This window comes from Minwuia sp. (assembly GCF_048007105.1).
In the GTDB taxonomy this organism is placed as follows: Bacteria; Pseudomonadota; Alphaproteobacteria; order Minwuiales; family Minwuiaceae; genus Minwuia.
In genome coordinates this window covers 3,197,501-3,312,843 of sequence record NZ_CP180352.1, presented here as the reverse complement: position 1 = coordinate 3,312,843, position 115,343 = coordinate 3,197,501, and the positions used below count along the sequence as shown (strand labels likewise).

Sequence of the window (115,343 nt, the reverse complement as noted above, 5' to 3'; positions counted from 1 at the left end):
CCGGAATCGGGCGTGAAACTCATGGCCGTCTCAGTTCAGGTAGATGCCGTTCGGGTCCACCGCGTTGCGGTAGGCCGACTGGTTGATCGAGACGCCGGCTTCTTCCCGAAGCGCCTCCAGATAGCGGGACCTGACGTCTTCGGAGAAGGCGGCGCCGATGGTCTCCGACAGTCCGTCGATCTGCGGGTCGTCCGTGCCGATCTCGGCAGGCTTCAGGGCATCAATTCGCACCAGAAGCTGGCTGGCCCCGGAAGGCGAGGCGCCGCCGGCATGGCCGCCGGCCGCAGTCCCGAATGTCTGTTCGCGGGCCGGACCGCCCAGTGCCGGCGCGCCGCTCCGGCGGGTGATCCCGGTCTCGGTGACGGGCTCGACGCCCAGATCGGCGGCCAGCGCCTCGAGGGTCTCGCCGCCTTCGAGGCGCTGCATGAGTTTCTCCCGCTCGGCAGCGGCCAGATCGGCCAGCTGATCGGCCTTCCAGGCCGCGGCGACCGCATCGCGAACCTCGGTCAGGGGACGCACCGCCGGTTCCTCGACGGCCATTGTCTCGACCAGTACGACGGTGCCGTTGTCGAGTTCCTGTCCGTGAAGTTCGTCGCCCGGCTGCGTGCCGAACAGCAGCTCGAGAACGGCGGGGGGCAGGTCCTCGGCCGGCTTCGAACCGTCGGCCGCCTCTCCGTCGCGCGAAACCGCCGTCAGGGTCAGGGGCTGCATCTCGATCGCGGCGGCGACATCGGGTACGCGTCCCCCACCGGCCAGCTCATCCTCGATCCGGTTGGCGATCTCGATCATCTGCTCCTGGGCTTCTTCCAGCTTCAGGTCGCGGACGATCTCCTCGCGCACCTCTTCCAGCGGCCGGATGGTTTCCGGCGTAGCTTCACCGATCTGGATCAGATGCCAGCCAAAGGCGCTCTGCACCGGACCGGCAATGCCGCCCGGGTCGGCCGCGAAGGCGGCTTCGCCGACGGGACCGGGCAGGTCGTCCGGCGTCACTGTGCCGAGGTCGACGGGCGGTGCGCCTGTGGTTTCCTCGATGACGGCCTGGAAGGTCACGCCCTCGTTGACGCGGGCCAACGCGGCGGCGGCGGCTGCCTCGTCCTGGAAGATCGCCTGCGAAATCTGGCGTGAGGCCGGCGTGGTGTATTGCGCAATGCGGTTCTGGTAGGCGGTCTGGATCGGCTGCTCGTCGATGATGATGTTGGCCGTTAGGTCGGCCGGTCGAACCAGCAGGACGCGGGCGCTGCGCCGCTCCGGCGTCGAGAACTGCGCGGCGTTCTCCTCGTGATACGCCTTCAACTGATCCTCGGTCGGCACGGCGGCATCGGCGAGGGTGTCATTGCCGATTTCGATGAAGGTCACGTCCCGGGCTTCCAGCTGGTAGGCGAGAATGGCGCGGGCCATGTGCTCCTGACCGGCTTCCAGGCCGGCGGTGAGGCTGTCCTCGATCTGCCGGTTGATCAGGTCCTGGCGCAGGTTGGCGATGTACTGGGCCTCGGAGAAGCCGGCATTGCGCATGATCTGGTCGAAACGCACGCGGTCGAAGTTGCCTGCCGGACCCTGGAATGTGGGGTCGTTGCGGATGTTTTCCGCCACGGTGTCGTCGGAGACGCCGAGGTTCCAGGAGTCGGCCTTGTCGAGCAGGGCGTTGCGGTCGATCATCGCGCTCAGGCTCTGGGCGTAGAGGCCGGCTGCAATGGCGGTCTCGGTGTCGATGGCGCGGTTTTGCTGCTGGCCGACGATACGGATGCGCCGCTGCGCCTCGTCGATGAAGGCGCTGCTGAGGATTTCCCGGTCGCCGACCGTGGCGACGGGCGGGTTGGTCGGGCCGGTCGCGTAGTCGGCGATGCCCCACATGGCGAAACTCAGGATCAGAAGGCCGAGCAGGATGCGCACGACCCACTTGGCCATGCCTTTCTGGGCTTTGTGCATCATGGCGGCGAATTTTCTCCTCGTCGGCTGCGGGGCTGGCGGACATTAGTCATCGGCGCGCATCGCCGCAACAGCGTGACGGCGCAGTTTTTCCGCGCTATGCAGCGGGCCGCGAACGCAAGGGGAGAGTGAGCGCATGCTGATTGCCGGCAACTGGAAAATGAACGGGTCCCTGGCTGCCGTCCGGGAGTTTGCCGACGCGATGGCCGAAGGCATCGAGACGGCGGGCGCCGCCGATCTGCTGGTCTGCCCGCCGTCCGTGCTGATCCACCCGCTGAAGGGCGCCTTGGCGAAGTCCGGTCTGGATGGACGCGTCGCCGTCGGCGCGCAGGACTGCCATGCTGCCGCCAGCGGCGCGCATACCGGCGACATCTCGGCCGAGATGGCTGCGGACGGCTGGTGCAGCCATGTCATCGTCGGCCATTCCGAGCGCCGCACCGATCATGGCGAGACCGACGCTGTCGTGAAGGCGAAGGCCGAAGCCGTGCTGCGCGCCGGCCTGGTCGCCATCGTCTGCATTGGCGAGACCGAATCCGAAAGGAAGTCCGGCTTCACCAATGCCGTTCTTGCCCGGCAGATCCGCGGTTCGTTGCCGGAAGGCGCGACGGCCATGAACACGGTAATCGCCTACGAGCCCGTCTGGGCCATAGGCACCGGGCTGACGCCCTCGCTGGAGGACATCGAGGCGGCGCATGCCCATATCCGTGCCGTTGCCGGAGAGGCGGTGTCCGCGGACGATCTGCAGATCCTCTACGGCGGTTCGGTGAAGCCCGGCAACGCGAAGGAGATTCTGGGGATCGGCGGCGTCGACGGCGCGCTGGTCGGTGGCGCCAGCCTGAAGGCGGCCGATTTTCTCGGCATCGCGTCCGCGGTGGTCTGACACTTCCGGTTTGAACCCTTTCCACCGCGCCCCAAATTGGTTAGAAGCGCGCGTCCATTCCCGAACAGACCGGAACCGCCCAGCCCATGGTTACGATCATCCTCGTCATTCACGTGCTCATCGCTCTCGCGCTGATCGGCGTCATCCTGATGCAGCGTTCCGAAGGCGGCGCCCTCGGAATCGGTGGCGGCGGCGGTGGGGGCGGCATGGGCGGCATCATGTCGGGGCGGGGTACGGCCAACCTTCTGACCCGCTCTACCGCGGTGCTGGCGGCGGCGTTTTTCGGCACGTCGATCGCGCTCGCGATCCTGGTCGGCGGGGACCGCGATTCGGGTTCGATTCTCGATCAGCCGGTGCAGCAGCAGCCTGCGGACCCGGCTCTGCCTTCCGTTCCGACCGTTCCGCAGTCGGACTAACTCACTGAACTGACGGCGTTGCGTGCCGATCCTCGGATCGGCGCTTTGTCACGCGCGCGTTATCCACTAGAAGGAAGGTCCATGACGCGGTTCATTTTCATCACCGGCGGCGTGGTTTCCTCTTTGGGAAAGGGTCTCGCTTCCGCCTCGCTCGGGGCGCTGTTGCAGGCGCGCGGTTACAAGGTGCGGCTCCGGAAGCTGGACCCCTACATCAATGTCGATCCCGGCACGATGAGCCCGTACCAGCATGGTGAGGTCTATGTCACCGAAGACGGGGCCGAGACCGATCTGGACCTTGGCCACTACGAGCGCTTCACCGGCGTCGACAGCGCCCAGGCCGACAACGTCACCACCGGCCGCATCTACCAGACCGTGATCGAGCGCGAGCGCCGCGGCGACTACCTCGGCGCGACGGTGCAGGTCATCCCGCACATCACCGACGCCATCAAGGAGTTCATCCAGGCCGGCACCGAAGGCCACGACTTCGTGCTGGTGGAGATCGGCGGCACGGTCGGCGATATCGAGAGCCTGCCGTTTCTGGAGGCGATCCGGCAGTTGGGCCAGGAACTCGCCAGCGACCGCGCCATGTTCGTGCACTTGACGCTGGTGCCCTACATCAAGGCGGCCGGCGAACTGAAGACCAAGCCGACACAGCATTCGGTGAAGGAACTGCGCTCCATCGGCATCCAGCCCGAGATGCTGGTCTGCCGCTGCGAGTCCGGCATCCCCGAGGGCGAGCGCCGGAAGATCGCGCTGTTCTGCAACGTGCGCCCGGAGGCCGTGATCCAGGCGCCGGATATCGACAACATCTACAACGCGCCCATCGTCTTCCATGCCCAGGGGCTGGACAACGAGGTGCTGGCGCATTTCCGGCTGGACTCCTCCGACGAGCCGGACCTCGAGCGCTGGCGGATCATCGGCGAACGGATCGGCAGCCCCGAGGGCGCGGTCAAGGTCGGGATCGTCGGCAAGTATGTCGGCCTGCCGGACGCCTACAAGTCGCTCGCCGAGGCGCTCCGTCACGGCGGTATCGCCAACAATGTGCGCGTCGATGTCGAGTGGCTGGATTCGGAGCTGTTCGAAAGCGATGAGAACGCGTTGCACCGCCTGGAGGACGTTCACGCCATCCTGGTGCCGGGCGGGTTCGGCGAGCGCGGCTCGGAGGGCAAGATCCGCGCGGCGCAGTTCGCGCGTCTGCGCAATGTCCCGTATTTCGGCATCTGCTTCGGCATGCAGATGGCCGTCGTGGAGGCCGCGCGCAGCCTGGCCGGGCTGAACGGCGCGAGCTCGACGGAGTTCGGCGAATGCCCGGATCCCGTCGTCGGCCTGATGACCGAGTGGGAGACCACGAGCGGCGAGAGGGCGCGCCGGACAGGCCGCGACGACATGGGCGGCACGCTGCGGCTGGGCCGCTATCCCTGCGAGCTGAAACCGGGCTCGAGGGTGGCAGAGATCTACGACAACGGGTCAATCACCGAGCGGCACCGGCACCGCTACGAGGTCAACATCAACTACCGCGACGTGCTGGAGCGGCACGGGCTGACCTTCTCGGGCATGTCACCGGATGGCCGTCTGCCTGAGATCGTCGAGCTGGAGGATCACCCCTGGTTCGTCGGCGTGCAGTTCCATCCCGAATTGAAATCCCGCCCGTTCGAGCCACATCCACTGTTCGCCTCCTTCATCGAGGCGGCCGTGAAACAGTCGCGACTGGTCTGATCCGATGCCCGATACAGCCAAGACCGTGAAGACAGGCCGCATGACCGCCGGTTCCGTCGAGATGGGCAACGATCTGCCCCTCGTCGTCATCGCCGGTCCGTGCCAGATGGAGAGCCGCGACCACGCGCTGATGATGGCCGGCGCCATCGCGGAGATCGGCGAGCGCACCGGCGTGCCGATGATCTACAAGTCCAGCTTCGACAAGGCCAACCGCACCAGTCTCGGCGGCAAGCGCGGTCTGGGACTGGAGAAGTCGCTGGCCGTGTTCGAGGAAGTCCGCGCAGAAACCGGGCTGCCCGTGCTCACGGATATCCACACCGAAGAACAGTGCGCCGCCGTCGCGAAATCGGTGGACGTGCTCCAGATTCCGGCCTTCCTGTGCCGCCAGACCGACCTGCTGCTCGCGGCCGGCGCAACGGGCGCGGCCATCAATGTGAAGAAGGGCCAGTTTCTTGCGCCCTGGGACATGAAGAACGTGGTCGACAAGATCCGCTCGACCGGCAATGGCAATGTCTCGGTCTGCGAGCGCGGCGCGAGCTTCGGCTACAACACGCTGGTCACTGATTTCCGCGGCCTGCCGATCATGGCGAAGGACACCGGCTGTCCCGTGGTCTTCGACGCCACCCATTCGGTGCAGCAGCCCGGCGGCAAGGGCGGCAGTTCGGGCGGCGACCGGACCTTCGTGCCTTATCTCGCGCGGGCGGCAGCAGCGGTCGGCGTGGCCGCGATCTTCATGGAAACCCATCAGGATCCGGACAACGCGCCGTCCGACGGGCCAAACATGGTACCGCTCGACGAACTGGAAGCGCTCGTCGTGACGCTGAAACGCTACGACGAGCTCACCAAGTCGCTGCCCGCCAACTGACGGCAGTCGCGCCCCGGCGCCGGATAAGGTGTGGCGCTTTGCCCAAGTGCCGATGATCGCCTTTGTCATTCGCGTCGCGCTGGTTTACGTGAAGGGGCCGCGCCATGCGCGCTGACCCGCCGAACAGACCGCTTCAAGCCAAGATCAGGGGAAACGGATGACCGCAATCGTCGATATCGTGGGCCGTGAAATACTGGACAGCCGGGGCAATCCGACCGTCGAGGTGGATGTGCATCTCGAAAGCGGCGGTTTCGGGCGCGCGGCAGTGCCGTCCGGGGCATCGACCGGCTCCTACGAGGCCGTCGAGCTGCGCGACAAGGACGACCGTTACGGCGGCAAGGGCGTGCAGCGGGCGGTCGAAGCGGTCAATGGCGAGATCTTCTCGACGCTTTCCGGCATGGATGCCGGCGATCAGCTGGCCATCGACCGCATGCTGATCGAACTGGACGGGACGCCGAACAAGGGCCGCCTCGGCGCGAACGCGATCCTGGGCGTCAGCCTGGCCTCGGCCAAGGCGGCGGCGGACGCGGTCGGCCTGCCGCTGTTCCGCTATGTCGGCGGCGTCTCGGCGCGCACCCTGCCGGTGCCGATGATGAACATCCTCAATGGCGGCGCGCACGCGGACAACCCGATCGACATCCAGGAATTCATGATCATGCCGGTCGGCGCGGACAGCTTCTCCGAAGCGCTGCGCTGCGGCGCCGAGATCTTCCACGCGCTGAAGAAGCGGCTGTCGGATGCCGGCCACAACACCAATGTCGGCGACGAGGGCGGATTCGCGCCATCTCTGAGGAGTTCCGATGAAGCCCTTGGTTTCATTATGGCTTCGATTGCCGCAGCCGGATACATTCCGGGCGAGAATGTCTATCTGGCCCTCGATGCCGCCTCGACCGAATTCTACAAGGGCGGCAAGTACGAACTGGAGGGCGAGGGCAAGAGCCTCGATGCCGGCGGCATGGTCGACTACTACGCCGATCTCTGCGGCCGCTATCCGATCATCTCCATCGAGGATGGCTGCGCCGAGGACGACTGGGCCGGCTGGGCCGAGCTGACCGAACGCCTCGGCGAGAAGGTGCAACTGGTGGGCGACGACCTGTTCGTTACAAACCCGGCGCGCCTCGCTGACGGGATTGCCCGCGACGTCGCCAACTCGATCCTGGTCAAGGTCAACCAGATCGGCAGCCTGAGCGAGACGCTGGAAGCGGTCGAGATGGCTCACCATGCCGCCTATACCGCCGTCATGTCTCACCGTTCCGGTGAGACCGAGGATTCGACCATCGCCGACCTGGCCGTCGCCACCAATTGCGGTCAGATCAAGACCGGATCGCTGGCGCGCTCCGACCGCACGGCGAAGTACAATCAGCTGCTCCGCATCGAGGACATGCTGGGCCCGGACGCGCTCTACGCGGGCCGCTCGGTTCTGCGGTTCTGATCTGCGTCCAGCGTTCTTGAGCCACCACGCATAATCCGCCAATCTCTCGCGAACTCGATTTCGCAGGGGAGGAGCGGAAAATGCGTGGTCAGGGACCATTGAGCGGTGTGAAGGTCGTCGAGCTTGCGGGCATTGGCCCGGGGCCCATGTGCGGCATGCTTTTCGGCGATCTGGGCGCCGATGTCGTCCGGATCGACCGGCAGACGGCGGCCGATCTCGGCATCGACCGGGGATCCAACAAGTGGGACCTGCTGAACCGCTCCAAGCGGTCGGTCGCCGCCAATCTGAAGATGAAGGAAGGCGTCGAGACCGTGCTTAAGCTGGTCGAGGGTGCCGATATCCTGATCGAGGGCATGCGCCCCGGCGTGACCGAGCGTCTCGGTCTCGGCCCGGACGACTGCTGGAAGCGCAATCCGAAGCTGGTCTACGGCCGCGTGACGGGCTGGGGCCAGGACGGCCCGATCGCCCATGCCGCAGGGCATGACATGAACTACATCGCGCTGACCGGCGCGCTGCACGCCATCGGCGAGAAGGGCCGTGCGCCGGTTCCGCCGCTGAATCTTGTCGGCGACTTCGGTGGCGGTGCGCTCTACCTCGCCTTCGGTTGCCTGGCTGCCTACATCGAGGCGCAGACCTCCGGCAAGGGCCAGGTCGTGGATGCGGCGATGATCGACGGCGCGTCCAACCTGATGACGGCCATCTATGGCATGAAGGCCGCCGGGCGGATCGTGCAGAAGCGCGGCTCCAACTTCCTGGACGGCGGCGCGCATTTCTACAGCGTCTACGAGACCAGCGACGGCAAGTATGTCTCTATCGGTTCGATCGAGAAGAAGTTCTACGCCGAACTGATCGAGAAGGCCGGCATGTCGCCCGACGACATGCCCGAGCAGCTCAATCCGGAGAAGTGGCCGGAATACAAGGAGAAGCTGGCCGCCGTGATCCGCCGGAAGACCCGGGACGAGTGGACCGAGATCATGGAAGGCAGCGATGTATGCTTTGCGCCGATCCTGGACATGGACGAGGCGCCGAAGCACGCGCACAACGTCGCCCGCGACACCTTCGTGGACATCGATGGCGTGACCCAACCGAACGCGGCGCCGCGCTTCTCGCGCACGCCGAATGGCAAGCCGACGGTGGCGCCGAATCCCGGGCAGGACACGGCCGAAGCGCTGTCCGACTGGGGCTTCGAAAAGTCGGAGATCGACAGCCTGAAGTCGTCCGGCGCGGTGCTGTGAGCGGCGGGCGTCTCGCCGGCAAGACGGTCTGGATCACGGGGGCGGCGTCGGGGCTGGGTAAGGCCTCGGCGCTTCGGTGCGCCGAAGAGGGCGCGAAGCTGATCCTGACCGATCTTGGGACGCCGGAAGATCTGGCGGCGCAGATCGGCGACGCGGCCCGCGCCTTTCAGCAGGATGTCTGCGACGAGGACCGCTGGGAGGAAATCGCCGACGCGGCCGGGGCCTTCGACGTCGTCGTCAACAATGCCGGCATCGGCGTGAACCAGCCGCTGACCGACACCAGCCTCGAGGAATGGCGGCGCGTCCAGGCGGTAAACATGGATGCGGTGTTTCTCGGCACACGGCTGGCTTTCCGGCGCATGAAGCCGGGCGGTTCGGTGATCAACATCTCGTCCATTCTCGGGATCGTGGGCAATATCGGAACCAGCGCCTATGGCGCGTCGAAGGGCGCTGTCCGGCTGTTTTCCAAGCATGCGGCCGTCGAAGTCGGCGCAGACCGGTGTCGGCATCCGCGTCAACTCGATCCATCCAGGCTACATCGAGACGCCCATGGTGATCGAGGGCGTACGTCGCCGTGCCAATTCCGACGAACTGCTGAAGCTCATTGCCAGCCGGCATCCTGTCGGTCATCTCGGGCAGCCGGACGATATCGCCAATGCGGTCGTGTATCTGGCTTCCGAGGAAAGCCGGTTCGTGACCGGCTCCGAAATGGTGGTCGACGGCGGCTACACGGCCTGGTGACCGCCGCCTCGCACCGGGCCGCATTGCATTGCCGCAGGCCGCCAGTCGTGACAGTCTGAAGGTCGGGGAAAAGGGGCAGGTCACACTTCGGGAGGGTGCCGCGCGCCATGAGTACCGTCGACGCGCCGGGAAACCGCCGGGAACCGGTCTTCGACAGCGTCGACGTCGCGCCGCGGAGAGACGCTGATGGACATTCCGATTCGCCGTCGCTCGACCGGAACACCCGGATTCGCGCCGAAATGATCTCGGAAATGATCCGGGAATCGGGCCAACTCCGGACCAGCCCGTTCGTGCTGGCGGCGGTGCTTGTGATGGTCTTCGTCGACCGCGCGCCGCTCTGGCCGACCATCCTGCTGATCGTCGGCACCATTGCCTTCGTCGGGCTGGGCATGCGCTTCCGCCGCGCCTTCGAGACCGCGGACCTCGCACCGCGCGACGTCGAGGCATGGGGCCTTCGCTATGCCATGCTGTCGGCTCTGGTCGGACTGGTGTGGGGTCCGGCCCTGGCCGGCTATTTCGATCCGTCGTCGTATGCGCATCAGGCTTTCCTGGCCCTGCTGACCATCGGTTCGCTGTTCGCGGCGATCATGCACCGCGCACTCTATCCGCCGGCCTTCATGGCGCTGGCCATCCCGACGGCGCTGCCGCTGATCGCGCAGTTCGCCCTGTCCGGCGACCGGCTGGGACTGATGACGGCGGGCATCGGTGCCGGCCGGCCTGCTGGGACTCTTCGGATGGCTCCGAATCCTGCACAGGCGGTTCAGCGAATCCTTCGCCCTCCGCTTCGAGAACACCGACCTGATCGAGCGTCTGGAAGCCGCTCATCGCGCAGCGGAGACGGCGCGTCAGGCGGCCGAGGTCGGGGACCGGACCAAGTCGGAGTTCCTCGCCACGATCAGCCATGAGCTCAGGACGCCGATGAACGGGATCATCGGCATGACCAACCTGATGCTCGGCACGCCGCTCAGTGCGCAGCAGCGTTCCTATGGCGAGATCGTCAAGGAGTCCGCGGATGCGCTGCTGAACCTGATCAACGACATCCTAGATCTGACCAAGCTGGAATCCGGCCGCATCGATCTCGACGATAGCGCCTTCGATATCAGCCAGACCGTGGAGGGCGCGATCGGGCTGATGGCCGAACGGGCGCAGTCCAAAGGGGTGGAACTCACCTGCTACATTGCGCCGGACGTGCCCGACATCATGACCGCAGATGCCGGCCGTCTCCGGCAGATCCTGCTCAATCTGCTCGCCAATGCGATCAAGTTCACCGAGGAGGGCTCGGTTGAACTGACAGTGACCCTGGCGCCGCACAGCCGCTCGGTCCTCAGGATCGAGGTGGCCGACAGCGGCATCGGGATCGACGCCAGTACACTGCCTCGGCTGTTCCGGCCGTTCAGCCAGGCCGGCGGTATCTCCCGGCGCTATGGCGGCACGGGGCTGGGTCTGGCCATCTCCCGCCGGCTTACCGAGGCCATGGGCGGCGAGATCAATGTCGAGAGCCGGGTCGGGGAGGGCTCGCGCTTCATCGTCGACCTGCCGGTGCGCGCTTCCAGACAGTTCCGGCGCATCGATCCGCTCGACGGCTGCACGGTGATCATCGCCACGGCGCAGCCGGCCCTGGCCGATGTCGCCGAGCGTTATGTCCGGGACTGGGGCGGTACAGCCTTGCGCTTGCGCGAACCGGCGGAGATCACCCGGCTTGCCGAGAGCGCCGAGGGGCCCGTTGTGGTGCTGCAGGACTGGCGGCTGACGAACAGCCCGCCGGATCTCTTCGGGGCGCTTGCGGACGCGAGCCGTCATGTGGATCGCCGGCTGCTCGCGGTGCCGGTCGGCGCCATGCGTTCGGTGCAGGATGAGACGAACGAGCGTTTCGACCGGCAGTTGCTGCTGCCGCTGCGCCGCATGGTCTTCTACCGGGCGCTGGCCGGCATCGAGGCGGATCCGACCATGCCGGACCAGGCACCGTCTGCGGCCGGGAAGACAGGCGGCCGGCTGCGGGTGCTGGTCGTCGATGACGTGCCGGTGAACCAGAAGCTGGCCGTTTCCATAGTCGAGATCGCCGGGCATGAGGCTGTGGCGGTGGGCAGCGGCCGGGAGGCGCTGCAGGCGCTTCGGGCGCTGCCCTACGATCTGGTGCTGATGGATGTGGAGATGCCGGAGATGGACGGGCTCGCAGCGACCCGTGCCATCCGTCTGATGCCTGGCTCGGCAGCAAGGATTCCCATCGTCGCGATGACCGCCCATCCAGGCGACGCCTTCGTTCAGCGTTGTCTCGATGCCGGCATGAACGCCTATCTGGGCAAACCGCTGGAGGCGGAGAAGTTGGTGCGCGCCCTGGAACAGCTTGCGATGGCGCCGGCGGAAGCTCCGGTTGCGGCATCCGCAGCAGTTCTGGGGCCTTTGACTGAACGCATTGGCGCCGATACGGCGCGCGATCTGGCCAACAGCCTGCGCGAAGAGCTCGTTGGATGGATCGGCGACATGCGCGACGCCATCGAGAGGGGCGACGAGGATGGCTGGCGGGCCCGTGCCCATTCCATCAGGGGGGCGGCGCTCAACATGGGTTGCGCCGCACTGGCCGAGGCGGCGGCAGGCTTTTCGCCGGAGAACCGCGACCCTGACGTGCCGCTGGACGTGCTATTCGACAGGTTGAAGGCGGAATCGGATGCCGTGCGCCGGCAACTGACCGCTGAACTGGATGATCAGGGGGACGCCTGAGATGCTGCTGAAATGGACCGGCGAACCGTCCGAGCGTGCTGAACGGAGCGACATTGCGACGGAAACCGCACATCGCACGGCCCAGCTCCGCAAGGCCGCCGGCGCGGTGGCGCTTGTGTTCAGCCTGTTCTGGATCGTTCTGTCTCTCGGGTATCTCGCCTGGTATGCGGGGATCGGATCGCTCGCAGTCATGTTGCCCCATGAGGTTGCACTGACCGTCCTTGCCATCTTCCTGCCGCCGGGCGTCGCCTGGCTGGCGGCGCTGGTCTACTGGCGCGGTGCCGATGTGCGCGAGAGCCGGGCGGCGCTGCTTCAGGTGCTCTCGGACGTCAGCGGTCCCAACGACGAAGCGGAAGCCCGGCTCAATGCCAGCGCCGCGGCGCTGCGGCGGATGAGCCAGACGCTCGAAGCTGAACTCTCGAACGCCCTTGCGCGGACCGAGGAACTGGGCAATCGGATCGAGAAGGGCTCGGAACGCCTGAGCGAAGTGAGCGGAGAGTCCCGCCGCCGCTCCGACGAGATCGGTAACCTGATTCAGGGCGCGAGCGAACGGCAGCGGGAACTGCTCGACGAGCTTGGCCGCCTGGGCGAACAGACCCGGACGCTGGCCCGCGGCGAGGCCAGTGGATTGACCGAAGCGGTCGAGAGCGCGTCGCGTCGCGCCGAGGAAATTGCCGTGTCGCTCGAGGCCAAGGCGCGCGCGGCGTCAGAGACTGTCGAACTCGTCTCCCGCCGGGCGAACGAGATCGGTGCCGCGGTCGACCAGCCCATGGCGCGCCTGCGCGAGGAAAGCGAACAGACCGTTCGTCGTCTCGACGGCGCATCGCGCGAGCTGAAGTCGCGGGTCGAGGCCCTTTCGCAGGAACTGGTGCGCGCCAATGATCAGGCTGTCCAGACGGGCGGGGGCGTCGACAAGGCGGCAGGCCAGATCCGGGCGGCCTCAGCCGAGGTGCGCGAAATGCTGTCGGGCAGCCAGGAAGAGATGGCGCGCAGCCTGGAGCGGATGCGTGAGCTGGCTGCCGGGGCTGCGCGGTCGTCCGAAACCGCGGCACAGCGGCTGGATCAGCGGTTGTCGGCGATGGCCGCATCGCTCGACACGCTGAACGTCAGCGCAGGTGAGACCGACGAAGCGCTTGGGGAGTCGGTCAGCCGTCTGGCCGAAGCGGTCCAGCAGATCGAGGCGGCGACAGAGGGATCACGGGAGGCGATTTCGGAGACCGTTGATCGCGCCGAGGCCGCGACGGCGTCCATGCTGGAAGCCGGCGTATCTCTGAAGGCCGGCGCCCGCCAGATCGAACAGAGCCTGGAAAACGCCGGCCGCGCTCGGGACGAGACGAGCGCCGCGCTGAGCCAGATGAGCGGTCTGGCGCAGGAGGCGATCAGCGATCTGGAAGAGCGGATTCGCGAAATCGCCTCCCACGCCGGTGCGACAGCGGAGCGGTCGGGCGAACGTCTCGGCGGCGTTATGGAGTCACTGCGGGCCGCCACCGACGAACTGAACCGCAAGATTGCGCTTGTCTCCAGCCAGGGTGAGGAAAGCGAGGTCCGTAGCCGGGCTTCGGTCGAGCGGCTGTCTAACAGCATCGCCGAACTGACGCTCCTGAACAGCGACATGGACGAGTCCGCCGAAGGCACAGCCGGCCGTCTCAGAACGATCGAGGAGCGGGTTCGCGGATTGCTGGCCAGTATCGGCGACACGGCCGACGAGTCGCTGCAGCGCCTGTCCGAGTGCGGCGACGGGCTGGCCGGGGACATGGCGGCCCGGGCCAGGACCCTTTCCGCTCTGGTGGAGCAGCTTGGCGAACGTGGAGAGACGACCCTGTCGCGGCTTTCGGAAACGGAATCCGCTGCGCTGGAGAATATCGTCGGTATCGAGGACCGCGTCGCCGAGTTGCGGCAGGATTGGGTCCGGGATGTCGAACGGTTCGAAGTGCTGGGCAACCGGTTGCAGGCGCTTTCGACGCAACTGGACGGCGATACGACGGCGGGTCTCGCCAATGTGGCCGGCCGCCTCTCGGAAGCCACCGAGGCTGCTCGGCAGGCTGCTGACGGACTCTCGGTGCAGGGTGAACGGCTGGTCGCTGCCGGCAACGAGGCCGGTGGCCGTCTGGACGGCGCGATGGCCGAACTGGAAATGCGCATGTCCGCACTGACGGCGGAGACGAGGGCTGGCGCCGAGCACCTTGCCGGTCAGGTCTCCCTGCTCGAGGAGCAGGTGGTCAATGTCGGAGCGGCGTCCCGAAGCGCCGCCGATGCGGCTGAGTCGGGTCAGATCCGCCTTTCTGCCGTCGTGACCGATATCCGGACCGCGTCCGGCGTGCTTGGCACCGAAGTCTCCGGCCTGGCGGCGGCGGCATCGGAAGCGGTGACGCTGCTGGAACGGCGCGGCGGCGATGTCGATGTGCAGGCGGGGAACCTGGTTGAATCCCTGACGGAAGCCGCCGGTTCGCTGGTCGAACACGGGCAGCGGATCGGCCGTCTGATCGACGATGTCGGCGCGCAGGCCGGCAACGCCGACCGGCAACTCGCCGAGACGCTTTCCGGCATGTCGCGGCGGGTGACCGAGGCGACCGGTCTGGCGCAGATCACCGCGGACACGCTGATCGTCAGCGCCGGCGGGCTGATGGGTGAAGCGGAGCGGATGCGCGAGCATGTCGGCGAGACGGCCGAGATGCTCGCGGCCCGTGTCCGCGATCTTGGCGAGGCCGGCAGCGAGAGCGCCGGCCGGTTGAGCGGCGCCGCCGACGAACTGGAGCTTCGCGCCCGCGGACTGACTGCCCAGACCGCCGAGAGCGAGGAGGCCGTGCAGGAACGGGCCGAACGGATCGCCGCCCGGATGCGGGAACTCGGCGAACAGGACCGCGCCGCCGCCACGGCCTTCCGGGAGAATGCCGACGGAGTCCGGCAATCGGCGGAGACCGGCGCGGCGGCGTCGCGGGCCGCAGTCGCTGCGATGCAGGAAGCCGTGCAGGCCCTCGAAGAAGCCATTCCCCGCACGGGGAGACTGCAGGCTTCGGCAGATGCGCTCAGCGAGAGCGGACGCTCGCTCTCCGAGATGCTGGAAGGGATCGAGCGGCAGACCATACGGTCGATGGAGCGCCTCACGGACGAACGGACAGGTTTCGCCAACGAGAACCAGCAACTGACGGAAGCCCTGTCGAGCGGCCTGTCGCGTCTCGATGCGGGACTGGAGGAGGCGCGGGCGCGTCTCTCGGCTTTCGTCAGCGCCGAGAATGCGGCAGCGGCCTCCCTCGAGAAGAGCGGACAATCGCTGGACAACCGGCTGGCCCAGGGGCAGCAGTTGCTGGAGGCGCTCGACCGCAACGGGCGGAGCGTCAACGACGTGCTGGCCGAACGCTACCGGGCGCTGGAAGCGGCCGAGGTGGCCGCCGACGCCGCGGCCGGGCGTCTGGGCGAGGCGATCGGACGCGAGCAGGCGCGTCTGGCCAGCGTTCAGGATACCGCAACGCAGGATGCCGAGAGCTTCCAGGCTTCGATGGCGGCGGCCTTCGAACGGTTGCAGGGGATGTCGGCGGACTTCAATGACCGGCTGTCCGATCTCAACGGCGCATCCGAGGCGTTGCAGTCCGCCATGTCCGCGGCCAGCGCGCGTGTCGCCGACGGAGTCGGGGCAGCCCGCGACAGCAGCGAGGAACTGACCCGGCTCTCGGCCGACGCCACTACGGCCCTGGATGAGCAGCGGAAGGCCTTCCGCGCCGCTACGGAGGAAGCGGAGTCGCCGGCGCCGCCGGGCGCAAGGCATTGGCCGATCAGGCGACAGCCCTGGCCAGCGCCGCCAAGGCGGCCACGATGCAGGTCGGCATGGCGTCGCGAACGCTCGAAGAGAATGCGGCCCGCATCGAGAAGTCCGCCGCCGCAGCAGCCGAGGCCGCGCGCCGCCTCGAGGAAGATGCGCGGACCGGGCGTCAGAAACGGTTCCTGACCTCGGCGGCCTATGTGACCGAAGGGCTGAGCGATCTCTCGCTGGACCTGCACCGGATCCTGGACCGCAATGTCCCGGAAGCCGAGATGAAGCGCTATCTCCGGGGCGAGCGGGGTCTGTTCGCCCGGCGGCTCGTCGATCGCAAGAACCGGAAGCGGATTCAGGCCGCCTACGAGGCCAACACCGACTTCCGTCATCAGGTCGATGTCTATCTCAGCGAGTTCGATGCGATCCTGCTGGCCGCGGCAGAGACCGACAACAAGGACATTCTGACAGGTCTTTTCTTGAGTGCGGATGTCGGAAAGCTGTACATGGCGCTCACGGACGCGCTCGAACGCGCGCCGCTCAAGGGATAGGCAACGCCAGAAGCGGACATGACAATCCAGGGCAACAGCATTCTCGCCGAATACGGCGTCACCGTGTTCGAAGTGATGAGCCGTCTCGCCATCGAGCACGGTTCGATCAATCTCGGCCAGGGCTTTCCCGATGACAACGGACCCGCCGATGTCCGCGCCGTTGCGGCCGAAGCGCTGGAGGATCGGCCGAACCAGTACCCGCCGATGATGGGCGTGCCGGAACTGCGGCAGGCGCTGGCGGCGCATGGCAAGCGCTTCTACGACCTCGACGTCGACTGGCAGACGGAAACCATCGTGACTTCGGGCGCGACGGAGTCGCTGGCGGCGTGTTTCCTGGGGCTGATCGAGCCGGGCGACGAGGTCGTCTGTTTCGAGCCTCTTTACGACAGCTACCTGCCGATGATCCGCCGCGCCGGCGGTATCCCGAAGCTCGTCCGTCTCTCGCCGCCCGACTGGAGGGTTCCGGAAGAGGCGCTGCGTTCGGCCTTCGGACCGAAGACCAAGCTGGTCCTGCTCAACAACCCGCTAAACCCGGCCGGCAAGCGTTTCAGCCGCGAGGAGCTGCAGCTGCTCGCCGATCTGGTGATCGAGCATGACGTGGTCGCCATCTGCGACGAGGTCTACGAGCATATCGTCTTCGACGACAGGGACCACATCCCGCTGATTTCCCTGCCGGGAATGCGTGACCGCGCCATCAAGATCGGCTCCGCAGGCAAGACCTTCTCGCTGACCGGCTGGAAGGTTGGCTACATGACCGGGGATGCGGAACTGCTGCAGCGCGTCGCCAAGGCGCACCAGTTCCTGACCTTCACCACGGCGCCCAACCTGCAGCGGGCCGTCGCCTTCGGCCTGATGAAGGACGACTTCTACTTCGGAACGCTCTCCTCGGGGATGCAGTCGAAGCGCGACCGGATCCGCGACGGGCTGATCGAGGCGGGCTTCGAGCCGGCCGTCTGCGAGGGGACCTATTTCCTGAACGCCGATATCCGCCCGTTGGGTTTCAACGGCAACGACGTCGACTTCTGCCGCCATATCACACTGGAGGCGGGCGTCACGGCTGTGCCCGTCAGCGCCTTCTATGCCTCCGCCGACGCGCCGTCGAATTTCGTACGCTTCTGCTTTTCCAAACAGGATGAACTGCTGGATGAGGCGGTGGCCAAGCTGAAGGCCTATTTCGCCCGCGGCTGAACCGGCTTCCGCATGCGGATGCTTGTCGGCCGGTCATAGCCTTCATGCGCGTCCTCGCCGGTTTTCACGAACCCGAGGCGGCGGAAGGTCTCATGGTTCTCCACCAGTTCGACGCGGGTCTGCAGTTCAAGGAAGGGCAGACCGCGATCCCGCGCCAGATCCTCGGCATGCGTCATCAGGGCGCGGGCAATGCCGGCACCGCGGGCGCTGTCCGAGACGGCGACCTTGCCGACATAGAGGCAGTCCGCCCGCGCGTCGCAGAAGGCGCAGCCGACGAGGTCCTCGCCACGCCAGGCGAGCAATGCGGTCTCGACTTCCGACTTGGCGATCAGGCCGGAAAGGGTCAGGCGGTTCATCGAGGAGGGTGGGTCGATGCGCCCCTGCATGTAGGCGAAGGACGTCATCAGAAGGCCGTGGACCTCCGGCCAGCGGTCGAAGCCGGACGGCGCCTTGCGGATCTCGATACGGGCAGTGTCTTGTGCGGGGCGCGGGACGGCTTTCAATCACGTACCTCTGATTTGCTGCGGTGTTCTGTCGATTGATTGTGGCGTCGGCGCTGACTATCACAAGCCGCATGAAACCGGTTCAGATCGTTGGGATACTCATCCTCGTCGCTGCCGCCGTGATTGGCGCGGGGACCATCATGCTCACCATGTCGACCGAGGAGCCGAAGGTGTCTGGCGCGATCGGCGTCAGCAGCGCCGTGCCGGTCGGCGGCCCGTTCGAGATGAGCGACCACACCGGTGCGACGGTGACGGAAGAGCTGTTGAAGGACCGCTACACGCTGATCTATTTCGGCTACACCTTCTGCCCCGACGTCTGCCCGACGGAACTGCAGGACATGGCGGTTGCGCTGGATCTGGCGGGACAGGCGGGCGAGAAGGTGACGCCGGTCTTCGTGACCGTCGATCCGGAGCGCGACGGTCAGGAGCAGATCGCGGCTTATGTCGAGGCTTTCCATCCCAGGATGATCGGGCTCAGGGGCGATGAAGGTCAGACTTCCCGCATCGCCAAGGCGTACCGCGTCTTCTACCAGCCGGTGAACAGGGACGACGAGTATTACCTGATGGACCACTCCAACTTCATCTACCTGATGGGACCCGACGGCAAGAACGTCGCGATCTTCAATGGCGAAGTTGCCCCGGACGTGATGGCGCAGGGGATCCGCGAAGCGGTCGGCGGATAGGACCGGTCAGGACAGCCAGCGCTTGCGCCGGCGATAGTGCTTGACGTCCCGGTAGGAGCGCTTGTCGCCGCCTTCGCCGAGACCGAGATAGAACTCCCGGATATCAGAGTTGTTGGCGAGCTGCTGGGCCGGGCCTTCCATCACGATCGAGCCGTTTTCCATGACATAGCCATGGTCGGCGATGGACAGCGCCAGATTGGCGTTCTGCTCCACCAGCAGGATGGTCACGCCGGCTTCCTCGCGCATGCGCTGGATGATGCCGAAGATCTCCTCGATGATCAGCGGCGCCAGACCGAGCGACGGCTCGTCGAGCATGATCACCTTCGGGTCCGACATCAGCGCGCGGCCGATGGCGAGCATCTGCTGCTCGCCGCCCGACAGGTAGCCGGCCTCGCCGGAGCGGCGTTCCTTCAGACGCGGGAAGAAGGTGTAGACCTGATCGATCTTCTCCCGGACGAGGGACGTGCTGGGAACGATATGCGCCCCGGCCATCAGATTGTCCTCGACCGAGAGGTGGGTGAAGATCCGGCGCCCTTCGAAGACCTGGACGATGCCCTTCTGCACGGTCTCGTGCGGGGCCAGCCTGTCGATGCGCTCGCCCTCGAACTCGATGGAGCCTCGGGTGACGTTGCCCCGTTCGGGCTTCAGCAGGCCGGAGATCGATTTCAGCGTGGTGGTCTTGCCGGCGCCGTTGGCGCCCAGGATCGTCGTGATCGATCCCTGTTTCACGTCGATCGAGATGCCCTTCAGCACCAGGATCACGTTGTCATAGACGACTTCGATGTTGTTGATGGCGAGCATGACCGACCTTCTTGGAAAATTTTCTAAGACCGGGCCGGTCACTCTGGACCGGCCCGGAAATACGCGATGACGACGCTTACTGCGCCTTCATCTTCGCGGCTTCTTCCTCGATCATCTCGAAGACGACCTCGCGATAGCCCTTGAACCAGTCGGTCTTCGGCGCGAAACCGTCCTTGGTGACCGTGAAGATGCGGACCCAGCCGCCGCCCTCATGGTCGCCGCCGGCCAGGTTCAGCGGGGGTACAAGGCCGCCCAGCGAGAAGTCCTTGATGGCGCGCATGCCGTCACGAACCTGGGTGCCGGTGATGTCGGCGTTGCCGCCGTTTGCTTCCACGGCATTGCGGATGGCCTCGACATGCAGAGCGCTGATCAGCAGGCCGCGATTGTAGAACACGGTCGACGAGAAGGTCGACGGCGGCTCGCCGCCCTCGGCCTTGTACATCGCCTCGATCTCGCGGCGGATGGGGAAGTCGTCGCCGACACCCGCGAACTGGATGCCATTGTAACCGACGTTTTCTGCATAGCCGCCACCGGCCTCGATGTCCGCCTCGGAGCCGCCCCAGACGAAGGACACGACCTTCTCCAGCGGATAGCCCGAGCGGCGCAGGGCCTGCAACTGAACGGCGGCGCGCGGCCGAACAGGTGGCTGATCACGAAGTCCGCACGGAAACGGCGGGCGATGTCACGGGCCTGGTTGTCCATCTCGATGCCGGGGGCCGGAACCGGGAACTCCTGCAACTGGTAGCCTTCGATCTCGGCCAGCTTGCGGATGACGGGCAGACCTTCACGGCCCGCCGGGTTGTCATAGAACAGGTAGGCGATCTTCTTGCCCTTCAGGTCACCGCCCAGTTCGTCCTTGGCGAACTGAACCGCCGCGCCGGCCTGCGACCAGTAGCTCGCCGCCGACGGGAACAGATAGGGGAAGCTCTCGCCGTCAGCCGAAGCTGCCGTGCCGAAGCCCGGCGACGTGCCCGGTGTCATGTCCTTCTGCAGGTCCGCGGTCAGCGCCTGGGTGATGGGCGTGCCGTAGAGGCCGACGAGGACCGCGCCTTCGGACTTGAAGCGCTGATAGCCTTCGACAGCCGGCGGGACCTTGTACTGATTGTCGATCTCGATCAGCCGGATGGTGTGGCCGTTGATGCCACCCTTGGAGTTGATCAGCTTGACATAGTCCTGGGCGCCGTCGCCGACCGGGTTGCCGACATTGGCGGTGGGGCCGGTGCGGTCGGTCATCTGACCGATCACGATCTCGCCGGCCTGGGCAGCGGAGAACGCCGCTACGGCACCGGCGATGACACCGGCAGCCGTCAGGGTCTTGAAGAGACGTTTCATGTGGTTCTACCTCCCTTTGGTATTTCCGCCTGTCTCTCTTGCGGCGGATGTAACCGAGCCTAGTACGAGAACGGCCAGACCCGGAAATAGTTGCGGATATTGAGCCAGAGACGGTTGAGTCCGTCCGGCTCCACGACCAGGAAGAACATGATCAGGCCGCCGAAGAGGACGAGCCTGAGATGCGACTTCAGGGCCGAGAGCACGCCCTGATCGTCGATCAGAAGCGGTCCAACAGATGACATGAACAGGTCGATGACGATCGGCAGCAGCGTCACGAAAGCCGCGCCGAAGATGGCGCCGAGCACCGAACCCATGCCGCCGATGATGACCATGGCCAGATAGTCGATGGAAATCAGCAGCGGGAAGAACTCGTTGTTCGCCACACCGGAGTAGTAGGTGTAGAGCACGCCCGCCACGCCCGCATAGAAGGACGAGATGGCGAATGCCGTCAGCTTGTAGCGCCGCACGTTGATGCCGATGATCTCGGCCGCGATGTCCTGGTCGCGGATGGCCACGAAGGCACGTCCGACCCGGCTTCTCGCGATGTTCAGGGACGCGACGATCGCGATCGTCACCACCACCAGAATGAACATGTAGAGTTCGACCTGCGTATCCAGCTGTTCACCGAACACGGTAGGCCGAGGCACCTGAATGGAAGCTGACGCGCCGCCCGAGATCGCAGGCGTGTGAATGATGAACCAGTCGATGATGAACTGGGCGGCGAGGGTGGAGATCGCCAGGTAGAGGCCCTTGATGCGCACCGAAGGGAACCCGACGATGATGCCGATCATCGCCGCCATCAGGCCGCCCGCGGGCAACGTGATGTAGAACGGCAGGTCCAGCCGCGTCGCCAGATTGGCGGCGGTGTAGGCGCCGATCGACATGAAGGCCGCGTGACCGATCGAGATCTGACCGGTCAGCCCCAGCAGGATGTTGAGCCCCAGCGCACCGACGATGGCGATGCCGACCAGGTTCAGCATCGTCACGTAATAATCCTGCACGAACAGCGGCACGATCACGAAGAAGATGATCGCGATCGCTGCCACCGTCAGCCGGGCGATCGGCAGCGGGTAGAGCGCGAAGTCGGCGGCGTATGTGCTCTTGTAGTAGCCGCTCTCTCGATGAAACATCGGCTCAGACCCTCTCGATGATGACCTTGCCGTACAGGCCGTACGGACGGAAGAACAGGACGATGATCATCAGCAGGTAGGGCAGGAAGTCCTTGGTGCCGCCGCCCTCGAACGGGAAGAACTCCCGGAACCAGGGCTGGGTCATGGCCGGATCGATATAGGTGCCGCCCCAGGCTTCGATGACGCCGACGATGATGCCGCCGACGATGCAGCCCTTGATCAATTCAAGGCCGCCCAGGATCACCACCGGGAACACCTTCAGGCCGACCACGGCCAGCGTGTTGTCGACGCCGATGGCGCTGCCCCAGAGCAGACCGCCCAGCACGGCCACGACGCCGGCCATGGACCATGCGAGCACGAAGTAGCGCTCCACATTGATACCCATCGCCATCGAGACCTGATGGTTGTCGGCCACCGCCCTCAGCGCCACGCCCTTGCGCGACTTGACGAAGAACCAGGCGAAGCCGGAGAAGAAGATGATCGCGACTGCTGCCCCGACCACGTTGACCGGGGTCAGGTAGATCTCGCCGATGATGATCGGATCGTTCGGGATGCCGATATCCAGCGCCCGCGTCGCCGATCCGAAGATCATCGGGAACAGGCCCTCCAGGAAGGCGGCAAGACCGATGGTGGCCATGATGATGGCGACGACCGGCCAGGCCGATCATGGGCCTGAGCACGACGCGCTCCAGCGCGACGTTGAAGACGATCATGAACGCCAGGGCGATGAAGAACCCGATGAAGATCGGCACGCCGTAGTCGCCGGCGAGCGCCGCGACCATCATGCCGGAGATCATCACAAACTGGCCCTGGGCGAAGTTGATCGCGTCGGTCGACTTGTAGATGAGCACGAAGCCCAGCGCGACGAGGGCGTACATCAGCCCGATCAACGCGCCGTTGATCGTGGATTCCAGAAAATACCAGACGGCAAACATGTCCACGGTAAACGTTCCTCCCCTAGGCCGCTTCCTGAATGGTCAGGTGCGCTTCCATCGTGGCCTTGCGGCCATCTTCGTATGTGACTTCTGTCTCCAGATCGACTTCGCTGGCGCCGCCGTAGAAGGCTTCGATCACCGGGGCATAGTGCTCGGCGATGTAGCCGCGCCGCAGCTTCCGCGTCCGCGTCACCTCGGCGTCGTCGGCGTCCAGGTCCTTGGCCAGCAGCAGGAAACGCTTGATGCGGCTGACTTCGGGCAAAGACGGGTTGATGCGATTGATCTCTTCGCGGATCAGATCGCGGACTTCCTGCTTCTGGGACAGATCCATGTAGTTCGAATAGGCGATGCCCTGCTTCTCCGCCCAGTTGCCGACCGTGTTGTAGTCGATCGCGATCATGGCACAGACGAAGGGCTTCTCGTGGCCGAAGGACACGGCTTCCGAGATGTAGGGGCTGAACTTCAGCTTGTTCTCGACGAACTGGGGCGCGAAGGGCGAGCCGTCGACAAGTTTGCCGACATCCTTGGCGCGGTCGATGATGATGAGTTCGCCCGAGCTCTCGACGATGCCCGCGTCGCCGGTGCGCAGCCAGCCTTCCGCATCCTTGGCTTCCTCGGTCGCCTGGTCGTTCTTGTAGTAGCCGACGAAGACGGCCGGGCTGCGGACGAGAACCTCGCCATTGTCGGCGATCTTCACCTCGATGCCGGAGCAGGGGCGTCCGACATTGTCCGGCGACGCCTCGTTGTCCTTCTGCAGGGAAACGGTGCCGCAGGCCTCCGTCGAGCCGTAGAGCTGCTTCAGGTTGATGCCGAATGCGCGGAAGAAGCGGAAGGTGTCCGGCCCGAGCGGCGCGCCGCCGACATAGCACCAGCGGGCGCGCCGGAAACCGTACTGGTCGCGGACAGGGCCGTAGACCAGAACCTCGCCCAGCGCCTTCTTGAACTTCAGCCCGAATGGAACCGGCTTCTTCTCGGCCCTCAGGTTCTCGATCTCGACCGCCGCATCCTTGAAGGTGTTGAAGATCCACTTTTTCAGGGGCGGGGCGTCGTTCGCCTTCACCTGGATTTCGGACAGGATCATCTCGAAGTTGCGGGGCGCGGCCACCAGCCCGGTCGCGCCGAGTTCCCGCCCGTCGCGACGGAAGGTTTCCGGCTGCTCCGGACAGTTGGTGGCGCAACCCGCGGCGATGCTCACCGTCGTGGAATAGAGCGCCTCGCCGACCCAGGCCAGCGGCAGGTAGGAGAACAGGTCGTCGGTCTCCCGGACCAACTCATTGTCCAGGAAGATGTTGGCTGCGCTCACCAGATTGCGGTGCGACAGCATCACGCCCTTCGGATTGCCGGTCGTGCCCGAGGTGTAGCACATGAAGGCGATATCGTCGGGCGTCACGGCGTTGGCAGCCGCCTCGAAGGCGGACTGGTCCTGCCCCCGGCCTTCCTCCTGGATTTCCTCGAAGCCGCGGATCGAAGGGTCCCCGTTGCCCGCAAGGCCGCGCGGGTCGTCATAGACGATCAGGTCGACCGTCGGCAGATCGCCGCGGATCGCCAGGATCTTGTCGACCTGTTCCTGGTCCTCGCAGACGATGACCTTCACTTCCGCATTGTTGAGCACGAACTTCAGCTCGTTGGCGATCGCGTCGGCGTAGACCGGGACGGCCGTGCCGCCGAGCGAGATCGCCGCCATTTCTGCCCAGTAAAGCCGCGGCAGGTTGGTGCCGGCGACGCAGAGCTTGTCGCCGGGACCGAAGCCGTGCGCCTTCAACCCGAGCGCGAATTCGCGAACGTTCTGCAGATAGTCCGACCAGGTGTAGGTCTGCCAGATGCCGAGATTCTTCTCGCGGATCGCCGGCTTCTCACTACGGCTCTTGCCATTGTTCAGCAGCAGCTTGGGCAGGGTGTCCAGTTCAGCCATTCCTCGCCGACCTCCCTTAGTCCGACGTGCCGAGATAGGCCTGGATCACGGCCGGATCGGCCTGAACCTGGGCCGGCGTGCCCTCGGCGATCTTCTCGCCCTGGTCCAGCACGGCGACGTGGTCGGAGATGTCCATGACAACGCCCATGTCGTGCTCGATCAGGATGATCGTTGTGCCCAGCTCCTCGTTCACGTCGAGGACATAACGGGCCATGTCTTCTTTCTCTTCCTGGTTCATGCCCGCCATCGGCTCGTCGAGCAGCAGCAGTTCAGGTTCGAGCGCAAGCGCCCGGCCCAGCTCGACCCGCTTCTGGAAACCGTAGGCCAGCGCGCCCGTCGACTGCTTGCGCAGATCGTTCAGCTTCAGAAAGTCGATGATCTCCTCGCAGCGGACGCGATGCCGGATCTCTTCCTTCTGCGCCGGTCCCCAGTAGAGGAAGGAAGACAGCACGCCCGCCTTCATCCGGACATGCCGGCCGAGCATCAGGTTCTCCAGCACATTCAGCCCCCTGAAGAGGGCGATGTTCTGGAACGTCCGGGCGATACCGATTTCGGCGCGCTCGTTCGGGCGCAGGTCGTTGATGCGCCGTCCCTGATAGGTGATGCTTCCGGTGTCGGGGGTGTAGAAGCCGCTGATCATGTTGACCAGCGACGTCTTGCCCGCGCCGTTCGGTCCGATGATCGAGAAGATCGAGCCCTTCGGCACATCGATCGACACGTCCGCGACGGCGCGCACGCCGCCGAAGTATTTGGACACGCCCTCGACCTCTAGAATGACGTCACGTGACGCCGATGCCTCTTGCACGGCAGCCATCGTCCTCCCCATTGCGATGTTCATTCTTGTCGTTGGAGCAGAGACTACCAGCGGGTAGAGACAGAATCCAAGCGGCTAAATGTTAATATGTCGCAGATGCTTGCGGGGCGCTCAGACGAGGCGGCTTTCCGGCAGGAGCAGCGTGGCCGTCGTGCCTTCGCCGATAGCGCTCTCCAGTACCACACGCCCGCCATGCAGTTCGGCGAGCGATCGGGAGAGGGGCAAACCGAGGCCCGTGCCCTCGAATCGGCGGGACAGACCGGTATGCCCCTGGGCGAAGGCGCTGAACATCTCCTCGATCATGCCGGGTGGCATGCCGATGCCGTTGTCGGCAATCGAGATGGCGAGGAAACCATCCCGGCGTCTGCAGGCGATACGTATCTCGCCATTCTCGCCGGTGAACTTCACCGCGTTGGACAGCAGGTTGAGCAGGATCTGCTTGACCAGCCGCTCGTCGGCGAAGAGCGCCTGCGAGGGATCTTCCGGGTATTCGACGTCGAGCCGGATCCGCTTGCCGATGGCGCGGTCGCGGACAAGCCGGATGGTTGCGTCGATCGCCTGCCGGATCTCGAACTCCGCCTCCGCGATGTCGAACTGGCCGGCCTCCGCCTTCGACAGATCGAGAATGTCGTTGATGACGGATAGCAGGTGCCGCCCGCTTTCGAAGATGTCGGCGACATAGTCCCGGTATCGCGGGTCGCCCATAGGTCCGAACATCTCGGTCTGCAGGATCTCGGCGAATCCGATGATGGCGTTCAGGGGCGTGCGGAGCTCGTGGCTCATGTTCGCCAGGAACTCGGATTTGGAGCGGTTGGCGATTTCCGCGTCTTCCTTGGCCCGGCGCAGCGCCTGTTCGGCGGCGTGCCGGGCGGTGACGTCGCGGACAAGCAGCTGGGCGGCAGGCGCCCCGTCGAACTCGATGATGGAGGTCTCGGTCTCCATCTCGAACGGATCGCCGTTCATCCGGACGGCACGGTAGATCCTCGATCCGCGATGGCTGCCGATCCCTTCGGCCATCATCTCCCGGACCTGAGCGTCGATCTTCTGCAGGTCGTCCGGATGGACCAGATGCGTCGGCCGCGCGCCCATCAGAGCCGCAAGGGACGGTGCGCCGAACGTGATCACGCTCTGGTCGTTGGCGTAGAGCACCCGGTTGTTGCGGTGGACCAGAATGGCGTCGGGACTGTTCTCGACCAGCAGCCGGTAGCGTCGTTCGCGTTCCTCCAGCTTTTCCATCACGCGATGCAGTTCGGTGATGTCGGCAAGGGTCACGATCGCGCCGCCGCCGGGCAGGGGCAGGTTCTCGATGTCCAGCACGGTGCCGTTCGGACGCCGGCGTTCATAGCGGAGCGGCTGCAGCGTCTTCATCAGCGCAATCTTGTCGAGAATGCGCTGCTGCTCTGCAGGCGGCCCGAAGTCGTTGCGGTCGGCGTTGTAGCCGACAATGTCGTCATAGGCGACGCCCTCGCGGACGAAGCCCTCGGGCATGTCCAGCAATTCGCTGTAACGCCGGTTCGCCATGCGGACCCGGAAGTCGCTGTCCAGAACGCAGATACCCTGCTTCAGGTTGGCGAATATCGACGACATCAGCGTGGTCTGGGCGCGGAGCTCGGCGTCCCGGCGCTTCCGGTCGGTGATGTCCGTGTAGACGCCGATGGTTCCGAAGCCGTCGATCTTGTGTTCGCTGATGGAATACCAGCGGCCGGTGCTCATCAGGGTTTCGCCGTGGTAGCCGCCGGAACGGTGCGCGGCCATGCGTTGCGCGAGCCAGCCCTCCGGTTCTGCCATCGCATCCGGAATCAGACCGGATGCGATCAACCGCTCCATGATCTCCTCGAACCGGTCGCCGACCCGCATCATCGTCCGGCCGGGATCGAAGAAGTCGAAATAGCGGTCGTTCGCCATGACGCAGCGGTCTTCGGTGTCATAGACCGCGAAGCCTTCATTGGCGGAACGGAGCGTCAGCTCGAGCTGGGACTGGGTGGCCCGCGCCCGTTCCCTGATCTCGACCTGTTCGGTGATGTCGATCCCGGTGCCGCGGTAGCCGATGAAGGTGTCGCCTTCATAGACCGGTCGCCCGCTGATCCTGAACCAGCGGCTGCCGATGGGCGTCGGGCCCTGGTAGACGTAGTTGTCGAACGGCCGCCGGGCTTCCAGATCCGCCAGATGCTGTTTCACATAGTCGGCGTCGGGGGTGGCGCTCATCTCGTCCCGGCGCCGGCCGCGATAACGTTCCGGATGGATTCCGGTGAGTTCGGTCAGCTTCTCCGAGATGAAGGTGAAACGTTGCTCGGCGTCGGTTTCCCAGAACCATTCATCGGCGATGGCCAGGAAATCGCGCAGGCGCTCGGACGTGAGATCTCGCGAGGACGGCGGACCGTCCCCCTGCCAGTTCTCCGACTTGTACGGCTGCGAAACCAATGCCGTCTCCTGCAGCACGTCGCGCCGGAGCCGAAATTGCCCGGACGCACCCTCAGGTAGCTAGACGTGCGTTTTCCTAAACCGATGTTAACGCGCCCGGCGTTCGGCGAGTACCAGATCCTCTATCCGGACCCGCCAGAGAATGAGCGCAAAGTTCAGGACAGAGAATACGACTGCAATCTCCCAGAGCCCGGCCATCAACGGTACCACGGCAATTTCCCCCATGACGACCAGATAGTTCGGATGCCGGTAGAGGCGGTAGGGGCCTCGGCGGACGAGGGGGGCGCCGGGCACGGTCACGATCCGCGTGGTCCAGAACCGGCCCAGGGACGCGATCACCCAGACCCGCAGCAGCTGCAGCACGGCGAACGCGCCGAGCAGCCAGAGGTCGATGTCCCCCTCCGCCGGCACGGTGACGGCCATTGCGACGATCCAGGTTGTGTGCAGCACGACGAAGAACGGGTAGTGGCTGGCCCCGTGTTCCTCGGCGCCTTCGGCCAGCAGCCGGCGTGTGTTGCGGTTCGCGAGCCAGAGTTCGGCCAGCCGCTGGACGATCAGGAAGGCCAGGACCCCGTAGAACGCTGTCATGTCAGATCCATGCTGAGGAAACCTGCGGTAAATCCGGGGCCGAGCGACGACAGCAGCGCCCGTCCGGTCAGGCCATCCCGGATGGCGGCCTCCAGCACGAACATCACCGTCGCGGCCGACATGTTGCCGAAACTGCGAAGCGTCTCACGGGAATGGCGCATCTCCCCGTCATCCAGATCGAAGATTTCCTCAAGCGCATCCAGTACCTTGGCGCCGCCCGGATGGCAGAGGAAATGCCGGTGTTCGGCCAGAGTCAGCTCTTCTTCTGCGAGATATCCATCCAGCGCTTCGCGCATCTTCGTGCGGACGTGGTGGGGGATGTCGCGGGAAAACACGACGGCGAGGCCGTCATCGGTCACGTCCCAGCCCATCACGTCCAGCGTTCCGGGCCATGTGTGCTCTCCCGATGCGACGATCGCGCCGTCGCCCTCGATGCCGGTGCCGACCAGGGCCGCTGCGGCGCCATCGCCGAACAGGGCGGTCGCGATCACGTTGCTCTTGGAGAAATCGCGGCTGCGGAAGGTGAGACCGCAGAGTTCCACGACCAGAAAGAGATAGAGACTGCCGGGCCGGCTGGCGGCCATCTGCGCCGCCCTCGCGAGGCCCAGGACACCGCCGGCGCAGCCAAGGCCGAAAACAGGCAGGCGCTGCACGCTGCGGCGGAAACTCATCCGCTCCATCAGCAGGGCGTCGAGACTGGGCGTGGCGATACCCGAGCTGGAGACGGTGACGATGCCGTCAATCTCGTCGATCGAGCGTCCGCATTTGTTGAGCGCGGAAAGTGCCGCCTGTTCAAGTAGTTCGACAGCATTCTTGAGATAGAGCTCATTCCGGGCGCCGAACCCGTGCTGTTCCTGATACCAGGTGATCGGCACGCAGGAGTATCGCGTCTCGATCTCTGCATTCTCGTAGACGGGCCGCAGGCGACCGAAGCTCGGCAGGGAGTCGCCGAACAGCTCACCGGCCCGTTCGGCCACCTCCTTCTGGTGCAGGACGTGCGGCGGGTTGGCGACAGACAGGCCGGCGATCCGGGCGAGCGGCTCTCGTTTTCTCATGGGCGGCCGGCTTCCTCAACTCGTACTGCCGGGTAGTCCGGCCCGACGTTCAACACCGCGCAGACGCCCGCTATTCGAACGAATCGGCGTGAGGGGACTTTTCGGCGCATTGCCCCCCAACCATATGGTATGCGACACAAGCTACAAGCCTGCGATACGTTGCCCGTTGCCGGACCCCGCCTGCCGCCGGCCAGGGAGGCGGACAGACAGCGGAGATCACGCGCCATATGAGTAACAAGTCCCGGCCGGATAAGGTGCTGCGGCGGCGCTCGCCGTTCCAGTCACGGCTGCGAAACTATTTCCTGACAGGCGTCATCGTGACGGCGCCGATCGCGATCACCATCTACTTGACCTGGTCGTTCATCGAGTGGGTGGACGAGGTGGTCATCCCTCTGGTGCCGCTGGCCTACCGGCCGGAGTCCCTGCTGCCATTCTCGGTGCCGGGTCTGGGTGTGGTCGTCGCCGTCATCGGCCTGACCCTGATCGGTGCGCTGACCGCAAATCTGCTGGGCCGGACCATCGTCCGCGCCGGTGAGCGGCTGGTCGATCAGATGCCGGTGATCCGCGGCATCTACAACGTCTTCAAGCAGATCTTCGAGACCCTGCTGAAGGACACCTCGGACTCCTTCAAATACGCCGCGCTTGTCGAATATCCGCGCCGCGATCTCTACACCATCGGCTTCGTCGCCGGGGATACCCGCGGCGAGGTGGTGCGCCAGACGGGCAAGAACCTGGTCAGTGTCTATGTGCCCACGACGCCCAACCCCTCGTCGGGCTTCATCCTGTTCATCCCGCGTGAGGACGTCCTGATCCTCGACATGACCGTCGAGCAGGCGATGAAGTATGTCGTCTCGGTTGGCGTCGTCGTGCCGCCGGATACCAAGGTGACGCCGCTCAACGAGATCGAGAAACAGTTCGAGCAGGACGCCGAGACCCGCCGCCGCTCAGCCTGAGCGCAGATAGCGGATCGCGGAGTCTCTTTCGAACAGGTAGAGCAGGACCCGCAGGGCCGCGCCGCGCGCGCCCTTCAGTTCCGGATCGGTCTCCAGGATCAGGCGGGCATCGTCGGCCAGCGGCATCGAGCAGTTCCTGATCCCGTTCCAGCACCGCCAGCCGCATGGTCGGCAATCCGCTCTGGCGTGTGCCGAGGATTTCGCCTGCGCCGCGCAGCCTGAAATCCTCCTCGGCGATACGGAATCCGTCATCGGTCTCGCGCAGGGTCTTCAGCCGCCGCCGCGCGGTTTCGCCCAGTGGCGGGCGGTAGAGCAGCAGACAGACGCTCTTGCCGGAGCCCGGCCGACCCGTCCGCGGAGCTGATGCAATTGCGCCAGGCCGAAACTCTGGGCTTCCTCGATGACAATGATGGTGGCTTCGGGCACGTCGACGCCGACCTCGACGACCGTCGTGGCGACCAGCACAGATGTCGTCCCGTCGGCGAACGACTGGAGCGCCGCGTCCTTTTCCGCAGGCTTCAGGCGCCCGTGCACCAGACCGACCCGCTCGCCGAAATGCGCCTTCAGTTCCCTGTGACGCGCCTCGACCGCTGTCATCGGGTTCTCTTCGGTTTCCTCGACCAGCGGGCAGATCCAGTAGGCGCGTTCGCCCCTGTCCAGCGCCGCCTGCAGCCGGTCGACGATGTCGGGAATGCGGTCTGCGGGCAGAACTCTTGTGTCCACCGGCTGGCGGCCGGGTGGCCGCTCGTCGATCTGGCTGGCGTCCATGTCGCCATAGGCCGTCAACGCCAGCGTTCGGGGGATCGGCGTCGCGGTCATCACCAGAATGTCCGGTGGGCGCGCCGACTTGGCCGCAAGCATCAGCCGCTGATGCACGCCGAAGCGGTGCTGTTCGTCGATAATGGCAAGGCCGAGATCGCGAAAATCCACGCCTTCCTGAAACAGCGCGTGGGTGCCGACCAGGAGATCGATCCGGCCCTCGATCAGGTCAGAAAGAATGACTTGCCGGTCCGCGCCCTTGTCACGGCCTGTGAGACAGGCGACCTGCAGACCGGACCCTTCGGCCATGTCGGTGAGGGACCGTGCATGTTGCCGGGCCAGCACCTCGGTCGGGGCCATCAGGGCGATCTGCAGGCCAGCCTCGGTCGCGGCGGCGGCGGCGAGCAGCGCAACGACGGTCTTGCCGCTGCCGACATCGCCCTGGACCAGACGGAGCATCCGGTGCGGCGAGGCCATGTCGGCCAGAACCTCGCTCAGCGTGCGCTGCTGCGCGCTGGTCAGGCTGAAGGGCAGGGCGTCCGTGATCCGCGACGCGATGCGGCCATTGCCGGTGACGGAACGGCCGCCCTGGCGCTTCATGCTGCGCCGGACCAGCATCAGGGCGAGCTGGTTTGCCAGTAGTTCGTCATAGGCAAGCCGCTGCCGTGCCGCCCGGTCTTCCGCCGAACCGTCCGCTCCGGTCCTGTGCGCCGTCCGGACCGCGTCGAGCCAGCCGGGAAAGCCCCGGCGCTCAAGCCAGGCTCGATCCTGCCACTCGGGCAGTTCCGGGGCCTGGGCCAGCGCGCGCTCGACCGCCTGGGTCAGGGTCTTGCCGGCCAGTCCGGCCGTCAACGGATAGACCGGTTCGCTGGAGGGTATGGTCTCGCCGGCCGCGGGATCGGCGACGTGGTCCGGATGCGGCATCTGCAACTGCTCGCCATAGCGTTCCAGCTTGCCGGAGATCAGGCGCCGCGCACCCTGCGGGTAGGTCTTCTGCAGCCAGTCCTTGCGAGGATGAAAGAAGATCAGAGCTGCGCTGGCCGTGCCATCGGTGACAATGACGCGGTAGGGCTGGCGTCCGCGACCGGCCCGATGTTCGACGATCTCCACCTCGATGGTGACAACCCGTCCGGGCTCGGCGTCTTCCAGCGCGGGCCGGTAGCTGCGGTCGATCCGGCCTGTCGGCAGCAGCCAGATCAGGTCCAGCGTTCGTGTGACGCCAAGCCGCTCCATCAGCGCCGCCACGCGCGGTCCGACACCGCGCAGGCCGGTGACCGGCTGGAACAGGGGAAAGAGAACCTCGGGACGCATCGGGCATTTATGGTCCCGCCGCGCGCGACGTGGCAAGCCGCCCCCTGACATCGCGGCCCGCGCGCGTTATATCTGCGCGCCTGACCCAGGAACAGGCGAAACCGATGTCCGACAATTCCGAAGCGCTGGAAGTCCGGCGCCGCAAGCTGATGTACCGCTCGAACTACACCGGCACCAAGGAAAGCGACATCATCCTGTCCCGCTTTGCCGAGCGGAACCTGCCGACGTTCAGCGAGCGCCAGATGGATCTCTATGAGCAGATTCTGGGCGCCGGCGACCCGGAGATCGTGAAGTGGGTGGTGCAGCGCAAGCCCGTGCCGCCCGAGTTCGACAACGAGGTCTCCCGCATGCTCGTCCACTTCAAGTTCGACCCGACCGGTCAGTGAGCGTCGCAACTGCCGAGAGGACCGGCGCCGCACTGTCGGCGCCCGGGCGTGTCGTTGTCCAGAACGCGCCCGAAGGCGTGGATGCGCGCTTCATCGCGGCCCTGGCCGGCGATCTTGCCGACGGTGTGGTGGTGGTGGCGCGCGACGACCAGCGCCTCGCGGCCCTGCAGGATCTGCTGAAGTTCTTCGCGCCCGACCTGAAGCCGGTGATTCTACCTGCCTGGGATTGCCTGCCCTATGACCGCTCCTCGCCGAACCGGACCATTCTGTCGGAACGCATGCGGGCCCTGGGCGATCTGGCCGAGAACGGCCTGTCGGGGCGGGTAATGCTGACGACGGTGAATGCCGTCACCCAGCGGTTGTTGCCGCGCGAGGAGGTGAGGGGCGGCGGTTTCCGCGCCCGCGTCGGCAAGCGGCTGGATCAGGACGAACTGATCGCGTACCTCGCCAACCAGGGCTACACGCGGACCGGCACGGTGATGGAACCGGGCGAGTTCGCGGTTCGCGGCGGCCTGATCGACATCTACCCGCCCAACGACCGCAATCCGGTGCGCCTGGACCTGTTCGGCAACGAACTCGACGGTCTCCGCCGCTTCGATGCCATGACCCAGCGGACGCTCCGCAAGATCCGGGGCGTGATGCTCTCGCCGGTCAGCGAACTGGTTCTGGAGACCGACCGCTGCAACCGCTTCCGGGCCCGTTACCGGGAGACCTTCGGCAACCGCGCCGAGGCCGACCCGCTCTATGAAAGCGTTTCCGAAGGGCGGCCGTTCCCGGGCATGGAGCACTGGCTGCCCTTGTTCCATCGCGATCTGGAGACGGTCTTCGATTATGCCGGCGATGCCGCGATCGTGCTGGATCATCTGTCGGAAGACGCGGCCGAACAGCGGTTCCAGGCCATCGCCGACTACTACGCCACGCGCAAGGAAGCCGCCCAGGCCAATCAGGGCGGCGCCGGCGCCGCAGGCGCGCCATACCGGCCACTGCCGCCCGAGATGCTCTATCTCACCAAGGCTGAACTGGCCGAAGCGCTGGGCGGGCACCCGGTCGGCGCGCTGACGCCCTTTGCAGTGACGGACAAGCCTGATCCGGGCGTGATCGATCTTGGCGGCCGGCAGGGCAGGGACTTCGCGAAGGAACGGGCCGTGCCCGGCGCCAATGTCTACGAGGCTCTGGTCCGCCACATCGAGGCCGTGATTGGCGAGGACCGGCGTGTCGTCATGGCGAGCTATTCCGACGGCGCGCGCCAGCGCCTGTCCGGCATGCTGCGCGACAGCGGTGTGCCGGCGCTGGCCGATGTCGGCGATTTCGCCGAGGCGCAGGCCCTGCACGACAAGGTCGTCGGGCTGGCCGTGCTGCCGCTGGAGCACGGATTCGAGGATGGCGGCACAGTCGTCATCTCCGAACAGGATGTGCTGGGCGACCGTCTGGTGCGCAAACGGCGGCAACGCCGACGGTCGGACAACTTCATTGCCAACGCCTCGGATCTGCAGCCGGGCGATCTGGTGGTTCATGCCGACCACGGGATTGGCCGATACGAGGGTCTGGAGACCCTGGACATCAACGGCGCGCCGCATGATTGCCTGCTGCTGACCTATGACGGCGGCGACAAGCTGTATCTGCCGGTCGAGAACATCGAACTGTTGAGCCGCTACGGCTCCGGCGACGGCAGCGAGGCCGTGCTCGACCGCCTCGGGGGCAAGGCGTGGCAGTCGAAGAAGGCGCGTCTGAAGCAGCGCCTGAAGGACATGGCGGAAGCGCTGATCAAGGTGGCCGCGGCGCGGGAACTCGCCGAAGGCCAGCGGCTGGAGGCGCCGGCCGGCGCCTATCACGAATTCTGCGACCGCTTTGCCTTCCAGGAGACCGAGGATCAGGCCCGCGCCATCGGCCAGATGGAAGACGATCTGGCCGCCGGCCGTCCGATGGACCGGCTGGTCTGCGGCGATGTCGGCTTCGGCAAGACCGAGGTGGCGCTGCGCGCGGCCTTCATCGCCGCCATGGAAGGCGTGCAGGTCGCAGTGATCGCACCGACGACGCTTCTGGTTCGTCAGCACTACCGGACATTTGTGGAGCGTTTCCGCGATTTCCCGGTCCGCATCGGGCAGTTGTCGCGGCTCGCGACGCCGAAGGATGCCAAGGCGACGAAGGACGGGCTGAAGGATGGCGGCGTCGATATCGTAATCGGCACCCATGCGCTGCTGAGCAAGACCATCGGCTTCCGCCGTCTCGGCCTGCTGATCGTCGATGAGGAGCAGCATTTCGGCGTCAAGCACAAGGAACGACTGAAGGAACTCAAGGACGGGGTCCACGTGCTGACGCTGACCGCAACGCCGATCCCGCGCACACTGCAACTGGCGCTGACCGGCATCCGGGATCTGTCGATCATTGCGACGCCGCCGGTCGATCGGCTGGCCGTCCGCACCTTCGTCATGCCGTTCGACGAGGTCGTGGTCCGCGAGGCGCTGCTGCGCGAGCATTATCGCGGCGGTCAGAGCTTCTTCGTCTGTCCCCGCATCAGCGACCTGCCGACGGTTGAGGAGTTCCTGCGCGATCACGTGCCGGAGGTGAAGTTCGTCGTCGCGCACGGTCAGATGCCGGTGCGGGATCTGGAAGACGCCATGCACGCCTTCGACGAGGGCCGCTACGATGTGCTGGTGTCGACGAACATCGTCGAATCCGGTCTCGACGTGCCCAACGCCAACACCATGATCCTCTATCGCGCGGACATGTTCGGCCTGGCCCAGACCTATCAGCTGCGTGGGCGGATTGGCCGGTCCAAGACCCGTGCCTACGCCTATCTGACCGTGCCCGCGAACAAGAAGCTGACCGACACCGCCGACCGCCGGCTGCGCGTGCTGCAGACCCTTGATCAACTGGGGGCCGGTTTCTCGCTGGCCAGCCACGATCTCGATATCCGGGGCGCCGGCAACCTGCTGGGTGAGGAGCAGTCGGGTCAGATCCGGGAGGTCGGCGTCGAACTCTACCAGTCCATGCTGGAAGAGGCTGTCGCCGAGGCCCGCGGCACAACCGATGCGGCGAACGATCAGAGCTGGTCGCCGAACATCAACCTCGGCGCGCCGGTGCTGATCCCGGAGCATTATGTGCCGGACCTGTCCGCGCGGCTGGATCTGTACCGCCGCCTGGCCCACGTCGCCGACACCGAAGAGATCGAGGGCATCGCCGCCGAGATGATCGACCGGTTCGGGCCGCTGCCGCACGAGGTCGACAGCCTGTTCGAGGTCATGACGATCAAGCGGCTCTGCCGTACAGCGAACATCGCCAAGCTGGATGCCGGGCCGAAGGGGGCAACGCTGCATTTCCGCGAGAACCGGTTCCCCGATCCGGGCGGGCTGGTGCGCTTCATCTCCGGCCAGTCGGGCACGGCGAAGCTGCGCCCCGATCACACCATGGTCTATCTGAGGAACTGGGACGACGTGCCGGCGCGCGTGAAGGGCGTGCGTATGCTGGTCCGGGGACTGGCGAAGATCGTCGAGGAGGCCGGCGCGGCGGCCTGACGCGGTCTCAGAGTGCCGAGGCGTCTTCCGGGGTCACGGCCTCGTTGAGCGCGAGATCGAAGACCTTGTGGAACACCGGCACGTCCTGAGCGCCGGAGACCGCGTATTTCCGGTCGATGATGAAGCACGGCACGCCGTTGATCCCCATCGAGCGGGCCATCGAGTCTTCCTGGCGCACCAGTTCCAGATCGGTATCGTCGTCGAGTTGCTGGCGCACCCTGTCGGCGTCCATGCCGCACTCGCTGGCGATGCGCACGAGCACGTCACGGTCGCCGACATCCTCGCCATCCTCGAAATAGGCCCGGAAGAGCTTCTGCATGACCTCGTTCTGGACGTTGTCGGCCAGGGACCAGCGCACCAGACGGTGCGAGTCGAGTGTGGAAGGCGTGCGCTTGATCCGGTCGAACCGGAAATCGATCCCGATGTCCGCGCCGGCGGTGCGGATATTCTCGTAGATGCGGCTGGCACGTTCGGCGCCACCGAACTTGGCGGAGAGATAGGCGGAACGGCTCATGCCGCCGCGCGGCATCTCCGGATTCAGCTGGAATGGCCGCCAGCCGATCTGGACGTCGAAATCGTTCCGGGTCGCCAGCGCAGCTTCCAGCTTGCGCTTCCCGATGTAGCACCAGGGGCAGATTGTGTCTGAAACGATGTCGATGTTCATGGCATCAGTCTAGTCTTCGCCCTAGAGGTTACAACCTCGAGATGGATAGCAAACGGGGAGATGACAATGACCGATGCGCGGCGGCTGGATGGAAAAGTGGCGCTTGTGACAGGGGCGAGTTCGGGGCTGGGCGCACACTTCGCGCGGGTCCTGGCCGCGTCGGGCGCAGCCGTCGGTATTGCCGCCCGGCGGGTCGAGCGGCTTGAGGCGCTGGTCGACGAAATCACCTCCAACGGAGGGCGGGCGTTCGCGACATCGCTCGATGTGACCGAGACGGGTCAGATCGACGCGGCGGTCGAGGCGGTCGAACAGGCGCTGGGGCCGGTCGACATCCTGGTGAACAATTCCGGCGTCACGGCCCCGAACGCGATCCACCGGATCAGCGAGGACGACTACGACTTCGTGCTCGATACCAATCTGAAGGGCGCGTTCTTCATGGCGCAGGCGGTCGGCAAGCGCCTGATCGAGCGCAAGGCGTCGGGCCGCATCATCAACATTTCCTCGACGCTGGCGCACCGCGTGATCGGGCAACTGTCGATCTATTGCATGTCGAAGGCGGCGCTGGACCAGATGACCACGGCGATGGCGCTGGAATGGGCCAGGTACGACATCAACGTCAACGCGATCTGCCCGGGCTATATCGAGACGGAGATGAACACCGACTACTGGAAGACCGAAGGCGGTCAGGCCTTCCTTCAGCGCTTCCCGCGGCCGCGTGTCGGCGAGCCGAAGGATCTGGATGGCGCGCTCTTGTTGCTGGCGGGCGAGGAGGGCCGTTTCATGAACGGCTCGATCATCAGGGTGGATGACGGCTTCGCCGTCGGCTTCAAGTAGGACGGTTCAGGCCGTCCGGGCCTCGCAGATACGGTCCGGACCGCCGCCATTCTCGAAGGCGGCGATGGTCGCCAGCAGGGTGTGGCGCACGATCGGCTTGGTCAGATAGGCGTCCATGCCGGCGGCGCAGGTCTGGCCCCGCATTCCCGGCACGTCATGGGCTGTCCACGCAACCACCGGCGTCTTGCTCTTCGCGCCTTCCAGCGCGCGGATGGCGCGTGTCGCGGCCAGACCGTCCATTTCCGGCATGGCGATGTCCATAAGGACCACATCGAATTCCTGACCGGTGACGAGTTCAAGCGCCTCGACGCCGCCTTCGGCTTCGGTCACGTCGTGCCCTGCATTTTCCAGCAACACCTTGGCGATGTTCCTGTTGGCCTTGCTGTCATCGACAACCAAGATCCGCATTACGTCCACCTTCTCCGCAAGGCTGGATAGATTCTCAGATTGCCTCGCTGATGGCGAAAAAACGCTACCAATTCCGCCGATTTTCCACTCGCGAGAGGAGAGAGCAAGCAGGATGCCAAAAATCGCCGCTTTCGCTGTCCTAACCCGGGACACCCATCATGTCGCAGAGCGCATTAACGATTTATCAACATGTTGATAAAGTTTCCGAAAAAATTACGAAATATTGAAGCGGTCGCTCAGTTGCAGGGTGTGGATTGGACGCTGGCCCGATACCCGCGACGGTTGAGAAATGCCAGCAGGTTTTCCGCGCCAAGAGCGCTGTTGAGCTTGGACAACTGTTCTGTATCGACCTGGATATAGGTGTTGATGCCGACCACGCGTCCGCACATGTCGACGAGCGGGCCGCCGCTGTAGCCCGACAACACGTCGGCCGTATGCACGATCGACTGGGTCGAGCCGATCTCCTTGATCGAACGGATCTCTCCGCTGTTCTGATGCATGTCGGGCGCTGAGCGCCTGTCACCCAGTATCAGCCGGATGAAGCCCTCATCGGATCCCAGGGCGAGGCCGGGATAGCCCGCGGCGGTCACCCGCATGAGCTTCGAATGCTGCGCCGACAGGCTGAGCGTGCCCGGCGCGACGGCTCGTTCGGTCTTCAGCACCGCGAAATCATCCCCACCGGCCTGACTTGCCTGCGATGCGGCGATGACCCGGGCGCGGACGACGTCGCCGAGCGCATCGCTGGTCAGCAGGGCCGCATCCAGATCGCTGCCCTCGACGACATGGCGGTTGGTGACCACCAGGTCCGGCGCGATGAAGAATCCGGTGCCGTTGGCGACCGGCTGACGGTTCCTGGTGGTCAGCACGAACACGACGGCCTTCTCCAGCAGCGCCGAGAGCTGGGCGGCGTTCCGGCGTTGGGCCGGGCCGGTTGCCGGCGCCGCCGGAGCGGCGGGCAGGGCCGCTGCGGCCGGCGAGGGTTCCGCGGCGCGCCCCGGCTGCCGTTCCGGCTCCATGGGCGGGACATCTGTAACCGCAGCGCCAAGCCTCGCCAGAAGTGTCCGCGCCCGTGCCTTCAGATCTTCGAGGCGGGCCGCGTCGGCCGGTGCGGTGCCCGGCGGGCATTCATAGGCGGCGACGAAGCGGAGTGTCTCCATCGTCTCGTCGCTGACCGCATCGGCCTCGGCATCGAGCCGGGCGACTTCGGCCAGCATCGCCTCGGTCGGCGCACCGGTTTCGGACGACGGAACGTCCCGGACGACGGTTTCCGGCTCGCGTGTCAGCAAGAGGGCGACAGCGATCCCGAGTGCGATCGCGGCCAGCATGGAGACGATCCACCAGGCGGTGAATGCCGGAATGCGGCGGGCAGGTTGATGCAGTGTTGTGTCGCTCATGACTGGTCAGCTTGGGTTCATTCTGCGTTTCTACCACCTTGCAAGCGACGCGGGACACGGTTTGGTTGAAGCCTGAAGTTAGGTTCGCCAAATCTTCACTGCAACAGACCGGCTCCACCGCGCGCGACATAGACAGAAGGCAGCATGATCAGGACGCCTGTAGACAACCTGAACCGCCTTGGCGCCGCCGGCCGCACCGTCGTGCAGTCCCGCGATCAGCTTGCCGCGATCCTGCGCAACAGGATCGGGCCGGAAGCGGCCCGTCTTCTGGCCGTTCCAGAAGAGGCAGAGGGCGATCAGGTCGTCTGGACCGATACGGAAGGCCGCGACCTGCGGCCGGTGGCCGCGCTGCCCGAAGCTGAACAGATCGAGCTCCGCGAGAAATTCGAGGCGCTCCGCGAGAAGGTGGAAAGTCTTGCGGAGCGGATTTCGGGCGAAGGCGATGCCGGGCGGATCGCCGGTCACATGCTTCGCCTGGCCATCATCACACCCGACGGTTTTCATGCCCTGCACGCCGCCGATGGCGCGCCGGTTCTGGTCAACTGGGGCATGGCGATCGAAGGGCAGGCGGTGCCGGAACTCGATCGTCGAACCGAACCGCCGGCTGTGCCGCCTGCTGCAGCTGCCGTGGGCGGTATGGCGCCCGCCGCCACAGCGGCTTCTATCGCCGCCGGGGAGATGGCCCCGGCCGGTGATCCGGAGCGTCCGCGGGGAAGCGGGCTGGGCGTCATCGCCTGGTTTCTGCCGATCCTGCTGCTTCTCGGCCTGGGTTATGCGGTCTGGTTGCTGATGCAGCCGCTGGAACCCGTGGTCGTCGAACGCGAGTTGCCGCCGAAGCCGGTAGAGGATCCGGTGCCCGCGGCGCGCGACCGCCTGGCGGAACTGCGCGAGCAACTCGCCGAAGCCGACAGTCTGCGGGACGGGCTGGGCGGCATCTGCGAACTGCCTCCACGAGAGCCGGTTGCGCCGGAGCCCCAACCCGAGCCGAGGCCCGAAGTCGCCGTCGTTGAACCGCCGCCGCCGGAGCCGCCTGCGCCAGAACCGCCTGCACCGGAACCTCCGGCGGCCGAACCGGAGCCCACGCCGCCACCGCAGGTGACCCCGCGCCGCGATCCGGTCCAGTTGCCGGCCGAGGTGCCGCCGGCCAGCGAACTGCCCCCGCGCGTGGCGCAGTTGCCGTCCACCGTGCAGCCGGAGCCGACGCTCTGCGAGCCGGGCTGGACGCCGACGCAGCGGCCCGAAGTGATGGTCGTGATCGACGGATCGGGATCCATGCAGGAGAGTTTCCCCGGGTCGTCCTCGCGCATCGGCGCGGCGAAGGACTCGGTCGGCCAGGTGGTCCAGAACCTTCACAAGGACATCAAGACGGGCCTGGTCTCCTTCACCGATTGCGGTGCGACCTCGACGCCGAAGAAATACGACTACGCCGAACGCCCGGAATTGCTGTCGCGGGTCCGCGGCGTCGAGCCGACGCGGGGCACTTCTCTGGCGAATTCGATCCGCCGGGCGGGCAATGCGGCCAAATCGGTCGGTCCCTCGACAGTCGTGGTGGTGAGCGACGGCGAGGATACCTGCGGCGGCGACCCCTGCGCCGCGGCCCGCGAGTTGAAGGCGCGGAAGCCGCTGCTGAAGATCAACGTCATCGATCTGAGCGGCGGGCGGTCTTCCGTTCTGCAATGCGTGGCGAATGCAACTGGCGGCCGGGTGTTTACCCCCCGTAACGCCGGCGAGATGAATGTCGAGATGCAGCAGGCGACCGGCCAGCCGGACGCCAGCCGCTGCAACCCGTGAAGGGAGAATGCTGATGGACCGGACCGGACCGGTACTGGCCGAGGAAGAGCTTGACCGCTACCAGCCGCTGGGCGCGTTCGGTCAGCCCGTCTACCAGAGCCACATGCAGCTCAAGGCGGCGCTCGGCCAGCGGCTTGGCGACCGCTACGCCGATTTCTTCGCCATTCCGCGCATCGATTCCCAGGGCAAGCGCGTCAGCTGGATTTCGCCGGTGGAAGGCGAGCCGCGGCGCTGGTCCGACATGCCGGAAGAGGAGCAGGCCTCCCGTGCGCTCGATCTGCAGGTGATGAAATCGGAGTTCGATACCTATCTGGGCGAGCTCCGCGCCTATGAGCAGCAGGGCAAGGACCCGCGCGGCGCACGCGCCTTTGTCGCCGTAATGGAACAGGCGCTGCGTACGCCCAATGACGGTCATCTGCATTTCGTTGGCGATCAGCCTGTATCGACCTTCTGGGGCTTCCGCGAGGAGGAGAACCCGCCTTTCGAGACCCTGACCGCGGCGCCGCGCGTCGCGGCTGCGCCGGCAGCGGCGGCGGCCTCGACCGTTGCGGCGTCGCGCGGATTTTCCTGGTGGTGGCTGCTCATCCCGCTGCTTCTTCTGCTGGCGTTCCTGCTCTGGTGGTTCTGGCCGGAAGACCTGCCGGTGGTGGAGGGTGAAAGCGGCGCGGCGATCGAGGAGCCGGTCGGCGTGACCGAGCCTGAACCGGAACGTCCCCTGGTGGAGGATCCCGACAATCCGGCGGTGATCGAGCGGGACGGCGTGATCATTGACCGCGACGGCGTGGTCGTGCCTGACGGTGCTGTGACTGAATCGCCCGATGGCGCGGTGATCGATGAAACGCCAGTGACGCCGGAAGACGGCGCGTTGACGCCTGACGGAGCGACCGATGGCGATGCGCCGGCCGAACCCGAAGCGCCGGCCGAAGGTGAAACGCCGCCCGAGGATCAGCAGGCTACCGATCCGGAAGCGCCGCAGGGCGAGGAGCCGAACGTGCCGGAACCGCCGTCCCCCGATGAGCAGACGCCGCCCGAGGACCAGCAGAACCCGCAGGATCCGGATAGCCAGCAGGGCCAGGATCAGCCCCAGCCGGACGCCCAGGACCCGGGCGCGCCGCCAGCCATTCCCGATGGTGCGCAGGATGGCGCTGCGGGCTTCATGCAGGGCAACTGGCAGAGCGATGCCGGTCTGGTCGACAGCCAGACCCGCCAGAAGCTGACCCAGGAGTACAATTTCGACGAGAACGGTCAGGGTGAGGCCGTCATCCGCCGATCCGACGGCGTTACCTGCCGGGCGCCGGCGGAGGCGACGGTGCAGGGGGGCAATCTGCAGGTGGAGGAGAAGTCCAATCTGCAGTGTTCCGACGGCAGTTCGTTCAAACGCTCGCGGACGGTCTGCACGAACACGCCGTCGGGCAAGGCCGAGTGCATCGGAACCGATGCCGACGGCAACCGTTTCAAGGTCGACCTCAACCGAGGTGGGCAGCCTTGATGCAATCTGCCACTCTCCGGCATCATCGGCTCACCACTGACGCCCAGAAGAAAGAAGGCGACTGACGCCCATGCCATTGCCCTCGATCATCAAGCGGCCGCCGGTCCTCTCGCTCGTGCCGGCTTCCGGCGTTCAGGTCATCGACCTGGGGTTTGCGGGCGGCCGCGCATCGGGCATCGACCTGAGCTGGGCCTTCTACGACCGCGCCGGCGAGAGCGGGCCGCCGATCCGGGTGGAGCGCGAGGACGACAACGCCTCGGTCAGCTATGAGGTCGATCTGAGAAAGCTGCTGGAAACCTTCGGCAATGTCTGGATGCCGCTGCCGATGCTGCGCGAGGAGCAGGGCGGGGACTTCTATCACGGACCCACCAACTGGGCGCGGGTCTATCTGAGCAAGCTGGATGAGCCGGACGAGAACGGCTTCGACCACCGGGTGCTGATCGCCTTCGATACGGCCTTGCTGCCGCAGCGGGAGGGCGAGGCCTATCTGGCGCCGTCCGACAATGACGCCCAGCGCGGCGCGGTCTTCTCGCTCTGCCATTCGGAGCAAGCGCTCAACTGGTTCGTGCAGGAGCAGTGGGTCGCCGACTGGTGCCGCGAAGCCGTCCGCGACATGGTCACTGCCGAGGAAGCGAAGCGCCGCCGCAATGCCGGGCCCGCGACCGACGAACAGGTCGCCGAACGTCTCGAAGGTCCGAAGGAAGCCATCGCCCGCTACAAGGCTCTGGTCTATCTGCTGACCGATCTCGATCTGACGCCCAAGGTCCGCATGATCGACCGCGTCACTGATCCGCGTCCGACGCCCATCGACGTCGATCTGGTCCTCGATGTCGGCAACTCGCGGACCTGCGGCATGCTGATCGAGACACATCCGGACGAGACCGGCACCGACATCACCCAGGCGGTGAAGCTGCAACTGCGCGACCTGTCGCGGCCGGTTCAGGTCTACACCGATCCCTTCGAGAGCCGCATCGAGTTCAACCGCGCCGCCTTCGGCAAGGACGATATCTCGCTCACCAGTGGCCGGCCGACCGCCTTCGCCTGGCCGACGGTGGCCCGGATCGGCCCGGAGGCGCAGCGCCTCGCGGGACAGCGCCGCGGCAGCGAAGGCGCGACCGGCATGTCGTCGCCCAAGCGCTATCTCTGGGACGAGGACCCGCGGCAGGATGGCTGGCGCTTCAACACGCCCGCCCGCCACGGCCAACATGCGCCGTCGGCCACAGGCGTCTACTTCACCACGCTGGTGAACGACGCCGGCGAGCCGCTGCACAAGGTGCCGGACCATGTGCCCGAGCATGACGAGCGGCGGTTTCCGTCGTTCCGGGCGGTCTATGCGCGCAGCAACCTGATGAGCTTTGCGCTGACCGAGATCTTCCTGCAGACGCTGGTGATGATGAATTCGGCCGCACATCGGCTGCGCCGGCGTAACGCCGACCTGCCGCGGCGGCTGAGGCGGGTGATCATGACCATGCCGACGGCGTTGCCGCTGGCCGAACGTCAGATCCTCCGGCGCCAGGCCGAGTCCGCCCGCGATCTGGTCTATCTCTGTCTCAATCAGGCAAAGGTGACGAAGGATCCGGAGACCGGCGCGCCGGTGCTGCAGCCTGCGCCCGGCGTCGAACTGCCGGAAATTCGCATCGACTGGGACGAGGCCAGCGCCACCCAGGCGGTCTTTCTCTACAGCCAGATCGCCCAGGCCTATTCCGGGGACGCCCGCGGCTTCTTCCGCCGCAGCCGGTTGCCGGTCAACCGCAGCGACGAGGGGCTTGGCGACGATTTCCGGCTCGCCACACTGGACATGGGCGGCGGCACCACGGACCTGGTCGTCACCTCTTTCCGGGTGGAGGGGCGTGGCGCCAACGTGACCCTGTTCCCCAAGCAGATATTCCGGGAAGGCATGAGCCTCGCCGGCGACGACATCGCCTACCAGATCATCCGCGAGCATGTGCTGCCGCCGGTGATCGAGGCGCTGGAGGCGAGCAAGCTCGGCGACCGTGCCGAATTCCTCGCGCAGCAGCTGTTCGGCGGGGACCGCGGCGACATGGATATCGAGGAACAGCTGCTTCGGCAGCAATTTGCCGTGCATGTGGCGCTGCCGGTGGCGCTGACCCTGATCGGCGAATACGAGACCTGGGACCGGACCGGCGACTCCATTGAACCGCTCAAGATCGGCGACATCCTCGCCAACCGCGGTGGCGGGCTGGGCATCATCGAACAGATCAACGAAAGCGCACGGCGTCAGGGCGCCGAAGGATTCGATCTGGCCGAGGTGGTCATCCCGGTGGATCCTCGCGCGATGGACCTGACTGTGCGGGGCGTCGCGACCGAGATGCTGCAGGCCTTCGCCGAGATCGTCTACCGCGCCCGTGCCGACCTGCTGATCTTGTCGGGTCGCCCGTCGCGCATGCCGGCGGTGGCCGACATTCTGGCGGAGAGCATGGCCGTGCCGCCGCACCGTGTGGTGCCGTTGCACAGCTTCCGCGCGGGTTCCTGGTATCCGTTCCGCGACTACGCGGCGACCATCTCCGATCCGAAGACGACCGCAGCGGTGGGCGCCATGCTTTGCCTGCTGGGCGAGGGGCGGCTGAAGAATTTCAACTTCCGCTCGGACCATCTGACGACGAAATCCACGGCGCGCTATTTCGGCAAACTTGACCGCGACAACCGGCTGCGCGACGAAGACGTCTACTACCGGGATCTCGATCTCGAGAACGAGGACTACGAACTGCCCGAGGAGCCGTTCGAGTTCCGCGGTCCGATGACCCTCGGCTTCCGGCAATTCGGCGCCGACTGGTGGCCCGGCAGCCGGCTTTACAATTTGGACTATGCCTCGCCCGATATCGCTCAGCGCCTCAATCCCCGGACGCCGCTCAGCGTGACGCTGCGCCGGAACACAAGGGGCGAGAACAAGGAGATCGTCGATGCGTTCGTCATCGACAGGATCGAGGATGTCGAGGGCCGAGCCGTGGGCTCCAACCAGTTGCGGCTCCGGCTTCAGACCATCGAGAATCAGGACGGCTACTGGCTCGACACCGGTATTCTTCTGAACAGCTAGCGGAGCAGACGGGTGAGCGAGACAAGCGTCAGCGAAGCGATCGGACGGCTGGAAACGGGCGGCGCAGGCGCGCGGCTCTGGATCGACAAGGTACGCGGCAGCTCGGCCAGCGTCGCCAACGAAGCCGACAGTCTGATCGAGACGACAAGGCGGGCACGCCTTGCGGCCCGCCGTATCGGCGGTGCGATGGAACGCCGGAACTGCGTCGGCGTCTTCGGACCCAGCCAGGCCGGCAAGTCCTATCTGGTCTCGGCGCTGGCCCGACGGAAGGACAAGCCGCTGGAAATTGACTTCGCCGGCGACGTGCGGGACTTCCTTCGGGAGATCAACCCGGCCGGCGACCGGGAATCGACCGGTCTGGTATCGCGGTTCACCCGCCACCGCGGCGAGGCCGATCCGGAGTATCCGGTGGAACTCCGGCTGCTGAGCGAGACCGATATCGTCAAGATCATCGCCAACAGCTTCCTGTCCGATTTCGACCCCAACAACATGTCGCTGGAACTGCCCGACGAGGACGCGATCCGGGAGACCGTGCGGGACCTGGAATCGGTCGCGCGCGGCGGCGCTGCGGCGGCGAAGCATCTCGACGAGATCGAGCTGTTCGACCTGGGCGAGTATTTCCGCCAGCATTTCCGCAGCCGCGTCGGCGCGCTGGACCGCGCAGGGTACTGGGAAGCCGTGATCCGGATTGGCGGTAAGCTGCCGCTGCAACAGCGCGCGCGGCTGTTTGCGCTGCTCTGGGGAAACCTCCAGCCTTTCACCGATCTATTCATCTCACTCGCCAAGGCGCTGGAAAGCATCGGACATCCGCCGGAGGCGCGGGCGGCGCTTTCCGGTCTGACGCCGCGCGAAGTCGGCACGCCGGCCCGCCCGAACACCATCATCGACGTCGCCGTCCTTTCCCGTCTGAACTCGGCCGAGGACGCCCAGGACACGGTCCCGATCAAACCGGTTTTCGAGGACGGCGCGGCGGCGCCCACCGCTCTGCCGCGCGCCACGCTGACCGCGCTGATCGCCGAGGTGAAGCTGGTCATGGTCGATGCGCCCTGGCCCTTCTTCGAGCACACCGATCTGCTGGATTTTCCCGGGGCGCGGTCGCGCCTGAAGCTGACCGATCTGCCGCCCGAGGCGCAGGACCGCGACAAGCAGCTTCGCGAACTCTTCCTGCGGGGCAAGATCGCCTACCTGTTCCAACGCTACACCAGCGAACTGGAACTGACGGCGATGCTGCTCTGCATGCCGCCCTCGGTGCAGGAGGTGAAGGATCTGGCCGGCATGGTGCGGTCCTGGATCGACAGCACGCACGGGGCGACGCCCAGCCTGAGACGCCGGGTGAAGAACGCGCTTTTCCTCGTCCTCACCAAGTTCGATCTCGAGTTTCTGGAGAAGGGCGGCGACGACCCGGCCTCGCGCAAGAGCAAGTGGGACCGGCGACTGCATGCGTCGTTTCTGGAGCTCTACGGCAAGGATGGTTGGCCGGACAACTGGGACGGCGGGCCTTTCGACAACACGGTCTTCCTGCGTAATCCAGGTATGAAGCAAGTCCATCTGATGGACTATTCGGATGTGGACAGGCTGATCGAACAGGGGCCTGCCGCGGCCTCCTCGAAGGTGATTGGCGAATACACCGATGCCTTTCACGGTTCGGCGCTGGTCGAGAAACACTTCGCCGACCGCAATGCGGTCTGGGATGCCGCAATGCAGCCCAATGACGGGGGCGTCGAGTATCTGGTTGAGCGGCTCGAAGCCGTTCTCGATCCGGGCCTGAAGCGCCGTCAGGGTACCGAGCGGCTGCTTGACGCCGTGCGGCGGCTGGATGAGGCGCTGCGGCGGTTTCACCATGGCGACGGCGATGCCGCACGGCGCGAGCGCGACGAGCGTCTTCAGGAAGTTCGCCGCATGCTGCTCGGCGCCGTCCGGGGACAGGATTACCGCAACTTCGCCCACCTGCTGGACGGCTTCATGCTGCCGGAGAGCGACGCCCGGGGGATCTTCTTCAACGTGGCCGCGATGCGGGAGGAGGACCTTGCCGCCGAACAGGCGGATGCAGCCGAGAAGCCGGACGAACCGGATCCATGGGCCGATGACGATCCCTGGGCGGACGACGCGCCGTCACAGGGTGCTGAGGCGAAAACGCGAACTGAAAAGAGCCGGCGCGAACGGCCCGAGATCTTTGCCGACAGGGTGATCAATGCCTGGACCGCGCGTCTGCGCCGTCTGCAGCAGGACGAGGAGATGCTGCGGCTGCTGGGCGTTCCGTCCGAGATCGTCGGCGAGATCGTCAACGATCTGATCATCGGCGCCGACCGTCATGGTCTGCCCAATTCGATCGCCGCGTCCGTTCGGCAGGAGACGCTGACTGCCGGCGCACGCTGGGAGGAAGCGGCGGAGCGCGCCGTCCGGATCGCCGCCTACGAGATCAACGACTATGTCGGCTATCTCGGCTTCGGCGACGACCCGGCCGACGCGCGTCCGAAATTCCCGGAACCGCCGCGCGATCCCGCGCGTTCCATCTTCAGCCCGCCGCCGACCGAACTCGGCATCGAGATCGGTGCGTCGCGGGCGATGCTGGAGCGGGAGTTCTTCGTGGACTGGGGCGTCGCGCTGCGCCGTATGGGCGTCGACAATGTCAGCCATGATTCCGGCCGGGAGATCTCGGACGAGGACAACCGGGAACTGGGCCGCATCATCGAGCTGATCGACGTCCAGGCGGTGCTCGAAGCCGAAGCCGGGGCGGACTGACGCCATGCCGGTTGCCGTCGAACAGGATCAGAACCACCCGGCTGGCGTCGCCCGGCTCCGGCTGGCCAATGCCGGCGGTCTCGATCCGGCAACGCTGGAGGTGAAGGTCACGGCCAGCCAGAACGGCGCCGACCGCCATCTCGATCCCTCGCGCAGTGGCGCGGCAGCCTGGGCGCCCGCCGAACGCTGGTTCCACGGCGCCTCTGCAGAAGCGCAGGGGCCGAGCCTGGCGGTCGAACTCGGGCCGGCGGCAACCTGGCACCTGAAGCCGTACCAGCCCTATGCTGTCGCCTTCCGCGATGCCTCCGGCAAGGCTGTCGAGGACCGGATGATCTGGATCGACATGCGGCTGCCCTCGAATCCGCCGCCACCGGCACCGGAGTCCGGCCCGGCTTCAGCCGGTTATCCGGAACAACCGAGGCCTGATCCGGAATCCGAGGCTGCGCCCAAAGAGGATCCGCTGGCCGCGTTTGCCGCAATGGAAGAGGCGGCGGAACCAGAGCCGGAACTGACGGCCGAGGAGCCGGTCGCGGCGCCTGAACCGGAGGAGAAGAAGGCCGGCGCCGTCTGGTGGCTGATCGCCGCGCTGCTGCTGGTCGCGATCATCGGCGGCGGCATCTGGTTCTATCTGCTCTACGAGAGCTCCGGCGAGCCGCAGGAGGCGGAAGCGCCGGCCATTGAAAAGCCCGCAGCCGAACAGCCGGCGACGGAACCGCCCGCAACGACCGCCTCGGTTCCGCTGACGATTGAGGGCGCACGCGCCTATATCAGCCAGCAGAAACCGGAAGCGGCCGACGCGCTGGCCGAGGCGGAGCGCTTTGCCGAGGCCGACCAGCATCAGGCAGCCTTCCTGTTGAACAAGTATGCCGCTCAGCAGGGCGACGGAAAGGCTCAGTTCAGAATGGCTCGCTACTACGATCCCGAGAGTCACGATCCTACGCTCGGCGTCATTTCCGAACCGGACCCGACGATTGCCGCGGACTGGTATCAACAGGCGGCGGAAGGAGGCGAGACGCCCGCCATGTTGCGACTGGGCGAGCTGCTGAAAGAGGGCGAGGTGAGCTGGCCCGACGCGCCCGAGCGCGCCGTGTTCTGGCTGCGCAAGGCGGCCGAGGCCGGGAGCGAAAAGGCTAAGGAGTTGCTGCAATGATTTGGCGCATCGCGCTGATATTGCTGGTATGTGTGGCGGGAACGCCACTCGCGCTGCAGGCGCAGGAGCGGAAGCCGTTGCTGATGGAGGGCAAGACCACCCTCTACCAGAAGGTGCTGACCCGGCCCGGCGCGTCGCTGGCCGAAGGACCCGGCGCGCCGGGTACGGAACCGATGGATCCCTTCACGGTTCTCTACGTCTATCAGCGCTTTCCGGTCGATGGTGGCGGGCCGACCTATCTCGAGGTCGGAACGGATGCCAAGGGCGCAGTGTCCGGGTTTCTGAAGGAGACGGAGACAGTGCCGTGGGATCACGCCCTGGTGCTCGCCTTCACCGAACGCGGCAATCGCGACCGCGTGCTGTTCCTGGAAGACGAGGCGGCGCTGGACGGCTGGCTGAAGGACCCGAACCTCGCGGTCCGGGCCGAGGATGCCCGGCAACGCGCCGATGCGCGGAACCTGCCGGAAGACAGTCCGGTGCTGTCGATTGAGCCGGAGACCTTCATCGACTTCGCCAGCCAGTTCTACATGCTGCCGATCCTGGAAGCGAAGCCGAAGCGCCTGCCGGACCGCCGTCGCGCCATGGGTGTCCGCATCGCCAGCGTGACCCGGGACGAGGAAGAGCAGAAACTGCAACTCGTCAGCACGCGCGAGAATATCGAGGCGCTTGGCGATTTCCGGGCCGGCGTCGTCTTCGTGATCGACGCCTCCAGTTCCATGCAGCCTTATATCAGCCGCACGCGCGAGGTGATGCGTGACGTGCTGGAGAAGGTCGCGGACGCCGATCTCTCCGACAAGGTGCGTTTCGGTGTCGTCGGATACCGCGACGATCCGGCAGCGGTCCAGGGCGTCGGCTATCTGACCCGTACCTTTGCCGACCCGAACCAGATCCAGACGGCGACCGATTTCAAGACCGCGGTGGAGCCGCTCAGCGCGTCCAGGGTCTCGACGCGCGCGTTCGCTGAAGACGCCTTCGCCGCCATCGACCATGCGATGGGGCGGATCGACTGGAACGGCTTCGACGCCCGCTACCTGATCCTGATCACCGATGCCAGCGCCCGCGATGCGTCCTCGCACTTCGCTTCGCTGAAGCTCAACGCCGCCGACATGCGCAACGACGTGAAGGGCCGCAGCGCCTCGCTGCCGACCGCGATCTACGCGCTGCACCTGCAGACGCCGGTCGGCAAGGACGATCACGCCAAGGCGGAGGCTCAGTACATTGAACTGACGCGGCTGGATTCGGGCCGGTCGCTCTACTACCCGGTGCCGTCAGGCGACCCGGAAGCCTTCCAGGGCAAGGTCGGCGCGCTGGCCGACGCTCTGGTCGAGCAGGTGCGTACGACGCGGGACGCCAAGAATGCGGCCGATCTCGCCAATGCGCCCGAGCCGCCGAAGGACGAAGCGGACGACGACATCCGCGACGCCGCTGCCGAGGTGGGACGAGCGATGGCACTGGCCTATCTCGGGCGGGTATCAGGCGCCAAGGCCCCACCCATGTTCGAGGCCTGGGCCTCCGACCGTGACTTCGCCAACCCGGCGGTGCCAGCCTTTTCCGTGCGGCTGCTGCTGTCGAAGAACCAGCTGAGCGACCTGCAGCGGACCATGAACGAGACCGTCCGCGCCCTGGATGCCGGCCAGATCGATCCCGGCGACTTCTTCAACCAGCTTCGAAGCGCCGCGACGGCCATGGGCCGCGATCCGAACCGGGTCGGGCAGGGCGAGGCGAGGAACCTCGCCGAGACCGGTCTGATGGGCGAGTATCTGGACGGCCTACCGTATCAGAGCCGCATCATGTCGCTGACCGAGGACGACTGGGCCCGGATGAGCGTCGGCGAGCAGCAGTCCATCATCGACGACGTGAACTCGAAGATCCGTCTCTATCAGCGGTTCCACGACGATTCCGACCGCTGGATTGCGCTGAACGAAGGCGATGACGCCGGCGACTGGGTCTATCCGGTGCCGCTGGACGCGCTGCCCTGAGCCATGTCCGCCCCCCTGATCGATTTCCGTCAGGTCGAACGCCGGCGGGGCGACGGTTTCCGGCTTCGTGTCGAGGCCTTCGGTATCCGTGCCGGCGAGCGCCTCGCCATCGTTGGTGCCAGCGGATCGGGCAAGAGCACCTGCCTCGACCTGCTGGCGCTTACCCTTCGCCCGGATGCCGCAACCGCAATGAAGCTGTCCCCGGCGCAGGGCGGCAGTATCGATGTGCAGGCGCTCTGGCAGAAGGATGGACGCAGCGCACTGGCGAACCTGCGTGCGCGCCACTTCGGTTACGTCCTGCAGACCGGTGGACTGGCGCCGTTTCTCACCCTCGCGGAGAACGCCATGCTCTCACGCCGGCTGCTCGGCCTCCCGGGGCGCGGACCGGCGGAGAAACTGGCGGAGCAGTTGGGGATCGGCCATCTGATGCGCCGCAAACCGCGCCAGGTGTCCATTGGCGAGCGTCAACGCGCGGCGGTTGTCCGGGCGCTGGCCCATGAGCCGCCCATCGTTCTCGCCGACGAGCCGACTGCCTCTCTGGACCAGTCCAACGCCGAAGACGTGATGCGCCTGCTGGTCGAGGCGGCAACCGGGGCAGGGGCTGCGTTGATCGTCGTCACGCACGACCGTGAACTGGCCGATGAATTCGGTCTCGAGGCCGTGGAGTGCCACCACGATCCCGGGACACGGACCTCGACGGTCGACAGGCGGGCGGCATGAGCTTCAGCCCTGTTCATCTCGGCCGCCTGGCCTCTGCCGATCTTTTCGACGAATGGCCGGTCGCGTTCGCCGTATCGCTTGCCATCGCCGCCGTCCTTGCGCCGTTGCTGGTGCTGAGCGGATTGCAGTCCGGCATTGTGGGCGAGATCTTCGACCGGCTCCGCGCGGATCCGTCGATGCGGCGGATCACCCTGGACGCGACCGGCGCGCGCCGCTTCGACGCTGCCTGGTTCGAGGCCATGCGTGCGCGCCCCGACGTTGCCTTTGTCATGCCCTCGACGCGCTTCGCGGCGGCACAGGTCGATATCACCCCGGCCGAAGGCGACAACCTGAGGCCTCTGCGGGTTTCGCTGACGCCGACAGGTCCCGGCGATCCGGTCTTCGGCGGCGCGACGCCGGGGCTAGATACGATCAGCGATGTTCTGATCACTGCGGCGGTTGCCGAACAGACCGGCTTGACCGTCGGAAACCGACTGTTCCTGGATGTGGAGCGTCGCCGTTCGGATGGCCGCATCGAAGCATCCGGCATCGACGCCACGGTCCGTGGCGTGGCCGCAGCCGTGCGTCATGGCGGAACGGTCGTGTTCGTCCGGCCCGAACTGCTGCGCGCCATCGAAGGCTTCCGCGACGGTTACGCTGCGCCGGAACTGGGCGCGCCCGCCGGAGAGGCGCATCCGGAGAGCGATGTTTTCCCGAGCTTCCGTCTCTACGCCTCGGCAATCGAGGATGTGTCAGGACTGGCGCGTTATCTCAGAAACGAACAGGACCTCAGCGTCAGCACCCAGGAAGTGCGCATCGGATCGGCCATCGAACTGGACCGCAACATTGGCGCGGTGCTGAATGCGATCATCATCCTGGGCGTTGTCGGGCTGGCCGGCAGCCTGGCGGCGATCCAGTGGGCTGCGGCCGCCCGGAAGCGCCGCACGGTCGCGATGCTGGCCCTGATCGGCTACGGGCGGAGCTGGCTCGTCGGCTTTCCCGTAACCCAGGCAGTCTTCCTGGCGGCAAGCGGCATCGTGCTTGGGAGTGTTCTGGCCTGGGGCGCGTCCCTCTGGATCAACAGCTACTTCGCCGGCAGCTTCGGGGCCGAGGGGCAGGCCTGCCGCATCACAGGGTCGGCATTGGCCGTGGGTGCAGCGGGTGTGCTTTTCTTCTCGCTGACCCCGGCGGCGCTCATCGGCCTTCATTTCAACCGTCTGGAGCCGAGCAATGAGATACGCGACATGTAGCGCGCTCGCTGCGGTGCTCCTGACTGCCGCCGTTCCGGCTCTGGCGGAGTGGAAGCCCGAGAGCAGCAACCCCGCACCGATGGATGGCGACCTGACGCTGCCCATGCCCTGCGGCGGCGCGATGACGTTCCGGAAGATCCGCGTGCCCGGGGACGGAATGCTGGAGGACCAGCGAATTCCGTTGGGCACCCTGGAGCCGGATCGCGGCTATGCGGAGTTCCGCCACAATGCGTGGCTCTCCGGCGCCTTCTCGGAGCAGGGCGGGGAACCGGCGCGGCACTATTTCCTCGGCAAGTACGAGGTTTCGGCGATGCAGTACGCCGCCATCGACGGCGATTGCCCGGATGCCGCCGACACCGAACTCGAAAAGCCGGCAACCCGGCTGACGTGGGCCGAAGCCGCCCTGTTCGCCGAACGCTATTCCGACTGGCTGCTGAAGAATGCGCCGAAGAAGCTGCCGGCCGAGGAGGGGGCACCCGGCTTCCTCCGGTTGCCGACAGAGGCGGAGTGGGAGTATGCGGCCCGCGGCGGCAGCAGGGTCAGCCCGGCAGAATTTGCCGACCGGCTGCCTTTTCCTGCGGCAGAACTGGACGAACGTGTGATCCATGACGGGAACTCATACCGGGAGCTCAACCTGATCGGGACGCTGAAGCCGAACCCGCTTGGCCTTCACGACATGCTGGGCAATGCGGCCGAGATGACCATCGACCCGTTCCGGCTCAACGCGGTCACGCGCCTGCACGGGCGCGCCGGCGGCTTCGCGCTGCGCGGCGGGAGCTTCCGCACGCGCGCCACGGATATCCGCACCAGTCACCGCGAGGAGTTCCCGCCCATCGACGCGCAAGGCATTCGCAGGCCCGAGACCGCCGGGTTCCGCCTGGTGCTGGTCGCGCCGGCCTTGCCGACGCGGGAAAGCATCGAGGAAGCGCAGCGGGACTGGCAGAAACTGCCGCAGGAAGATCCGTCGGCGCCGGCAACGGCCCTGGCCGAAGAGAAGGCCGATCCGGTTCAGGAGGCCCGCGCGCTGGCCGAGGCCGCGCCGTCGGAGGAAATGAAGCGGCGGCTCCAGAATCTTTCAGCGGTCATTGCCGAGAGCATCCGTACCCGGAACGAGCAACGCGACCGTGCGGCGCGCGAACTGCTCTCCAACGCGATCTTCGCCGCCCGCCGGGTGGCCACGGACATCGCCATCGTCGAACGATGGAGCCGCCTGGTCGAGAGCACGTCGAATGCGGAGCGGCGCGAGCGCTACGAAAAGAATCGTAACGAGGATCAACAGGTGCTCGAGTTCAACCTGCAATACTATCTCGACAGGCTCACGACCATTGCGGGTGATTATGGCGACGGGCCGCTGAAATCGCAGGCCGGTGCGCTCAAAGTCCAGTACGACGAACGCGGTCTTGAGCATCTGCGCGCGCTGACCGACAGCGTTGTCGATCACGTCGGCCTGGTGCGCAAGTCGGGCACCTCGGCCCGTGGTGATATCTTCAGCTCCCTGCAGGAGCTGTCGGAACGGAACCTTCAGTAGAGGAGAAGTGTCATGGCGGAAACAGCAGGCAAGGTCGCCCGTGTGCTGGCCGTGGCCGTGGTTGCCTTTCCCGTGTTGCTCGGCGGTTGCCAGACGACCGGGGATTCCGATGGCGGCGGCAGCCTGTTCGATTTCGGTGGCTCGTCGTCGGACGACCCCAATCTGACGCCCGAGGAGCGCGCGCTGCGCGAGGACGCGGAGGTCTTCAACGAGACCGTCTTCGGTGGCGCCGCGACCGGGGCGGTCATAGCCGGCGGGCTCTGCGCCCTTGGCGCCTTGCTGGGCAACAATGGCGGCAATGCGCTGGGCCGTTGCGCCATCATGGCCGGTGTCGGTGGCGCCATCGGCGCGATCGACGGCTACATGGTCGCCAAGCGCCAGGAAGCCGCCCGAAAGCAGGTCCGCGAGATCGATCTGGTGACCGAGGAGATCGAGGCGAAAAACGTGAAGCTCCGTCGCCTCGTGGACTCCTCACGGCGGGTCGTGGACCAGAACCGTCAGCGTCTCGAAGAGGTGCGCATCAAGGTGGCTGCCAACGCAGCGCGCGAGGACGAACTGCGCCGGGAGAAGGACCGGCTCGAAGCCAATATCGACGTCATGGACGACACGCTGGAAAACCTGCGCGACGAGCGTGACAACTATGAGGAAGTTGTCCGGGAACTGCGTGCCGGCGGCCAGAACACAGCCCAGCTGGAGGCGCAGATCGGCGAAATGAACCAGCAGATTGCCGCCCTCGAACGAGAACGCAACGAACTTGAAGCCATCAACAGGGCCGTGAGGATCGGATGATACGACGACATCGACTGGCGGCGGTTGCCGCCCTGATCGGACTTGCGATCGCAGGGGAGGGGTGCACCACCTACCAGCAGCAGAAGGCGGATGCGCTTTCAGGCGGCCCCGAACGCCGGGTTCGGGAGGCCGAACAGCGGCAGCAGGCCGCCCAGGACGCCGCGCTGGGGCTGGAAAGCGACCGGGAGGCGCTGGACGAGGAGCGGCAGATGCAGGAAGAGCAGATTGCCGCGCTGACCGACCAGCTGGCCGAACAGGACCGGGCCATCGAGCGCGCGCGCCGCGAAAACCGCATCACGCGGGAGAAGGAACAGGCGATGCGCGACCGTGTCCGCGATCTGGACAACGAAGTGCGGGACGCGGAACTGCGCATGTTGTCGGCCCAGGCCACCGGCGATACCGCGAAGGCCCGTCAGCTTCGCAGCCAGCTCAACTCGCTGCAGGGCCAGGCCCAGGCGCTGGACCGGGAAATCGACGCCTTGTCCAACTGAGCGAGGTAACGGCAACGAAAAAGGGCGGCCCGTCGGGACCGCCCTTCTTGCTGAAGTATCGGGGATCGCGTGATCAGTTGCTCGCGACCTGCTCCTTGCTCTCGTAGCAGTTGGAGCGCATCTGCTCGTAGGTCCCGGCTTCGCGCATGGCGATGCGCAGATCGGCGCGGGCGGCCTTGCAAGCCTCCAGATCGTCGAAGGTGCCGAAGTGCACGGTGGCCTCGCTGCCGAGTTCGGCTTCCCAGTTGCGCACGTTGTAGTTGATGCGCTGCAGGTCGTAGGCGCTCAGGCCCTGAGCCGGCTTGACGTTGTCTTCGATGGTGATCAGCCCGTGGTCGGCGGTCGGGGCAGTCACGGAAACGGCGGCAGCAACGAGCAGATAGTACATTTGGGGTCTCCTGTTTTGTCCCTTTGCCGCACTCTCCGGCGGCACGCTTTGTCACTCACGCAGACACATAAGCAAGGGGTGTGCCAGTTTCTATTTCGGTCAAATCTTTCTCTGATGGCCCGTCTGGGTTGCAAATTGAGCAAATCTCGGTCCGTCAGAGTCAGACTGTGACTTCACACGGTGAAAATGTGACCGCGGACACGCCGTTCAAGTGGAATGGGTGACGCACCGCGCCAGAACGCGTCTTTGCGCGCCGCATCGCGCGGCGGTATATGTGACGCACATCAAACAGGAAGCGGGTGAACGGTCGTGAGCGGTACGGACAAGAAGACGCTGGAGGACTGGAAAGCAGCGGCGGAAAAGGAGATGCGAGGCCGCAGCGCCGACGATCTCGTCTGGAAGACGCCCGAAGGCATCGACGTGAAGCCGCTCTACACGGCCGCTGACATCGAAGGTCTCGACCACATCGACAGCATGCCCGGCTTCGCCCCCTATGTCCGCGGCGTCCGTGCCACGATGTACACCAACCGACCGTGGACCATCCGCCAGTATGCCGGCTTCTCCACCGCCGAGGAGTCCAACGCCTTCTACAAGCGCAACCTCGCCGGCGGCCAGCAGGGCCTGTCGGTGGCCTTCGATCTGGCCACCCACCGCGGCTATGACAGCGACCACCCGCGTGTCATGGGCGATGTCGGCAAGGCCGGCGTCGCGATCGACAGCGTCGAGGACATGAAGATCCTGTTCGACGAGATCCCGTTGGATCAGGTGTCGGTCTCCATGACCATGAACGGCGCCGTGCTGCCCTGCCTCGCCGGCTACATCGTCGCCGCCGAGGAACAGGGCGTGACGCCGGACAAGCTGGCCGGGACCATCCAGAACGACATCCTGAAGGAGTTCATGGTCCGCAACACCTACATCTATCCGCCCGAGCCCTCGATGCGGATCGTCGCCGACATCATCGAGTACACGGCCGAGAACATGCCGCGGTTCAACTCGATCTCCATTTCCGGCTATCACATGCAGGAAGCCGGGGCGACGCAGGTGCAGGAACTGGCCTTCACAATGGCCGACGGTCTTGAGTATGTCCGGACAGCTGTGGAGCGCGGTCTGGATATCGACAAGTTCGCGCCGCGGCTCAGCTTCTTCTTCTGCATCGGCATGAACTTCTTCATGGAGGTCGCCAAGCTGCGGGCCGCGCGCCTGCTCTGGCACCGGATCGTCAGCCAGTTCGATCCGAAGGATCCGCGTTCGACCATGCTGCGGACCCACTGCCAGACGTCGGGCGTCAGCCTGACCGAGCAGGATCCCTACAACAACGTCATGCGCACGACCATCGAGGCCATGGCGGCGGTGCTGGGCGGGACGCAGTCGCTGCATACCAACGCGCTGGACGAAGCCATTGCCCTGCCGACCGACTTCTCGGCTCGCATCGCCCGCAACACCCAGCTGGTGCTGCAGGAGGAGACCGGTATCCCGCAGGTCGTCGATCCGCTGGGCGGCTCCTATTACGTCGAGGCGTTGACCAACCAGCTGGCCGAGGACGCCTGGAAGATCATCGAAGAGGTCGAGGAGATGGGTGGCATGACCAAGGCCGTGGCCGAAGGCATGCCGAAGCTCAGGATCGAGGAGGCCGCCACCCGCAAGCAGGCGCGCATCGACCGCGGCGAGGAGGTGATCGTCGGCGTCAACAAGTACAAGCCGACCCAGGACAACGCGCCGGACGTGCTGGATATCGACACCACCAAGGTGCGCGAGGCCCAGATCCGCCGGCTGAAGAACATCCGCGCGACCCGCGACGAGGCGGCCTGCCAGAAGGCGCTGGAAGCGCTGACCGAAGGCGCCGCCGGCAATGGCAACCTGCTGTCGCTCTGCGTCGATGCCGCCCGGGCCCGCGCCACCGTCGGGGAGATGTCGGACGCCATGGAAAAGATCTTCAGCCGTCACCGCGCCGAGATTCGTTCGGTCTCGGGCGTCTATGCCGCCGCCTATGAGGGCGACAAGGGCTTCGAGAAGATCGGCAAGGATATCGAGACCTTCGCCGAAGCCGAAGGCCGCCGGCCGCGCATGCTGGTGGTGAAGATGGGGCAGGACGGCCACGACCGCGGCGCCAAGGTGATCGCCACGGCCTTCGCCGATATCGGCTTCGACGTCGATGTGGGCCCGCTGTTCCAGACGCCGGAAGAGGTCGCCCGGGACGCGGTCGAGAACGATGTCCATGTCATCGGCGTCTCGTCGCTCGCCGCCGGTCACAAGGCCCTTGTGCCGGCGCTGATGCAGGCGCTGAAGGAGCAGGACGCGGACGACATCCTGGTGATCTGCGGCGGCGTCATCCCGTCGGGCGACTACGACATGCTGCGCCAGCAGGGCGTTGCCGGCATCTACGGCCCCGGCACGCATATCCCTGCGGCCGCGGCGGAGATCCTCGACCTGATCAAGAAGTCGCGCCAGCCCGCCGCCGCGGAATAGCCGCGAGACGGGTTCCGCCCGTCAGGGGAGGGCGCGACCGTGTTGACCGTCGACAATCTCGTTCTGGTCCTGACCGTGCTGGCGACCGCGGTCATGGCTGCGTCGGCGGCCGTGCAGGCCGTCCGCTGCGAGTTCGACCCCATCGGTTCGATCTTCCTGTCGGTCACGACGGCTGTCGGCGGCGGCACGATCCGTGATCTCCTGATTGGCGCCACGCCGGTCTTCTGGCTGCAGGACGCGACCTACCTGACGACCGCCGTGCCGGTGTCCCTGCTGTCCTTCTTTGCGGCACGCCGGCTCAAGGCCGGAGGCGGGCGGCGTCTCCGAATTCTGGCCTATCTCGACGCTATCGGACTGGCGCTGTTCACCCTGGTCGGCATCAAGGTCGCCCTGGTCCACGGCATCGCGCCGCATTTCGCCGTCGTGCTGGGTTGCGTCACCGGCATTGCCGGCGGCATGTTCCGCGATGTCCTGTCGGGCATGACGCCGATCGTCCTGCGCAAGGACATCTACGCCACGCTGTCGCTGGCCGGCGGGGCGCTCTACGTCGCTCTGTCGATGTACGTCAATGACGAGATCGGCGTCATCGTCGCCTTCCTCGCGATTGCGGTTTCGCGCATCGTCGTGGTGGCGAACGCGAAGGATCCGGGCGCCTAACTCTCGATCTCTTCCCTCAGCATCTCCAGTTCCAGCCACTCGGTCTCGGCTTCCGAATGGCGGACGGTGGCCGCTTCGAGTTGCTGAGTGATCTGCTGGAAGCGCGACGGGTCGCGGGTGAAGAGCTTCGGGTCTTCGAGTTCGGACTGCAGTATCCCGATGGCCTCTTCCAGCTTTGCGATCTCCTTCGGCAGGGTCTCCAGTGCATATTTCTGCTTGTAGCTGAGCTTGCCGGCATTGCCGCCCGACGCGGGTTTCGGCTTCGGCGCGGCCTTCTTCTCGTCCTTCGTCGGTTTCGCCTCGTCGCGCTCCTTGCCGGTGCGCTGGCGCTGCATGTCGGTGTAGCCGCCGGCATAGACCTGCCAGCGTCCTTCGCCCTCGAAGGCCACCGTCGTGGAGACGACGCGGTCGATGAAGTCGCGGTCGTGGCTGACCAGCAGGATCGTGCCCTGATAGTCGGCGAGCTGTTCCTGCAGCAGGTCCAGCGTCTCGATGTCGAGATCGTTGGTCGGTTCGTCGAGCACGAGCAGATTGGAGGGCCGGGCGAGAGCGCGGGCCAGCATCAGACGTCCGCGCTCGCCGCCCGACAGCGCCGAGATCGCGGTCGGACGCTGCTTCGGATCGAACAGGAAGTCCTTCATGTAGCCGATGACGTGGCGCGGCTTGTCGCCGACCATCACCTGGTCGCCGCCGCCGCCGGTCAGCGCATCGCCCAGCGACTGCTTCGGATCGAGGCTCTCGCGCCGCTGGTCAAGCGTCGCCGTCTCCAGTTTCGTGCCGATACGGACCGATCCCTCGTCCGGCTCGAGGTCGCCCAGCAACAGTTTCAGCAGGGTGGTCTTGCCGGCGCCGTTCGGGCCGACAATGCCGATCCGGTCGCCGCGAAGGATACGGAGACTGAAGTCCTTCACCACCGGCGGGCCGCCGAAGGCCTTGGTGATGTTCTTGGCCTCCAGCACCAGCTTGCCGGAGGCCTGTGCCTCCGCGGCGTCCATCTGAACCGTGCCCTGGGCGCGGTCGAAGTTGCGGCGCTCCGACTTCAGGTCGTGCAGCGCCCTCAGACGGCCCATGTTGCGTTTGCGCCGCGCCGTGACGCCCTTGTGCAGCCATTCGGTCTCGGCGGCGATCTTCCGGTCGAGCTTGTGCAGTTCGACCTCCTCGGCCTCGATCACGGCGTCGCGCCATTCCTCGAAATGGGCAAATCCGCGGTCCAGCTTCCGCGTGCGGCCGCGGTCGAGCCAGACCGTCGAGGCCGTCAGGTTCTGCAGGAAGCGCCGGTCATGGCTGATGATCACCATGGCCGCGCCGGACGTTTTCAGTTCGCCTTCCAGCCATTCGATGGCCGGCAGATCCAGATGGTTGGTCGGCTCGTCAAGCAGCAGGATGTCGGGCGAGGGGGCGAGGGCCCGCGCCAGAGCCGCGCGGCGGGCCTCGCCGCCGGAGAGGGGCGCCGGGTCGGCGTCGCCGTCCAGACCCAGTTGCTGGAGCAGATAGCTGGCCCGGTGTTCGTCGTCGCCGGGGGCAAGGCCGGCCATGACGAAGTCCAGAACCGTCGTGTGGCCGGAAAGGTCCGGCTCCTGCGGCAGGTAGCGGGTGGTGACGCCGGGCTGGCGGAAGATGTCGGCACTGTCGGCATCGACGGTGCCCGCCACGATCTTCAGAAGGGTCGACTTGCCCGACCCGTTGCCGGCCGACCAGCGCCACCCGCTCGCCCGGCTCGACAGCCAGTTCGGCCCCGTCCAGCAACGGCTTGCCGCCGAAGGTCAGATGGACGTCGCGAAGATGGAGGATGGGGGGCATCGTGTCTGCCTTGCGCTGCTTGTCATGCCCGCTTCATGCGGGCATCCGGTCCAACCACCAGACCTGCGGCGAAGCCGCACCGGACCCCCGCATGAAGCGGGGGTGACACCGGAAGGTGGCGGTCAGCCCACGAGCTTCTTGTACTTGATCCGGAGGGGCTGGTCGGCCTCGTCGCCCAGGCGGCGTTTGCGGTCGGCTTCGTAGTCCTCGAAATTGCCCTCGAACCATTCGACATGGCTGTCGCCCTCGAAGGCGAGGATGTGGGTCGCGATGCGGTCGAGGAAGAAGCGGTCATGCGAGATGACCAGCGCGCAGCCGGCGAAGGTCTCCAGCGCCTCTTCCAGCGCGCGCAGGGTTTCCACGTCCAGATCGTTGGTCGGTTCGTCCAGCAGCAGCACGTTGGCGCCCGAGCGCAGGGTCTTCGCCAGATGCACGCGGTTCCGCTCACCGCCCGAAAGCTGACCGACCTTCTTCTGCTGGTCGCCGCCCTTGAAGTTGAAGGAACCGACATAGGCGCGCGACTGCATGGAGCGCTTGCCGAGTTCGATCACGTCGAGGCCGTCCGAGATCTCCTCCCAGACATTCTTCTTCGGGTCGAGCGCGTCACGGCTCTGGTCGACATAGCCGAGCTTCACGGTCTCTCCGATCTTCACCGTGCCGCTGTCGGGCTGTTCCTGACCGGTAATCATGCGGAACATCGTGGTCTTGCCGGCGCCGTTGGGACCGATGATGCCGACGATCGCGCCCGGGGGGATCTTGGCCGTGAAATCGTCGATCAGCAGTTTCTCGCCGAAGGCCTTGGAGACGTTCTCGAACTCGATGACGTTGCCGCCCAGGCGCGGTCCCGGCGGGATGTAGATCTGCATTTCCGAGCGCTGCTTTTCGGTGTCGGCCGAAAGCAGTTCCTCGTAAGCGGTGATACGGGCCTTCGACTTGGTCTGGCGGGCGCGGGGGCTCTGCTGGATCCATTCCAGCTCGCGTGCCAGCGTCTTCTGGCGGGAGGCCTCCTCGCGGGATTCCTGCCTCAGCCGCTTTTCCTTCTGCACCAGCCAGCCGGAATAGTTGCCCTGGTAGGGGATGCCCTTGCCGCGGTCGAGCTCGAGGATCCAGCCGGCGACATTGTCCAGGAAGTAGCGGTCATGGGTCACGGCCACGACGGTGCCCGGATAGTCGTCCAGGAACCGCTCCAGCCACAGCACACTTTCGGCGTCCAGATGGTTGGTCGGTTCGTCGAGCAGCAGCATGTCGGGGCGCGACAGCAGCAGGCGGGCGAGAGCGACGCGGCGGCGCTCGCCGCCTGAAAGCTTCTCGACAGACCAGTCGCCCGGCGGGCAGCGCAGCGCGTCCATCGCGACATCGACCTCGCGGTCGAGGTCCCAGAGATTCTGCGCGTCGATCTCTTCCTGCAGCTTGCCCTGTTCCTCGATCAGGGCGTTCATCTCGTCGTCTTCCATGGGCTCGGCGAACTTCATGGAGACCTCGTTGTAGCGGTCCAGGATCGCCTTCTTCGCGGCAACGCCATCCATGACGTTAGCGAGCACGTCCTTGCTCTCGTCGAGCTGCGGCTCCTGGCGGAGATAGCCGACCTTGATGCCCTCGGCGGCCCAGGCCTCACCGTTGAACTCGGTGATGTCGCCGGCCATGATCTGCAGCAACGTGGACTTGCCCGCGCCGTTCTGGCCCAGGACGCCGATCTTGGCGCCGGGCAGGAAGCTGAGGTGGATGTCCTTCAGCACCGTCTTGCCGCCGGGCCAGGTCTTGTTCAGCCCCTGCATGGTGTAGACGTACTGGTAGTTGGCCATGTCGCGCCGGCTCCGTCCCGAGAGTTGCGTGGAAGAGGCCGCGTTTTAGCTCATGGTCCGGGCGGCTTCAATCGCCGTCAGAAGCGTCCCTCGGTGGCGACGGCAAAGGCCAGGATCATGTCCATCTCCTCGCCGGTCCGCGAGAAGGGCATGTCGATCGCCTCCATCTGGATGAAGGCCCGTTCGCTGCTGGGTGCGCGTGTGATGTTGTGACAGGCGCGGCCGGTCTCGAACACGGTCAGGGGGCCGATGGTGACCCGCTCGAATTCCGAGGCGCTGTAGAGTTCGTCGAAATACCGGCCGGTGGAATCCCGCTGCATCACCGAGGTGATGTGAGTGCCGATCAGACGCCATCGGAAGCGGCGCGGGGGACCGCGCTCCACGTCGATCATCAGCATGTGGGGCAGCAGATGACGCGGCACATCAAGTGGATCCAGATCCGTCCTGGCCGGCCAGGGGCGCGTCCCCCGCAGCGCGTCCCAGAACGCGTGTCCCTCGCGGATCAGTTCGCTTGCCTCTTCCAGATCGTCCACGGTTTCGACGGCTGCGCGGCGGATCACCGCACGCCCTGGCCTGAGGGCGCCCCTGTAGGCGGACCAGCCGCTTATCTGGCTCTCGTTTCCTGACATTCATCCTGCCGGGTTCTGGATTCTCTTTCGGCCAGAATACCGCTTTTGTGCCGGAAGCGACATGATGGCGGTCGCGCAGCGGGGCGCGCCGCTCAGGCGTCAGTGGCGACCAGTCTGGCGCTGTTGATGATGGCGTTCACGGTCGCGCTGTCCTTGTCGAAGAAATGGAGCTTCGGCGCCGCGAAGTAGATGAGGTAGAGCTTCCCGCCCACCACGGCGCCGGTGACATGGGTGCGCAGTTCGACCTGTTCGCTGTTGATCAGATCGACCTCGAACGCGAAGCCGTTCCGGCCGAGGAAGGGATGCGGCCTGAGCCGGCTGGCCTCGGCGCGGACGACGCCCCGGGACTTGGCGAAACTGGCTTCGACAAGCTCCATCACCGCGGTTTCCGACATTGTGGAGCGGAAGACCGGCCGCGTGCGGTCCTGATCCTCCTGCCCGGTGCTCACGAAGTGCTCTCCGTCCTCCAGACCGCCGTAGAAGACCAGCCGGTTCAGGGACAGACCGTCGACGGTCCACATCGCATCGGCATCGCGAAGACCGACGGCGGCGGCGTTGATTGCCGACCACTCCCCGATCACCTGCACCGACATGCCGTCGCCCATCTCGTGGCGGTCGCCCGTGTTGATGGCCGAATAGGTGGTGCACGAGGCGAGCGCCAGCAGCAGAAGCGGCAAGAGCAGGCGGCGGATCGGGGTCATGGTCAGGCTCCCAGGTAGGACTGGATCATCAAGTGGTCCGAGGCGGCGGGATCCAGCCTCAGGTAATTGCGGAACGCGTCGCGGGCCTTCTCGTGGCGGCCGCCGCGGCGGTGAACGAGGCCCAGGCCGCGCCAGCTTCGCGCATGTTCCGGATCCTTTTCGAGGGCCGCGCCGTAGGCGTTCGAAGCTCTCAGATCGTCGCCGGCAGCGTTGCGGCGTCGGTTGACTTCGCCCCGGTAGTAGCTGACCGAGGCATCGTCGGGATAGGCCGCGGCGAGCCGGTCGATCAGCACAAGCGTACGGTCGTACTGATGCAGGCTCAGTTCGGCCTCCATCATCTCGTCGCGGTGCGGTCGGACAGCAGCCAGATAGGACTCGGTGCGGAAATCGCCTCCCGACGTAATGCCCATCAACCGGGCCTGACGCTCCAGCGCCGCAATGCGTTCGTCCTTTGTCGGGTGTGTCGCCGTCCAGACAGCCTCCCGCTGACGCCGGTCCTCTTTCTCATCGCTGTCCAGCCCGGCATCGACTTCCTGCACCAGGCCGCGCCAGATCTGGGAGGCGGCAATGGGCGCGTATCCAGCCTTCGACATGAGCTCCAGGCCGATGCTGTCGGCCTCGCGTTCCTGCTCCCGGCTGTAGGCAAGGAAGTTCGCGACGGCGATCAGGGTCGGCAGGCTGGCGAAGGCGCCTCCGCCAACACCGGCCAGTGCGACGCCGAAGAAGGCGGCGATAGAGGCCTGATTGCTCAGCAACTCGTACCGCTGAAGGCTGTGACGGCGGGTGTAGTGGCCGATCTCGTGTCCGATCACGGCCGCCAGTTCAGCCTCGTTGCGGCAGCGGAGCAGCAGTCCGGTCCAGATCTGCATCATGCCGTTCGGGGCCATGGTCGCGTTGAAGTGCGGTGTCTCCATCACGTAGACGCGCAGATTGCGGCAATGATCGCCGGCGAGGTCGCAGGCCAGTCCGGTCAGGTAGGTGTTCAGTTTCGGCTCGGTGACGCGGGCCGGGGAATAGCGGACTTCCTCCTCGATATCCTCGAACATCCGCCACAGGCCGCCTTCCAGCGACTGGGACGTCGGCGTGTAGTTGCTGTCAGGCAGCGGGCGGCTCGATTCCGTCGAGACGCAGCCGGTCGCCGCCGCCGCAAGGCACCCGCAGGCGCCATGCAGCATCTGCCGGCGGGTCAGGTTCACGGTCAGCCTTCGGGCAGCGTGGTGAACAGGGAATCGACGGCTTCCTGCGCCGATTCCGGTGTTCTCAGGTCGCCCGCGCCGCGTGCCAGGGAACCGAACCAGACGATCTGGCCGGTCTCCAGATTGACCAGCGAGGCGTAGCCGATCTGCTGGCCGCCGCCGACGGTCGTGCCGAAAAGGACGGCGGTCACGATGTTCAGCGCCACGCGTCCGCCGGTGGAGTAGCTGTCCTTCAGGTAGACGAACAGTCCGTAGTCGGCGCCGGTCTGGGCCTTCACCGCCCGGGCGTGAGGGCCAATGGACCAGTCGAACGTGCCTTCCTTCGACGGTGGACGAAGCGCTGGAACCCGCTGTTGAATCAGGATTTCGCCGCCGACGACGCGATGCAGCTTGATGACCTGGCCCATTCGCACTTGCTCGGCGGGGGCGAGCTTCGAGTCGTCGAAATCGATGAGACGAAGGCCGCGGCTGCTGTTCACCTGCATCACCGCCGCGGCGACATGCGCTTCGGCCTGCTCGGTCCAGTCGGCCCGTGGTTCCAGAACGCCGCCGGCAGTCAGCTGGAACAGGCTGACGTCGAGCGGCATCAATGCGACCCGGGTCTCGCCGGGCGTGAAGCGGACGCCATCGGCATGCGTCTGGCCCTGTGTGACGCAGGCAGCCATCAGAAGAAGGCCGAAGACGACGGCCAGCCGCACAAGGATTCGTGTCATGTGCCCCTCCGCGTCCCGGAGGACGCTTTTCCCTCATTGCGTGCACAGTCTTGACCAGCGGACCGGCGGTGTCCACGCCTTCGGGGCGTATTCGGGGGAAATCAGATCTGGGAGAGCGTTCGCCCGCCGTCGAGGATCTCTTCGTGATTGTCGATGGCGTTGTAGATGTCGGGATGCCCGTGCTTCATCATCACGAAGTATTCAAGCAGCGGGGTCGAGATGCGTCTCGTGATGGCCCGCCTTTCGCTGGTCCGGCTGAGAAGGGCGCAGCCGAGCGTCAGCCGGTCGGCGTCGCTGAGCAGCCGGGCCTCTTCGCCCAGTTTCTTTTCCAGCTCACGCGAGATGCCGACGATCTCGTCGGAAGTGTCGGCCATGGCCGTCGTGCTCAGAATGAGACCGATGGCTGCGGGCCTTTGCGGCTTTCCGGCGGCCTCGAGCCGCCGCGATTCCATGGTGAAGGCCTGGGCGAAGACCCGGGCGAACAGCCGGTCGGCCTGATCGAGAAAACGCCCGAAACCGCTGCTTTCGGCGATTTCCTCTTCGCTGCAGCTGCGTTTCAGGCCGCGGGTCACGACCATCAGATTGGCCGCGCGGGCCAGTTGGGGATCGAGGTCCCGCATGGTGGCGGCGTAGTCGGCTCCGGTGATGAACTTTTCCCCGCTCGGCTGGCCGGCGATCAGCGGCGTGGTGCCTTCATCGACGATGCCGCCATATGTCGGCGCCGTGGCGGGAGACTGCACGCTGTTGCCCGGACCGGTCGTCTGGCAGGCGGACAGGACACATGCCGCGAAAATCGCGATCAGGCGGCAGGCCGACCCCGATGGCTTCATCTCAACAGTCCCGTAACGCTGCGCATCGCTGAACAGTAGGGCGGGGCAGGCGGATCGCCAACGTACGGCCGCGCATTTTTTCGTGTCTGCCGCCGCATGGCTGTCAGAATTGATCCAGCGCAACACACCTGTCCCTCAAACCGGGCAGATTGGATTCAACCAGACCAGCATGGGCGGCGGCGCATGAGTGACAGTTTCCAGACCCTGATCGATCGCGCGGCCGGCGGCGCTGCGATACCGACCGCTGTGGTTCATCCCTGCAGTGTCTCGGCACTGGAAGGGGCGCTGGAGGCGGGGGCTCGTGGCCTGATTGTCCCGATCCTGGTCGGACCGCAGCACCGCATCGACGCCCTTGCAGCCGAGACTGGCGCAGATCTGACCGCAATCGAGCGTGTCGATACCGCGCACAGCCATGAATCGGCGGCGAAGGCGGTCGAACTTGTCCGAACGGGCCGCGCGCAGGCGCTGATGAAGGGCAGCCTGCATACCGACGAACTGATGCACGAGATCCTGGTGAAGGAATCCGGTCTCCGGACGGAGCGGCGTCTCAGCCACGTCTTCGCCCTGGAGATCCCGAAGCAGCCGCATCTCTTCTTCGTCACCGACGCCGCCATCAATATCCAGCCCGACCTGCTGACCAAGGCCGACATCGTCCGGAACGCCATCGACTGTGTCCGTGCTCTCGGGATCGAGACGCCGAAGGTTGCGATCCTCTCGGCGGTCGAGACGGTCACGCCGCGTATCCCGTCAACCATCGAGGCGGCGGCGCTCTGCAAGATGGCCGACCGCGGCCAGATCACCGGAGGTTTGCTGGACGGCCCGCTGGCCATCGACAACGCCCTCAGCGTGGAAGCCGCGGAAACCAAGGGGATCCGCTCGCCTGTCGCCGGGCACGCCGACATCCTGGTCGCCCCGGACATGGAAGCGGGCAACATGATCGCCAAGCAACTCACCTTCCTTGCCGGGGCACAGGCCGCCGGGGTCGTGATGGGCGCGCGGGTGCCGGTTGTTCTCACCAGCCGCGCCGATGGCCCGGCGGCCCGCCTCGCGTCGGCCGCCATCGCGGTTCTGATCGCCCGGGCGCGGGAAGCCTCTCTGGCCGCGGATCTGAAGGCGTGAGCGGTGCGGCCATTCTGGCCCTGAACGCCGGCTCGTCCTCCATCAAGTTCGCGCTGTTCGAGAGGGCGGGGCTGGAACGTCTGGCCGGCGGGTTGGTCGACGGCGTCGGAACGGCGGGTTGCCGGCTGGTCTGGCGCGGTTCTGAAGGCGAGGAGACGCATCTCCTTGGAGAGCGGAGCTACGCCGACCACTTCGCCGAGATTGCGGCGCTGATCGCCGACCGAATGTCCGGCTGGACCGTTGCGGCCTGCAGCCACCGTGTCGTCCACGGTGGCGGGGAACTGGATCGTCCGGTCGAGGTGAGCGGCGGGACCATGGCAAGGCTCGAGGCGCTGTCGCACCTCGCGCCCCTTCATCAACCCCACAATCTCGCCGGGATCCGCGGGCTGGCTGTGGCCTTTCCCGGCGTGCCGCAGATCGCCTGTTTCGATACAGCCTTCCACCGGAACCATCCGCGGGTCGCCGAGGTCTACGCCTTGCCGCGCGAGATGACCGAGCGGGGCATCCGCCGGTACGGCTTCCACGGCCTTTCCTACGACTTCATCGCCGGCGAGTTGCGGCGCAGCCGTCCGGACCTTGCTGCGGGACGGGTCATCGTTGCGCATCTGGGTTCGGGCGCGAGCCTGTGCGCCATGGAAAACGGACGCAGCATCGAGACCACGATGGGATTCACGGCGCTCGACGGCCTGCCCATGAGTACCCGCACCGGCCAGATCGATCCCGGCGTGGTCTTCCACCTTGCACGGGAGGGGATGGATCTGGACCGGATCGAGCAGGCCTTCTACCGCGACAGCGGGCTGAAGGGCCTTTCCGGCATCAGCGGCGACATGCGCCGGCTTCTGGACTCGGAGACGGATGAAGCGGCTTTTGCGGTCGACTATTTCTGTCACCGGGTGGCGCGCGAGATCGGGGGGCTCGCTGTGGCTCTGGGCGGGCTGGACGGTCTCGTCTTCACGGCCGGCATAGGCGAGCACCAGCCGCCGGTTCGGGCGAATGTCTGCGCCCGCCTCGGTCTCTTCGGCATCCGGATCGACGGCCACGCAAATGACGACAATGCCGAGGTCTTGAGCACGCCGGACAGCGCTGTGACTGTCCTGCGCCTGCCGACCGACGAGGAACTGATGCTCGCGCGATATGCGGCGGCGTTCGTCTAGTCCTTCTGACCGGCAATCTCCAGGGCGACCGAAAGGCCTCGTGCCGAGTCTTCTGGCGATCCCGAGGCATCGACGGATGCCCAGCCGGCGGGTGAGTTGACGCCGCGCAGTTGCCGTCGAAGCACGGTCTCATCCGCATCCGATGCGTCATTCGTCCGGCTGCGGACGCGCCGCAACAGGACTTCCTCGGGTGCAGTGAGCCAGAACCCCTCCAGCGGGATCCCGCTCTTCCGGGCCAGCTCGCGGAAGGGCGCGGCGTTCTTCTCGCTACCGAACACGGCGTCGGCAATGACCGGCAGGCCGGCGTCGATGACCGCACTGGACATCGTGGCCAGCCGGTTGAAGACTTTCTCGGAAACCTCTGAACGGTATGCCTTTTCGGGGAGAGGTTCTTCCGGATGCATGCCGTAGATCCGCTTCCGGACGACGTCGCTGCGCAGGATGATGGCGCCAGCCGGCCCGCCAAGATCCGGTGCCACTGCCGCAGCCGCCGTCGACTTGCCGCTGCCGCTGGCGCCGCCCACGCAGATGAGCCGGGGCCGGGCCGGGGCAAGCACCGCGTCAGCAAGTTCGAGATACGCGCGGGCTTCCCTGCGGTTCTCCTCGCCGGACTGGGATGCGGTGGTGTGGGCACGGATACCGGCCCGGAGTGAGACAAAGAGCGCGAGAAGCGGCAGGCCCTCATAGTCCTCGGACAGGCCGAGGTAGCGGTTCAGGACGCGGTTTGCGTTGTCCCGGTGATCGCGATGCAGGAGGTCCATGATCAGGAAGGCAAGATCGTAGAGCGTGTCGATCTCGGCGATTTCCGGATCGAACTCGATGGCGTCGAACAGGGTGGGCCGTCCTTCGATCACCACGATGTTCCTGAGATGCAGGTCGCCGTGGAGGTGCCGCACATTGCCGCCGCGCGCGCGAGCCTCGATCAGGCCGTCATGCCGCTTCAGCAGGCTGTCCCACGCCGCCGTCACCCTGGAGGCGAGGTCCATGTCGAAGACGTCGGCGCCATGCCGTCTCAGTTCCTCGCTGATGCCGGTCGCCGTCCGGCGGACCGCTGCGACCGGTTCGTCCTGCACGACGGCAGGTTCGGCCCCGTGAAAGGCGAAGATCGCGTCGGCGACATCGCGGCAGAGCAGATCGTCCATCTCACCGCGGCCGGCGATTCGGTCGAGCAGGCAGTCATTGTCGAAGCGCCGCATCGGCACCAGCCAGTCGATGGCTTCGCCCTCGCCGCCGAGAGCCAGCCTGCTGTCCGCTTCCCGCGTCACCGCGAGCAGATCGTTGTAGAGCGCCGGGGCGGTGCGGCGGTTGATGCGGATTTCCTCCTCGCAGAAATGCCGTCGCTTCCCGGCATCGCCATAGTCGAGATACGGGTAGGTCACGGCTTTCTTCAGCTTGTAGGCCATGTTTCCGGCCAGGAAGATGCGTGAGGCATGGGTTTCGATCGTGCAGACCTCCGCGCCGTCATGGGTCGCGGGGTCAGACAGGAATTCGACGATTTCACGCTGCGCCGCTTCACCTTCGGCCATGTCCGCCGTCTCCAGTTCTGCCGGTGCGAGGGTACATCAGACGCCGGCCCATGGGATGCGGTGCGGGACAGACAGTTTGACGCGCCGGCCGGTCGACATACTGGAAAACCGGACGCCCAGCCGACATGCTGCCGGACGCCGTCAGCCAGCAGGGAGCCCGTCATGGATGCCGAGAAGCTGCAACGTCTTCGCGACAAGTACGCCAACGCGCTGGGCGGCGAGGTGCACGATCCGGCCCTGAAGAAGGTCATCGACCTCGTCTTCTCGGATCCGCAGCGCCGCAAGCCGCCCTATTCGGGCATTCCGACGCTGCTGGACGCGCCGATGCAGGAAGGGTTCGAGGGTCTCGATGTCGCGCTGATCGGCGTGCCGATGGATCTCGGCGTCACCAACCGGCCCGGCGCGCGCTTCGGCCCCAGGGCCCTGCGCGACATCGAGCGGATCGGGCCCTACCACCATGAACTGAAGCGCGCGCCCTTCGCCGAGATGAAGGTGGCGGATGTCGGCGACGTGCCGTTCCGCAGCCGCTTCAGCCTGGAAATGTGCATGCAGGACATCGAGACCTATTACCGGACGATCCCGGAGGGCGTCCGGCCCCTCTCGGTCGGCGGCGATCATTCGATCACCTACCCGGTCATGCGGGCGCTCGGCACGGACCGGCCGCTCGGCATGGTCCATATCGATGCCCATTGCGACACGGGCGGCGAATACGACTACTCCAAGTTCCACCATGGCGGCCCGTTCCGCCAGGCGGTACTTGACGGCGTGCTCGACCCCGAACGGTCGATCCAGATCGGCATCCGGGGCTCGTCGGAGATGATCTGGGAGTTTTCCTACGATTCCGGGATGACAGTGCTTCACATCGAGGACGTGACCCGTATGGGCACCGATGCGGTGGTGGCGAAGGCGCGGGAAGTCATCGGCGACGGCCCCGTCTACGTCACCTTCGATGTGGACGGGCTGGATCCGGCCTACGCACCGGGCACCGGCACGCCGGAAGTGGGCGGTCTGACACCGCGCGAGGCGCAGGCGATCCTGCGCGGACTCGACGGCCTGGACATCATCGGTGGCGACGTGGTCGAGGTGGCGCCGCAATACGACGCGACGACCAACACCGCGCTGACCGGCGGACAGATGCTGTTCGAGATCCTGACGGCGATGGCCGGCCGCAAAGGCTGATCGCGCTGCGCCATTTTGTCCGGTCCGGGTTTGTAGAACCGTCGGTCATCTTTCTACGTATTCGATGGCCAGCCAACATGGGGAACGAATCATGGCGAGCGACAACCTGCACGCGCCGCGGGAGCGGCTGAGCAAGAAGACCCTGCACATGCATCACGCGATCGTCTCGCTGATGGAGGAAATGGAGGCGGTCGACTGGTACCAGCAGCGCGCCGACGACTGCGAGGATGCCGACCTGAAGGAGATCCTGCTCCACAACATGCGGGAGGAAATGGAGCACGCCTGCATGGTCATCGAGTGGATGCGCCGCAACAATGACGACTTCGCCGGCATGCTGAAGGAGTTCGTGTACACCGACGGCGACATCGCCGGCCACGACCACTAGGACAGGGCATGTCCGACACGGCCGTCGGTCGCGCCTATGCGTTGCTGACCAATGACGACGAGGGTCGGGTGTGCCGGGATATTCCGGAAAGCGCCTGCAACGAGCAGCCTCGCAACTTCATGAAGCATGTGGTCTCGCTCAGCGCGACAAAGCTGGGCGACGGCCTGTTCGATCCCAAGCTGGTGCTGACCTGGCTGATGAACGCCATCGGCGCGCCCGTCTATCTGACCGGCGCGCTGGTGCCGCTCCGGGAGGCCGGCGCCCTGCTGCCGCAACTCTTCACGGCCGCCTGGATCCGGTCCATGCCGCAACGCAAATGGGCCTGGGCCGCGGGATCGGCCGTACAAGGGTTGTGCGCCGCCGGTGTGGCCCTGACGGCTGCCACGATGGAGGGCGAGACCGCCGGATGGATCATCGTGGCTCTGGTTGCACTCTTCGCCATCGGGCGCAGCGTGTGCTCGGTCAGCCACAAGGACGTACTCGGCAAGACCGTGTCCAAGTCGACGCGGGGCACCGCAACCGGCACGGCCGGCAGCGCCGCCGCGATCGGCGTGCTCGCCTTCGGCGTGCTGATCGGTCTGGGCCTTCTGCCGCTGGAAGTCTGGACCATCGCCATCGCCCTGGGCGTCGCCTGCGGTCTCTGGCTGTTCGCCGCCGCGGTGTTCACGACACTGTTGGAAGAGCCCGGCTCGACGGGCGGCGGCGGCAACGCTTTCGGTGTCGCCGTGCAGCAGTTCGGCCTGCTTGGCGCCGACCCGCAACTCCGCCTCTTCATCGCCGTGCGCGGCCTTCTGGTGCCGACGGCGCTGGCGCCGCCCTATCTGCTGACGTTGAGCGGACAGGCGGCGTCCCGAAGCCTCGGCGATCTGGGATTCTTCGTCGTCGCGTCGTCGCTGGCGGCGATCTTCGGCGGCTATGTCTGGGGCCGGCTCTCCGACCGCTCCAGCCGCAAGACGCTGATCGCGGCCGGTGCGCTTGGCGCGCTGACGCTGCTGGCCGCAGCCGGCGTCGAGGCGGCGGACCTCTCGGGCAATGCCATCCTGCTGCCGGGTCTGCTGTTCGTGCTGGTACTCGGGTATCAGGGCGTCCGTCTGGCCCGGTCGACACATCTGACGGACATGGCCGACAAGGACAGCCGGGCCGCCTACACGGCGCTTTCCAACACCATCATCGGCGTTCTGCTGCTCGCGACATCGGGACTGGGATTTGTCGCTTCGGCGCTCGGGACCCTTGTCGTGCTGCTGATCTTCGCGGCGATGTGCGCCCTCGCGTCGGTTCTGGCGTTCGGGCTGAAAGAGGTACAGGCTGATGATGGCGACGATTGAGGTGAGAAGATGAAACGAGCGGTTCCGATCGGGCTTGCCCTGCTACTGCCGGTACTTGCGGCCTGCGAACCTGAGGTGGGCAGCAAGGACTGGTGCGCGGAGATGCAGGAGAAGCCGAAGGGCGACTGGACGATCAACGAAACCTCGGACTTCACCAAGCACTGCCTGATCGACGCGCTGACCGGCAAGCAGGAATGAGCGTCGGCGGCGCGGCGGAGGTCCACGCCGCGATCCACCGCGCGCTCGAGACGGCGCTGAATCCGCCGTCGCCGCCCGACGATCCGCATCTTGCCCGGCTGTTCGAGGAAATCCGGGACCCGGTTTCCGCGGATCCGGCCTATCAGATCGAGGATCTGATATGGGCGGCGTGGCACCGGCATGTCGACGCGGACGCCACCGCGGTGATGGAGCGGGCAATCACCCTGATTGCCCGACGGGACGACGATACCGGCGGCAAGGTCCTCGACGGCCTGATCGAACTCTGCCCGTCATGGGCGGAACCCTGGAACAAGCGGGCGACCTTGCGCTTCCTGCAGGGGCGGGACCGGGAAAGCCTCGATGACATCGCCGAAACGCTGACGCGTGAGCCGCGGCATTTCGGGGCGCTGGCCGGGTTTGCGCAGATCTGCTTGCGCCATGGCGACGGCGGCACCGCGCGGCTGGTTCTGGCTCGCGCTCTGGAGATCAATCCCCATATGGCGCAGATGCGCGCCTTGCTGAACCAGCTCGAGACCGACAGGCCGGGAGTGAACTGAATGATCCGGATGCGTCAGGCCATGCTGGCCGCCGTCGCCTGTGTTGCGCTGGCCTCCTGCCAGACGCCCGCCGTCGGCGCGGAGCCCCGGACCGGCAGTGGCTTGTCGCCGCTGACGGTTGCCGGCGAGGCCGAGCATCCGCTCATCGGCACGGTCTGGTCGCCGGCGGAGCAGGCGAACATCACCTGGGACGAACTGGTTCGCCGGGCCGCCTCTGCGCGGTTCGTCATGCTGGGCGAGAAGCACGACAATCCCGGCCATCACCAGCTTCAGGCCATGCTGATCCGGGCGCTGACCGTCTCCGGGCGGTCGCCGGCCGTGGTCTGGGAGATGATCGATTTCAGTCAGCAGAGAGCGCTGGATGGTTATCTCTCATCCGAAGACGCTACGGCCGACGGGATGGGGCCCGCCATCGGCTGGGACCGGAGCGGCTGGCCAGCCTGGCCGAACTACCAGCCCATTGCCGAGGCTGCGATCGAGGCCGGTCTGACGCAGTATCCGGGCAATATCGACCGGACCACCGTGCGGGCGGTGTCGCGCGAAGGCTACGCCGCGCTCAACGATCCAACCGCCGAGGCGCTGATCGGCGCTGCAGGCTGGGGCGACGCAGAAGAGGCTGCGCTCAACGCCGATCTGGTCGAAAGCCATTGCGGCTTCATGCCGGATGCGATGCTGGGGCCGATGGCGCGGGTGCAGAGGGCGCGCGGGATGCGTCGATGGCTGCGGCGCTTCTGGAAGCCGATACGGGCGATGGCGCCGTGCTGATTTCGGGTAACGGTCACGCCAGGGCGGATCGCGGCGTACCCATCTACCTGAGACCGGAGACCGGGACTTACGCAATCGGCATCGTCGAGGCCTATCCGGGCGAGACCGATCCGGCCGCCTATTTCGACAATGACCGCCAGTTCGATGCGGTGATCTTCACGGACAGGGTCGAGACGCCTGATCGTTGCGAGGAACTGCGCAAGCGCTTCAGTCCGCCGTCCGAGTGATCAGCAGCGAACCGTCGGGCCACCCAGAACGTAGTTACCGCCGCACTCGGATTTTTCCTGGCCACCTGCATCCGCATCTTCCGGCGCGGGGCTGGCGCAGGCAGCGGCAATCAACCCGAGTGCAAGGGCGAAAATGAGTCCGCATCTCATGCGTTGCATAAGAACAGAAGAAGAAGGAGCGAGACAGATGAAACTGACGGGACCGTGGTCGAAGCCCGACATCGATGCCCATCTCGCAGGCGAGCGACTGCCTGTGCGGCTTGGCGTCCGAGGCTCCGGCGATGGCGTGATGGTGCTGTCGGTCTGGTACATCTGGCGGGATGACTGCCTGTGGTGCGCGTCGTCCGAGAAGGCGGCCCTGGTCAGGGCGCTCAGGAAGAACCCGGCCTGCGGTTTCGAGATCGCGCGCGACGAGCCGCCCTATTTCGGCGTGCGCGGGCAGGGGACGGTCAGCTTCGAACCCGGCGGCGACGGCCTTCTGAAGGAGCTCTACCAGCGCTATGGCGGCGATCTGACCCATGATTTCGCGACCTGGCTACTGGGCCGCGACGCGGACGAGGTCGCGATCCGGATCAGGCCGGAGAAGATGATGAGCTGGGACTACCGCGAACGGATGCGGGGCGCCTTCGCCGCGGACTGATCAGGCCTTGTCGGGCGTCCGCGTGTCGAAGCTGGTGTTCTCGTCCTGATAATAGCGTGAATGCCAGATGCCTTCGCCGGGCTCGTCGCCGACCGGCAGCCGCCAGCTGCGCACCTTGCAGTCCGCCAGCACCATCCGGAAAAGCCCGCGCCGCTCGTCGATGGTGTTGTCGACATAGGCGTCGGCATCCTTCGCCGGGACGTATTTCCTAGCCATTTCGCGATACAGGTCGCGCCAGGCGTCGTCCTCGCCGACATCGTGAACCAGTTCGGCGACGCCCTCGACCATCACCTTGCGGTAGGGCAGCGGCTGTTCGTCGATACAGAGCGCTGCCCGCGGATCGTGCCGAAGGCAGGCGAACCATTCCGAGCGCTCGCGCGGCGTGAACCAGATCGTTCCGTCCCGGTAGAGGAACCAGAGTGGCGTGACCAGCGGGCTGCCGTCCTGACGCACGACCGCGATCCGCATGACGACCCGCTTTTCGGTCAGGAAGGCCTCGCGTTCGTCACGGTTCAGGCGCGGCATGGCGGCCTCAGGTCCTCAGCAGCTCGTTGATCGAGGTCTTGGCGCGGGTGCGCTCATCGACGCGCTTGACGATCACGGCGCAGTAGAGCGCCGGCGTCGGCTTGCCGTCGACCACGGGGCCGGGCAGGGAGCCGGGCACCACGACCGAATAGGACGGTACGCGGCCGATATGGACCTCGCCGGTCTCGCGGTCGATGATCTTGGTCGAGGCGCCGATGTAAACGCCCATCGAGAGGACCGAGCCCTGCTCGACGATGACGCCCTCGGCGACCTCGGAGCGGGCGCCGATGAAGCAGTTGTCCTCGATGATCACCGGTCCCGCCTGGAGCGGCTCCAGCACGCCGCCGATGCCGGCGCCGCCGGAGATGTGGCATTCCTTCCCGATCTGGGCGCAGGAGCCGACAGTGGCCCAGGTATCGACCATTGTGCCGCTGTCGACATAGGCGCCCAGGTTCACGAAGCTCGGCATCAGCACCACGCCCGGCGCGATGTAGGCGGAACGGCGCACGATGCAGTTCGGCACGGCGCGGAAGCCGGCATTGCGGTACTCCGCCTCGCCCCAGCCCTCGAACTTGCTCGGCACCTTGTCGAACCAGGTGGTGTCCTTGCCGGGCCCGCCGGCGATGGTGGTCATGTCGTTCAGACGGAAGCCGAGCAGCACGGCCTTCTTCAGCCACTGGTTCACGACCCAGCCGCTCGCGGTCTTCTCGGCGACGCGGGCCTGGCCGCTATCGAGGGCGTCGAGCGCCTCGTTGACGGACTCGGCGATGATCCCGGTGGTCTGCGGTGTGATCTGGTCCCGGTTCTCCCAGGCCTGTTCGATGTTGATTTCGAGCTGCTCGAGGCTCATGGCGGGCGTTCCCTCATCTTGCGGTATCCTGCGGCGCGCGGACGATAGCCCCGGGTGGCGGGGAGTCAACCGCGCTCAGGCGGCCTCGGGGTCCTCGGGCTTCGGACGATAGAAGCGGGGATAGCGTTTCTCGACCACCGGGCTGTATTCGGCCCACGAGTGGCAGGTGTTCAGGATCGAGGGCCGCCGCTCGGATTCGCCGGTGCTGCCCATGGCGTCGATCACGGGCCACAGCGTCTGCATCGTGGCCGTACCCATCTGCGGCAGAAGTTCGACGATGTGGGTGCAGCCGGCCGTGCCGCCGACCCGTTCGCGAGCCTTGCGGTTGAAGCCGGGGCCGATACGCAGACCCTCCAGCGCCGAGAAGTTCGGGTTCACTTCCTTGCAGATCTCGTAGGGTGTGATCTCGGACCAGGCCTCGGCCTTGCGGATCACGAAATCCATGTCGATGGTCAGACGGACGTGCATCTTGTGGACCATGCCGTCGTCCCGGCGCTCTTCCATCTTGCCGTAGGCCACCGGCTTGTAGTCGGAGATCGAGCCTTCCATGTCCCAGAGGCCGTCCTCGCGCTCATAGCCGTTGATCTCGATCGAACGGGTGTGGAGGTGCTTTCTCTTTACGGGCGGGCTGAGCGCCATGATGTTCTCCGGAAGCTTCTGAAACGGGGTTGCGCCGGAACCTAGGTCAGGCTTCAAGGTCGGTCCAGACCTGCCCCGCTCATGGGCGGTTTGCGCATGAGAGAGGGCGGAGGGGACATGACGGCGCTTGCCGAGGGATTTCTGCTGGGTCTGAGCCTGATTCTCGCCATTGGCGCGCAGAACGCCTTCGTCCTGCGACAGGGCCTTCTGCGCAGTCACGTGCTGGAAATCGTTCTGGTCTGCGCCCTGGCCGATGCCCTGCTGATCGGCGCAGGTGTGCTGGGGCTTGGCGCCCTGGTGGTGGCCTGGCCGGGTCTGGTGTTCTGGACAACGCTGGGCGGCGCCGCCTTTCTGATCGTTTATGGGCTCTTTGCGCTGCGCCGCGCACTGAGGCCGGGCAGTCTGGAGGCGGGGCCGGACCGGACGCTGTCCCGGCGGGCGGCTGTGGCCACGGCCCTGGCATTCACCTTCCTGAACCCGCATGTCTATCTGGACACGGTGGTGATGCTCGGCGGCATCGCCGCGCGGCATCCCGAGGATGCGCGCATCGCCTTCTGGGCGGGCGGCGCTGCTGCCTCGTTCGTCTTTTTCTTCTCGCTCGGCTATGGCGCGAGGTTCCTGCAGCCGGTCTTTGCCCGGCCCGCGGCGTGGCGGGTGCTGGACCTGCTGATCGCACTTGTGATGTGGGCAATCGCGGCGCTGCTGCTCAGCGAACTGGCAGTCCCGGCCAGCATCTGAGCCGGTCAGCGGCTGCGGAAGACCTGGGCGGCGAACCAGCCGGCGAACCCGGCGATCAGCACGGCAAAGATGCCGTAGAACAGCGGCCATTGATGCGCGAAGGAAAAGATCGCGCGCTCGACGCCGGTCTTGTCGATCAGGATCGGGCTGGTTTCGGCGGCAATGACATTGCCGTCCTGAAACAGGTAGACACGAGTTGTGTACTGGCCGACGGGCACATTGGCCGGGAACGCGACATTGGCCCGATAAAGCCTGCCATTGCGTACCGAGACACCTGTGCCGTCCTCGAAGAAGAGGCCGTTGTCCAGCCGCAGCCGGCGTATGGCGTTGTCGAAACCGTCCTCGTCCTCGCTGCCGGAGCCCTGCAGGGAGAGATTCCGGATCCCGATATCGTGCCGTCTGAGGACACGGTCGGCGGCGATCTCGTCCAGTGGCCGGCTGGAAACCACCGCATAGAAGCTCGGCACGTCCTCGTAGGTGACCGAATCCGTGTTCACCCAGATGCCGGCGACACGCTCCTTGCGCCGCACCGTCAGGGGCTGAGGCGGCCCCTTGACCACGATGACGACGTCGCCGGGCTGGCTGAGGGAACCGAACAGCAGCAGTTCGGTGCCCTTGAAGCCCGAATCGATGCCGATCCGGCGCGACGAGATATCCGCGACCATGGCGGTCTGCGCGCCGGCTTCGCCGCACAGCGTCAACAGCAACAGCAATCCGGCGAGCCGTGCCATCAGTGTCCGCCTCCTGCGCCGAGCGACAGGCTGAAGAGTTCTGCCGGCGTGGCGAAGAGGTCGTAGCCGAGCTTCAGGCAGACGGCGAGAACCATTGCCGCCAGCAGGAAGCGCAGTTGCTCGCCCTTGAGATAAAGGCCGACCCGCGTGCCGAACTGGGCGCCGATCACGGCGCCGAACAGCAGCAGCAGCGCCAGCACGACATCGACGGTCTGGGTGTAGAAGGAATGCTGGATCGTGACCGCGGCGGTGACGAAGGTGATCTGGAAGAGCGAGGTGCCGACCACGACGGCGGTCGGCATCCCCAGCAGGTAGATCATCGCGGGCACCATGATGAAGCCGCCGCCGACGCCCATGATCGCCGCCAGGATGCCGACCAGACAGCCGACGGCCAGCGGCGGGAGGGCGCTGATGTAGAGCTTGGAGCGCTTGAACCGCATCTTGAACGGCAGGCCGTGCACCCAGTAGTGCTGGCGCTTCTTGCGCGAGACGCCGCCCTTGCGCTGGCGGAACAGCGCTCTCGCGCTCTCGACGAACATCAGACCGCCGATGATGCCGAGGAAGAGCACGTAGCAGACCTTGATCATCAGGTCGTTCTGACCGAGCGTCTTCATCCAGGTGAAGATCTGCGTGCCGATGAAGGAACCGACCAGGCCACCGGCCAGCAGAACCAGTCCCATCTTGATGTCGACATTCTTCCGCCGCCAGTGAGCCAGCGCCCCGGAGACGCTGGAGGCCACGATCTGGTTCGCCTCGGTGGCGACCGCGACCGAAGGCGGTATGCCGACGAAGATCAGAAGGGGAGTCATCAGGAAGCCGCCGCCGACACCGAACATGCCGGACAGGAAGCCGACGCCGCCACCCATGCCGAGAAGCAGGAAGATGCTCACGGACTGTTCGGCAATGGGTAGGTAGATCTGCAACGCGTCGCCCGCTCAGTTCAGGTCTTGGCCATGCGGCGCCAGGATCCGTCCCGCGCGCCGCGTCACTTCCCTAGGAATCCCCCGTTGCCGGCAACCCCTTCGGCGCCACTCTCATGGCGCGGCCCGGTACCGGATGCGAGACGCTGCAACCTACGCCCCGACGTTCGATTGGACAATGCCGCCTGTGCGGCATGGCGGCAGTTTTCCTGAGATTCCGGAACCTTGGCGCCGAGCCGGCGGGTCAGGGGCTGCCGCAACGGCATCCCGTTCAACGAACCATGGCCGGCCGCGGGAATCGGCTCCGGGACAGGGTAGGACCCATTTCCGGATGAATGCGGGCTCCCCACGGGTCGGCCTGCGGTGCGCCGCAATCGGCATGACTTGCCCGGCGACAGCACCTCCCTCAAGGTAGCGAAAGGTGGGCCATGGCCGGGTAGGGCCAGAGAATTTCGATTTGCTTTTCAGAAGGTTACGGAAATCATCCATCGGCGCGCAAGCGTGTCAGCACATCCCGGTTGATCTGTCCTACCTCAGGCAGGCCGCGGTCCGATTGCCATGCCCGTATGGCGTCGCGGGTCTTGGAACCAGGCAGACCGTCGGCGACCCCCGGGTCATACCCCCGATCGATCAGCAGCCGCTGCAGTTCCTTGATTTCGTCCCGCCGCGTCAGCCGGTCGGGGCTCTCGTCGGCCGTGGTCGCCCCGGTCTCGCCGGCGGCGCTCGGCGCCGGGCTGAAACCGGACACCCGCGCATCCTGTTCCTGGCGTTGCTCCGGCGTCAGCAGCGCCGAGACGCGGTCCACGTCGGCCGCCGCGCCGCTGTCGCCCGACTGCATGGCGAGACTGAACCAGTAATAGGACTGTTCGAAATCCCGTGGCACGCCCAGACCGCCCTCGTAGAGGACGCCCATGTTGTACTGCGCATCCACGACACCCTGATCGGCGGCTTCCCGAAACCACCGGGCCGCCTGGAAATAGTCGGGCGCGCCGGCGCTTTCGTCGACATAGACCTCGGCCAGATATTTCTGTGCATCCGGATTGCCCGCGCGGGCGGCGGCGTGAAGCCAGAGCCGGGCCAGGTCCAGATCGCGCTGGCGGCGAGACCCTGCCGGTACATGACGCCGAGCCCGAGTTGGGCCGGCACATGGCCCTGTTGCGCCGCGCGGTCGAACCAGTCGGCCGCCGTGGAATAATTGGCTTCGACGCCGATGCCGTCGCGATGGCGAACGCCGAGTTCGTACTGCGCATCCGCCGAACCGGCCTGGGCCGCATCGCGCAGATTGTCGAGGTCTGACTGGGGCGCCGTCGGTGGCGGCGTGGCGGCCACCTGCTGCTCGGGCGCGGTTTCTACCGTTGCCGCCGGTGGCGCAGCGGGTTCCGGCGTTGCCTCGGCCGACGGCGCCGGGGCCGGATCGGGCGGCGGTGTCTCCGCCGTTTCCGAGGTTGCCGCCGTTTCCGGCGCAGCCGGCTTGGGTGGTTCGGCAGATCCGCCGGACTGTCCTGTTGCTGTCCCGGCCGTGGGCGGCGGCGCATCATCATTGTTCCCCGAAAGCCCTGCCGAGGCGGCCAGGCCGTCCCAGATTCGGGTCAGTTGTTCGCGGGCGTCCCGGAATTCCGGCGTTCCGGCGAACCAGAACCCGCCGACGAGCAGCGCTGCGAGGACCAGTGCCGCTATGGCATAGCCGATCCAGCCCTTGCCGCGCCGTCTTGGCGTTTCCGGTCTCTGACGGGAAAGGTCGAGAGGCTCGTCGAGCCGGAAGGGCTTCCGGGTCTCGCCGGTATTGCGGGGCGCGCCTTCGGCGTCTGGAACCGCTTCGGGCTCCGGCGATTCTCCGAGCAGCGACTCGACGGCGACCAACCGGCGCGGCCGGTCCGCCGGGTCCGCATCCGTCGACGGTGTGGCGCCGAGTTGATAGGCGGCCGGTTCGTCGTCTCCGGTATCCGGAGGCGGCATGTCGTCCAGCAGGGTGTCGCCGCCACCGGCGCCGACGATTTCGTCGGCGTGCTCGTGATCCTGCATCCCGGTGGCACCGAAATCCGGCTTCTCTTCGATTTCCGGCTCCGGGGCCTGTGGTTCGATCTCGCGAAAGAAGGGCTCGTCGTCGGGATAGGCGCCGCCAACGGTCTCGTCCTGGGCGGAAAGATCGTTCAGGGCGGCGAGGTGGCTCGATTCCGTTCGCTGCGGCTCGGGTTCCGGCGTCGGCTCGGGTTCCAGCGGCGCGGGGGCAAGTTCCGGTTCTGGAACCGGCGGCGCCACCGGCCCGGGCCGGGCGGTCAGCTGATCGCTCAACCGGGCCAGCGCCGCTGTCAGCGCGTCGACACGCGCTTCAATCCGTTCGGTGCCATCGGCGGGCGCCGGTGTCGCGGACTCGGTCCGGACCTCCTGCAGGGCGGTATCCAGTGCTGCCAGTTTCTTCCCGACTTCCTGGTTCGCCGCATCGATCTTGGCGGCCAGGTTGACCATGCCTGTCATGACCTTTCGGATATCGCCGGTCAGCGCGGTCAGGGCTGCGGTATCGCCGTCTCCGGAAACCGGGCTGCTGCCGAAAGTGGATTCCAGACTTGCGAGCGATGCCTCGATTCGAGACAGATCCGGTGACTCGCCGCCAGCAGGGGTATTTGCGATCTGCCGGTTCAGTTCAGCCAGGGCCGGACCCGGGTCGGGACGCTGTTCCAGCGTTTCGATACGGCGGGCAATCGCGATCAGGCCGCGTTCCAGCCGGGACTGATCGAAGGCAGGCGTCTCTGTGGGTAGGGCTTCGGATATCGCGTCCAGCCGGACTTCCATGGCCGCGATCGCATCGGTCAGCGGCTTGAGGTCGGCAGCGGCCTGACCGGACTCGGCGGGCAGGGCGTCGACACGCCGTGCCAGCTCGGCGATGGCGCGCATGATGCGTGCGGTATCCAGCGCACCGCCCGCCTGGGACGCGGCCGGCGCCGCCTGTGGCGCGGTTTGCCCGGATTCGGAAATCGCCTTGTTGAGCCACTGGCCAAGCGTCAGCCCCTCGGCCTTGGCGCGTTCCTTGGCGAGTTCGCGGGCCTCCTGCTCGATGCCCTTGATGCTCCACGGCGCACCGGGTTTCATGTCGAGGTCCTTCCGGTTCTACCAAACGGCTGCCACCGGTATGACCGATGTGCTTTGGAAAAAATGCCCGACACGCGTGCAGTTCGCAAACCGGAAAGTCGCAAATTCCGGAAATTACATGACATTCGTGGCAAGGGAACCAGACTGGACTGCGCTGTCCGCGCGGTCGGACGGGATCAATTCCACCAGCGGTCGAGTAGGGCCGGAAAACTGGCATTCCGCTTGCGGCATCATGTCGATAGCGGCTTGTTGTGCAGGCCCGTATCTGCTTAATAGTCGGTGCAATAAGAATAATAACGGAATGCTGCGGCAGTTTGAGTTGAGTTGATGGCCTAGTTGGAGGGCGATCATGTCGCTGTTAGGCGAACTGCTGCGGTTTGCAGCCCTGTCGGATGTCCGCTTCATCGAGGAGGTCGGGACACCGGGTGATGACAGTTTGACCGGCACGTCCGGCAACGACGTCCTCGAAGGGCGCGACGGCAACGATACATTGTTGGGTCTCGAAGGCGACGACCTTCTGAGTGGCGGGAACGGAGACGATTCACTCGCCGGCAATGACGGCGACGACACCTTCCGCGGCGGACTTGGCAACGACACGATGTTCGGCGGGGCCGGCATCGACGTTCTCGACTACACCAACATCAACACGCAGATCATTGCCGACCTCGATTCCGGGATCGCCTTTGGCGCGGATCTCGGCACCGACGTCGTTTCGGCGATCCAGCGCGTTCTCGGCGGCACGGCCGGCGACATCCTCATCGGCAATCTGTCCCAGAACCTGCTCGACGGCCGTGGCGGTAACGACACCCTGGCCGGCGGCGACAACAACGACACCCTGTTCGGCGGCGACGGCGACGACTCGCTCGACGGCGGGAACAACAGCGACCTGCTGAACGGCGGCGCGGGCAATGACACGCTTGTCGGCTCGGCCGGGCAGGACACAATCTTCGGCAAGGACGGCAACGACGAGATCTCCGGCGGAGACGGCGCGGATTCGCTCGCCGGCGAACTGGGCGACGACCTGATCCTTGGCGGCGCCGATGCGGACAACATCGTCGGCGGCGGCGGTATCGATACGCTCGACGGCGAAGGCGGCAATGACGACATCCGCGGCGGCGCCGGCGGTGATTCGATCTCCGGTTCGGCAGGCTTCGACCGGCTGTTCGGCGAGGCCGGCGACGACAGCCTGTTCGGGGGCACCGAAGGCGACCTTCTCGACGGTGACTCGGGCAACGATCTCCTGGACGCCGGTGACGGAGACGACATCGTCCGGGCCGGCCTGGGCACGGACACGATCTTCGGCGGCGAAGGCGCCGATATCCTGATCGGTGAGGATGGCAGCGACAGCATCGTCGGTGGCGCCGGCAACGACACGCTGACCGGCGATCTGGCCGGCGACACGCTGGGCGGTGCGGACACGCTGGAAGCCGGCGACGGCGATGACGAGGCGCTCGGCTTTGCCGGCAACGACCTGATTTCGGCCACCAGCGGTTTCAACCGGCTGTTCGGCGGCGACGGCGCCGACACGATCACCGGCGGTACCGAGGTCGACAATATCGGCGGCGGCAGCGGCAATGACTCGCTGGCCGGCGGTTCCGGCGCCGACCGCATCAGCGGCGACGATGGCAACGATTTCGTCAGCGGCGGTCTCGACAATGACGAGATCGGCGGCGGCACGGGCGCCGATACGCTGAATGGCGACGACGGCGCGGACACGCTGCGTGGCGGCAATGGCGCGGACCTGATTCAGGGCGGCGCGGGTGCAGACTCCGTCGAGGGCGGCGCCGACAACGACACCATCGACGGCGGCACGGGCGCGGATGAGCTGAAGGGCGATTCCGGCAATGACTCGATCGATGGCGGTATCAGCCTGGACCTGCTGCGTGGCGGCGACGGCCTCGATACCATCAATGGCGGCGCGGACAATGACGACATTGCCGGCGGCACCGGTGGCGACAGCCTGTCAGGTGACGACGGCGACGACGTGGTCTCCGGCGAAATCGGCAATGACCGCGTCTTCGGTGGTGCGGGCAACGACACCGTCGCCGGCAATGAAGGCAATGACAGTGTCTTCGGCGGTATCGGCAACGATTCCGTGCTCGGCCAGGAGGGCGTGGATTCGCTCGAAGGCGGCGATGGCGACGACACGCTGCGGGGCGGCGACGGCAACGACCGCCTGCTGGGTCAGGCCGACAACGACTCGCTGAATGGCGACGGCGGCGACGATATCGTCTTCGGCGACCTTGGCGACGATTCCATCCACGGCGAGACCGGCCGTGACATCCTGTTCGGCGGCGATGGCAACGACACGATCCGCGGTCTTGACGACGAGGACACGGTCCGCGGCGGCGAAGGCAATGACAGCCTGTTCGGCAACAATGGCAAGGACGTCGTCAAGGGCGACGCCGGCGACGACTTCATCGACGGCGGCGCGGGCATCGACACGCTGCTGGGCGGCGACGGCAACGATACCGTCCTCGGTAACGAAGGCAGCGATACCGTGGACGGCGGTGCCGGTGATGACAGCCTGTCCGGCAATGCGGGCAGCGACGTCATTCGCGGCCGCGACGGCAATGACAGCATCTTCGGCGGCACCGAATCCGACATTCTGGAAGGCGGCGCCGGCTCCGACAGCCTGAACGGCGGCTCCCAGGACGATATCCTGCGCGGCGGCGACGACGCCGACACCCTGGTCGGCGGCGGCGGCGATGACATCGTCAATGGCGATGGCGGGGACGACAGCCTGTTCGGCGGGTCCGGCAATGACGACATGCGCGGCGGCCTGGGCAACGACACCCTGATCGGTGCGTCGGGCGCGGACCGCATGGCCGGCGGCGACGGCATCGACGTCGCGGATTATTCGAGCTCCTCAGGCGGCGTCACGGTCAACCTGAACAACGGCAAGGGCGAGCGCTCGGATGCCGAAGGCGACCAGCTGCGCAAGATCGAGAACGTGATCGGCACCTCTCTGGCCGACACGATCAAGGGCAATGCCGACGACAACGTCCTCGACGGTGGCGCGGGCGCGGACTTCCTTTCCGGCCTTGGCGGCGGCGACACGCTGCTCGGCGGCAACGGCAACGACACGCTGAAGGGCGGCGCAGGCGCCGACAGCCTGGATGGCGGCGCCGGCATCGACACGGCGGACTATTCCGGCTCGGTCGGGCCTATCAATGTCAACATCGCGCTGGGCATCGCGACCGGCGGTGACGCCGACGGCGATACGCTGACGGCGATCGAAGGCGCAATCGGCACAACGGCCGATGACACGCTGATCGGCAATGGCGGCGCGAACAACTTCGTCGGCGGCATCGGTCAGGACTCGATTTCCGGTGCTGGCGGCGACGACACCATCGATGGCGGCAACGGCAACGATACGGTCGATGGCGGGACGGGCAACGATCTGCTGACGACCGGCAATGGCGACGACCTGATCCGCGACGGCGACGGCAACGACACCATTCTGGCGGGCGCGAACGAAGACACGATCATCGGCGGCGCAGGTGCGGACAGCATCAATGGCGGCGGCGGCATCGATGTCATCGACTTCTCCGCCAGCGGCGCAGCCGTCGGTGTGGATCTCGGCCTTGGAGTTGGCACTGCAGGCGATGCGCTGGGCGACACCTATTCGAACCTGGAAGACGTCATCGGCTCGAACTTCAACGACACGATCGTCGGTTCGAATGCGTCCAATGGTCTGTTTGGACTCGACGGCGCGGACTCGATCAACGGCGGCGGCGACAATGACCGGATCTTCGGCGGCAATGGCGCGGACACGCTTTCGGGCAATGCGGGCAACGACTTCCTGGGCGGTGCGGACGGCAATGACCGGTTCTTCGGCGGCGACGGGCTCGACACGCTTGATGGCGGCCTAGGCAACGACACGCTGAACGGCGATGCCGGCGCAGACCGCATCAAGGGCGGCGACGGCGACGATTCCGCTTTCGGCGGTGCCGACAACGACACGATCGAGGGTGGCGCGGGCAATGACGGCCTGAATGGCGAACTCGGCAACGACGTCATCAATGGCGGCGCGGGTCAGGACAATCTGCTCGGCTCCGACGGCAACGACATCATCTTCGGCGGCGACGACAACGACTCAATCCGCGGCGGAAATGACAATGACACGCTGCTCGGCGATGCCGGCAACGATACCGTGCGCGGCGAACTCGGCGACGATGTGGTTCGCGGCGGCGCGGGCGCCGACGTCGTCGATGGCGACGCAGGCAACGACACCATGTTCGGCGATGCCGGCAATGACACGCTGACCGGCGACGAAGGCGACGATGTGCTCGACGGCGGCGACGATGACGACATCGTCTCCGGTCTCGCCGACAACGATACGCTGCGCGGCGGTCTCGGCAACGACGTCGTCAATGGCGGCGACGGCGCCGATCAGGCGCTTGGCGGCGCCGGCAATGACACGGTGATCGGCGGCGCCGGCAACGACTTCGTTCTCGGCGAGGATGGCGACGATCAGGTCCAGGGCGATGCGGGCGACGACACGGTTGTCGGCGGCCTTGGCAACGACACGCTGAACGGCAATGACGGCCTCGACCTGATCAAGGGCGGCGACGGCAATGACTCCGCCATCGGCGGCATCGGCGCGGACACGGTTCTGGGCGAGGCCGGGGCCGACACGCTGCTGGGCGACAGCGGCGACGACATCCTGGACGGCGGCATCGGCAATGACAGCCTGTTCGGCGGCAGCGAGAACGACCAGGTCCGCGGCGGCGAGGGTGACGACACGCTGAGCGGCGATCTGGGCGACGACCTGCTGTCCGGCGGCGAAGGCAACGACCTGCTGCTGGGCGATGGCGGCGCCGACACGCTGAACGGCAACAACGGCATCGACACGATTGACTATTCGGGCGCGGGCGGCGCCGTGACGGTCAATCTGGCCACCGGCCTGGGTTCCCGTTCGGACGCCGAGGGCGACACCTATCAGCAGATCGAGAACGTCATCGGCGGTTTCGACGCTGACATCATCATCGGCAATTCCAGCGCCAATGCGCTGCAGGGCGGCGATGGCGACGACCTGATCTCAGCCGGCGCGGGCGCTGACACGCTCAACGGCGATGGCGGCAATGACAGCCTGGAAGGCGGCGCGGGCGCTGACGTGCTCAATGGCGGCGCGGGCAACGATTCGGCGGATTACCGCAACTCCACGGCTGCGGTGAATGTCGATATCGGCACGGGCATCGCGACCGGCGGCGACGCCGACGGCGACACGCTGACCTCGATCGAAAGCGCGGTCGGCACCAACTTCGCCGATACGCTGACCGGCGACGCCGGCGACAACAAGCTGGAAGGCCTGGCCGGTAACGATACGCTGATCGGCAATGACGGCGCGGACACGCTGCTTGGCGCGAGCGGCGCCGACAGTATCAACGGCGGCGCGGGTGCGGACGTCATCGACGGCGCTTCCGGTGCCGACACACTTACCGGTGGCGACGGCAATGACGATATCGACGGCGGTTCCGAAGGCGACCTGATCAGCGACGGCGCCGGCGACGACACGGTCCGGGCCGGCGATGGCAACGACACCGTCATCGCGGCGGCCGGCGCCGACAATCTGAACGGCGGCGCAGGCATCGACCTGATCGACTACTCGGCCTCCTCGGCCGGGGTCAGTGTGGACATGTCAGGCGGCGTCAGCTCGGGCGGCGACGCCCAGGGCGACGTCGTCACAGGGTTCGAGAACCTGATCGGCAGCGCCTTCGGCGACACGGTCACGGGCAATGCCGCCGACAACCAGATTTTCGGCGGCGACGGCAGCGACAACCTGACAGCGGCCGACGGCAATGACACCGTGCTGGGCGGGGCTGGCGACGACACGGTCTCCGGCGCGGCCGGCAATGACAGCGTCGAAGGCGGCGACGGCAGTGACCGCATCTTCGGTGGCGAGGGCCAGGACACGCTGAACGGCGGCATCGGCAACGACACGATCCAGGGCAATGAAGGCACCGACCGCATCGACGCGGGCGATGGCGACGATCTGGTTGTCGGCGGCGCCGAGGACGACACCATCTTCGGCGGCGCGGGCAGCGACACCCTAACCGGCGACGCGGGCGACGACCGGCTGTTCGGCGGCTCCGGCATCGACACGCTGAACGGCGGCGATGGCAATGACACGCTGGATGGCGGCACAGAAGCCGAACTCGCTGCTGGGCGGCCTGGGCAACGACTCCCTCGATGGCGGCGACGGCAACGACATCGTCCGCGGCGAAGAAGGCGACGACACGCTGAATGGCGGCCTGGGCGACGACCTGCTCGACGGCGGCGTCGGCATCGGCGTGCTGAACGGCGGCGCGGGCAACGACACCCTGCTGGGCGACGCGCTGGACGATACGCTCCGCGGCGGCGCCGACAATGACAGCATCGCGGGCGGTGACGGCGCCGACCGGATCTTCGGCGAGAACGGCAATGACTTGCTGTTCGGCAATGCCGGTGCGGACTTCATCGACGCCGGAGCCGGCGACGATTCCATCGACGGCGACACCGGCGACGATGTCATTCTGGCCGGCGAGGGCCAGAACACCGTCCTCGGCGGGTCCGGCCTCGACAACATCACCTCCGGCAGCGGCAACGACCTGATCCAGGGCGGCGCCAACTCCGACACCATCGTCAGCGGCGCGGGCAACGACACCGTGCAGGGCGACGAAGGCAACGACCTGATCAATTCGGGCGAGGGCGACGACAGCGTTCTCGGCAATGACGGCAACGACACGCTGAACACCGGCGCCGGCGCGGACGTCGCCATCGGCGGACTGGGCAATGACAGCATCCTGACCGACTGGGGCAATGACAGCATCTTCGGCGGAGATGGCGACGACACGGTCGATGCCGGCGACGATGACGACTTTGTCCAGGGCGGGAATGGCAACGACCTGCTGGACGGCAACTGTCACGACGACACGATCGAGGGCAATCAGGGCGCCGACACGCTGCTGGGCGATCATGGCGATGACGTCATCTTCGGCGGCAGCGAGAACGACCTTATCGACGGCGGAGAGAACGACGACTCTCTCGACGGCGGGACCGGTGACGACACCATCATCGGCGGCTTCGACAACGACACGCTGCGCGGTCAGGGCGGTTCGGACAGCCTGGTGGGCGGAACCGGCAACGACCTGTTCGAGGGCGGCAACGGCGCGGACACGATGCGCGGCGGCCTGGGCGACGACACCGTCACCTACGAGAACTCCGCGGCGGGCGTGAACATCGATCTCGACCTCAACACCGCGAGCGGCGGCGAGGCGACGGGGGATGTGTTCGACCGGATCGAAAACGCCATCGGCTCGCTGTTCGGCGACACGCTGCGTGGCGACTCCTTCGGCAACAGGCTGTTCGGCCTCGACGGCAACGATTCCATCGAGGGCCGCGCCTCGGGCGATACGCTCGACGGCGGTCTCGGCAACGACACCGTGTCCTATGAAGGTTCGACGGCGGCGGTGAACATCGACATCGCCCTGAACACGGCGGCTGGCGGCCATGCAACCGGCGACGTGATCTCGAATTTCGAGAACATCACCGGTTCCGACTTCAACGACACGCTGACCGGCACAGCGGGCGCAAACATCCTGACCGGCGGACTCGGCGCGGACATCATCACCGGCGGCGACGGCAACGACACGCTGGGCGGCAACGCCGGCAACGACACACTGGACGCCGGCGACGGCGACGATTTGATCTTCGTCGGCCAGGGCGCGGACAGCGTGATCGGCGGCCTCGGCAGCGACACCGTCGACTTCTCCATCGAGAACTCGGGCGTCAGCTTCGACCTGTCGAACGGCGGCAACGATACGGTCTCCGGCATCGAGCAGGTCATTGGGTCGTCCTTCGCCGATACGCTGATCGGCTCGGCGGCCGGCGAGACCCTGATCGGCGGCGGTGGCGGTGACACCATAGCCGCAGGCGACGGCGACGACACCGTGGATGCGGGCATCGGCGCGGATACCGTCAGCGGCGGCGAAGGCGCCAACGTGCTCGACGGCGGCGCGGGCCTCGACATTCTCGACCTGTCGGGCGAGACCGGGCCGGTCGACTACGACACGGCGGACACGCTGGTCGGCAACGACACCGTGTCCAATTTCGAAGGCGCCATCGGCACCGCGCTGGACGACACGCTGACCGGCGGGGTCGAGGACAACCGCTTCTTCGGCGGCGCCGGCGGCGACATCATCACGATGGGCGGGGGCAACGACTTCGCGTCCGGCGACGACGGCGCGGATACGATCTTCGGCGGCACGGGCAGCGACAATATCCAGGGTGGCAATGGCAATGACAGCCTGGACGGCGGCGCGGACGGCGACACGCTGGGTGGCGGCAATGGCGACGACACGCTGACCGGCGGTCTGGGCGACGACCTGATGAATGGCGGCGCCGGCGACGACCTGTTCATCCTGAACGACGGCGACGGCAACGACACCATCGACGGCTTCACGCCGGGCGCGGCCACCATCGATGTCATCGATGTCCAGAATGTCAGCTCGATCAACGACTTCTCCGATGTTCTTGCCAATGCGACGGACAATGGGGTCGACACGACGATCGATCTCGGTGGCGGGAATTCCGTCGTCCTGACCGGCGTTCTGGTCAGCCAGCTGCATCCGGACGACTTCGAGTTCGGCGGTCCGGTGACCATCACCGGCACCAATGGCGACGACAATCCGCTGAACGGCACCGCCGCATCCGATGTGATCCAGGGTCTCGACGGCAACGACTTCATCGTCGCCGGCACGGGCAACGACACGGTCGAGGGCGGCCTCGGCAATGACACCCTGCGGGGTGAGGCCGGCGCCGACAGTCTGATCGGCGGCGATGGCGAGGACTGTGCGGACTACACGACGTCCGGCGCCGCGCTTGCGATCGATCTGGGTCTCGGGACGGTATCCGGTGGCGATGCCGACGGCGACACCCTGGTCGGCATCGAAGGCGCGCTCGGCACCGGCTTCAACGACACGATGACCGGCGACACGCTGAACAACCACTTCTTCGGTTTTGCCGGTACCGACCTGATCAGCGGCGGCGACGGCAATGACACGCTGTCGGGCGGCGACGACAACGACACCATCTTCGGCGGGGCCGGGGCTGACACCATCTCGGGCGGCACGGGCGTCGACACCATCGCGGCCGGCGACGGCAACGACACGGTCGATGCCGGCGACGGCGACGACACGGTCGACGGCGGTCTGGGTAATGACAGCATCGACGGCGGGCTCGGCTTTGACAGCCTGTCCGGCGGCGATGGCGCCGACACGATCAATGGCGGCGGCGACAACGACACCATCGACGGCGGCGCCGACCTCGGCGCCGACAGCCTTAACGGTGGCGCGGGCGATGATCTGATCACAGGCAACGGCGGCAACGACACGCTGTTCGGCGGCGCCGGTATCGACACGCTACTGGGCGGCGACGGCAATGACAGTCTGAATGGCGGTGATGGCGACGACTCGCTGGAAGGCGGGCTCGGCAACGACATCATCTCGGCCGGCAACGGCTTCGATACGGTCAATGCCGGCGCGGGCCTCGACACGGTTATCGGCGGCGCCGATGCCGATGTCATCAATGGCGGCGACGACGCCGACACGCTGCGCGGCCAGTTCGGCAACGACACCATCAACGGCGAGGGCGGCAACGACTTCATCCTCGGCGGTGGCAATCTGGACAGCCTGTTCGGCGGTGCGGGTGACGACACCATCAATGGCGACGATCCGTCCATCGACACCCTTGTCGGCTTCGACACCATCTTCGGCGGTATCGGTAACGATCAGCTGAACGGCGCAGGCGGTCAGGACGTCATCTTCGGCGGTGACGACAATGATACGATGCTTGGCGGCGCCGACAATGACAGCATGGAAGGCGGCAACGGCATCGACACGGTCCGCGGCGAGGCCGGCAACGACACGGTACTCGGCAATGACGGCGACGACATTGTCGATGGCGGTCTCGGAAACGACGAACTTTTCGGCGGCGCCGGCAATGACAGCCTGTTCGGCGACGAGGGTTCCGACACGCTGAACGGCGGCTCCGGCGGCGGCGACACCGACACGTTGGCAGGCGGCCTGGGCGACGACCTGTTCATCTTCGACAATGCCTTGTGGGGCAATGACATCATCCAGGATTTCACGACCGGATCCGGCAGCGAGGATGTGATCGACCTGTCGGCGTTGAGCATCAGCTTCGGGGATCTCAACATCCAGCAGACCGGCGGCGATGCCGTGATCACCTTCAACGGCCAGACCATCACGCTGGAAGGTGTGGTCGCGTCGTCACTGGACGAGACGGACGACTTCATCTTCTGACGTCTGAGGGGAATGCGCAGAAGAAAAGGGCGGTGGCCTTGCTGCCGCCGCCCTTGTTCGTTCCGGAGATGTGAACCGGTCGTCTGGCGGTCAGCCGCCGGAGATGGTCACCCCGCCATCCACGGCGATGGTCTGCCCGGTCAGGAAGCTGCCCTCGCTGGCGGCCATATAGACGGCCAGACCGGCAATTTCCTCGGGCTGGCCGATGCGGTTGAGCGGCGCCTGCGCCTCGGAGCGCTTGCGGAACTCCGGATCCTCCCACAGCGCGCGGGCGAAATCGGTCTGGATCAGGCCCGGCGCAATGGCGTTGGCGCGGATGTTGTGCTTGCCGTACTCCATGGCCAGGTTGCGGACCATCTGCATGTCCGCGGCCTTGGAGATGGCGTAGGCGCCCAGCACCCGCGATCCCCGCAGGCCGCCGATCGACGAGACGATGATGATGACGCCGTCCCTGCGCTCGATCATCTCCGGCAGCACCAGGTTGCAGGCCCAGTGGTTGGACTGGATGTTCACCGCCATGATCTTCTCGAAGGCGCTGTCCGGTATATCCAGCGACGAGCCGTAGAACGGGTTCACGGCGGCGTTGCCGACATAGATGTCGACCTGGCCGAACTCGGCGCGGGTCCCGGCAACCAGCTCCTGCAGCTGCTCCTTGTAGGAGATGTTGCAGGGGATGCCGATGGCGCGGCCGCCATTGGCGGCATGGTTGTCGTTGATATCCTTCGTGACCGCCTCGACGGCGTCGGCCTTGCGGCTGGACACGACGACATTTGCGCCCTGTTTCGCGAAGGCTTCGGCAATGGCCTTGCCGATACCCTTGGTGGATCCCGTGACGATCGCGGACTTGCCGCGCAGGTCGAACATCATGCGCTTACCCTCCCCAGTAGCGTGTTTCTCGATCAGATCAGGCCGGCCAGCGGCGATGACGGATCGGCGTATTTCTTCTTCGGCATGCGGCCGGCCAGATAGGCCAGGCGGCCGGCCTCGACCGCCGCCTTCATGGCGCGCGCCATCATGATCGGATCCTTCGCCTCGGCAATGGCGGTGTTCATCAGCACGCCGTCGCAGCCGAGCTCCATGGCGATGGCGGCGTCGGAGGCCGTGCCGACGCCTGCGTCGACCAGCACCGGCACCTTCGCCTCCTCGACGATCAGGCGGATGTTGACCGGGTTCTGGATCCCGAGACCGGAGCCAATCGGTGCGCCCAGAGGCATGATCGCGCAGCAGCCCATTTCCTCCAGCCGCTTGGCCTGGATGGGATCGTCGGAACAGTAGACCATCACCTCGAAGCCTTCCTTCAGCAGCGCCTCGGCGGCCCGGACGGTTTCCGGCATGTTCGGGTAGAGGGTCTTCTGGTCGCCCAGGACCTCCAGCTTCACCAGATCCCAGCCGCCGGCCTCGCGGGCCAGCCGCAGCGTGCGCACCGCATCCTCGGCCGTGAAGCAGCCGGCGGTGTTCGGCAGGTAGGTGTATTTCTGCGGATCGATGAAATCCACCAGCATGGGCTGGTCCGGATCGGTCACATTCACGCGCCGCACGGCGACGGTCACGATCTCGGCGCCCGCGGCCTCGACGGCGCGCGCGTTCTGTTCGTAATCCTTGTACTTGCCGGTCCCGACCAGCAGACGGGAGCGGAAGGTCCGGCCGGCGACCGTGAAGCTGTCGTCGTCCTTCCGGGCCGGCGCTGTATCGGCGCCGCCGCCGATGAAATGGACGATCTCCACCTCGTCGCCATCGTCCAGCGTGGTCCGGCGGTAGGCGGACTTGGCGACGATCTCCAGGTTCAGTTCGACGGCGATCTTCCGCGAATTGAGCCGCATCCGCGTCAGCAGATCATGCACGGTCATGCCGTCGTCAAAGTCGCGTTGCTTGCCATTGACGGTGATGCGCATGCTGAAAGGTCCAGTAATCCAGTGTTTCAGAGGAGATAGTCCCGCGAGCCGGATGGCCAAGGTTTCGCGCGGCCTGTAATGGCACTATAAACGCCGTGTCGATCAAGGGGAAAGGGGCGCACGTCACGCATGGCCGACACGCTGTTGATCCTGAACGGACCGAACCTGAATCTGCTCGGGACCCGTCAGCCGGAGGTCTATGGCCGGGAAACGCTTGCCGATATCGAAGGGGCCTGCCAGCAGGTCGCCCAGGGTTTCGGTGTGCAGGTGGATTTTCGCCAGTCGAACCATGAGGGCGAACTGGTGGACTGGATCCACGAGGCAAGGGGGCGCTCATCCGGCATCATCATCAATCCGGCCGCCTATTCGCACACATCGGTTGCGATCCTCGACGCGCTGCTGGCGGTTGAAATCCCGACGGTCGAGGTGCACCTGTCGAATATCCACCAGCGTGACGAGTTCCGGCATCATTCCTATGTTTCGAAGGCCGCCAAGGGCGTGATCTGCGGCTTCGGATCCCTCGGCTACATCCTTGCGATCCAGGCCCTGACCGCGGAACTCAGGGCGGCGAAACAACAACAAATGGCGAAGTCATGAGCAAACTGAATGTCGATATGAAGGCGCTCGCCCAGATGGCGGCGCTGCTGAACGAGGCCGGTCTGACGGAGATCGAATGGGAAGAGGGCGACGTGAAGGTCCGTCTGGGCAAGCAGGCGCCGCAGATGGTCACGGCCGCCCAGGTTGCGGCGCCGGTCGCCGCACCCGCCGCTCCGCTGCCGGCCGCGGCTTCCGACGCAGCCGCCGCCGGCCCGGACATGAAGGGCACGCCGGTGACGTCGCCGATGGTGGGGACGGCCTATCTCTCGCCGGAGCCCGGCGCCGCGGCTTTCGTCAAGGTGGGCGACACGGTCACGGTCGGCCAGACCCTGCTGATCGTCGAGGCCATGAAGACGATGAACCCCGTCCCGTCGCCCGTCGCGGGCCGCGTGGCGGCGATACTGGTCGAGAACGAGCAGCCTGTTGAGTTCGAGCAGACCCTGATCGTGATCGAATAGGGCAGGCAGCATGTTCGAGAAAATCCTGATCGCCAACCGGGGTGAGATCGCGCTGCGCATCCACCGGGCATGCCGGGAAATGGGGATCAAGACGGTGGCGGTGCACTCCACCGCCGACGCGGACGCCATGCACGTCCGGCTCGCCGACGAGTTCGTCTGTATCGGCCCTCCGAATCCGAAGGAAAGCTACCTCAACATCCCGGCGCTGATCTCGGCCGCCGAGATCACAGGCGCGGACGCCGTCCATCCGGGCTACGGCTTCCTGTCCGAGAACGCCCGCTTCGCGGAGATCGTGGAGGCGCACGAGATCGCCTTCATCGGACCGACGCCGGAACACATCCGCCTGATGGGCGACAAGATCGCGGCCAAGAAGACCATGCGCGACCTCGGGGTGCCCGTGGTGCCCGGCTTCGAGGGCAATCTGGAAGACATGGACGTCGCCCGGAAGGAAGCCGGCGCCATCGGGTATCCGGTGCTGGCCAAGGCGGCGGCCGGCGGCGGCGGCCGCGGCATGAAGGTCATCAAGAGCGAGGACCAGCTCGAGGAACTGCTGACCCAGGCCCGCAACGAGGCCATGCACGCCTTCGGCGACGACACGATGTACATGGAGAAGTACCTGCCGTCCCCGCGCCATATCGAGGTGCAGGTTTTCGGCGACGGCAAGGGCGAGGCGATCCATCTGGGCGAACGGGACTGCTCGCTGCAGCGCCGGCATCAGAAGGTCCTCGAGGAAGCGCCATCACCGGCCCTGAATGCCAATCAGCGCAACGCCATCGGCGAGCGCGCGGCAAAGGCGGTGGCCGGGCTCGGGTACCGGGGCGCCGGCACGATCGAGTTCCTCTATCAGGACGGCGAGTTCTACTTCATCGAGATGAATACCCGGCTTCAGGTCGAGCATCCGGTAACGGAGGCGATCACCCGTATCGACCTGGTCCGGGAGCAGATCCGCATCGCTTCCGGCGCGCCGCTCAGCCTGTCGCAGAAGGATGTCCGCTTCGCCGGCCATGCTGTGGAGTGCCGGATCAATGCCGAGGACCCGCGCACCTTCCGCCCGACGCCCGGCAACGTCACCGACTATCATCCGCCGGGCGGTCTGGGCGTCCGCGTCGATTCCGGACTTTATCAGGGCTACCGGGTGCCGCCCTATTACGACAGCCTGATCGCCAAGCTGGTCGTGCACGGCCGCAACCGCAATGAATGCCTCATGCGCCTCCGGCGGTGCCTGGAGGAGTTTGTCATCGGCGGAATCAGCACGACCATTCCGCTTCACGCAGCCCTTGTGGACGATCCCGAATTCATCGACGGGGATTACACGATCCACTGGCTCGAGCAGAATCTCGAACGATTGGTCGGTGACTGAGGCTCTCAGTTCCAACCTGCTGATCCAGGCCTATGCCCGAGGCCTGTTTCCCATGGCCGAGAGCCGGGAGAGCGGCGAGATCTTCTGGGTCGATCCGGAAACGCGCGGGGTCATGCCGCTGGACGGATTCCACGTGCCTAAACGGCTGCGCAAGACCATCCGGCAGAACCCGTTTCGTATCACCGCCGACCGCGCCTTCGACGATGTGATCCAGGCCTGCTCGGAAATCAATTTCGCCCGGGGCCGTTTCGACAGCTGGATCAATGCGGAGATCGTCAGGGCCTACAGCGAACTGCACCGGATCGGTATAGCCCACAGCGTCGAGTGCTGGCGCGGCGACGAGCTTGTGGGGGGCATCTACGGCGTGGCGCTGCGTGCCGCCTTCTTCGGCGAGAGCATGTTCTCGCGCGCGACCGACGCGTCCAAGATCGCACTCGTCCACATGGTCGCACGGCTCAAGTTCGGCGGCTACCGGCTCTTCGACAGCCAGTTCGTCAACGACCACCTGAAGCAGTTCAACGTCCTGTCGGTCCCCAAGGCGGACTTCCACCACATGCTCGGGGACGCGCTGATCGGCGAGGGCGACTTCGACCGTGCCGAAGAGAACATGGACGGTGCGAAGGCGCTCGGGATCGTCGACGCGCCTATGACGCCATGAGGGCGAGCATCGCCTTGCAGAGCCCGGCCTTCGGGTCGGCCACATGGTCCAGCAGGGTGAAGTGGTTGGCGCCTTCGGGCAGCATCACCTCGCGCCGGACGCCGAACAACTCCCGGTAACCGGTCGACTGCCGGATCCAGCCGTCCGGCTCGGCGCCCCCGGCGGCGAGCAGAATGTCGACATGGGGCAGGGGCTGGAAAGCTTCCGTCAGGATGTTGTTGCGTTCCGCCTGGTCCTCGTCGAGCCCGATCTCGGCGTTGATCGTGGTGCGCATGGCGACCCGTGGATCGAAGATGCCGGAAAGCAGTGTCGCCGTCTTCACGCAGTCGGCCGGCAGGCCATGGGCAGTCCAGTCATTTGCGGCCGCAACGGCCGCCAGATGGGCGCCCGCCGAGTGCCCGCTGAGATGAACGCGGGTCGGATCGGCGCCGTAGTTGTCGGCATGGGAAACGGCATGGGCGATCCCTCGCATCACGGCGTCGGCCAGGGCGCTCAGACGGACGTCCGGACAGAGCGGGTAGTTGATCATCACGACGGTGGCGCCGGCTGCGTTGAAAGGCTGGGCGACGAAGCTGTGCTCGTCCTTGGACAGCGCCCGCCAGTAGCCGCCATGGATGAAGATGTGCAGCGGCCCGCCCATGATGCCGGGGAAGATGTCGTAGATTTCCCGCGGATGATCGCCATAGGGGATATTGCGGCGCATGTCGTAAACCTTGCGTGTCTGCGCCGAACGCACGGTGAAGTCTTCGAGATGCTTCGCGGCGTCCGCCGCCGCCACGCGCGGATTGAAATGCCGCTCGATCTCCTCGGCCGGCCAGTCCTGCCAGTAGGTCATGTCGTTTCGCTCTCCCCTCAGGCCGCGTAGCAGCCGGCCTGGCGCGCCCGCATGACGACCAGGTTGTAGACGATATCGATCGCAGGTGTCGGCGTTTCCGTCATGCGGCCGAGTTCGGCGACGGAGCCAAGGATCGGTTCGATTTCCATCGTTCGCCCGCCTTCCAGATCCTGCAGCATCGACGTCTTGTGATGGCCGACGGCGCGCGCAGTCTCGATGCGCTTCTCGACGGTCATCGGAAAACGGACGCCCAGCTTCTCGCCGATGGTCTGCGCTTCGCTCATCATCTGCGATATCACCGCCCGGGTACCGTCGTCGTTGGCCATGTCCTCGAGTGTGGCGCAGACCAGTGCAGAGACCGGGTTGAAGCTCAGGTTGCCCCACAGCTTGGCCCAGATCTCGTTGCGCAGGTTCGGTCGGATCGGCGCCTTCACGCCGGCGGAGATCAAGGCCTGGGAGAGCGCCGTGATCCGGTCGGATTTGCCGCCCCTGGGCTCGCCCAGCGACAGCCGCTCGCCGTAGCCCAGCTTCACAACGCCCGGTTCCGGCACCTCGGCCGCCTGCCAGACGACCGAGCCGATGGCGCGTTCCGGACCGATCTTGTCCCAGAGTTCGCCGCCGGGATCGCAACTGTCGAGCTGGCGGTTCTCGTATTCGCCCTCGTGGCCGTAGAAGTACCACCACGGCAGGCCGTTCTGCGCTGTCACCACGGCCGTGTCGGGGCCCAGCAGCGGCTGCATCGCATCGGCGACGGCGCGGACGCCGTGCGCCTTCATGGTCAGCAGGACATAGTCCTGCGGTCCGAGTTCGGCGGGATCGTCGGTCAGCGTCGGATGGACGGTGAAGCTGTCGTCGCCGACCTCCAGCCGAAGTCCGTTCTTCTTCATCGCGGCCAGATGTGCGCCGCGGGCGATCAGACTGACGTCCGCACCCTCCCGCGCCAGCATCGCGCCGACATAGCCGCCGATCGCGCCGGCTCCGTAGATGCAGATCTTCATGGCATTCCCCGCCCTTGTGACAGCTAGAGCAATCGCCCGCCGCCGCGGCAAGGTCAAGCCGCGAAGTGTTCGGGGATGAGGTGGGGAAGGTGGCGGTCCCTAGGGGAATCGAACCCCTGTTTCAAGAATGAAAATCTCGCGTCCTAACCACTAGACGAAGGGACCGTCCGGGTGCGGCAGGATTTAATGAGGTTCGGCAGCGAAATCAACACTCTCGAACAGCATGTTTGACTGCCGCAGCGGAACCCCCGTCAGCGCGGGTCGGCCGCGTCCTCCACTGTCAGCTGGACCGTCTGCCGGCCGCCCCAGTGGTTCATGCGGAGATGGCCGGCGAGATGCAGCGGGCGGTTGTCGCGGGCCCGTCCCAGAAGCGTCGCGCCGAGAGGTTCCTCGGCGATGCGGAAGGCGATGGCTTCCAGCCGCCCGCCCGACTTGCCGGCCAGCACCATCTTCACATGCTGGCCGCCGACGATGTCGGCCTTGACCAGTCTGCAGTCGGGCAGGGCGACCCTTGGCTCCGGATTGCCCTGTCCGTAGGGCCCGGCGCGTTCCAGTTCGCCCACGAGGGCCGCCGTCGCACCCGCGGGGCTGATGGCGCCGTCGATGGTCAGCGCGCGGGCGCCGGCGGCGCGTGAGACGCTTTCGCCGAGGCGGTCGTCGAGAAACGCGCTCAACTCGTCGATTCGTGCACTCTCGACCGTCAGGCCCGCGGCCATGGTGTGTCCGCCGCCATTGATCAGAAGACCTGCCTGGCGCGCGGCGGTGACGGCCGCGCCGAGATCGACGCCCTTCACCGAGCGGCCCGAACCCTTGCCGGTGGCTCCGTCGCGGGCGATGACGATGGCTGGCCGGCCGGTCCTGTCCTTCACCCGGCTGGCGACAATGCCGATGACGCCGGGATGCCAGCCGTCGCCGGCCACGGTCACTACGGCGCGGTTCGCCTGCCGGTGGGCCAGGGTCAACGCCTCCTCGAGCACGGTCTGTTCGATCCGCCGGCGTTCGTCGTTGAGGCGGTCGAGTTCCACGGCGATACCGGTCGCCTCTTCCGGGTCTTCGGTTGTGAGCAGGCGAACGCCGAGATCGGACTTTCCGACGCGCCCGCCCGCATTCAGCCGTGGGCCGATCAGGAAACCGGCGTGATAGGTGCTGGGCGGGCCTGTGAGACGGGCGATGTCGCCAAGCGTGGTCAGCCCGAGTTGCCGGCGTTCGGCCATCACCCTGAGGCCCTGGGCGACAAGAGCGCGGTTCAGGCCAGTGAGTGGGACGACGTCGCAGACCGTGCCGACGGCGACCAGATCGAGCATGGCGAGCAGGTTCGGTTCGGGCCGTTCGGCGAACCAGCCGCTCTCGCGGAGCGCCCGGTTGACGGCGACGAGCAACAGGAAGGTGACGCCGACGGCCGCCAGGTTGCCGTGGCCGCCGCTGCAGTCCAGCCGGTTGGGATTGACGATGGCTGCAGCTTTCGGAAGACGGTCCTCGGCCAGATGGTGGTCGACGACCACAACCCGGATACCCTCGTCTGCGGCGCTGTCCAGAACCTCGAAGGCCGCGGTGCCGCAGTCGACGGTGACGATGAGTTCATTGCCGTCTTCAGCCAGCCGCCGCAGGGCGGGGAGGTTGGGGCCGTAGCCCTCGGCGATCCTGTCCGGAATGTAGGCGGCGACCTTGCCGCTGACGGCCTCGGCATAGCGCATGAAGAGTGCCGAGGAGGTCGCGCCGTCGACGTCGTAGTCCCCGAACACGGCCAACCTGCGACGCTCGGCGATGCAGCGTGCGATCAGCCCGGCGGCCTTGTCCATGTCGCGGAAACTGGAAGGATCGGGCATCAGATCCTTGAGCCGCGGCTTGAGGAACTGTTCGCAATCGTCAATGCCGACGCCCCGGTTGACGAGGACTTCGGCCAGCAGTTCGGGAATACCGTGACGCTGGGCGAGTGCTTCGCTCAGCCGCGTTTCACCTGATCCCCTTTGCCAACGGCGTCCCGTAAGGGATTGTTCGACATCCAGAAAGGCGGGTTCGGACAAGGTCTCAGCTGGCGATGCGGCGGCGCCCTTCGATCCGGCGGATGGTGCCGGTCTTGGAGCGCATCACGACCGAGTCCGTGATGATGACGCCATGCTGACGGCGAACGCCGCGGAGCATGCCGCCGGAGGTCACCCCGGTGGCGGTGAAGATCACGTCGCCAGCGGCCATCTCCTCCATCGAGTACTTCCGGGCCAGATCCGTGATGCCGATTCGGTGCGCGCGTTCCTTCTCGTCTGCATTGCGGAAGACCAGACGACCCTGCATCTGCCCGCCGACGCAGCGCAGCGCAGCGGCGGCCAGCACACCCTCAGGGGCGCCGCCGGTGCCGATATAGATGTCCACTGCGGTTTCCGGATCGGTGGTTGCAATGACGCCGGCGATATCCCCGTCCGGGATCAGCTGGATACGGGCGCCGGCGGCGCGGCATTCCTTGATGATCTCGGAATGGCGCGGGCGGTCCAGCACGCAGACCGTCAGATCGGCAATGGCGCAGCCCTTGGCGTCGGCCAGGCTGGCGAGGTTCTCGCTCACGGGATTGTCCAGATCGACCACACCCTCGGGCAGACCGCCGCCGACGGCGATCTTGTCCATGTAGACGTCGGGCGAATTCAGCAGCATGCCCTTCTCGGAGAGGGCCATGACCGACAGGGAACCGGGCGCCGCCTTGGCCGTGATGGTCGTGCCTTCCAGCGGGTCGAGCGCGATGTCGACTTCGGGGCCGGTGCCGTTCTTGTGGCCGGCGCCGACATCCTCGCCGATATAGAGCATCGGGGCCTCGTCCCGCTCGCCTTCGCCGATCACGACGGTGCCGCGGATGGCGAGCCCGTTCAGCGCATTGCGCATCGCGTCGACGGCAGCCTGGTCGGCCTGCTTCTCGTTGCCCATGCCGATCCAGTCGAAGGAGGCGATGGCGCCCGCTTCGGTCACACGTACGGCTTCCAGCGTCAGATTGCGGTCAAGCTTGCTCGCGGTCGACATCTGTCCCTCCTCGTCGGGGCGTTCTGCTGCGCCCTCAGAAATCCTCGATCGTCAGCAGGTGCGGACGTTCCAACACCGCTTCCAGCGCCTCCAGACCTGCAAGCGCCGCGCCGATCTGCCCTTGCGACGTTTCATGCGTCAGAACGACGACCGGTGCGGTCCCGGCCTCGTCGGGACGCGCCCTCTGTAGCAGGGATTCGATGGAAATTCGCTCGTCACGGAGCACGCTCGCGATATCCGCTATCACGCCGGGACGGTCAATCACATTCAGGCGGATGTAGTAGTGCCGGCGGCGTTCGGTTTCGTCATGCGGTTCCGGGGCTTGCAGGCGGGAGGCGGGCACGCCGAAGGCATGGCCAGCCCGGCCGGCTGCAAGATCGGCGAGATCGGCGGCGACGGCGGAGGCTGTCGGTCCTGCGCCCGCGCCCGGGCCTTCGAACACGGTCCGGCCGACCTGGTCGCCCTCTGCGACGACGGCATTGAAGACGCCGTCCACCTTGGCGATGGGCGTTCCCGCCCGGACAAGACAGGGCTGGACCCGCTGCGAAACGCGCCCGTTGACCCGTTCTGCGACGCCCAGCAGCTTGATGCGGTAGCCGAACTCGTCGGCATAGGCGATGTCGATCGCCGAGACGTTTCGGATGCCCTCGATCGCGACGGCGTCGAAATCGGGAGTCACGCCGAAGGCGAGGGCCGCGAGCAGCGCGAGCTTGTGCGCCGCGTCGATGCCTTCCACGTCGAATGTGGGATCGGCTTCGGCATAGCCGAGCGCCTGGGCGTCGGCCAGCACGCCGTCGAAGTCGCGCCCCGTCGTCCGCATCTCGGTCAGGATGTAATTGCAGGTGCCGTTGAGGATGCCGTAGACGCGGTCCAGCGCGTTGCCGGCCAGACCCTCCCGGATCGCCTTGATGACCGGGATGCCGCCGGCGACTGCGGCCTCATAGAGAAGCGGTGCGCCGGACGCCTCGGATTTCGACGCCAGCGAGGCGCCGTGCACCGCGAGCAGGGCCTTGTTGGCGGTCACGACGGCCTTGCCGCGATCCAGCGCCGCCTCGACCAGATCCCGCGCCGGCCCCTCGGAACCGCCGATCATCTCGACGATGACGTCGACATCGTTGCGGCCGGCCAGGGCGACGGCATCGTCTTCCCATGCGGCACCGGTCAGGTTCACGCCACGGTTGCGGCTGCGGTCGCGGGCAGAGACGGCCGTCACCTCGATCCGGCGGCCGGTTCGCGCGGCCATCACCTCGCCGTTGGTTTCCAGCAGGCGCAGCAGTCCTGCGCCAACCGTGCCCAGCCCGGCGACGCCTATCCGCAATGTTTCGCTCATACCCTCAGCCCAGATTGGTCTTGCTGCGCACCGTTATTCCGCGGCCTGCCGCAGATGACGCTCCAGCGGGGCGTCGCCCGCCTGGAAGAAGCGCCGAAGGCTGCGTGTGGCCTGGCGGATGCGGTGTTCGTTCTCCACAAGCGCGATGCGCACATGGCCGTCGCCATACTCGCCGAAGCCGATGCCGGGCGACACCGCAATCTCGGCCTCGCGCAGCAGGAGCTTCGAGAATTCGAGGCTGCCCAGATGGCGGTACGGCTCGGGGATCGGCGCCCAGGCGAACATGGTCGCATCCGGCGACGGCACGTCCCAGCCTGCGTCCCGGAACCCCTTGATCAGAACGTCGCGGCGCGAGCGGTAGAGACCGCGGATATCGTCGACGCAATCCTGGGGACCGTTGAGAGCGGCGGCGGCGGCAACCTGAACCGGCGTGAAGGCGCCGTAGTCCAGATAGGACTTGATGCGCGTCAGGGCGCCGATCAGGTCCTTGCTGCCGGTGGCGAAGCCGATGCGCCAGCCGGGCATGTTGTAGGTCTTCGACATCGAGGTGAACTCGACCGAGCGCTCGCGCGCGCCGGGCACCTGCAGGATGGAGGGCGGCGGGGTGTCGTTGAAATAGATTTCCGAGTAGGCGAGATCGGACAGGATGTAGAGCCCGCGGCGGCGCGCGAAATCGACGACCTCGCGGTAGAAGTCCAGATCCACGACCATTGCCGTCGGGTTGGACGGGAAGTTCAGGATCAGGATTTCCGGTGCCGGAATGCAGTGCTTCATCGAGGATTCGAGGCTGCGGAAGAAGTCGGTATCCGGCCCGACCGGGAAATGCCGGATCACGGCGCCCGCGATGATGAAGCCGTAGGGATGGATCGGATAGGAAGGATTCGGCGACAGGATCACATCGCCGGGCGTGGTGATGGCCATCGCCAGATGGGCCAGACCCTCCTTCGAGCCGAGCGTCACGATGGTCTCTGTCTCCGGGTCGATCGACACGTTGAAGCGGCGCTCGTAATAGGCCGAGACCGCACGGCGCAGGCCCGGGATGCCCTTGCTGGCCGAATAGCGGTGGGTCTTCGGATTGGCAGAGGCCTCGACCAGCTTGTCGACGATGTGTTGCGGCGTCGGCTGGTCGGGATTGCCCATCCCGAAATCGATGATGTCCTTGCCGGCGGCGCGGGCTTCGGCCTTGAGGCGGTTGACCTCGGCGAAGACATAGGGCGGCAGGCGCTTGATCAGGTGAAAGTCGACTTGCATCTCATACTACCGATGAAGGGCCGGTTCCGCGGAACCGGCGGGAAAGGGGCGCCACGCTGACAGGCGGCTCAGTTCTCGAGGAAGACCTCTGCACGGCGGTTGCCGGCCTCGCCGCGCGGCATGGCCTCGTTGTAGACCGGCTCGTTGTCGCCCTTGGCTTCCACGAATATGCGTTCGTACGGCACGCCGAACCGGGCGAGGGCGTCTGCGACGTTCTCGGCCCGCTGCGACGAGATCTTCAGGTTCGCGATCAGATGACGCTCGACCGCCATCTGACCGGTGCGGCTGGACGAATGCCCGCGTACCCGGACGCTGGCGTTGGTCTGCACCGCCCGGGCCGCGACCCGTTGCAGTGTCGACATGTCAGATGACGAAAGTCCGGTCGAACCGTGGCGGAACTGGATCACGGCGTCAGGCGAGCCGGCACGCGACGGCGCGGCGTAGGCGGCCGACTGGCGCACCGCATCGCCCGAGATGATCACCGGACCCGAACCGGCGCCCGTTGACGGATAGGACCCGATGGCCTCGTCGTAGGTGCGTGGCGCGTTCAGCGACTCGGCGTAGGTCTGCCGAACGACCTGCGGCACGCTGGCCGGGAAGGTGCCCGGCTGGACACGCCCGGGCTGCACCCGTCCCGGCGCCGGCTGGGTCGGCTGCACCGGCTCGATGCCGGCTTCCCGCAACTGTTCGGCATAGGTGCGGCTCGGCGCCGGCTGACGGCTGTTGGCGAGCGCCGCCGTCTGGCCGGCAGCGGTCGAGGAGCGGCTTGCCGTTGCAGAGGTCCTGGACGGCGCCGGGGTTGCCTGACCGGTCTCGCCGCTCGACGAAGCCGCCGTGCGGGGCTTGTAGAGATCGACCTCACCGGTCGGAACGTCCGTGCGGCGCGGAACGACCGATCCGTTCTCGCTGAAGGACGGCGGCTGCTGGCCACGGGTCATGGCCGCGATCATCGGTGTCGGCGATCCCGATGCGGGCTGCGCAGCCGGCTTCGGCGCCGCGGCCGCGGGTCGTGCCGCGGCGGTCTGCGTGCGTGCCGGGGCTGCCGGCGGCGCCGACGGCTCCCGCGCGGCGACCGGCGTCCGCTGGACCACGGGCTCCGAAGCGGCGGTTTGTGTGGTCGGGGCCGACGTTTCGCTGTTCTCGAAACGGGGCAGCGGAATCGGGCTCGCGGACCGCTGCGCCTGCGCCGCGGTTTCGCCTCGGGCATCGATCAGGGCGGTCCGGGACTCGGTCGCAGTCTCCGGCACGGCCGCGCGGTCGGGCTGAAGGGGCTGCAGCGGCGGTGTGGCAGCAGTGGGCTGCGCGGCGCTGCCCCGGGTGACGGCGACCACCGGGCGTTCGCCGGCGCGGCGGACATTGTCGGTCGCCGAAGCGAGCTGTGGCGCCGGCTGTGACTCGGGCAGCACATCGCCGCCTGCGCGCGCCACAGGCTTCGGCGCGGGGCCGTAGTCCGGCTCGAAATAGCTGGTCGGATCGGCCCAGTCGGGAACGGAGCACGCGCCGAGCGAAAGCAGGATGGCGCAGCCAGCCGCTCGGCTCCAGCGCCGGTACGGCCGATACGCTTCTGTCACTCGGGAAAACTTGCCCATCATGCCCGCCTCTCCTGGCAACGACTTACAGCTTGGAATCCGGGATTCCGCCCGCAATCTAGAGCAAACCTGCCGCCGTTGGAAACAGTTCTGCCCCCGTAATACCCGGCAGCGGTCGGCCCGTTGCAATCCCGCACGCAAAAGCAGAAGGGGCCGCGGTTTCCCGCGGCCCCTCCGCCTTCCGATCTGATCGCAGGATCAGTTCGAATAGTACATCTTGAACTCGACCGGATGCGGCGTGTGTTCGAATGTGTAGACCTCTTCCCACTTCAGGTCGATGTAGCCATCGATCTGGTCGTCGGTGAAGACGTCGCCCTTCTTCAGGAACTCGCGGTCCGCATCCAGCGACGCGATAGCCTCGCGCAGCGATCCGCAGACCGTCGGCACGCCCTCCAGCTCCTCGGGCGGCAGGTCGTAGAGGTTCTTGTCCATCGGGTCGCCCGGATGGATCTTGTTCTCGATGCCGTCGAGGCCGGCCATCAGCATCGCCGCGAAGGCGAGGTACGGATTGGCCATCGGATCCGGGAAACGGATCTCGACGCGCTTGGCCTTCGGCGAGGAGCCGAACGGGATACGGCAGGAAGCAGAGCGGTTGCGGGCCGAATAGGCCAGCAGCACCGGCGCCTCGAAGCCCGGGATCAGGCGCTTGTAGGAGTTGGTCGACGGGTTGGTGAAGGCATTGATGGCCTTCGCATGCTTGATGATGCCGCCGATGTAGTAGAGCGCCGTCTCGGAAAGGTCGGCATAACCTGAACCGGCGAATGTCGGCTCGCCGGCCTTCCAGATCGACTGGTGGACATGCATGCCCGAGCCGTTGTCGCCCATGATCGGCTTCGGCATGAAGGTCGCCGTCTTGCCCCACTGGTTGGCAACCTGCTGCACGACATACTTGTAGATCTGGATGTTGTCGGCGGCCTTGGTCATCTCGGCGAAGGTCATGCCGAGCTCATGCTGCGACGGCGCAACCTCGTGGTGATGCTTGTCGGTATTCAGGCCCATCTCGCGCATGACCGCCAGCATCTCGGAGCGGATGTCCTGGTTGCCGTCGACCGGCGGGACCGGGAAGTAGCCGCCCTTGACGCCCGGACGGTGACCCATGTTGCCGGCCTCGAACTCGGCGCCGGTGTTGTAGGGGCCTTCAGAGTCGTCCAGCTTGAAGAAGGTGTGGTTCATCGAGACGTTGAAGCGAACGTCGTCGAACATGAAGAACTCGGCTTCCGGACCGAAATAGGCGGTGTCGCCCAGGCCGGCGTAGTTCATGTAGGCCGAGGCGCGCTTGGCGGTCGTGCGCGGATCGCGGCCATAGCCTTCGCCGGTTGACGGCTCGTTGATGTCGCAGAACAGGATCATCGTCGGCTGCGCCATGAACGGATCCATCACTGCCGTGGTCGGATCGGGCATCAGGGCCATGTCGGATTCGTTGATCGCCTTCCAGCCGGCGATCGACGAGCCGTCGAACATGATGCCCTCTTCGAAGAAGTCCTCGGAGAACTCCGCCGAATCCATCGTGAGGTGCTGCCACTTGCCGCGCGGATCGGTGAACCGGACGTCGACGAATTTCACCTCGTCGGACTTGATGCGTTCCATCACGGATTTGATGTCATCGGACATGCTGTCTCTTCCTGTCTATGTGGTCGTTTCATTGAGGTGGTCGGGCGGACGCCCGAAGGTAACGAAGCCCTGGAGGACGGGCGGCCTGGCGTCAGACGGCGTCGGCGCCCTTTTCGCCCGTGCGGATGCGGATGACGTCGTCGACGGTCGATACGAAGATCTTCCCGTCTCCGATCCGACCCGTCTTGGCCGCCTGCTGGATCGCTTCCAGCGCGCGCTCGACCATGTCGTCGTCCAGTACGACTTCCACCTTCACCTTGGGCAGGAAATCGACGACGTATTCGGCGCCACGGTAGAGTTCCGTATGGCCCTTCTGCCGGCGAATCCCTTGGCTTCGGTGACGGTAATGCCCTGCAGTCCGACTTCGTGCAGAGCTTCCTTCACTTCGTCGAGCTTGAAAGGTTTGATAATGGCTTCGATTTTTTTCATCGGGCGCTCCCTGTTCCCTCCTGTCCTGCGTCCGTTACCTGTACAGCTTCACCAGGCTGCGGATGACGCAGTTCGCATGTCTCGTGCCACGCTATTGTGCCGAAACTTGTCAATGCAATCAATTGGTTACGTTGAATGCCGATTTCATTGGCAGCATGATTGCACGAAAATCCGGCAGTTTGTTCAAATTTTGGCCAGATGCGGCCGGACGCTCCATTCGAAAGTGATTTTGCCGCCGGCGGGCGATCCGGCAAGTGAATTCGATGCCTGATCTGTCACAGGACGGGATCGGACAGTCCGGCGCGGCGCGGCTCAGTCGCATGTGGTCCGGAGGCGGTGAAGCGGAGCCGGAACAAGTGCTTCGGTTTGCCGAGGACTCGCTGCTTGAAGGACTGCCGGGCGCACGGCTCCGTGCCATGCACGAGGCGGCCCTGGGGCTCGAAGAGATGGCCAGACAGCTGTCGTCGGCACGCGAGACGGTGATCAGCCGTGTGCTCGGCGAAGCGGAACGGTTCGAGGCCTGGAGCCACTATCCCGACGGCGGCGTTCACAACCCGGAAACGCACTGCCAGTTTTTCTATCACCGCCATGACGCCGCCAATGCCGAGCATGGTCATTTCCACACTTTCGTTCGCGCGGGTGCGATGCCCAAGGATCTCCGGCCTCTGGATCTGGAAGGTTCGGCCGAGCATCCCCGTGATGGCCGCGCGCTGGCGCACATCGCCGCCGTTTCCATGGATGTCGACGGCCGGCCGACGCATCTGTTCACCACCAATCGCTGGGTCACCGACGAGACGCTGTTCCCGGCCGCCGACGTCATCGGGCTGCTCGACCGGCTCTCACCTGGCGCCGATGGCCCGCATGGACTGGTGAACCGCTGGCTCGGATCGCTGCTCGCCCTGTTCAGGCCGCAGGTCGAGATGTTGCTGCACAAACGCGATGCAGTTCTGCGGCACCATATCGAGACCCATCCGGGTGAGAATGTGGCGGCGCACCGCGGGCTTGAGATCACATCGATCGCCCGGATCGATGTGGGCGCCCAGATCGCGGCCTTGCGGCGCGCCCTGGAGCATCAGCTGCCGCCGGCCTCGTAGACCATGTCCGCAAGCGCGAGCGAGGCTGTCAGGCCAGGCGATTCGATACCCAGCATGTTGACCAGCCCGGGCAAGCCGTGCTCGCCCGGGCCTTCGATGACGAAGTCCGCCGCAGGCTCGTCGGGGCCCGACAGCTTCGGCCGGATGCCGCTGTAGCCGGGCTGCAGCGCGCCGTCGGGCAGGCCGGGCCAGTAGCTCCGGATCGCGGCGTAGAACCCGTCGGCCCGCCCCGGATCGACGGCATAGGGCAAGGTGTCCGGATCCGTCCCGTCCAGCCACTCGACATCCGGTCCGAAGCGCGCCTCTCCGGCCATGTCGATGGTCAGATGTACGCCGAGGCCCCCCGGTTCGGGCACCGGATAGATCAGGCGCGAGAACGGGGACCGGCCGGCCAGCGTGTAGTAGTTGCCCTTGGCGTAGTGACGCGGCCGCGGTCCGCCACCGGCACGATCGGCCAGCAAGGGCGCAGAGAGGCCCGCTGCGTTGATCAGCGTCCGGCACTTCAGGCGCATCGGCGCTTCGCCCGCCGTCTCGATCACCGGCCCGGCGGTTTCCGCATGGATCGCGGCGACCCGTGTGTTGAAGGCGATCATGGCCCCGTGGTCTTCTGCGGCGCCCTGAAGCGCAAGCATGAAGGCATGGCTGTCGACGATGCCGGTCGAGGGGGAGAGCAGGGCGCCCTCGGCGCGCAGGGCCGGCTCCATGGCTAGTGTCGCGGCACGGTCCAAAAAACGCATGTCATCAACGCCGTTGGCAGCTGCCCGCCCGTTCAACGCCTCGAGTTCGGGCAACTGGCCCACGCTGCTCGCAACGATCAGCTTGCCGCAATTGCGGTGAGCCACGCCGTGGCTCTGGCAGAAATCGTAGAGCATCCATTTGCCGGCCACACAGCTGCGGGCCTTCAGGCTGCCTTTCGGATAATAGATGCCGGCATGGATGACCTCGGAGTTTCGGGAACTCGTGCCCTCGCCGATATGACCCTCGCGCTCGATGACGATGACATCCCGTCCTGCGAGCGCAAATCGACGGGCGACGGCCAGGCCGACGACCCCTGCGCCGATGACGACAACATCTGCCAGTTCAGTCATACGTTTGCGGGCCCTTGCTCATGCATTGTCTCACCGTCATCCGGCATCGAGATGGCGGGTTCGGAATCGTCATCGCTGGCGTCCTCGACATCGTCCGGCCCCCAGCCATCCGGCATCTGGCTGGCGATCTGCGTCGCCCTGAGCGGCATGGCCACGAAGTCGCTCTGATCGACGGGCGCCGGGGCGCTCCGTCGCAGCATCCGGTAGCCGGCAAGCAGGCCGATCACGGCGTGAACCCCGGCCAGGGTGATGAAGAAGCCCGACGGGCCCGCCCTGCCCATGATAAGGGCCGCGAGGTTCGGGCCGGCGATGGCGCCGACGCCGTGGAGGAAGACGAGGGCGCTGGAGGCGGCCACCATCTTCCGCGCCGGCACGCGGTCGTTCACATGCGCCGTGAACAATGAATAGTGCGGGATGGACAGGCCGCCGAACACGGCGGCGGCGGCCATGATCGGCCAGATGACGCGGACCTCTCCGCCCGGCTGCATCGAAAGCGGCGCCGGCTCGGGCAACATGGCGGCGACGGCGGCAACGACGGCTGCCCCGATGGTCACGGCGAGGATGACAACGCGCCGGTCGATCCGGTCCGACATCCGGCCGATGGGCCATTGCAGCACCATGCCGCCGAGGAACATCGCCGCGACGAAGGTGGCGATCTCGTTCACCGTCAGGCCGGCGCGCTGGGCGTAGACCGCGCCGAAACCGAAGATGACGCCGTTGGCGACGCCCGACAGCACCATGCCCAGGCTGCCGAGCGGCGAGAGACGGAACAGCTCGCGGAAACCCATGGCCTCCGGCGTCGAGAAGTCGGGGGTTTTCGAGGCAGAGAGGCAGAGTGGCAGCACGGCCAGCGAGACCAGTACGGCGATGAGCATGAACAGGTTCGCGCCGCTGGGATCGGCGAGACCGAGCAGGAACTGCCCGCCCGCCACCGCGCCGAGCTGTACGACCATGTAGATCGAGAGAAGCCGGCCGCGGTTGGCGTTGTCGCTCATGTCGTTGAGCCAGCTTTCGGCGACGATGTAGAGGCCTGCGTAGCAGAATCCGGTAATCACCCGCATCGCGCCCCAGACCCACGGATCGATGAAGACCGAATGCACCAGGATGCTGATGGAAGCCAGGGAGGCGAGGGCGGCGAAGACGCGGATATGTCCGACCTTCGCGACCACGCGCGGGGCATACAGCGAGCCCGCGAGAAAGCCGACGAAATAGCCGGACATGACCACGCCGAGCACGGCGGTGTCGAAATTCTCGATCGACGCGCGCAGGCCGAGCAGGGACCCCTGCAGGCCATTGCCCATCATCATCAGGGCGATGCCGAAGAACAGCGCGGAAAAGGACGCGAGCGCGCCAGCCATGTCGGTATCCCCTCAAGCCGACCGCGGTATCGGCGCGCGACTTCCTAGCCGAAAACGGCGCGGCTGTCAGGCCAGGACCGCATAGGCGTCGGCCAGGGCGGGCAGGGCGCGTTCGGCGGCAGCACGGCCCTCCTGAATGGCCTCTTCGGCGCGATCGAACTCGAGAAGTCCGATATGGCCGAGGCGCGGCTCGATGCTGACGTCGGCCGGATCGCCGGCCATTCGCGAACGGTTGAGCCGGTCCTGGACGATGTTGATCGAGCTCATCATCACCGAGAACACGCTGGGGGCGCCTTCCTCCCGCCCGAACAGCTGGCGGATCATCATGGTCGTGGGGTTCAGCGCCTTGGAAGGATTCTCGCGGATCCGGTCGAGCAAATCGCCGAACTGGAGGTCCTCGTCGATCAGTTCCGCCGCGAGGTTGTTCTTGCCGAAAACGTCGCCATTCAGATTGACCGCGATCACGAGACGCGCGCCGAGCGCCCGGCAGACCGAGACCGGCACCGGATTGACCATGGCCCCGTCCACCAGCCACCGGTCGCCGATGCGGACCGGCGGAAAGATGCCGGGCAGGGCGTAGGAGGCGGTGAGGGCGGGGACGAGCGGGCCGTTGCGCACCCAGATCTCGTGACCGGTGGCGAGTTCGGTCGTCACCGCGGCGAAACGGATGCTCATCTCCTCGATCCGGATGGGCCCGCAATCCTCTTCCAGACGGCGCACCAGCTTCTTGCCGCCGATCAGCCCGCCGCTGCCGAAGGCCAGATCGAGATAGCGGAACATCCGGCCGCGGGTCAGTTCCCGGGCCCAGTGGTCGAGCACCTCCATCTTGCCGGCTGCGTGGACGCCGCCGACCAGGGCGCCGATCGACGTGCCGCAGATGATGTCGGGCCGGATTCCCGCTTCCTCGAGACGTTGCAGAACACCGATATGCGCCCAGCCGCGGGCGATCCCGGCGCCCAGC

General features: G+C 66.1%; 90 protein-coding genes, 1 tRNA gene and 8 pseudogenes (2 of these 99 running past the window's edge). 49 read left to right on the top strand and 50 right to left on the bottom strand.

Features of this window, described 5'->3' with window-relative positions; all coding sequences use genetic code 11:
- Window positions 1-23, bottom strand: a pseudogene (gene trpE, locus ACMVY4_RS16035) (anthranilate synthase component I) (it extends 1,496 nt beyond the left edge of the window).
- Window positions 24-30: 7 nt separating this feature from the next.
- On the bottom strand, window positions 31-1,929 hold the full coding sequence (locus tag ACMVY4_RS16030) for a SurA N-terminal domain-containing protein (RefSeq protein ID WP_416897003.1): 1,899 nt from the start codon (window positions 1,927-1,929) through the stop codon (window positions 31-33).
- Window positions 1,930-2,062: 133 nt separating this feature from the next.
- Between ACMVY4_RS16030 and tpiA the strand changes: the two genes are divergently transcribed.
- From tpiA to ACMVY4_RS15970, 12 genes and pseudogenes are all read left to right on the top strand, one after another.
- The gene (gene tpiA, locus ACMVY4_RS16025) at window positions 2,063-2,806 is read left to right on the top strand and encodes a triose-phosphate isomerase (RefSeq protein ID WP_416897002.1); all 744 of its coding nucleotides are present in this window, start codon (window positions 2,063-2,065) and stop codon (window positions 2,804-2,806) included.
- 86 nt (window positions 2,807-2,892) lie between these two features.
- Window positions 2,893-3,222: a preprotein translocase subunit SecG gene (secG, locus tag ACMVY4_RS16020; protein ID WP_416897001.1), complete on the top strand. Its 330-nt coding sequence runs from the start codon at window positions 2,893-2,895 to the stop codon at window positions 3,220-3,222.
- A gap of 81 nt (window positions 3,223-3,303) precedes the next feature.
- Window positions 3,304-4,938 carry a CTP synthase gene (locus ACMVY4_RS16015; protein WP_416897000.1) on the top strand — a complete coding sequence of 545 codons (1,635 nt, stop codon included), beginning with the start codon at window positions 3,304-3,306 and terminating at the stop codon, window positions 4,936-4,938.
- Between the two features lie 40 nt (window positions 4,939-4,978).
- Window positions 4,979-5,803: a 3-deoxy-8-phosphooctulonate synthase gene (gene kdsA / locus ACMVY4_RS16010; protein WP_416896999.1), complete on the top strand. Its 825-nt coding sequence runs from the start codon at window positions 4,979-4,981 to the stop codon at window positions 5,801-5,803.
- Window positions 5,804-5,960: 157 nt separating this feature from the next.
- Window positions 5,961-7,235, top strand: a complete 1,275-nt coding sequence (gene eno, locus ACMVY4_RS16005) for a phosphopyruvate hydratase (protein ID WP_416896998.1) — start codon at window positions 5,961-5,963, stop codon at window positions 7,233-7,235.
- A gap of 80 nt (window positions 7,236-7,315) precedes the next feature.
- The gene (locus ACMVY4_RS16000) at window positions 7,316-8,470 is read left to right on the top strand and encodes a CaiB/BaiF CoA transferase family protein (RefSeq protein ID WP_416896997.1); all 1,155 of its coding nucleotides are present in this window, start codon (window positions 7,316-7,318) and stop codon (window positions 8,468-8,470) included.
- Window positions 8,467-8,916: pseudogene (locus ACMVY4_RS15995) on the top strand (SDR family NAD(P)-dependent oxidoreductase); the annotation flags it as partial. The gene ACMVY4_RS16000 and the pseudogene ACMVY4_RS15995, both read left to right, overlap by 4 nt.
- Window positions 8,903-9,211, top strand: coding sequence for an SDR family oxidoreductase (locus ACMVY4_RS15990; protein WP_416896996.1), 309 nt, complete (start codon window positions 8,903-8,905; stop codon window positions 9,209-9,211). The pseudogene ACMVY4_RS15995 and the gene ACMVY4_RS15990, both read left to right, overlap by 14 nt.
- Window positions 9,212-9,318: 107 nt before the next feature.
- Window positions 9,319-10,116 carry a hypothetical protein gene (locus ACMVY4_RS15985; protein ID WP_416896995.1) on the top strand — a complete coding sequence of 266 codons (798 nt, stop codon included), beginning with the start codon at window positions 9,319-9,321 and terminating at the stop codon, window positions 10,114-10,116.
- 13 nt (window positions 10,117-10,129) lie between these two features.
- Window positions 10,130-11,929, top strand: coding sequence for an ATP-binding protein (locus tag ACMVY4_RS15980; RefSeq protein ID WP_416900328.1), 1,800 nt, complete (start codon window positions 10,130-10,132; stop codon window positions 11,927-11,929).
- A 1-nt stretch (window position 11,930) separates the two neighbouring features.
- Window positions 11,931-15,872 carry a hypothetical protein gene (locus tag ACMVY4_RS15975; protein WP_416896994.1) on the top strand — a complete coding sequence of 1,314 codons (3,942 nt, stop codon included), beginning with the start codon at window positions 11,931-11,933 and terminating at the stop codon, window positions 15,870-15,872.
- 374 nt (window positions 15,873-16,246) lie between these two features.
- Entirely contained in the window at window positions 16,247-17,416 is a 1,170-nt protein-coding gene (locus ACMVY4_RS15970) for an aminotransferase (RefSeq protein ID WP_416896993.1), read from the top strand.
- Here ACMVY4_RS15970 and ACMVY4_RS15965 read toward each other — a convergent pair.
- Window positions 17,398-17,919: a GNAT family N-acetyltransferase gene (locus ACMVY4_RS15965; RefSeq protein WP_416896992.1), complete on the bottom strand. Its 522-nt coding sequence runs from the start codon at window positions 17,917-17,919 to the stop codon at window positions 17,398-17,400. The genes ACMVY4_RS15970 and ACMVY4_RS15965 overlap by 19 nt on opposite strands.
- A gap of 140 nt (window positions 17,920-18,059) precedes the next feature.
- Here ACMVY4_RS15965 and ACMVY4_RS15960 point away from each other — a divergent pair, with 140 nt between their 5' ends.
- Complete coding sequence (locus ACMVY4_RS15960; RefSeq protein ID WP_416896991.1) at window positions 18,060-18,602, top strand: SCO family protein; 543 nt, start codon at window positions 18,060-18,062, stop codon at window positions 18,600-18,602.
- Window positions 18,603-18,608: 6 nt separating this feature from the next.
- Here ACMVY4_RS15960 and ACMVY4_RS15955 read toward each other — a convergent pair whose 3' ends face one another.
- The 5 genes and pseudogenes from ACMVY4_RS15955 to ACMVY4_RS15935 all read right to left on the bottom strand — a co-directional run bounded on the left by ACMVY4_RS15955 (window position 18,609) and on the right by ACMVY4_RS15935 (window position 22,502).
- Entirely contained in the window at window positions 18,609-19,403 is a 795-nt protein-coding gene (locus ACMVY4_RS15955) for an ABC transporter ATP-binding protein (protein ID WP_416896990.1), read from the bottom strand.
- 76 nt (window positions 19,404-19,479) lie between these two features.
- A complete protein-coding gene (locus ACMVY4_RS15950) occupies window positions 19,480-20,019 on the bottom strand; it encodes a hypothetical protein (protein ID WP_416900388.1) in 540 nt (179 codons plus the stop codon).
- Between the two features lie 77 nt (window positions 20,020-20,096).
- A pseudogene (locus ACMVY4_RS15945) lies at window positions 20,097-20,636 on the bottom strand (ABC transporter substrate-binding protein); the annotation flags it as partial.
- Between the two features lie 158 nt (window positions 20,637-20,794).
- Window positions 20,795-21,865, bottom strand: a complete 1,071-nt coding sequence (locus ACMVY4_RS15940; RefSeq protein ID WP_416896989.1) for a branched-chain amino acid ABC transporter permease — start codon at window positions 21,863-21,865, stop codon at window positions 20,795-20,797.
- Between the two features lie 4 nt (window positions 21,866-21,869).
- Window positions 21,870-22,502 carry a branched-chain amino acid ABC transporter permease gene (locus ACMVY4_RS15935; RefSeq protein ID WP_416896988.1) on the bottom strand — a complete coding sequence of 211 codons (633 nt, stop codon included), beginning with the start codon at window positions 22,500-22,502 and terminating at the stop codon, window positions 21,870-21,872.
- On the opposite strand from ACMVY4_RS15935, the gene ACMVY4_RS15930 reads away from it, so the two are divergent.
- A complete protein-coding gene (locus ACMVY4_RS15930; protein ID WP_416896987.1) occupies window positions 22,492-22,887 on the top strand; it encodes a hypothetical protein in 396 nt (131 codons plus the stop codon). The two genes, ACMVY4_RS15935 and ACMVY4_RS15930, sit on opposite strands and share 11 nt — an antisense overlap.
- Here the strand turns inward: ACMVY4_RS15930 and ACMVY4_RS15925 are convergent.
- The 5 genes from ACMVY4_RS15925 to ACMVY4_RS15905 form a co-directional block, all read right to left on the bottom strand.
- Window positions 22,823-24,712: an AMP-dependent synthetase/ligase gene (locus tag ACMVY4_RS15925; protein ID WP_416896986.1), complete on the bottom strand. Its 1,890-nt coding sequence runs from the start codon at window positions 24,710-24,712 to the stop codon at window positions 22,823-22,825. The two genes, ACMVY4_RS15930 and ACMVY4_RS15925, sit on opposite strands and share 65 nt — an antisense overlap.
- 16 nt (window positions 24,713-24,728) lie before the next feature.
- Window positions 24,729-25,526, bottom strand: a complete 798-nt coding sequence (locus ACMVY4_RS15920) for an ABC transporter ATP-binding protein (RefSeq protein ID WP_416896985.1) — start codon at window positions 25,524-25,526, stop codon at window positions 24,729-24,731.
- Between the two features lie 111 nt (window positions 25,527-25,637).
- Window positions 25,638-27,947 carry a PAS-domain containing protein gene (locus tag ACMVY4_RS15915; protein WP_416896984.1) on the bottom strand — a complete coding sequence of 770 codons (2,310 nt, stop codon included), beginning with the start codon at window positions 27,945-27,947 and terminating at the stop codon, window positions 25,638-25,640.
- 87 nt (window positions 27,948-28,034) lie between these two features.
- The gene (locus ACMVY4_RS15910) at window positions 28,035-28,535 is read right to left on the bottom strand and encodes an isoprenylcysteine carboxyl methyltransferase family protein (RefSeq protein WP_416896983.1); all 501 of its coding nucleotides are present in this window, start codon (window positions 28,533-28,535) and stop codon (window positions 28,035-28,037) included.
- Window positions 28,532-29,590: a type III polyketide synthase gene (locus ACMVY4_RS15905; protein ID WP_416896982.1), complete on the bottom strand. Its 1,059-nt coding sequence runs from the start codon at window positions 29,588-29,590 to the stop codon at window positions 28,532-28,534. The genes ACMVY4_RS15910 and ACMVY4_RS15905 overlap by 4 nt, the downstream gene beginning before the upstream one ends.
- A 227-nt stretch (window positions 29,591-29,817) precedes the next feature.
- Here ACMVY4_RS15905 and ACMVY4_RS15900 point away from each other — a divergent pair, with 227 nt between their 5' ends.
- Window positions 29,818-30,543, top strand: a complete 726-nt coding sequence (locus tag ACMVY4_RS15900) for a DUF502 domain-containing protein (protein WP_416896981.1) — start codon at window positions 29,818-29,820, stop codon at window positions 30,541-30,543.
- Here the strand turns inward: ACMVY4_RS15900 and ACMVY4_RS15895 are convergent.
- Window positions 30,535-30,669 carry a hypothetical protein gene (locus ACMVY4_RS15895; protein ID WP_416896980.1) on the bottom strand — a complete coding sequence of 45 codons (135 nt, stop codon included), beginning with the start codon at window positions 30,667-30,669 and terminating at the stop codon, window positions 30,535-30,537. The two genes, ACMVY4_RS15900 and ACMVY4_RS15895, sit on opposite strands and share 9 nt — an antisense overlap.
- 144 nt (window positions 30,670-30,813) lie before the next feature.
- The gene (gene recG, locus ACMVY4_RS15890; RefSeq protein ID WP_416896979.1) at window positions 30,814-32,613 is read right to left on the bottom strand and encodes an ATP-dependent DNA helicase RecG; all 1,800 of its coding nucleotides are present in this window, start codon (window positions 32,611-32,613) and stop codon (window positions 30,814-30,816) included.
- Window positions 32,614-32,717: 104 nt separating this feature from the next.
- Between recG and ACMVY4_RS15885 the strand changes: the two genes are divergently transcribed.
- Both ACMVY4_RS15885 and mfd read left to right on the top strand, forming a co-directional pair.
- Window positions 32,718-32,999, top strand: a complete 282-nt coding sequence (locus ACMVY4_RS15885; RefSeq protein ID WP_416896978.1) for a succinate dehydrogenase assembly factor 2 — start codon at window positions 32,718-32,720, stop codon at window positions 32,997-32,999.
- Window positions 32,996-36,514 (top strand): transcription-repair coupling factor, encoded by a 3,519-nt coding sequence (mfd, locus tag ACMVY4_RS15880; RefSeq protein ID WP_416896977.1) that lies wholly within the window; start codon window positions 32,996-32,998, stop codon window positions 36,512-36,514. Before ACMVY4_RS15885 ends, mfd begins: the two co-directional genes overlap by 4 nt.
- Window positions 36,515-36,521: 7 nt before the next feature.
- Here the strand turns inward: mfd and ACMVY4_RS15875 are convergent, their stop codons facing one another.
- Window positions 36,522-37,178, bottom strand: a complete 657-nt coding sequence (locus tag ACMVY4_RS15875; RefSeq protein WP_416896976.1) for a DsbA family oxidoreductase — start codon at window positions 37,176-37,178, stop codon at window positions 36,522-36,524.
- 66 nt (window positions 37,179-37,244) lie between these two features.
- Between ACMVY4_RS15875 and ACMVY4_RS15870 the strand changes: the two genes are divergently transcribed.
- Entirely contained in the window at window positions 37,245-38,012 is a 768-nt protein-coding gene (locus ACMVY4_RS15870) for an SDR family NAD(P)-dependent oxidoreductase (protein WP_416896975.1), read from the top strand.
- Between the two features lie 6 nt (window positions 38,013-38,018).
- Here the strand turns inward: ACMVY4_RS15870 and ACMVY4_RS15865 are convergent, their stop codons facing one another.
- Both ACMVY4_RS15865 and ACMVY4_RS15860 read right to left on the bottom strand, forming a co-directional pair.
- On the bottom strand, window positions 38,019-38,420 hold the full coding sequence (locus tag ACMVY4_RS15865) for a response regulator (RefSeq protein ID WP_416896974.1): 402 nt from the start codon (window positions 38,418-38,420) through the stop codon (window positions 38,019-38,021).
- 236 nt (window positions 38,421-38,656) lie between these two features.
- Window positions 38,657-39,814 carry a S1 family peptidase gene (locus ACMVY4_RS15860; protein ID WP_416896973.1) on the bottom strand — a complete coding sequence of 386 codons (1,158 nt, stop codon included), beginning with the start codon at window positions 39,812-39,814 and terminating at the stop codon, window positions 38,657-38,659.
- 144 nt (window positions 39,815-39,958) lie between these two features.
- On the opposite strand from ACMVY4_RS15860, the gene ACMVY4_RS15855 reads away from it, so the two are divergent.
- The 11 genes from ACMVY4_RS15855 to ACMVY4_RS15805 all read left to right on the top strand — a co-directional run bounded on the left by ACMVY4_RS15855 (window position 39,959) and on the right by ACMVY4_RS15805 (window position 56,777).
- Window positions 39,959-41,605, top strand: coding sequence for a VWA domain-containing protein (locus ACMVY4_RS15855; protein ID WP_416896972.1), 1,647 nt, complete (start codon window positions 39,959-39,961; stop codon window positions 41,603-41,605).
- A 13-nt stretch (window positions 41,606-41,618) separates the two neighbouring features.
- Window positions 41,619-43,094: an SrfA family protein gene (locus ACMVY4_RS15850; protein ID WP_416896971.1), complete on the top strand. Its 1,476-nt coding sequence runs from the start codon at window positions 41,619-41,621 to the stop codon at window positions 43,092-43,094.
- Window positions 43,095-43,164: 70 nt separating this feature from the next.
- On the top strand, window positions 43,165-46,149 hold the full coding sequence (locus ACMVY4_RS15845) for a virulence factor SrfB (protein ID WP_416896970.1): 2,985 nt from the start codon (window positions 43,165-43,167) through the stop codon (window positions 46,147-46,149).
- Window positions 46,150-46,161: 12 nt separating this feature from the next.
- Complete coding sequence (locus tag ACMVY4_RS15840) at window positions 46,162-48,891, top strand: virulence factor SrfC family protein (RefSeq protein ID WP_416896969.1); 2,730 nt, start codon at window positions 46,162-46,164, stop codon at window positions 48,889-48,891.
- Between the two features lie 4 nt (window positions 48,892-48,895).
- Window positions 48,896-50,041, top strand: a complete 1,146-nt coding sequence (locus tag ACMVY4_RS15835) for a hypothetical protein (protein ID WP_416896968.1) — start codon at window positions 48,896-48,898, stop codon at window positions 50,039-50,041.
- Complete coding sequence (locus tag ACMVY4_RS15830) at window positions 50,038-52,020, top strand: VWA domain-containing protein (RefSeq protein ID WP_416896967.1); 1,983 nt, start codon at window positions 50,038-50,040, stop codon at window positions 52,018-52,020. The genes ACMVY4_RS15835 and ACMVY4_RS15830 overlap by 4 nt, the downstream gene beginning before the upstream one ends.
- A 3-nt stretch (window positions 52,021-52,023) precedes the next feature.
- The gene (locus ACMVY4_RS15825) at window positions 52,024-52,740 is read left to right on the top strand and encodes an ABC transporter ATP-binding protein (protein ID WP_416896966.1); all 717 of its coding nucleotides are present in this window, start codon (window positions 52,024-52,026) and stop codon (window positions 52,738-52,740) included.
- Window positions 52,737-53,969: an FtsX-like permease family protein gene (locus tag ACMVY4_RS15820; protein WP_416896965.1), complete on the top strand. Its 1,233-nt coding sequence runs from the start codon at window positions 52,737-52,739 to the stop codon at window positions 53,967-53,969. Before ACMVY4_RS15825 ends, ACMVY4_RS15820 begins: the two co-directional genes overlap by 4 nt.
- Window positions 53,950-55,497 carry an SUMF1/EgtB/PvdO family nonheme iron enzyme gene (locus ACMVY4_RS15815; protein ID WP_416896964.1) on the top strand — a complete coding sequence of 516 codons (1,548 nt, stop codon included), beginning with the start codon at window positions 53,950-53,952 and terminating at the stop codon, window positions 55,495-55,497. Before ACMVY4_RS15820 ends, ACMVY4_RS15815 begins: the two co-directional genes overlap by 20 nt.
- A gap of 12 nt (window positions 55,498-55,509) precedes the next feature.
- Window positions 55,510-56,286, top strand: a complete 777-nt coding sequence (locus ACMVY4_RS15810) for a hypothetical protein (RefSeq protein ID WP_416896963.1) — start codon at window positions 55,510-55,512, stop codon at window positions 56,284-56,286.
- Window positions 56,283-56,777: a hypothetical protein gene (locus ACMVY4_RS15805; protein WP_416896962.1), complete on the top strand. Its 495-nt coding sequence runs from the start codon at window positions 56,283-56,285 to the stop codon at window positions 56,775-56,777. Before ACMVY4_RS15810 ends, ACMVY4_RS15805 begins: the two co-directional genes overlap by 4 nt.
- Window positions 56,778-56,850: 73 nt before the next feature.
- Here the strand turns inward: ACMVY4_RS15805 and ACMVY4_RS15800 are convergent, their stop codons facing one another.
- On the bottom strand, window positions 56,851-57,165 hold the full coding sequence (locus ACMVY4_RS15800; protein ID WP_416896961.1) for a hypothetical protein: 315 nt from the start codon (window positions 57,163-57,165) through the stop codon (window positions 56,851-56,853).
- A gap of 309 nt (window positions 57,166-57,474) precedes the next feature.
- On the opposite strand from ACMVY4_RS15800, the gene scpA reads away from it, so the two are divergent.
- Together scpA and ACMVY4_RS15790 are read left to right on the top strand one after the other, a co-directional pair.
- The gene (gene scpA / locus ACMVY4_RS15795) at window positions 57,475-59,631 is read left to right on the top strand and encodes a methylmalonyl-CoA mutase (RefSeq protein WP_416896960.1); all 2,157 of its coding nucleotides are present in this window, start codon (window positions 57,475-57,477) and stop codon (window positions 59,629-59,631) included.
- 39 nt (window positions 59,632-59,670) lie between these two features.
- The gene (locus ACMVY4_RS15790; protein WP_416896959.1) at window positions 59,671-60,288 is read left to right on the top strand and encodes a trimeric intracellular cation channel family protein; all 618 of its coding nucleotides are present in this window, start codon (window positions 59,671-59,673) and stop codon (window positions 60,286-60,288) included.
- Here ACMVY4_RS15790 and ACMVY4_RS15785 read toward each other — a convergent pair.
- The 7 genes and pseudogenes from ACMVY4_RS15785 to ACMVY4_RS15755 all read right to left on the bottom strand — a co-directional run bounded on the left by ACMVY4_RS15785 (window position 60,285) and on the right by ACMVY4_RS15755 (window position 67,959).
- Window positions 60,285-62,088: pseudogene (locus ACMVY4_RS15785) on the bottom strand (ATP-binding cassette domain-containing protein). The gene ACMVY4_RS15790 and the pseudogene ACMVY4_RS15785 overlap by 4 nt on opposite strands.
- 122 nt (window positions 62,089-62,210) lie before the next feature.
- Complete coding sequence (ettA, locus tag ACMVY4_RS15780) at window positions 62,211-63,890, bottom strand: energy-dependent translational throttle protein EttA (protein ID WP_416896958.1); 1,680 nt, start codon at window positions 63,888-63,890, stop codon at window positions 62,211-62,213.
- Between the two features lie 77 nt (window positions 63,891-63,967).
- Window positions 63,968-64,450: a PAS domain-containing protein gene (locus tag ACMVY4_RS15775; protein ID WP_416896957.1), complete on the bottom strand. Its 483-nt coding sequence runs from the start codon at window positions 64,448-64,450 to the stop codon at window positions 63,968-63,970.
- Between the two features lie 161 nt (window positions 64,451-64,611).
- On the bottom strand, window positions 64,612-65,220 hold the full coding sequence (locus ACMVY4_RS15770; RefSeq protein ID WP_416896956.1) for a hypothetical protein: 609 nt from the start codon (window positions 65,218-65,220) through the stop codon (window positions 64,612-64,614).
- Window positions 65,221-65,222: 2 nt separating this feature from the next.
- A complete protein-coding gene (locus ACMVY4_RS15765) occupies window positions 65,223-66,416 on the bottom strand; it encodes a M48 family metalloprotease (RefSeq protein WP_416896955.1) in 1,194 nt (397 codons plus the stop codon).
- 2 nt (window positions 66,417-66,418) lie between these two features.
- Window positions 66,419-67,129: a hypothetical protein gene (locus ACMVY4_RS15760; RefSeq protein WP_416896954.1), complete on the bottom strand. Its 711-nt coding sequence runs from the start codon at window positions 67,127-67,129 to the stop codon at window positions 66,419-66,421.
- Between the two features lie 101 nt (window positions 67,130-67,230).
- Window positions 67,231-67,959, bottom strand: a complete 729-nt coding sequence (locus ACMVY4_RS15755; RefSeq protein WP_416896953.1) for a hypothetical protein — start codon at window positions 67,957-67,959, stop codon at window positions 67,231-67,233.
- 183 nt (window positions 67,960-68,142) lie between these two features.
- Here ACMVY4_RS15755 and ACMVY4_RS15750 point away from each other — a divergent pair, with 183 nt between their 5' ends.
- Together ACMVY4_RS15750 and ACMVY4_RS15745 are read left to right on the top strand one after the other, a co-directional pair.
- Window positions 68,143-69,078: a bifunctional enoyl-CoA hydratase/phosphate acetyltransferase gene (locus ACMVY4_RS15750; protein ID WP_416896952.1), complete on the top strand. Its 936-nt coding sequence runs from the start codon at window positions 68,143-68,145 to the stop codon at window positions 69,076-69,078.
- Window positions 69,075-70,232, top strand: a complete 1,158-nt coding sequence (locus tag ACMVY4_RS15745) for an acetate/propionate family kinase (protein WP_416896951.1) — start codon at window positions 69,075-69,077, stop codon at window positions 70,230-70,232. The genes ACMVY4_RS15750 and ACMVY4_RS15745 overlap by 4 nt, the downstream gene beginning before the upstream one ends.
- Here the strand turns inward: ACMVY4_RS15745 and ACMVY4_RS15740 are convergent.
- Window positions 70,229-71,758, bottom strand: a complete 1,530-nt coding sequence (locus tag ACMVY4_RS15740) for an AAA family ATPase (protein WP_416896950.1) — start codon at window positions 71,756-71,758, stop codon at window positions 70,229-70,231. The genes ACMVY4_RS15745 and ACMVY4_RS15740 overlap by 4 nt on opposite strands.
- Window positions 71,759-71,920: 162 nt before the next feature.
- Between ACMVY4_RS15740 and speB the strand changes: the two genes are divergently transcribed.
- The 8 genes from speB to ACMVY4_RS15700 all read left to right on the top strand — a co-directional run bounded on the left by speB (window position 71,921) and on the right by ACMVY4_RS15700 (window position 77,034).
- The gene (gene speB, locus ACMVY4_RS15735; RefSeq protein ID WP_416896949.1) at window positions 71,921-72,937 is read left to right on the top strand and encodes an agmatinase; all 1,017 of its coding nucleotides are present in this window, start codon (window positions 71,921-71,923) and stop codon (window positions 72,935-72,937) included.
- Window positions 72,938-73,028: 91 nt separating this feature from the next.
- Window positions 73,029-73,322: a ferritin gene (locus ACMVY4_RS15730; RefSeq protein WP_416896948.1), complete on the top strand. Its 294-nt coding sequence runs from the start codon at window positions 73,029-73,031 to the stop codon at window positions 73,320-73,322.
- A gap of 8 nt (window positions 73,323-73,330) precedes the next feature.
- Window positions 73,331-74,647 (top strand): MFS transporter, encoded by a 1,317-nt coding sequence (locus ACMVY4_RS15725; RefSeq protein ID WP_416896947.1) that lies wholly within the window; start codon window positions 73,331-73,333, stop codon window positions 74,645-74,647.
- Between the two features lie 9 nt (window positions 74,648-74,656).
- Complete coding sequence (locus tag ACMVY4_RS15720) at window positions 74,657-74,845, top strand: DUF3012 domain-containing protein (RefSeq protein WP_416896946.1); 189 nt, start codon at window positions 74,657-74,659, stop codon at window positions 74,843-74,845.
- Entirely contained in the window at window positions 74,842-75,402 is a 561-nt protein-coding gene (locus ACMVY4_RS15715) for a tetratricopeptide repeat protein (protein WP_416896945.1), read from the top strand. The genes ACMVY4_RS15720 and ACMVY4_RS15715 overlap by 4 nt, the downstream gene beginning before the upstream one ends.
- A complete protein-coding gene (locus tag ACMVY4_RS15710; protein ID WP_416896944.1) occupies window positions 75,403-76,167 on the top strand; it encodes a ChaN family lipoprotein in 765 nt (254 codons plus the stop codon). It begins immediately after the preceding gene.
- Window positions 76,119-76,394, top strand: coding sequence for a hypothetical protein (locus ACMVY4_RS15705; RefSeq protein ID WP_416896943.1), 276 nt, complete (start codon window positions 76,119-76,121; stop codon window positions 76,392-76,394). Before ACMVY4_RS15710 ends, ACMVY4_RS15705 begins: the two co-directional genes overlap by 49 nt.
- Before the next feature lie 187 nt (window positions 76,395-76,581).
- On the top strand, window positions 76,582-77,034 hold the full coding sequence (locus ACMVY4_RS15700; RefSeq protein ID WP_416896942.1) for a pyridoxamine 5'-phosphate oxidase family protein: 453 nt from the start codon (window positions 76,582-76,584) through the stop codon (window positions 77,032-77,034).
- Here the strand turns inward: ACMVY4_RS15700 and ACMVY4_RS15695 are convergent, their stop codons facing one another.
- The 3 genes from ACMVY4_RS15695 to ACMVY4_RS15685 form a co-directional block, all read right to left on the bottom strand.
- A complete protein-coding gene (locus ACMVY4_RS15695) occupies window positions 77,035-77,559 on the bottom strand; it encodes a pyridoxamine 5'-phosphate oxidase family protein (RefSeq protein WP_416896941.1) in 525 nt (174 codons plus the stop codon).
- Window positions 77,560-77,566: 7 nt separating this feature from the next.
- Complete coding sequence (dapD, locus tag ACMVY4_RS15690; RefSeq protein WP_416896940.1) at window positions 77,567-78,409, bottom strand: 2,3,4,5-tetrahydropyridine-2,6-dicarboxylate N-succinyltransferase; 843 nt, start codon at window positions 78,407-78,409, stop codon at window positions 77,567-77,569.
- Between the two features lie 75 nt (window positions 78,410-78,484).
- Window positions 78,485-79,048, bottom strand: coding sequence for a DUF2889 domain-containing protein (locus ACMVY4_RS15685; RefSeq protein ID WP_416896939.1), 564 nt, complete (start codon window positions 79,046-79,048; stop codon window positions 78,485-78,487).
- 117 nt (window positions 79,049-79,165) lie between these two features.
- On the opposite strand from ACMVY4_RS15685, the gene ACMVY4_RS15680 reads away from it, so the two are divergent.
- Window positions 79,166-79,786, top strand: a complete 621-nt coding sequence (locus tag ACMVY4_RS15680) for a LysE/ArgO family amino acid transporter (protein WP_416896938.1) — start codon at window positions 79,166-79,168, stop codon at window positions 79,784-79,786.
- 5 nt (window positions 79,787-79,791) lie between these two features.
- Here the strand turns inward: ACMVY4_RS15680 and ACMVY4_RS15675 are convergent, their stop codons facing one another.
- The 5 genes and pseudogenes from ACMVY4_RS15675 to ACMVY4_RS15655 all read right to left on the bottom strand — a co-directional run.
- Complete coding sequence (locus ACMVY4_RS15675) at window positions 79,792-80,517, bottom strand: TIGR02186 family protein (RefSeq protein ID WP_416896937.1); 726 nt, start codon at window positions 80,515-80,517, stop codon at window positions 79,792-79,794.
- On the bottom strand, window positions 80,517-81,440 hold the full coding sequence (locus ACMVY4_RS15670; RefSeq protein WP_416896936.1) for a sulfite exporter TauE/SafE family protein: 924 nt from the start codon (window positions 81,438-81,440) through the stop codon (window positions 80,517-80,519). The genes ACMVY4_RS15675 and ACMVY4_RS15670 overlap by 1 nt, the downstream gene beginning before the upstream one ends.
- A gap of 478 nt (window positions 81,441-81,918) precedes the next feature.
- Window positions 81,919-82,275 carry a peptidoglycan-binding domain-containing protein gene (locus ACMVY4_RS15665; RefSeq protein WP_416896935.1) on the bottom strand — a complete coding sequence of 119 codons (357 nt, stop codon included), beginning with the start codon at window positions 82,273-82,275 and terminating at the stop codon, window positions 81,919-81,921.
- A gap of 36 nt (window positions 82,276-82,311) precedes the next feature.
- Window positions 82,312-82,458, bottom strand: a pseudogene (locus ACMVY4_RS15660) (hypothetical protein); the annotation flags it as partial.
- Between the two features lie 137 nt (window positions 82,459-82,595).
- Window positions 82,596-83,393, bottom strand: a pseudogene (locus ACMVY4_RS15655) (hypothetical protein); the annotation flags it as partial.
- A gap of 1,480 nt (window positions 83,394-84,873) precedes the next feature.
- Between ACMVY4_RS15655 and ACMVY4_RS15650 the strand changes: the two are divergent.
- Both ACMVY4_RS15650 and ACMVY4_RS15645 read left to right on the top strand, forming a co-directional pair.
- Window positions 84,874-90,630: pseudogene (locus ACMVY4_RS15650) on the top strand (hypothetical protein); the annotation flags it as partial.
- Between the two features lie 34 nt (window positions 90,631-90,664).
- Window positions 90,665-94,831 carry a beta strand repeat-containing protein gene (locus tag ACMVY4_RS15645; protein ID WP_416896934.1) on the top strand — a complete coding sequence of 1,389 codons (4,167 nt, stop codon included), beginning with the start codon at window positions 90,665-90,667 and terminating at the stop codon, window positions 94,829-94,831.
- A gap of 90 nt (window positions 94,832-94,921) precedes the next feature.
- Here ACMVY4_RS15645 and ACMVY4_RS15640 read toward each other — a convergent pair whose 3' ends face one another.
- Together ACMVY4_RS15640 and thiS are read right to left on the bottom strand one after the other, a co-directional pair.
- The gene (locus ACMVY4_RS15640; protein ID WP_416896933.1) at window positions 94,922-95,698 is read right to left on the bottom strand and encodes an SDR family NAD(P)-dependent oxidoreductase; all 777 of its coding nucleotides are present in this window, start codon (window positions 95,696-95,698) and stop codon (window positions 94,922-94,924) included.
- Window positions 95,699-95,730: 32 nt separating this feature from the next.
- Window positions 95,731-96,723 carry a sulfur carrier protein ThiS gene (thiS, locus tag ACMVY4_RS15635; protein ID WP_416896932.1) on the bottom strand — a complete coding sequence of 331 codons (993 nt, stop codon included), beginning with the start codon at window positions 96,721-96,723 and terminating at the stop codon, window positions 95,731-95,733.
- A 129-nt stretch (window positions 96,724-96,852) separates the two neighbouring features.
- On the opposite strand from thiS, the gene aroQ reads away from it, so the two are divergent.
- Genes aroQ through aat form a run of 4 tightly spaced genes read left to right on the top strand, consistent with a single transcriptional unit; the run spans window position 96,853 to window position 99,796 of the window.
- A complete protein-coding gene (aroQ, locus tag ACMVY4_RS15630; RefSeq protein WP_416896931.1) occupies window positions 96,853-97,320 on the top strand; it encodes a type II 3-dehydroquinate dehydratase in 468 nt (155 codons plus the stop codon).
- Complete coding sequence (gene accB / locus ACMVY4_RS15625) at window positions 97,317-97,778, top strand: acetyl-CoA carboxylase biotin carboxyl carrier protein (RefSeq protein ID WP_416896930.1); 462 nt, start codon at window positions 97,317-97,319, stop codon at window positions 97,776-97,778. Before aroQ ends, accB begins: the two co-directional genes overlap by 4 nt.
- A gap of 10 nt (window positions 97,779-97,788) precedes the next feature.
- The gene (gene accC / locus ACMVY4_RS15620) at window positions 97,789-99,138 is read left to right on the top strand and encodes an acetyl-CoA carboxylase biotin carboxylase subunit (RefSeq protein WP_416896929.1); all 1,350 of its coding nucleotides are present in this window, start codon (window positions 97,789-97,791) and stop codon (window positions 99,136-99,138) included.
- Window positions 99,131-99,796 carry a leucyl/phenylalanyl-tRNA--protein transferase gene (gene aat, locus ACMVY4_RS15615; RefSeq protein WP_416896928.1) on the top strand — a complete coding sequence of 222 codons (666 nt, stop codon included), beginning with the start codon at window positions 99,131-99,133 and terminating at the stop codon, window positions 99,794-99,796. The genes accC and aat overlap by 8 nt, the downstream gene beginning before the upstream one ends.
- Here the strand turns inward: aat and ACMVY4_RS15610 are convergent.
- From ACMVY4_RS15610 to ACMVY4_RS15565, 10 genes and pseudogenes are all read right to left on the bottom strand, one after another.
- Window positions 99,783-100,631: an alpha/beta hydrolase gene (locus tag ACMVY4_RS15610; RefSeq protein ID WP_416896927.1), complete on the bottom strand. Its 849-nt coding sequence runs from the start codon at window positions 100,629-100,631 to the stop codon at window positions 99,783-99,785. The two genes, aat and ACMVY4_RS15610, sit on opposite strands and share 14 nt — an antisense overlap.
- A gap of 17 nt (window positions 100,632-100,648) precedes the next feature.
- Window positions 100,649-101,629, bottom strand: a complete 981-nt coding sequence (locus ACMVY4_RS15605; protein WP_416896926.1) for a 2-dehydropantoate 2-reductase — start codon at window positions 101,627-101,629, stop codon at window positions 100,649-100,651.
- 90 nt (window positions 101,630-101,719) lie between these two features.
- Window positions 101,720-101,794: transfer RNA gene (locus ACMVY4_RS15600), tRNA-Glu, on the bottom strand.
- An 86-nt stretch (window positions 101,795-101,880) separates the two neighbouring features.
- Entirely contained in the window at window positions 101,881-103,653 is a 1,773-nt protein-coding gene (gene recJ, locus ACMVY4_RS15595; RefSeq protein ID WP_416896925.1) for a single-stranded-DNA-specific exonuclease RecJ, read from the bottom strand.
- A gap of 4 nt (window positions 103,654-103,657) precedes the next feature.
- Window positions 103,658-104,632: a class II fructose-bisphosphatase gene (gene glpX, locus ACMVY4_RS15590; protein WP_416896924.1), complete on the bottom strand. Its 975-nt coding sequence runs from the start codon at window positions 104,630-104,632 to the stop codon at window positions 103,658-103,660.
- Window positions 104,633-104,666: 34 nt separating this feature from the next.
- Window positions 104,667-105,962 carry a homoserine dehydrogenase gene (locus tag ACMVY4_RS15585; RefSeq protein WP_416896923.1) on the bottom strand — a complete coding sequence of 432 codons (1,296 nt, stop codon included), beginning with the start codon at window positions 105,960-105,962 and terminating at the stop codon, window positions 104,667-104,669.
- 33 nt (window positions 105,963-105,995) lie between these two features.
- Window positions 105,996-107,213, bottom strand: coding sequence for an LL-diaminopimelate aminotransferase (locus ACMVY4_RS15580; protein WP_416896922.1), 1,218 nt, complete (start codon window positions 107,211-107,213; stop codon window positions 105,996-105,998).
- 68 nt (window positions 107,214-107,281) lie between these two features.
- Window positions 107,282-108,805, bottom strand: coding sequence for an OmpA family protein (locus tag ACMVY4_RS15575; protein ID WP_416896921.1), 1,524 nt, complete (start codon window positions 108,803-108,805; stop codon window positions 107,282-107,284).
- 195 nt (window positions 108,806-109,000) lie between these two features.
- Window positions 109,001-110,413 (bottom strand): type I glutamate--ammonia ligase, encoded by a 1,413-nt coding sequence (glnA, locus tag ACMVY4_RS15570; RefSeq protein ID WP_416896920.1) that lies wholly within the window; start codon window positions 110,411-110,413, stop codon window positions 109,001-109,003.
- 91 nt (window positions 110,414-110,504) lie between these two features.
- A pseudogene (locus tag ACMVY4_RS15565) lies at window positions 110,505-110,842 on the bottom strand (P-II family nitrogen regulator).
- Window positions 110,843-111,198: 356 nt separating this feature from the next.
- On the opposite strand from ACMVY4_RS15565, the gene ACMVY4_RS15560 reads away from it, so the two are divergent.
- Window positions 111,199-111,936, top strand: coding sequence for a DUF6969 family protein (locus ACMVY4_RS15560; protein ID WP_416896919.1), 738 nt, complete (start codon window positions 111,199-111,201; stop codon window positions 111,934-111,936).
- Here ACMVY4_RS15560 and ACMVY4_RS15555 read toward each other — a convergent pair.
- The 3 genes from ACMVY4_RS15555 to ACMVY4_RS15545 form a co-directional block, all read right to left on the bottom strand.
- Window positions 111,915-113,024: an NAD(P)/FAD-dependent oxidoreductase gene (locus tag ACMVY4_RS15555; RefSeq protein WP_416896918.1), complete on the bottom strand. Its 1,110-nt coding sequence runs from the start codon at window positions 113,022-113,024 to the stop codon at window positions 111,915-111,917. The genes ACMVY4_RS15560 and ACMVY4_RS15555 overlap by 22 nt on opposite strands.
- Complete coding sequence (locus ACMVY4_RS15550) at window positions 113,021-114,382, bottom strand: MFS transporter (RefSeq protein ID WP_416896917.1); 1,362 nt, start codon at window positions 114,380-114,382, stop codon at window positions 113,021-113,023. Before ACMVY4_RS15550 ends, ACMVY4_RS15555 begins: the two co-directional genes overlap by 4 nt.
- Window positions 114,383-114,448: 66 nt before the next feature.
- On the bottom strand, window positions 114,449-115,343 hold the 3' portion of the coding sequence (locus ACMVY4_RS15545; RefSeq protein ID WP_416896916.1) for a patatin-like phospholipase family protein. Its footprint extends 26 nt past the window's final position; 895 of the gene's 921 nt are visible here — the last part of the coding sequence; its start codon lies off the right edge, out of view — the gene reads right to left on this strand; the stop codon is at window positions 114,449-114,451.

Bases quoted from the DNA above. Each gene is read 5' to 3' on its own strand.
- accC (WP_416896929.1), top strand. From the start codon at position 97,789: ATGTTCGAGAAAATCCTGATCGCCAACCGGGGTGAGATCGCGCTGCGC.
- ACMVY4_RS15935 (WP_416896988.1), bottom strand. From the start codon at position 22,502: ATGGCCACCATCGGTCTTGCCGCCTTCCTGGAGGGCCTGTTCCCGATG.
- ACMVY4_RS15910 (WP_416896983.1), bottom strand. From the start codon at position 28,535: ATGACAGCGTTCTACGGGGTCCTGGCCTTCCTGATCGTCCAGCGGCTG.
- ACMVY4_RS15805 (WP_416896962.1), top strand. From the start codon at position 56,283: ATGATACGACGACATCGACTGGCGGCGGTTGCCGCCCTGATCGGACTT.
- ACMVY4_RS15885 (WP_416896978.1), top strand. From the start codon at position 32,718: ATGTCCGACAATTCCGAAGCGCTGGAAGTCCGGCGCCGCAAGCTGATG.
- ACMVY4_RS15605 (WP_416896926.1), bottom strand. From the start codon at position 101,629: ATGAAGATCTGCATCTACGGAGCCGGCGCGATCGGCGGCTATGTCGGC.
- ettA (WP_416896958.1), bottom strand. From the start codon at position 63,890: ATGGCCAACTACCAGTACGTCTACACCATGCAGGGGCTGAACAAGACC.
- ACMVY4_RS15680 (WP_416896938.1), top strand. From the start codon at position 79,166: ATGACGGCGCTTGCCGAGGGATTTCTGCTGGGTCTGAGCCTGATTCTC.
- ACMVY4_RS15865 (WP_416896974.1), bottom strand. From the start codon at position 38,420: ATGCGGATCTTGGTTGTCGATGACAGCAAGGCCAACAGGAACATCGCC.
- speB (WP_416896949.1), top strand. From the start codon at position 71,921: ATGGATGCCGAGAAGCTGCAACGTCTTCGCGACAAGTACGCCAACGCG.
- ACMVY4_RS15985 (WP_416896995.1), top strand. From the start codon at position 9,319: ATGAGTACCGTCGACGCGCCGGGAAACCGCCGGGAACCGGTCTTCGAC.
- ACMVY4_RS15960 (WP_416896991.1), top strand. From the start codon at position 18,060: ATGCTCACCATGTCGACCGAGGAGCCGAAGGTGTCTGGCGCGATCGGC.
- ACMVY4_RS15900 (WP_416896981.1), top strand. From the start codon at position 29,818: ATGAGTAACAAGTCCCGGCCGGATAAGGTGCTGCGGCGGCGCTCGCCG.
- ACMVY4_RS16015 (WP_416897000.1), top strand. From the start codon at position 3,304: ATGACGCGGTTCATTTTCATCACCGGCGGCGTGGTTTCCTCTTTGGGA.
- ACMVY4_RS15895 (WP_416896980.1), bottom strand. From the start codon at position 30,669: ATGCCGCTGGCCGACGATGCCCGCCTGATCCTGGAGACCGATCCGGAA.
- ACMVY4_RS15710 (WP_416896944.1), top strand. From the start codon at position 75,403: ATGATCCGGATGCGTCAGGCCATGCTGGCCGCCGTCGCCTGTGTTGCG.
- ACMVY4_RS15980 (WP_416900328.1), top strand. From the start codon at position 10,130: ATGAACGGGATCATCGGCATGACCAACCTGATGCTCGGCACGCCGCTC.
- ACMVY4_RS15820 (WP_416896965.1), top strand. From the start codon at position 52,737: ATGAGCTTCAGCCCTGTTCATCTCGGCCGCCTGGCCTCTGCCGATCTT.
- ACMVY4_RS15855 (WP_416896972.1), top strand. From the start codon at position 39,959: ATGATCAGGACGCCTGTAGACAACCTGAACCGCCTTGGCGCCGCCGGC.
- ACMVY4_RS15870 (WP_416896975.1), top strand. From the start codon at position 37,245: ATGACCGATGCGCGGCGGCTGGATGGAAAAGTGGCGCTTGTGACAGGG.
- ACMVY4_RS15815 (WP_416896964.1), top strand. From the start codon at position 53,950: ATGAGATACGCGACATGTAGCGCGCTCGCTGCGGTGCTCCTGACTGCC.
- ACMVY4_RS15990 (WP_416896996.1), top strand. From the start codon at position 8,903: ATGGCGCGTCGAAGGGCGCTGTCCGGCTGTTTTCCAAGCATGCGGCCG.
- kdsA (WP_416896999.1), top strand. From the start codon at position 4,979: ATGACCGCCGGTTCCGTCGAGATGGGCAACGATCTGCCCCTCGTCGTC.
- ACMVY4_RS15970 (WP_416896993.1), top strand. From the start codon at position 16,247: ATGACAATCCAGGGCAACAGCATTCTCGCCGAATACGGCGTCACCGTG.
- ACMVY4_RS15800 (WP_416896961.1), bottom strand. From the start codon at position 57,165: ATGTACTATCTGCTCGTTGCTGCCGCCGTTTCCGTGACTGCCCCGACC.
- dapD (WP_416896940.1), bottom strand. From the start codon at position 78,409: ATGAGCCTCGAGCAGCTCGAAATCAACATCGAACAGGCCTGGGAGAAC.
- ACMVY4_RS15750 (WP_416896952.1), top strand. From the start codon at position 68,143: ATGAGTGACAGTTTCCAGACCCTGATCGATCGCGCGGCCGGCGGCGCT.
- accB (WP_416896930.1), top strand. From the start codon at position 97,317: ATGAGCAAACTGAATGTCGATATGAAGGCGCTCGCCCAGATGGCGGCG.
- aroQ (WP_416896931.1), top strand. From the start codon at position 96,853: ATGGCCGACACGCTGTTGATCCTGAACGGACCGAACCTGAATCTGCTC.
- ACMVY4_RS15830 (WP_416896967.1), top strand. From the start codon at position 50,038: ATGATTTGGCGCATCGCGCTGATATTGCTGGTATGTGTGGCGGGAACG.
- ACMVY4_RS15825 (WP_416896966.1), top strand. From the start codon at position 52,024: ATGTCCGCCCCCCTGATCGATTTCCGTCAGGTCGAACGCCGGCGGGGC.
- ACMVY4_RS15755 (WP_416896953.1), bottom strand. From the start codon at position 67,959: ATGAAGCCATCGGGGTCGGCCTGCCGCCTGATCGCGATTTTCGCGGCA.
- ACMVY4_RS15580 (WP_416896922.1), bottom strand. From the start codon at position 107,213: ATGCAAGTCGACTTTCACCTGATCAAGCGCCTGCCGCCCTATGTCTTC.
- ACMVY4_RS15850 (WP_416896971.1), top strand. From the start codon at position 41,619: ATGGACCGGACCGGACCGGTACTGGCCGAGGAAGAGCTTGACCGCTAC.
- ACMVY4_RS15730 (WP_416896948.1), top strand. From the start codon at position 73,029: ATGGCGAGCGACAACCTGCACGCGCCGCGGGAGCGGCTGAGCAAGAAG.
- ACMVY4_RS15810 (WP_416896963.1), top strand. From the start codon at position 55,510: ATGGCGGAAACAGCAGGCAAGGTCGCCCGTGTGCTGGCCGTGGCCGTG.
- ACMVY4_RS15700 (WP_416896942.1), top strand. From the start codon at position 76,582: ATGAAACTGACGGGACCGTGGTCGAAGCCCGACATCGATGCCCATCTC.
- ACMVY4_RS15930 (WP_416896987.1), top strand. From the start codon at position 22,492: ATGGTGGCCATGATGATGGCGACGACCGGCCAGGCCGATCATGGGCCT.
- ACMVY4_RS15875 (WP_416896976.1), bottom strand. From the start codon at position 37,178: ATGAACATCGACATCGTTTCAGACACAATCTGCCCCTGGTGCTACATC.
- ACMVY4_RS15975 (WP_416896994.1), top strand. From the start codon at position 11,931: ATGCTGCTGAAATGGACCGGCGAACCGTCCGAGCGTGCTGAACGGAGC.
- ACMVY4_RS15585 (WP_416896923.1), bottom strand. From the start codon at position 105,962: ATGAGCGAAACATTGCGGATAGGCGTCGCCGGGCTGGGCACGGTTGGC.
- eno (WP_416896998.1), top strand. From the start codon at position 5,961: ATGACCGCAATCGTCGATATCGTGGGCCGTGAAATACTGGACAGCCGG.
- ACMVY4_RS15685 (WP_416896939.1), bottom strand. From the start codon at position 79,048: ATGGCGCTCAGCCCGCCCGTAAAGAGAAAGCACCTCCACACCCGTTCG.
- ACMVY4_RS16000 (WP_416896997.1), top strand. From the start codon at position 7,316: ATGCGTGGTCAGGGACCATTGAGCGGTGTGAAGGTCGTCGAGCTTGCG.
- secG (WP_416897001.1), top strand. From the start codon at position 2,893: ATGGTTACGATCATCCTCGTCATTCACGTGCTCATCGCTCTCGCGCTG.
- tpiA (WP_416897002.1), top strand. From the start codon at position 2,063: ATGCTGATTGCCGGCAACTGGAAAATGAACGGGTCCCTGGCTGCCGTC.
- ACMVY4_RS15770 (WP_416896956.1), bottom strand. From the start codon at position 65,220: ATGACCCCGATCCGCCGCCTGCTCTTGCCGCTTCTGCTGCTGGCGCTC.
- ACMVY4_RS15725 (WP_416896947.1), top strand. From the start codon at position 73,331: ATGTCCGACACGGCCGTCGGTCGCGCCTATGCGTTGCTGACCAATGAC.
- ACMVY4_RS15715 (WP_416896945.1), top strand. From the start codon at position 74,842: ATGAGCGTCGGCGGCGCGGCGGAGGTCCACGCCGCGATCCACCGCGCG.
- ACMVY4_RS15860 (WP_416896973.1), bottom strand. From the start codon at position 39,814: ATGAGCGACACAACACTGCATCAACCTGCCCGCCGCATTCCGGCATTC.
- glpX (WP_416896924.1), bottom strand. From the start codon at position 104,632: ATGTCGACCGCGAGCAAGCTTGACCGCAATCTGACGCTGGAAGCCGTA.
- ACMVY4_RS15675 (WP_416896937.1), bottom strand. From the start codon at position 80,517: ATGGCACGGCTCGCCGGATTGCTGTTGCTGTTGACGCTGTGCGGCGAA.
- ACMVY4_RS15920 (WP_416896985.1), bottom strand. From the start codon at position 25,526: ATGGCTGCCGTGCAAGAGGCATCGGCGTCACGTGACGTCATTCTAGAG.
- ACMVY4_RS15550 (WP_416896917.1), bottom strand. From the start codon at position 114,382: ATGGCTGGCGCGCTCGCGTCCTTTTCCGCGCTGTTCTTCGGCATCGCC.
- ACMVY4_RS15740 (WP_416896950.1), bottom strand. From the start codon at position 71,758: ATGGCCGAAGGTGAAGCGGCGCAGCGTGAAATCGTCGAATTCCTGTCT.
- ACMVY4_RS15720 (WP_416896946.1), top strand. From the start codon at position 74,657: ATGAAACGAGCGGTTCCGATCGGGCTTGCCCTGCTACTGCCGGTACTT.
- ACMVY4_RS15760 (WP_416896954.1), bottom strand. From the start codon at position 67,129: ATGACACGAATCCTTGTGCGGCTGGCCGTCGTCTTCGGCCTTCTTCTG.
- ACMVY4_RS16030 (WP_416897003.1), bottom strand. From the start codon at position 1,929: ATGATGCACAAAGCCCAGAAAGGCATGGCCAAGTGGGTCGTGCGCATC.
- ACMVY4_RS15665 (WP_416896935.1), bottom strand. From the start codon at position 82,275: ATGCAGTCGGGCGACAGCGGCGCGGCGGCCGACGTGGACCGCGTCTCG.
- ACMVY4_RS15695 (WP_416896941.1), bottom strand. From the start codon at position 77,559: ATGCCGCGCCTGAACCGTGACGAACGCGAGGCCTTCCTGACCGAAAAG.
- ACMVY4_RS15575 (WP_416896921.1), bottom strand. From the start codon at position 108,805: ATGATGGGCAAGTTTTCCCGAGTGACAGAAGCGTATCGGCCGTACCGG.
- glnA (WP_416896920.1), bottom strand. From the start codon at position 110,413: ATGTCCGATGACATCAAATCCGTGATGGAACGCATCAAGTCCGACGAG.
- ACMVY4_RS15845 (WP_416896970.1), top strand. From the start codon at position 43,165: ATGCCATTGCCCTCGATCATCAAGCGGCCGCCGGTCCTCTCGCTCGTG.
- ACMVY4_RS15645 (WP_416896934.1), top strand. From the start codon at position 90,665: ATGGCGGCACAGAAGCCGAACTCGCTGCTGGGCGGCCTGGGCAACGAC.
- thiS (WP_416896932.1), bottom strand. From the start codon at position 96,723: ATGCGCATCACCGTCAATGGCAAGCAACGCGACTTTGACGACGGCATG.
- ACMVY4_RS15640 (WP_416896933.1), bottom strand. From the start codon at position 95,698: ATGATGTTCGACCTGCGCGGCAAGTCCGCGATCGTCACGGGATCCACC.
- ACMVY4_RS15555 (WP_416896918.1), bottom strand. From the start codon at position 113,024: ATGACTGAACTGGCAGATGTTGTCGTCATCGGCGCAGGGGTCGTCGGC.
- ACMVY4_RS15835 (WP_416896968.1), top strand. From the start codon at position 48,896: ATGCCGGTTGCCGTCGAACAGGATCAGAACCACCCGGCTGGCGTCGCC.
- ACMVY4_RS15940 (WP_416896989.1), bottom strand. From the start codon at position 21,865: ATGTTTCATCGAGAGAGCGGCTACTACAAGAGCACATACGCCGCCGAC.
- ACMVY4_RS15905 (WP_416896982.1), bottom strand. From the start codon at position 29,590: ATGAGAAAACGAGAGCCGCTCGCCCGGATCGCCGGCCTGTCTGTCGCC.
- ACMVY4_RS15955 (WP_416896990.1), bottom strand. From the start codon at position 19,403: ATGCTCGCCATCAACAACATCGAAGTCGTCTATGACAACGTGATCCTG.
- ACMVY4_RS15705 (WP_416896943.1), top strand. From the start codon at position 76,119: ATGGCTGCGGCGCTTCTGGAAGCCGATACGGGCGATGGCGCCGTGCTG.
- ACMVY4_RS15925 (WP_416896986.1), bottom strand. From the start codon at position 24,712: ATGGCTGAACTGGACACCCTGCCCAAGCTGCTGCTGAACAATGGCAAG.
- ACMVY4_RS15610 (WP_416896927.1), bottom strand. From the start codon at position 100,631: ATGACCTACTGGCAGGACTGGCCGGCCGAGGAGATCGAGCGGCATTTC.
- recG (WP_416896979.1), bottom strand. From the start codon at position 32,613: ATGCGTCCCGAGGTTCTCTTTCCCCTGTTCCAGCCGGTCACCGGCCTG.